90 protein-coding genes and 1 pseudogene (1 of these 91 only partly in view) are annotated in these 95,484 nt (G+C 72.6%); 43 read left to right on the forward strand and 48 right to left on the reverse strand.

Annotated elements, in window-relative coordinates; all coding sequences use genetic code 11:
• Positions 1-725, reverse strand: partial view of a cyclase family protein gene (locus ACFY9S_RS16450; RefSeq protein WP_391128355.1) — the 5' portion only. 202 nt of this gene lie to the left of the window's left edge; the window shows 725 of its 927 coding nt (coding positions 1-725); the start codon lies at positions 723-725; the stop codon falls past the left edge of the window.
• A gap of 104 nt (positions 726-829) precedes the next feature.
• Here ACFY9S_RS16450 and ACFY9S_RS16455 point away from each other — a divergent pair, with 104 nt between their 5' ends.
• The 3 genes from ACFY9S_RS16455 (at position 830) to ACFY9S_RS16465 (ending at position 4,067) form a co-directional block, all read left to right on the forward strand.
• Positions 830-1,744 (forward strand): SDR family oxidoreductase, encoded by a 915-nt coding sequence (locus ACFY9S_RS16455; protein ID WP_391128358.1) that lies wholly within the window; start codon positions 830-832, stop codon positions 1,742-1,744.
• Positions 1,745-1,869: 125 nt separating this feature from the next.
• On the forward strand, positions 1,870-3,018 hold the full coding sequence (locus tag ACFY9S_RS16460; protein WP_391128361.1) for an acyl-CoA dehydrogenase family protein: 1,149 nt from the start codon (positions 1,870-1,872) through the stop codon (positions 3,016-3,018).
• Positions 3,018-4,067 carry an alcohol dehydrogenase catalytic domain-containing protein gene (locus ACFY9S_RS16465; protein WP_391128364.1) on the forward strand — a complete coding sequence of 350 codons (1,050 nt, stop codon included), beginning with the start codon at positions 3,018-3,020 and terminating at the stop codon, positions 4,065-4,067. Before ACFY9S_RS16460 ends, ACFY9S_RS16465 begins: the two co-directional genes overlap by 1 nt.
• On the opposite strand, the gene ACFY9S_RS16470 is transcribed toward ACFY9S_RS16465, so the two are convergent.
• The gene (locus tag ACFY9S_RS16470; RefSeq protein WP_391128367.1) at positions 4,057-5,067 is read right to left on the reverse strand and encodes a helix-turn-helix domain-containing protein; all 1,011 of its coding nucleotides are present in this window, start codon (positions 5,065-5,067) and stop codon (positions 4,057-4,059) included. The genes ACFY9S_RS16465 and ACFY9S_RS16470 overlap by 11 nt on opposite strands.
• A 72-nt stretch (positions 5,068-5,139) precedes the next feature.
• Between ACFY9S_RS16470 and ACFY9S_RS16475 the strand changes: the two genes are divergently transcribed.
• Positions 5,140-6,441, forward strand: a complete 1,302-nt coding sequence (locus ACFY9S_RS16475; protein WP_391128369.1) for an MFS transporter — start codon at positions 5,140-5,142, stop codon at positions 6,439-6,441.
• A gap of 13 nt (positions 6,442-6,454) precedes the next feature.
• Here the strand turns inward: ACFY9S_RS16475 and ACFY9S_RS16480 are convergent, their stop codons facing one another.
• The 7 genes from ACFY9S_RS16480 to ACFY9S_RS16510 form a co-directional block, all read right to left on the reverse strand.
• On the reverse strand, positions 6,455-6,826 hold the full coding sequence (locus tag ACFY9S_RS16480) for a DUF6415 family natural product biosynthesis protein (RefSeq protein WP_391128372.1): 372 nt from the start codon (positions 6,824-6,826) through the stop codon (positions 6,455-6,457).
• On the reverse strand, positions 6,823-7,299 hold the full coding sequence (locus tag ACFY9S_RS16485) for a hypothetical protein (RefSeq protein ID WP_391128375.1): 477 nt from the start codon (positions 7,297-7,299) through the stop codon (positions 6,823-6,825). The genes ACFY9S_RS16480 and ACFY9S_RS16485 overlap by 4 nt, the downstream gene beginning before the upstream one ends.
• 197 nt (positions 7,300-7,496) lie before the next feature.
• On the reverse strand, positions 7,497-8,747 hold the full coding sequence (locus ACFY9S_RS16490; RefSeq protein WP_391128377.1) for a helix-turn-helix domain-containing protein: 1,251 nt from the start codon (positions 8,745-8,747) through the stop codon (positions 7,497-7,499).
• 238 nt (positions 8,748-8,985) lie between these two features.
• Positions 8,986-9,603 (reverse strand): flavin reductase, encoded by a 618-nt coding sequence (locus ACFY9S_RS16495; RefSeq protein WP_391128380.1) that lies wholly within the window; start codon positions 9,601-9,603, stop codon positions 8,986-8,988.
• A 42-nt stretch (positions 9,604-9,645) separates the two neighbouring features.
• Positions 9,646-10,431: an enoyl-CoA hydratase-related protein gene (locus ACFY9S_RS16500; RefSeq protein WP_391128806.1), complete on the reverse strand. Its 786-nt coding sequence runs from the start codon at positions 10,429-10,431 to the stop codon at positions 9,646-9,648.
• Complete coding sequence (locus ACFY9S_RS16505) at positions 10,431-12,656, reverse strand: acetate--CoA ligase family protein (protein WP_391128382.1); 2,226 nt, start codon at positions 12,654-12,656, stop codon at positions 10,431-10,433. The genes ACFY9S_RS16500 and ACFY9S_RS16505 overlap by 1 nt, the downstream gene beginning before the upstream one ends.
• Before the next feature lie 140 nt (positions 12,657-12,796).
• Positions 12,797-14,002, reverse strand: a complete 1,206-nt coding sequence (locus tag ACFY9S_RS16510; protein WP_391128385.1) for an NAD(P)-binding domain-containing protein — start codon at positions 14,000-14,002, stop codon at positions 12,797-12,799.
• A 284-nt stretch (positions 14,003-14,286) separates the two neighbouring features.
• Here ACFY9S_RS16510 and ACFY9S_RS16515 point away from each other — a divergent pair, with 284 nt between their 5' ends.
• From ACFY9S_RS16515 to ACFY9S_RS16535, 5 genes are all read left to right on the forward strand, one after another.
• Positions 14,287-14,736 (forward strand): DoxX family protein, encoded by a 450-nt coding sequence (locus ACFY9S_RS16515; protein ID WP_391128388.1) that lies wholly within the window; start codon positions 14,287-14,289, stop codon positions 14,734-14,736.
• Positions 14,736-15,173, forward strand: a complete 438-nt coding sequence (locus ACFY9S_RS16520; RefSeq protein WP_391128391.1) for an OB-fold domain-containing protein — start codon at positions 14,736-14,738, stop codon at positions 15,171-15,173. The genes ACFY9S_RS16515 and ACFY9S_RS16520 overlap by 1 nt, the downstream gene beginning before the upstream one ends.
• Before the next feature lie 176 nt (positions 15,174-15,349).
• Positions 15,350-15,952 (forward strand): GNAT family N-acetyltransferase, encoded by a 603-nt coding sequence (locus ACFY9S_RS16525; RefSeq protein WP_391128394.1) that lies wholly within the window; start codon positions 15,350-15,352, stop codon positions 15,950-15,952.
• 130 nt (positions 15,953-16,082) lie between these two features.
• Entirely contained in the window at positions 16,083-16,295 is a 213-nt protein-coding gene (locus ACFY9S_RS16530; RefSeq protein ID WP_391128397.1) for a DUF4287 domain-containing protein, read from the forward strand.
• 60 nt (positions 16,296-16,355) lie between these two features.
• Positions 16,356-17,237, forward strand: coding sequence for a GNAT family N-acetyltransferase (locus ACFY9S_RS16535; RefSeq protein ID WP_391128400.1), 882 nt, complete (start codon positions 16,356-16,358; stop codon positions 17,235-17,237).
• A 39-nt stretch (positions 17,238-17,276) separates the two neighbouring features.
• Here ACFY9S_RS16535 and ACFY9S_RS16540 read toward each other — a convergent pair whose 3' ends face one another.
• The 3 genes and pseudogenes from ACFY9S_RS16540 to ACFY9S_RS16550 form a co-directional block, all read right to left on the reverse strand.
• A complete protein-coding gene (locus ACFY9S_RS16540) occupies positions 17,277-17,954 on the reverse strand; it encodes a pyridoxal 5'-phosphate synthase (protein WP_391128403.1) in 678 nt (225 codons plus the stop codon).
• A gap of 45 nt (positions 17,955-17,999) precedes the next feature.
• Positions 18,000-18,182: pseudogene (locus ACFY9S_RS16545) on the reverse strand (pyridoxamine 5'-phosphate oxidase family protein); the annotation flags it as partial.
• Positions 18,183-18,261: 79 nt separating this feature from the next.
• Entirely contained in the window at positions 18,262-19,431 is a 1,170-nt protein-coding gene (locus ACFY9S_RS16550; RefSeq protein ID WP_391128406.1) for an acetyl-CoA acetyltransferase, read from the reverse strand.
• Between the two features lie 105 nt (positions 19,432-19,536).
• Between ACFY9S_RS16550 and ACFY9S_RS16555 the strand changes: the two genes are divergently transcribed.
• Positions 19,537-20,730 (forward strand): acyl-CoA dehydrogenase family protein, encoded by a 1,194-nt coding sequence (locus ACFY9S_RS16555; RefSeq protein WP_391128409.1) that lies wholly within the window; start codon positions 19,537-19,539, stop codon positions 20,728-20,730.
• Entirely contained in the window at positions 20,727-21,230 is a 504-nt protein-coding gene (locus ACFY9S_RS16560) for a nitroreductase family deazaflavin-dependent oxidoreductase (protein WP_391128412.1), read from the forward strand. Before ACFY9S_RS16555 ends, ACFY9S_RS16560 begins: the two co-directional genes overlap by 4 nt.
• A gap of 52 nt (positions 21,231-21,282) precedes the next feature.
• Here ACFY9S_RS16560 and ACFY9S_RS16565 read toward each other — a convergent pair whose 3' ends face one another.
• Positions 21,283-21,918, reverse strand: a complete 636-nt coding sequence (locus ACFY9S_RS16565) for a TetR family transcriptional regulator (RefSeq protein WP_102913743.1) — start codon at positions 21,916-21,918, stop codon at positions 21,283-21,285.
• A 133-nt stretch (positions 21,919-22,051) separates the two neighbouring features.
• On the opposite strand from ACFY9S_RS16565, the gene ACFY9S_RS16570 reads away from it, so the two are divergent.
• The 3 genes from ACFY9S_RS16570 to ACFY9S_RS16580 all read left to right on the forward strand — a co-directional run bounded on the left by ACFY9S_RS16570 (position 22,052) and on the right by ACFY9S_RS16580 (position 26,120).
• The gene (locus ACFY9S_RS16570; RefSeq protein ID WP_391128415.1) at positions 22,052-22,774 is read left to right on the forward strand and encodes a VOC family protein; all 723 of its coding nucleotides are present in this window, start codon (positions 22,052-22,054) and stop codon (positions 22,772-22,774) included.
• A gap of 193 nt (positions 22,775-22,967) precedes the next feature.
• Positions 22,968-25,346, forward strand: a complete 2,379-nt coding sequence (locus ACFY9S_RS16575; protein WP_391128418.1) for a PQQ-binding-like beta-propeller repeat protein — start codon at positions 22,968-22,970, stop codon at positions 25,344-25,346.
• A gap of 171 nt (positions 25,347-25,517) precedes the next feature.
• Positions 25,518-26,120 carry a hypothetical protein gene (locus tag ACFY9S_RS16580; RefSeq protein WP_391128421.1) on the forward strand — a complete coding sequence of 201 codons (603 nt, stop codon included), beginning with the start codon at positions 25,518-25,520 and terminating at the stop codon, positions 26,118-26,120.
• 24 nt (positions 26,121-26,144) lie between these two features.
• On the opposite strand, the gene ACFY9S_RS16585 is transcribed toward ACFY9S_RS16580, so the two are convergent.
• From ACFY9S_RS16585 to ACFY9S_RS16600, 4 genes are read right to left on the reverse strand one after another with little or no spacing between them, the layout of a single operon-like run.
• Positions 26,145-27,095: an alpha/beta fold hydrolase gene (locus ACFY9S_RS16585; RefSeq protein ID WP_391128809.1), complete on the reverse strand. Its 951-nt coding sequence runs from the start codon at positions 27,093-27,095 to the stop codon at positions 26,145-26,147.
• 49 nt (positions 27,096-27,144) lie between these two features.
• A complete protein-coding gene (locus ACFY9S_RS16590) occupies positions 27,145-27,921 on the reverse strand; it encodes an enoyl-CoA hydratase-related protein (protein WP_391128424.1) in 777 nt (258 codons plus the stop codon).
• Positions 27,918-28,331, reverse strand: a complete 414-nt coding sequence (locus tag ACFY9S_RS16595; protein ID WP_391128427.1) for an OB-fold domain-containing protein — start codon at positions 28,329-28,331, stop codon at positions 27,918-27,920. The genes ACFY9S_RS16590 and ACFY9S_RS16595 overlap by 4 nt, the downstream gene beginning before the upstream one ends.
• Positions 28,332-28,340: 9 nt before the next feature.
• A complete protein-coding gene (locus ACFY9S_RS16600; RefSeq protein WP_391128430.1) occupies positions 28,341-29,510 on the reverse strand; it encodes a lipid-transfer protein in 1,170 nt (389 codons plus the stop codon).
• A 97-nt stretch (positions 29,511-29,607) separates the two neighbouring features.
• Between ACFY9S_RS16600 and ACFY9S_RS16605 the strand changes: the two genes are divergently transcribed.
• Positions 29,608-31,215: a FadD3 family acyl-CoA ligase gene (locus ACFY9S_RS16605; protein ID WP_391128433.1), complete on the forward strand. Its 1,608-nt coding sequence runs from the start codon at positions 29,608-29,610 to the stop codon at positions 31,213-31,215.
• On the opposite strand, the gene ACFY9S_RS16610 is transcribed toward ACFY9S_RS16605, so the two are convergent.
• Positions 31,205-32,131 carry an SMP-30/gluconolactonase/LRE family protein gene (locus ACFY9S_RS16610; RefSeq protein ID WP_391128436.1) on the reverse strand — a complete coding sequence of 309 codons (927 nt, stop codon included), beginning with the start codon at positions 32,129-32,131 and terminating at the stop codon, positions 31,205-31,207. The two genes, ACFY9S_RS16605 and ACFY9S_RS16610, sit on opposite strands and share 11 nt — an antisense overlap.
• A 111-nt stretch (positions 32,132-32,242) precedes the next feature.
• Between ACFY9S_RS16610 and ACFY9S_RS16615 the strand changes: the two genes are divergently transcribed.
• Positions 32,243-32,521, forward strand: a complete 279-nt coding sequence (locus ACFY9S_RS16615) for a hypothetical protein (protein ID WP_391128438.1) — start codon at positions 32,243-32,245, stop codon at positions 32,519-32,521.
• A gap of 65 nt (positions 32,522-32,586) precedes the next feature.
• Positions 32,587-32,916, forward strand: a complete 330-nt coding sequence (locus ACFY9S_RS16620) for a type II toxin-antitoxin system VapC family toxin (protein WP_391128812.1) — start codon at positions 32,587-32,589, stop codon at positions 32,914-32,916.
• An 84-nt stretch (positions 32,917-33,000) separates the two neighbouring features.
• Here ACFY9S_RS16620 and ACFY9S_RS16625 read toward each other — a convergent pair whose 3' ends face one another.
• Positions 33,001-33,177, reverse strand: a complete 177-nt coding sequence (locus ACFY9S_RS16625) for a hypothetical protein (protein ID WP_158756538.1) — start codon at positions 33,175-33,177, stop codon at positions 33,001-33,003.
• 216 nt (positions 33,178-33,393) lie between these two features.
• Positions 33,394-36,507 (reverse strand): BTAD domain-containing putative transcriptional regulator, encoded by a 3,114-nt coding sequence (locus tag ACFY9S_RS16630; RefSeq protein ID WP_391128443.1) that lies wholly within the window; start codon positions 36,505-36,507, stop codon positions 33,394-33,396.
• 226 nt (positions 36,508-36,733) lie between these two features.
• Between ACFY9S_RS16630 and ACFY9S_RS16635 the strand changes: the two genes are divergently transcribed.
• The 6 genes from ACFY9S_RS16635 (at position 36,734) to ACFY9S_RS16660 (ending at position 44,163) form a co-directional block, all read left to right on the forward strand.
• The gene (locus tag ACFY9S_RS16635) at positions 36,734-37,981 is read left to right on the forward strand and encodes an amidohydrolase family protein (RefSeq protein ID WP_391128446.1); all 1,248 of its coding nucleotides are present in this window, start codon (positions 36,734-36,736) and stop codon (positions 37,979-37,981) included.
• Between the two features lie 14 nt (positions 37,982-37,995).
• Positions 37,996-38,898, forward strand: a complete 903-nt coding sequence (locus ACFY9S_RS16640) for a TIGR03619 family F420-dependent LLM class oxidoreductase (RefSeq protein WP_391128815.1) — start codon at positions 37,996-37,998, stop codon at positions 38,896-38,898.
• Between the two features lie 9 nt (positions 38,899-38,907).
• Positions 38,908-39,678 (forward strand): glucose 1-dehydrogenase, encoded by a 771-nt coding sequence (locus ACFY9S_RS16645; protein WP_391128449.1) that lies wholly within the window; start codon positions 38,908-38,910, stop codon positions 39,676-39,678.
• 97 nt (positions 39,679-39,775) lie between these two features.
• Positions 39,776-40,894, forward strand: a complete 1,119-nt coding sequence (locus ACFY9S_RS16650) for an LLM class flavin-dependent oxidoreductase (protein WP_391128452.1) — start codon at positions 39,776-39,778, stop codon at positions 40,892-40,894.
• Between the two features lie 90 nt (positions 40,895-40,984).
• Positions 40,985-42,715 carry an amidohydrolase family protein gene (locus tag ACFY9S_RS16655; RefSeq protein WP_391128455.1) on the forward strand — a complete coding sequence of 577 codons (1,731 nt, stop codon included), beginning with the start codon at positions 40,985-40,987 and terminating at the stop codon, positions 42,713-42,715.
• Entirely contained in the window at positions 42,712-44,163 is a 1,452-nt protein-coding gene (locus tag ACFY9S_RS16660; RefSeq protein ID WP_391128458.1) for an aldehyde dehydrogenase family protein, read from the forward strand. Before ACFY9S_RS16655 ends, ACFY9S_RS16660 begins: the two co-directional genes overlap by 4 nt.
• 75 nt (positions 44,164-44,238) lie before the next feature.
• Here the strand turns inward: ACFY9S_RS16660 and ACFY9S_RS16665 are convergent, their stop codons facing one another.
• Positions 44,239-44,631 carry a nitroreductase/quinone reductase family protein gene (locus ACFY9S_RS16665; RefSeq protein ID WP_391128461.1) on the reverse strand — a complete coding sequence of 131 codons (393 nt, stop codon included), beginning with the start codon at positions 44,629-44,631 and terminating at the stop codon, positions 44,239-44,241.
• A gap of 99 nt (positions 44,632-44,730) precedes the next feature.
• Here ACFY9S_RS16665 and ACFY9S_RS16670 point away from each other — a divergent pair, with 99 nt between their 5' ends.
• Positions 44,731-45,552 (forward strand): endonuclease/exonuclease/phosphatase family protein, encoded by an 822-nt coding sequence (locus tag ACFY9S_RS16670; protein WP_391128464.1) that lies wholly within the window; start codon positions 44,731-44,733, stop codon positions 45,550-45,552.
• Here ACFY9S_RS16670 and ACFY9S_RS16675 read toward each other — a convergent pair.
• Entirely contained in the window at positions 45,549-47,012 is a 1,464-nt protein-coding gene (locus ACFY9S_RS16675) for a CehA/McbA family metallohydrolase (protein WP_391128467.1), read from the reverse strand. The genes ACFY9S_RS16670 and ACFY9S_RS16675 overlap by 4 nt on opposite strands.
• Before the next feature lie 64 nt (positions 47,013-47,076).
• On the opposite strand from ACFY9S_RS16675, the gene ACFY9S_RS16680 reads away from it, so the two are divergent.
• The 3 genes from ACFY9S_RS16680 to ACFY9S_RS16690 all read left to right on the forward strand — a co-directional run bounded on the left by ACFY9S_RS16680 (position 47,077) and on the right by ACFY9S_RS16690 (position 50,846).
• Positions 47,077-47,922, forward strand: a complete 846-nt coding sequence (locus tag ACFY9S_RS16680) for a TIGR03619 family F420-dependent LLM class oxidoreductase (RefSeq protein WP_391128470.1) — start codon at positions 47,077-47,079, stop codon at positions 47,920-47,922.
• 87 nt (positions 47,923-48,009) lie between these two features.
• A complete protein-coding gene (locus tag ACFY9S_RS16685) occupies positions 48,010-48,216 on the forward strand; it encodes a hypothetical protein (RefSeq protein ID WP_102908885.1) in 207 nt (68 codons plus the stop codon).
• 44 nt (positions 48,217-48,260) lie between these two features.
• On the forward strand, positions 48,261-50,846 hold the full coding sequence (locus tag ACFY9S_RS16690; protein ID WP_391128473.1) for a bifunctional FO biosynthesis protein CofGH: 2,586 nt from the start codon (positions 48,261-48,263) through the stop codon (positions 50,844-50,846).
• Positions 50,847-50,850: 4 nt separating this feature from the next.
• On the opposite strand, the gene ACFY9S_RS16695 is transcribed toward ACFY9S_RS16690, so the two are convergent.
• Positions 50,851-52,263, reverse strand: coding sequence for a hypothetical protein (locus tag ACFY9S_RS16695; protein WP_391128476.1), 1,413 nt, complete (start codon positions 52,261-52,263; stop codon positions 50,851-50,853).
• 36 nt (positions 52,264-52,299) lie between these two features.
• Entirely contained in the window at positions 52,300-52,770 is a 471-nt protein-coding gene (locus ACFY9S_RS16700) for a GtrA family protein (protein ID WP_391128479.1), read from the reverse strand.
• A 129-nt stretch (positions 52,771-52,899) separates the two neighbouring features.
• On the opposite strand from ACFY9S_RS16700, the gene ACFY9S_RS16705 reads away from it, so the two are divergent.
• Positions 52,900-53,898 carry a glycosyltransferase gene (locus tag ACFY9S_RS16705; RefSeq protein ID WP_391128482.1) on the forward strand — a complete coding sequence of 333 codons (999 nt, stop codon included), beginning with the start codon at positions 52,900-52,902 and terminating at the stop codon, positions 53,896-53,898.
• Positions 53,899-53,984: 86 nt separating this feature from the next.
• The gene (locus ACFY9S_RS16710; RefSeq protein ID WP_391128485.1) at positions 53,985-54,539 is read left to right on the forward strand and encodes a hypothetical protein; all 555 of its coding nucleotides are present in this window, start codon (positions 53,985-53,987) and stop codon (positions 54,537-54,539) included.
• An 85-nt stretch (positions 54,540-54,624) separates the two neighbouring features.
• On the opposite strand, the gene ACFY9S_RS16715 is transcribed toward ACFY9S_RS16710, so the two are convergent.
• The gene (locus tag ACFY9S_RS16715; protein WP_391128487.1) at positions 54,625-55,536 is read right to left on the reverse strand and encodes an alpha/beta fold hydrolase; all 912 of its coding nucleotides are present in this window, start codon (positions 55,534-55,536) and stop codon (positions 54,625-54,627) included.
• Between the two features lie 113 nt (positions 55,537-55,649).
• Between ACFY9S_RS16715 and ACFY9S_RS16720 the strand changes: the two genes are divergently transcribed.
• Positions 55,650-56,270 carry a TetR family transcriptional regulator gene (locus ACFY9S_RS16720; RefSeq protein WP_391128490.1) on the forward strand — a complete coding sequence of 207 codons (621 nt, stop codon included), beginning with the start codon at positions 55,650-55,652 and terminating at the stop codon, positions 56,268-56,270.
• Between the two features lie 20 nt (positions 56,271-56,290).
• Entirely contained in the window at positions 56,291-56,857 is a 567-nt protein-coding gene (locus ACFY9S_RS16725) for a GNAT family N-acetyltransferase (RefSeq protein ID WP_391128493.1), read from the forward strand.
• On the opposite strand, the gene ACFY9S_RS16730 is transcribed toward ACFY9S_RS16725, so the two are convergent.
• On the reverse strand, positions 56,814-57,323 hold the full coding sequence (locus ACFY9S_RS16730; RefSeq protein WP_184561225.1) for a DUF2165 domain-containing protein: 510 nt from the start codon (positions 57,321-57,323) through the stop codon (positions 56,814-56,816). The genes ACFY9S_RS16725 and ACFY9S_RS16730 overlap by 44 nt on opposite strands.
• Positions 57,324-57,932: 609 nt before the next feature.
• Between ACFY9S_RS16730 and ACFY9S_RS16735 the strand changes: the two genes are divergently transcribed.
• Entirely contained in the window at positions 57,933-58,067 is a 135-nt protein-coding gene (locus ACFY9S_RS16735) for a hypothetical protein (RefSeq protein ID WP_391128496.1), read from the forward strand.
• Positions 58,068-58,070: 3 nt separating this feature from the next.
• Here the strand turns inward: ACFY9S_RS16735 and ACFY9S_RS16740 are convergent, their stop codons facing one another.
• The gene (locus ACFY9S_RS16740; RefSeq protein ID WP_391128499.1) at positions 58,071-58,259 is read right to left on the reverse strand and encodes a DUF397 domain-containing protein; all 189 of its coding nucleotides are present in this window, start codon (positions 58,257-58,259) and stop codon (positions 58,071-58,073) included.
• The gene (locus tag ACFY9S_RS16745) at positions 58,256-59,068 is read right to left on the reverse strand and encodes a Scr1 family TA system antitoxin-like transcriptional regulator (RefSeq protein WP_391128502.1); all 813 of its coding nucleotides are present in this window, start codon (positions 59,066-59,068) and stop codon (positions 58,256-58,258) included. Before ACFY9S_RS16745 ends, ACFY9S_RS16740 begins: the two co-directional genes overlap by 4 nt.
• A gap of 113 nt (positions 59,069-59,181) precedes the next feature.
• Between ACFY9S_RS16745 and ACFY9S_RS16750 the strand changes: the two genes are divergently transcribed.
• From ACFY9S_RS16750 to ACFY9S_RS16760, 3 genes are all read left to right on the forward strand, one after another.
• A complete protein-coding gene (locus tag ACFY9S_RS16750; protein ID WP_391128504.1) occupies positions 59,182-59,634 on the forward strand; it encodes an ATP-binding protein in 453 nt (150 codons plus the stop codon).
• 358 nt (positions 59,635-59,992) lie between these two features.
• Positions 59,993-60,586: a hypothetical protein gene (locus ACFY9S_RS16755; protein ID WP_391128506.1), complete on the forward strand. Its 594-nt coding sequence runs from the start codon at positions 59,993-59,995 to the stop codon at positions 60,584-60,586.
• 121 nt (positions 60,587-60,707) lie between these two features.
• The gene (locus ACFY9S_RS16760) at positions 60,708-61,823 is read left to right on the forward strand and encodes an ADP-ribosylglycohydrolase family protein (protein WP_391128509.1); all 1,116 of its coding nucleotides are present in this window, start codon (positions 60,708-60,710) and stop codon (positions 61,821-61,823) included.
• Between the two features lie 307 nt (positions 61,824-62,130).
• Here ACFY9S_RS16760 and ACFY9S_RS16765 read toward each other — a convergent pair whose 3' ends face one another.
• Positions 62,131-63,699 carry a sodium:solute symporter family protein gene (locus tag ACFY9S_RS16765; RefSeq protein WP_391128512.1) on the reverse strand — a complete coding sequence of 523 codons (1,569 nt, stop codon included), beginning with the start codon at positions 63,697-63,699 and terminating at the stop codon, positions 62,131-62,133.
• A gap of 174 nt (positions 63,700-63,873) precedes the next feature.
• Positions 63,874-64,659: an SDR family oxidoreductase gene (locus tag ACFY9S_RS16770; protein WP_391128515.1), complete on the reverse strand. Its 786-nt coding sequence runs from the start codon at positions 64,657-64,659 to the stop codon at positions 63,874-63,876.
• Between the two features lie 84 nt (positions 64,660-64,743).
• On the opposite strand from ACFY9S_RS16770, the gene ACFY9S_RS16775 reads away from it, so the two are divergent.
• The gene (locus ACFY9S_RS16775) at positions 64,744-65,583 is read left to right on the forward strand and encodes a hypothetical protein (protein WP_391128518.1); all 840 of its coding nucleotides are present in this window, start codon (positions 64,744-64,746) and stop codon (positions 65,581-65,583) included.
• Between the two features lie 3 nt (positions 65,584-65,586).
• Here the strand turns inward: ACFY9S_RS16775 and ACFY9S_RS16780 are convergent, their stop codons facing one another.
• Both ACFY9S_RS16780 and ACFY9S_RS16785 read right to left on the reverse strand, forming a co-directional pair.
• The gene (locus ACFY9S_RS16780) at positions 65,587-67,548 is read right to left on the reverse strand and encodes an MFS transporter (RefSeq protein WP_391128520.1); all 1,962 of its coding nucleotides are present in this window, start codon (positions 67,546-67,548) and stop codon (positions 65,587-65,589) included.
• 132 nt (positions 67,549-67,680) lie between these two features.
• Positions 67,681-70,518 (reverse strand): D-alanyl-D-alanine carboxypeptidase, encoded by a 2,838-nt coding sequence (locus ACFY9S_RS16785; protein ID WP_391128523.1) that lies wholly within the window; start codon positions 70,516-70,518, stop codon positions 67,681-67,683.
• A gap of 202 nt (positions 70,519-70,720) precedes the next feature.
• Between ACFY9S_RS16785 and ACFY9S_RS16790 the strand changes: the two genes are divergently transcribed.
• The 3 genes from ACFY9S_RS16790 to ACFY9S_RS16800 all read left to right on the forward strand — a co-directional run bounded on the left by ACFY9S_RS16790 (position 70,721) and on the right by ACFY9S_RS16800 (position 72,986).
• On the forward strand, positions 70,721-71,476 hold the full coding sequence (locus tag ACFY9S_RS16790; protein ID WP_391128526.1) for a GPP34 family phosphoprotein: 756 nt from the start codon (positions 70,721-70,723) through the stop codon (positions 71,474-71,476).
• A gap of 263 nt (positions 71,477-71,739) precedes the next feature.
• Positions 71,740-72,597: a helix-turn-helix transcriptional regulator gene (locus tag ACFY9S_RS16795; RefSeq protein WP_062927438.1), complete on the forward strand. Its 858-nt coding sequence runs from the start codon at positions 71,740-71,742 to the stop codon at positions 72,595-72,597.
• Between the two features lie 197 nt (positions 72,598-72,794).
• Positions 72,795-72,986 (forward strand): DUF397 domain-containing protein, encoded by a 192-nt coding sequence (locus tag ACFY9S_RS16800; RefSeq protein ID WP_102912542.1) that lies wholly within the window; start codon positions 72,795-72,797, stop codon positions 72,984-72,986.
• 114 nt (positions 72,987-73,100) lie between these two features.
• Here the strand turns inward: ACFY9S_RS16800 and ACFY9S_RS16805 are convergent, their stop codons facing one another.
• The 3 genes from ACFY9S_RS16805 to ACFY9S_RS16815 all read right to left on the reverse strand — a co-directional run bounded on the left by ACFY9S_RS16805 (position 73,101) and on the right by ACFY9S_RS16815 (position 75,588).
• A complete protein-coding gene (locus ACFY9S_RS16805) occupies positions 73,101-73,979 on the reverse strand; it encodes a MerR family transcriptional regulator (protein ID WP_391128529.1) in 879 nt (292 codons plus the stop codon).
• A 70-nt stretch (positions 73,980-74,049) separates the two neighbouring features.
• Positions 74,050-74,553 (reverse strand): glutathione peroxidase, encoded by a 504-nt coding sequence (locus ACFY9S_RS16810; RefSeq protein ID WP_391128532.1) that lies wholly within the window; start codon positions 74,551-74,553, stop codon positions 74,050-74,052.
• Positions 74,554-74,562: 9 nt separating this feature from the next.
• Positions 74,563-75,588 (reverse strand): ArsR family transcriptional regulator, encoded by a 1,026-nt coding sequence (locus ACFY9S_RS16815; RefSeq protein ID WP_391128818.1) that lies wholly within the window; start codon positions 75,586-75,588, stop codon positions 74,563-74,565.
• A gap of 71 nt (positions 75,589-75,659) precedes the next feature.
• Here ACFY9S_RS16815 and ACFY9S_RS16820 point away from each other — a divergent pair, with 71 nt between their 5' ends.
• Positions 75,660-76,838, forward strand: a complete 1,179-nt coding sequence (locus tag ACFY9S_RS16820; protein ID WP_391128535.1) for an MFS transporter — start codon at positions 75,660-75,662, stop codon at positions 76,836-76,838.
• A gap of 54 nt (positions 76,839-76,892) precedes the next feature.
• On the opposite strand, the gene ACFY9S_RS16825 is transcribed toward ACFY9S_RS16820, so the two are convergent.
• The 5 genes from ACFY9S_RS16825 to ACFY9S_RS16845 form a co-directional block, all read right to left on the reverse strand.
• A complete protein-coding gene (locus ACFY9S_RS16825) occupies positions 76,893-77,384 on the reverse strand; it encodes a MarR family transcriptional regulator (protein WP_391128538.1) in 492 nt (163 codons plus the stop codon).
• Positions 77,385-77,428: 44 nt separating this feature from the next.
• Positions 77,429-78,112 (reverse strand): hypothetical protein, encoded by a 684-nt coding sequence (locus tag ACFY9S_RS16830; protein ID WP_391128541.1) that lies wholly within the window; start codon positions 78,110-78,112, stop codon positions 77,429-77,431.
• A 172-nt stretch (positions 78,113-78,284) separates the two neighbouring features.
• Positions 78,285-79,085, reverse strand: coding sequence for an SAM-dependent methyltransferase (locus ACFY9S_RS16835; protein WP_391128544.1), 801 nt, complete (start codon positions 79,083-79,085; stop codon positions 78,285-78,287).
• A 196-nt stretch (positions 79,086-79,281) separates the two neighbouring features.
• Positions 79,282-79,767 carry a hypothetical protein gene (locus ACFY9S_RS16840; protein WP_391128547.1) on the reverse strand — a complete coding sequence of 162 codons (486 nt, stop codon included), beginning with the start codon at positions 79,765-79,767 and terminating at the stop codon, positions 79,282-79,284.
• Between the two features lie 152 nt (positions 79,768-79,919).
• A complete protein-coding gene (locus ACFY9S_RS16845; protein WP_391128550.1) occupies positions 79,920-81,173 on the reverse strand; it encodes an FAD-dependent monooxygenase in 1,254 nt (417 codons plus the stop codon).
• A gap of 288 nt (positions 81,174-81,461) precedes the next feature.
• Here ACFY9S_RS16845 and ACFY9S_RS16850 point away from each other — a divergent pair, with 288 nt between their 5' ends.
• Together ACFY9S_RS16850 and ACFY9S_RS16855 are read left to right on the forward strand one after the other, a co-directional pair.
• Entirely contained in the window at positions 81,462-82,460 is a 999-nt protein-coding gene (locus ACFY9S_RS16850) for an ATP-binding cassette domain-containing protein (RefSeq protein WP_391128553.1), read from the forward strand.
• Positions 82,457-83,290 (forward strand): ABC transporter permease, encoded by an 834-nt coding sequence (locus ACFY9S_RS16855; RefSeq protein ID WP_391128555.1) that lies wholly within the window; start codon positions 82,457-82,459, stop codon positions 83,288-83,290. Before ACFY9S_RS16850 ends, ACFY9S_RS16855 begins: the two co-directional genes overlap by 4 nt.
• Positions 83,291-83,663: 373 nt before the next feature.
• Here the strand turns inward: ACFY9S_RS16855 and ACFY9S_RS16860 are convergent, their stop codons facing one another.
• Genes ACFY9S_RS16860 through ACFY9S_RS16885 form a run of 6 tightly spaced genes read right to left on the reverse strand, consistent with a single transcriptional unit; the run spans position 83,664 to position 94,077 of the window.
• The gene (locus tag ACFY9S_RS16860; RefSeq protein ID WP_391128557.1) at positions 83,664-84,584 is read right to left on the reverse strand and encodes a thiopeptide-type bacteriocin biosynthesis protein; all 921 of its coding nucleotides are present in this window, start codon (positions 84,582-84,584) and stop codon (positions 83,664-83,666) included.
• Positions 84,585-84,623: 39 nt separating this feature from the next.
• Positions 84,624-86,183 carry a nitroreductase family protein gene (locus ACFY9S_RS16865; RefSeq protein WP_391128558.1) on the reverse strand — a complete coding sequence of 520 codons (1,560 nt, stop codon included), beginning with the start codon at positions 86,181-86,183 and terminating at the stop codon, positions 84,624-84,626.
• On the reverse strand, positions 86,180-88,132 hold the full coding sequence (locus ACFY9S_RS16870) for a TOMM precursor leader peptide-binding protein (protein WP_391128561.1): 1,953 nt from the start codon (positions 88,130-88,132) through the stop codon (positions 86,180-86,182). Before ACFY9S_RS16870 ends, ACFY9S_RS16865 begins: the two co-directional genes overlap by 4 nt.
• Positions 88,119-90,395, reverse strand: a complete 2,277-nt coding sequence (locus ACFY9S_RS16875; protein WP_391128564.1) for a hypothetical protein — start codon at positions 90,393-90,395, stop codon at positions 88,119-88,121. Before ACFY9S_RS16875 ends, ACFY9S_RS16870 begins: the two co-directional genes overlap by 14 nt.
• Complete coding sequence (locus ACFY9S_RS16880) at positions 90,392-93,004, reverse strand: lantibiotic dehydratase (RefSeq protein WP_391128567.1); 2,613 nt, start codon at positions 93,002-93,004, stop codon at positions 90,392-90,394. Before ACFY9S_RS16880 ends, ACFY9S_RS16875 begins: the two co-directional genes overlap by 4 nt.
• Positions 93,001-94,077, reverse strand: coding sequence for a hypothetical protein (locus tag ACFY9S_RS16885; protein ID WP_391128570.1), 1,077 nt, complete (start codon positions 94,075-94,077; stop codon positions 93,001-93,003). Before ACFY9S_RS16885 ends, ACFY9S_RS16880 begins: the two co-directional genes overlap by 4 nt.
• Before the next feature lie 307 nt (positions 94,078-94,384).
• Here ACFY9S_RS16885 and ACFY9S_RS16890 point away from each other — a divergent pair, with 307 nt between their 5' ends.
• On the forward strand, positions 94,385-94,981 hold the full coding sequence (locus ACFY9S_RS16890) for a DUF7010 family protein (RefSeq protein ID WP_391128573.1): 597 nt from the start codon (positions 94,385-94,387) through the stop codon (positions 94,979-94,981).
• 164 nt (positions 94,982-95,145) lie between these two features.
• Here the strand turns inward: ACFY9S_RS16890 and ACFY9S_RS16895 are convergent, their stop codons facing one another.
• Positions 95,146-95,319 (reverse strand): thiazolylpeptide-type bacteriocin, encoded by a 174-nt coding sequence (locus ACFY9S_RS16895; RefSeq protein WP_078615318.1) that lies wholly within the window; start codon positions 95,317-95,319, stop codon positions 95,146-95,148.
• A gap of 34 nt (positions 95,320-95,353) precedes the next feature.
• Positions 95,354-95,484: thiazolylpeptide-type bacteriocin (locus ACFY9S_RS16900; protein ID WP_391128821.1), on the reverse strand; the 131-nt coding region annotated here is incomplete at its 5' end.

Genomic DNA, 95,484 nt, shown 5'->3' on the forward strand with positions numbered 1-95,484 from the left:
GGGAACACCTCGAAGGTCAGGGTGTCGTTGGCGACGGCCGCGACATCACGCGCGTGGAACCACTCCGGCGTCCGGATCGACAGCCCCGGCGACGGGTGGGCATAGCCGTGCCGGTCTCCGGCCAGGCAGGCCCGGATCTGCCCGGTCCGCACGAGGACGACGTCCCCCGCCCGCACCCGTGTCCCGGCCAGTTCCTCGGCGGCGTCCAGGTCCTCGGGGGTGACGGCGTACCCGCCGTCGAGCCGGTCCGTGCCGCGGGCCCGGGCGACGTCCAGCAGCACCCCGCGCGAGACGACGTGCCGGACCGTGCCGATGCCGCTGAACCCGGCGCCGCCGTGCGCGGTGACGGTGTGGGCGGGGCGGCCGTTGTAGAGCCGGCCCGAGTGTGAGACGTGGGGCAGGGCGTCCCAGTGGGTGGCCGCCTGGAGTCCCATGGTCACGACGTCGTCGCTGCACGCGACCGTCCCCGGGCCGAAGATCTCCTGGTTGATCTGCACCATGGCGTGCAGGGGGTTGACGCGGCCGGGGATCATGCCGGTCTGCACGCCGTCCTGCTGGAGAGGCAGGGCGAGCGGGATGCGCCGGCCGGTGCGGACGGTCGCCGCGGCCCGCCTGACGACCTCGTCGGTGATCAGGTTCAGGGTCCCGATCTCGTCGTCGGATCCCCAACGTCCCCAGTTGTTCACGCGCTTGGCGATGTCGTGGAACGCGTCCGGCAGTGACATGAGTCCTCCCCAGGGCTTGCCCTCCCGTATCTGACGGGTCGTAGAATTCGGGAATCGAGAATCTAACGGTCCGTCAGAAACCGTGGAACGGGAAGGGGCCGGGCGTGGGGAACTTCTTGGCAGGCAAGGTCGTCGCCGTCACGGGCGCCGGGCGGGGCATCGGCCGGGCGGTCGCGCTCGCGGCGGCGGCCGAGGGGGCGAAGGTCGTCGTCAACGACTACGGCGTCTCGGTCGACGGCGCGTCACCGACCAGTGAGATCGCCCAGGCCGTGGTCAAGGAGATCGAGGCCGCGGGCGGGCAGGCGGTGGCCGTCGCCGACGACATCTCCACGATGGCCGGCGGGCAGCGGGTCGTCGACGTGGCGCTGGCGTCCTACGGGCGGCTGGACGGTGTGGTCTGCGTGGCCGGGATCCTGCGCGAGCGGATGCTGTTCAACATGACCGAGGAGGAGTGGGACCCGGTCGTCGCGACCCATCTGAAGGGCACCTTCACGGTGTTCCGGGCGGCCTCTGCGGTGATGCGCGGCCAGCGGGCCGGGACGCTGATCGGCTTCACCAGCGGCAACCACCAGGGATCCGTCTCACAGGCCAACTACAGCGCCGCGAAGGGCGGCGTCATCTCGCTGGTACGCAGCGCCGCGCTCGGGCTGCACAAGTACGGGGTGACCGCGAACGCCGTGGCGCCGGTCGCGCGGACCCGGATGTCGGCGGGAGTGCCGACGGAACTGGCCGAGATCGGGGAGCCCGAGGACGTCGCCGCGCTGGTGGTGTACCTGCTGTCCGACGCCGCCTCCCGGGAGGGGATCACCGGGCAGGTGTACACGGTCGCCGGGGCGAAGATCGCGCTGTGGGCCCAGCCACGGGAGTTGCGCGCCGCGTATGCCTCCGGCGGATGGACCGTGGAGAGGATCGCGGAGTTTCTGCCCCGGTCGGTGGGGGTGGATCCGATGCCGTTGCTGGAGCGGGTGCGGGAGATGGAGAGGGCGGCGGCTGAGGGGGAGCGGCCCAACGCCCGGTAGTTCGGGAGCGGGCGTGGTGTGGCGGGTGCGCTGTGGCTTGTCGCGCCCGCGCGGCGGAGCCGCACATCGATACAGCCCCGCGCCCCTGGGGAATCCGCCCCTGCGGCATCGAGAGGAGAACCCTGATGGACTTCGACTTCGGCCCGGAGCACGAGGCGTTCCGCAGCGAAGCTCGTGACTGGCTGGCTTCGCACGTCAGCGGCGCTGCCGACCGCCGCACTTGGGAGCGCACCCTCGGTGCTGCCGGGTGGATCGGACTCGGGTGGGGCGAGGACGGCTACGGGAATCGCAGGGCCACCCTCACCCAGCAGGTCGTCTGGGCCGAGGAGTACGCGCGGTCGGCGGCACCCCCGCGCTCCGGGCACATCGGGGAGAACCTGCTCGCCCCCACGCTCGTCGCCCACGGCACCGACGAGCAGAAGTCCCGCTTCCTCCCGCCGATCGCCGCCGGGGCGGAACTCTGGTGCCAGGGCTACAGCGAACCCGGAGCAGGATCGGACCTGGCCGGCATCCGCACCACGGCCGTGCGCGGACCGGACGGCCGTACGTACCGCGTCACCGGGCAGAAGATCTGGACGTCGCTCGCGCACGAGGCGGACTGGTGTTTCGTGCTGGCCAGGACCGAACCCGGCTCCGTACGGCACCACGGGCTGACCTTCCTCCTCGTCCCCATGGACCAGCCCGGCCGTATCGAGGTCCGCCCCATCCGCCAGCTGACCGGCACCAGCGAATTCAACGAGGTCTTCTACGACGGCGCGCACGCCGAGCACGTCGTCGGCGGCGAGGGCAACGGCTGGCGCGTCGCCATGAGCCTGCTCGGCTTCGAACGGGGCGTGTCCACGCTGGCCCAGCAGATCGGATTCGCCGAGGAACTGGGCGCGGTGGTGCGGGCCGCCGTGGAGTCGGGCGCCGTGCACGACCCCGTCATCAGGGAGCGGCTCGTGCGGCAGTGGGCCGAGCTGCGGACGATGCGCTGGAACGCCCTGCGCACCCTCGGGGGTTCCGGTGACGCGGGTGCCCCGAGCGTGGCCAAGCTGCTGTGGGCGGGCTGGCACCAGCGGCTCGGAGAGCTGGCGGTGCTGGTGCGGGGCGCGGCGGCGGCGGTGGGCCCCGCCGACTGGTCGGCCTCCGCGCCGTACGAACTGGACGCCTCCCAGCACCTGTTCCTCTTCTCCCGGGCCGACACGATCTACGGCGGCTCGGACCAGATCCAGCGCACGATCATCGCCGAGCGCGTGCTCGGCCTGCCCAGGGAGCCCAAGGGAGCCGTGTGATGCGAGGCGTGATCTTCGACGGGAAGCAGACCCGGGTCGTGGCGGACCTGGAGGTGCGCGAGCCCGGGCCGGGCGAGGTGCGGGTCGCGATCGCGGCGGCCGGGCTGTGCCACAGCGATCTGTCGGTGGTGGACGGGACCATACCCTTCCCCGTGCCCGTGGTGCTGGGCCATGAGGGGGCCGGGGTCGTGGAGGCGGTGGGCGGGGGCGTCACCCATGTCGCGCCCGGTGACCATGTGGCGCTGTCCACCCTGGCGAACTGCGGAACGTGCGCGGAGTGCGACCGGGGCCGGCCGACCATGTGCCGGCAGGCCATCGGCCGCCCGGGCCGGCCGTTCCGCCACGACGGCTCGCCGGTGCACCAGTTCGCGTCCAACTCGGCGTTCGCCGAACGCACGGTCGTCAAGGCCGTGCAGGCGGTCCGGATCCCCGACGACATCCCGCTGACGTCGGCGGCGCTCATCGGGTGCGGGGTGCTGACCGGGGTGGGCGCCGTACTGAACCGGGCGCGGGTGGACCGGGGCGACAGCGTCCTCGTCATCGGGACGGGCGGCATCGGCCTCAACGTGCTCCAGGGGGCGCGGCTCGCGGGCGCCGGGCGGATCGTGGCCGTCGACGCCGACCCGGCGAAGGAGGAGATGGCACGCCGGTTCGGCGCGACCGACTTCCTCACCTCGACCGAGGGCGTGCGCGACCTCCTGCCCACCGGCGCGGACCACGCCTTCGAGTGCGTCGGCCGCGTGGCACTGATCCGCGAGGCGATCGACGCCCTGGACCGGCACGGCCAGGCGATCCTGCTCGGCGTCCCGCCGGCCACGGCCGAGGCGTCCTTCCGCGTCTCCTCGATGTACCTGGACAAGTCCATCCTGGGCTGCCGCTACGGCTCGTCCCGCCCCCAGCGGGACATCGCCCTGTACGCCGCGCTGTACCGCCAAGGGCGCCTCCTGCTCGACGAACTGGTCACCCGGACCTATCCGGTCGGGGACTTCGAGAAGGCGGCGGCGGACGCGGAGGCGGGGCGGGTGGCGCGGGCCGTGCTCACCTTCTGACGGCGGCGGTGTCGTGCTCCGCCCGGAAGGTGCGCCGGTAGGCGGTGGGCGTGACACCGAGGGCCGCCTGGAGGTGCTGACGCATCGACTGGGCCGTGCCGAAGCCCGCCTCCCGCGCCACCCGGTCGACGGAGCCGTCGGTGGACTCCAGGAGGTGCCGGGCCCGCTCCACGCGCTGCTGGGTGAGCCACTGGCCGGGGCTGACGCCGGTCTCCTCGCGGAAGCGGCGGGTGAAGGTGCGCACCGACATGGACTCCTGGGCCGCCATGTCGCGCAGCTGGATCGGCTCGTGGAGACGCCCCAGGGCCCAGGCGCGGGCCGAGGTGGTGGTCGCCTGCTGCGGGTCGGGCACGGGCCGGTGGATGTACTGCGCCTGACCGCCGTCGCGGTGCGGCGGCACGACCGTGCGGCGGGCCACGTCGTTGGCGACCGCGGTGCCGTGGTCGCGGCGCACCATGTGCAGGCACAGGTCGATTCCGGCCGCGACGCCGGCGGAGGTCAGGACGTCGCCGTCGTCGATGAACAGGACGTCCGGGTCGACCCGGATGTGCGGGAAGAGCCGCTGGAAGCGGTCGGCGTCGGCCCAGTGAGTGGTGGCGGGCCGGCCGTCGAGGAGACCGGCGGCGGCGAGGACGTAGACGCCGGTGCAGATCGAGGCGAGCCGGGTGCCGCGGCGGACGTGGGCGAGGGCGGCGGCCAGTTCGGCGGTGAGCACGCCCTCCTCGAAGACCGGGCCGAGTTCGTACGACGCCGGGACGATCACGGTGTCGGCGGTCGCCAGGGTCTCGGGGCCGTGCTCGACCTGGATGGCGAAGTCGGCGTCGGTCCGCACCGGGCCCGGGGGGCGGATCGAGCAGGTGACCACGTCGTACAGCAGGCGTCCCCGGGCGTCCCTGGGGCGGCCGAAGATGCGGTGCGGGATGCCCAGCTCGAAGGGGAGCAGGCCGTCGAGGGCGAGGACGGCGACGCGGTGCGGGCGGAACTCCGTCTCACGGCTCATGGCCCGATCCTAACGAATGCTGGCCTTCGGGCCACTCGATGGAGTGCACCGGCAGATCGGAAGCTCTATGGCGTGACCCAGACAACCGATGCGGCGGCCGTCCGTCAGCCGCCGAAGCCGACTCGTGCCCGGGTGCACCGCGCCTGGTTCGTCGCCGCCGTCACCTTCGTGACGATCATCGGCGCCGCCGCCTTCCGTTCCGTGCCGGGCCTGCTCATCGACCCCTTGCACGACGAGTTCGACTGGTCTCGAGGCACCATCGGCGCCGCTGTCTCGGTGAATCTCGCGCTGTACGGGCTGACGGCCCCGTTCGCGGCGGCCCTCATGGACCGCTTCGGGATCCGCCGGGTCGTCGCGGTCGCCCTGACGGTGATCGCGGCCGGCTCCTGGCTCACCGTGTGGATGACCGCCGCCTGGCAGCTGATGCTGTGCTGGGGCCTGCTGGTCGGACTCGGCTCCGGCTCCATGGCGCTGGCCTTCGCGGCGACCGTCACCAACCGCTGGTTCACCGAACGGCGCGGCCTGGTCAGCGGCATCCTCACCGCAGCCTCGGCCTCCGGCCAGCTGATCTTCCTGCCGCTGCTGTCCTGGATCATCGAGCGCTACGACTGGCGCCCGGCGGCCGTGACGGTCGCCCTCGCCGCGCTCGCGGTCGTCCCGTTCGTCTGGCTCCTGCTGCACGACCATCCCGCGGACGTGGGTCAGAAGCCGTACGGCGCCGCCGAGTTCGTGCCGAAGCCGCCGCCCGTCCCCGGCGCTGCCCGCCGGGCCGTGAGCGTCCTGCTCTCCGCCGCGCGCACCGGCCCGTTCTGGCTGCTCGCCGGTACCTTCGCGATCTGCGGGGCCTCCACCAACGGCCTGATCCAGACCCACTTCATCCCCGCGGCCCACGACCACCACATGCCCGTGCAGGCCGCCGCCTCCCTGCTCGCGGTCATCGGTGTCTTCGACGTCGTCGGCACGATCGCCTCCGGCTGGTTCACGGACCGCTTCGAGCCGCGCCGCCTGCTGGCGGTGTACTACGCGCTGCGGGGCGTGTCGCTGATGTTCCTCCCGCTCCTGCTGGGCCCTGCGGTCCAACCGCCGATGATCTTCTTCATCGTCTTCTACGGCCTCGACTGGGTCGCCACCGTCCCGCCGACCCTCGCCCTGTGCCGCGAGTGGTACGGCGAGGACAGCGCGATCGTCTTCGGCTGGGTCCTCGCCTCCCACCAGGTCGGCGCCGCCCTCGTCGCCTTCCTGGGCGGCGTCGCCCGCGACACCTTCGGCACGTACGACGTGGTCTGGTACGCGTCGGGGGCGCTGTGCGCGGCGGCGGCGCTGATGGCGCTGGTGATCCGGAGGAGGACGGGGGGTGTGGCGGCGACGGTTTGAGAGGAACCCGCTGTCATTCCTCCGGGCGGGCCGCCGTGCCCCAAGGGCGGCGACGGCTCGGACCCGGAGACGGATCGAGTTCGCCCGGTCGCTCAAGGAGGCCGAGCAGTGCGCGCGCGATCACTCCGGCGTTGTACAGCCGTGTCCCGAGATCGGCTGTCGTCGTACCGGTGTCGTCGAGGACTTCGCCCGAGTGCCTCAGCACGATGCGCGCCGTGTCCTGCATGCCCTCGCGCATACGCGGCACCAGCTCCTCCACCTTCGGAGCGAGCAGCCCGACGTACGCCTCCAACTCCTCAACCAGGAGAGACAACTCGTCCCCCTGCGGGATCGGATCCCACAGCACGTCCTCGCACCGCTGTCGGATCCGCGCCGCGTCGCTCACTCTTCCGGCTCCGTGGGCAGGCAGTGACGGCCGGCGGCGATCAGCCGGGCGACTTTCAACGGCCTGCACAGGGTCGCGGCCGAGTCGATCGGCACTGACCAGTAAGTGGCCCGAGCGGGGGTGCATTCCACGGCGTCCGCCCTGGGAACTCCGAGGTAGCTGCCGGGGCCGAGGCATTCCACGTCCAGGGGCCTCCAGTCGTCGACGGCCTGACGCCAGGTTCTCGGCACGCTCGCGGGTACCAGGGCGTAATACCGAAAGTGGCGTGGATCGCAGATGATGGGGCCGCCGTCGAGGGCGTGGCGCATGAACTCGTCGAGTTCGGACGTCTCGGTGCTGTCCGTCAGGGCGACCACAAGGCGGCCGGGGATCCGTACGGCGGAGAAATGGGTGCCGAGCGGGAGCATGGCCACGTCGTGCTGCCGCCATTCGAGCCGGGCCCGGGCACGGTTGGGGGCGGGCAGTGATGCCAATAGCCAGTGCTCCGCTGCTGACCGCCGGTCTGCCGTGCCGTGTACGACCATGCCGGGCTCAGCGACGACGGGCCGTAAGGCTGAGTGGCTGTGGTTACTGGGCATGCTCGGGCCTCCCCGGTCACGTGCGTTCCGTTTCACCACGTGACCGTAGAAGCGCCGGTACAGCGGCAGGGGCACAGTTTGTGCCCCCTTGATTACGCTGCGAGAAGACCGAGCTTTACAGCGAGCCCCGAGGCACGACGCCTGCGCGCCGGAGCCTTGGCCTCGGTCTCCTCCAGGATGATGCGCTTGGCATAGCCGTTGTACTTGATCGTTTCCGGTGCCGCTTCGTAGGCCTGGTCGAGCGTGGCGAGTGCCACGTCCGGCTGCCCGTCGAGCTGGTAGCCGCGAGCGCTTTCGATGCGATGGCGCGCTCGTCGCGGCCGCGACGGGATGGTTGCCGCGTCGGCAGCCGCCGCCTGCCGTACGGATTCCCCGCCGGCGTGCAACTCGACGGCGATGGTCACTGCGTGCGCGCCCATGATGCCGGGTGAGAACGACGTCACCGGGTGGTAGTAGGCGGCGGGCAGACGGGCCGCCATATCCCGGGCCTGGTCCCAGTACCGCCAAGCTGTCCCCGCCTCGCCCCGGCGGGCTGCTGTGTAACCGGCTTCAAAGGTGAGGGCGCCCGTGATCGCGAGGACATCGTCGCCGGCGTTCGGCAGCAGCGGTTCGAGGTAGGCCAGCGCACCCAGGTTCACGGCGTCGGCAGCGTCGAAGTGGGCGGGCCCGCTGTCACGGTGTGCCTGAGCGGCGAGCCACGCGGCAACGCCGATCGTGTGCGGGTCGTCGGACTCCTGAGCAGCGATCAGGGCGCGGTCGGCGACGCGCCACAGCAGCGCCGGGTCGGGCTGGTAGGCGCAGAAGAACTGCGCGAGGGAGTACACCTCCGCGAGGACCGCCTGTGCCGCACGCCGTTCCGGTCCGGAGTCGGCCTGGCGCGCCGCGGCCTGCGCGTCGCGGATCAGGTCCGGCAGCAATCCGCCGATGACCTCACGGTGGTTCGGGGCCGAGTGTCGGGCGGCCCAAGCACGTGCGAGGCGAGCGCGGAGGTGCTCGGCGGGGGGTGCCTGGCGCTCGGTGGTGAGTGGGAAGGCATCGACAGCCGACTTCACTTCGGGGAGGCGTGGGTGTCCGGGTCCGGTGAAGAGGCCGACGCGTACGGACTGGTCTCCTGTGAGGTCGGAGAGGTCCCGTAGGCGGAGGATCTCGGCGATGCGGAGGATCACTTCGAGTCTGGGTGTCTTGAGACGGCCCGTTTCGATGCCCTTGACCCAGGAACCGGAGCGGCCGACAAGGCCTCCGAGTTGCTCCCGGGTGAGGCCCTTGCGGGTGCGCAGGATCTGGAGCCGTGGCCCGAAGACAAGCGGGTCGGCGTAGGGGTCCGGGGTAGCGTCAGATGGCACGGTCTCGCCCCTTCTCTGTTCGGCGTCCACTGTCAGGGTATGGCGCAGGGCCACTTGAGTGTGAGCGCTCGGCGACGCTCAGCAAGCCCGGTGCGTGCGGATGTGGTGCGCGGTTTTACGGACCGACCGGCTCGACACCCGGCCGCGCCACTCCCGCGTACGGGACACGGGCGATCCGCTCCATGCCGCGCGGGCCGGCGAAGTCACCTCGCTGTGGCGGCTGACGGCGGTGTGAGCTCTACGAGGGCGTCAGCCGGGCGAAGCGCCCCCGGTGGAAGAGCAGGGGGTCGGAGGGATCGTCCGCCGTGCCCAGGGCGTGCACCCGGCCCACCACGATGAGGTGGTCGCCGCCGGTGTGGACGGCGTGGACCGTGCAGTCGATCCACGCCACGGCGCCCGTCAGACGGGGCGAGCCCGAGACCGGCGCCGCGTCGTATCCCACGCCCGCGAACTTGTCCGCGCCGCTCACCGCGAAGGCGCGGCACAACTCGCCCTGGCCCGCGCCCAGGACGTTCACGCAGAACGCCCCGGCGCGGGCGATCCGCGGCCACGTCGTCGACGTACGGCCGACCATGAAGGCCACCAGGGGCGGGGCGAGGGAAAGGGACGTGAAGGACTGGCAGGCGAAGCCGGCGGGGGAGTCGCCGTCGGCGGCGGGCGGTGCCGTGATGATCGCCACGCCCGTCGCGAAGTTCCCGAGGACGCGCCGGAACTCGCCCGGGTCGAGCGGTGCGCGCTCGTCCTCGGCGACGCAGCGCAGTTCGGGGCGCGGCAGCGGTTCGACGGGCTCCGGGGCGGGTGTGCGGTTCGACCTGAGGTAGCGGACGGCGGCTTCCGCCATCCCTGCTTGTCCCATCACAACCGCCATTAGAGCTGACGCTCTGTCAGATAGGAAGGGTCAGCGTCCTTCGAACCGAGGGCTGCGCCGTTCCACGAAACTCCGTACGCCGTCCTGCGCGTCCGCCGTCGTCATGTTGATCTCCTGCGCGGCTGCCTCGGCGGCGAAGGCGGTGGCGCGGTCGGTGTCGAGGGAGGCGTTGACGAGCTGCTTGGTCAGGGCGAGGGCGCGGGTCGGGCCGGAGGCGAGGCGCTCGGCCCAGGCGCGGGACGTCTTCTCCAGCTCCTCGTCCCGGACGACCCGGTTGACGAGCCCGAGGCGTTCGGCGTCCGGTGCGGTGAGCGCGTCACCGAAGAACATCAGCTCCTTCGCGCGCTGCGGGCCGAGGAGGCGGGGCAGGAGGTAGGCGCCGCCGCCGTCGGGGACCAGGCCGCGGCGTACGAACACCTCGATGAAGCGGGCGGATTCGGCCGCGATGACCAGATCGCAGGCGAACGCCAGATGCGCGCCCAGGCCGGCCGCCGTGCCGTTCACCGCCGCGATCACCGGCTTCTCGCAGTCGAGCACGGCCGCGATCAGCCGCTGGGCGCCGGTGCGGAGGGTGCGTGCGACATCGCCCGCGAGGCGTTCGCCGGGGGCGCCGGCGCCCCGGAGGTCGGCTCCGGCGCAGAAGCCGCGGCCCGTGCCCGTGATCACGACGGCGCGTATCGCGGGGGTCGCCGACGCCTCGGACAGCAGCCGGACGATCTCGTCCCGCTGGTCCGGCGTGAGGGCGTTGAGCGCCTCGGGCCGATTGAGGGTGAGGGAGAGGACTCGGCCGGTCGTCGTGTGCAGGACGGCCGGCATCAGCGGCACACCGCCAGCGCGTCCAGCGCCACCGCGCCGTGCCCCCGCGGCAGGACCATCAGCGGGTTGATGTCCAGCTCGGCCAGCTGGTCGCCGAGTTCCAGGGCCATGCGCTGCACGCGCAGGACGACCTCGACCAGCGCGTCCAGATCCGCCGCCGGCCGCCCCCGGACGCCGTCGAGCAGGGCCCGCCCGCGCAGCCCGGCGAGCATGTCCCGCGCCTGCTCCTCCCCGAAGGGCGGCACCCCGACGGCGGTGTCGCGCAGCACCTCGACGAGCACGCCGCCGAGCCCGACGGTCACGGTCGGGCCGAACAGGTCGTCGTGGGCGACACCGACGACCATCTCGACCCCCTGCTCCACCATCTGGCAGACCAGGACGCCGTCCAGGGCGACGTCCTCGTAGCGGGCGATGTCGGTCAGCTCCCGGTAGGCGTCGCGGACCTGGCTGGCCGAGGTGAGACCGATCTTCACCAGGCCCAGTTCGGTCTTGTGGGCGATCCGGGCCCCGGAGGCCTTCATCACCACCGGGTAGCCCACGAGCCCGGCCGCCCGGACGGCCGCCGCCGCGCTGGTCACCAGCTGCTCGCGCGGTACGCGGATGCCGTACGCCCGCAGCAGCTGTTTCGCCGCGTGCTCGCTCAGCTGCCGGCCGGACTGCATCAGGGCCTGCGCCTTGCGGTAGGACGGCGAAGGGGTGCGCGGGGCCTCGTCGAAGGGGGAGCGGTAGGCGGCCGTGAAGCGGTGGTGGGCGAGGTGGGCGCGGACGGCGGTGAGACAGTTGCCGACCGTGCGGAACGTGGCCACGCGGGAGGAGCCGAGCAGGACCTCGCGGTAGGCGGGCTCGGTGCCGACCGGCGAACCCCACACCACGCAGACGAGCTTGTCGGACTGCTCGGCCGCGTCCACCAGGTCCCGTACCAGCCGGTCGCTGAGCGGCGGGAACGGGCCGGTGACCGGGCAGATCAGCACGCCGACCTCAGGGTCGCCGAGGATCGCGTCGATGATCTTCCGGCCGCGCTCGTCCCCCACCGGATGCCCGCCGTTGTCGACCGGGTTGGCGACGCTCAGGTGCTCGGGTATCCACTGGTGCAGTTCGGCCTGCCTGGCCTCGGACAGCACCGGCAGGCTCAGGCCCGCGGCGGTCGCCAGGTCGGCGACGTGCGCCCCCGTGCCGCCCGAGATCGAGTAGACGACGACCCCGTCCGCGCGCGGCGGCCGGGCCCGGGCCAGCAGGGCGGCCGTGTCCTGGAGTTCGTCCAGCCCGTCGACCCGGATCACGCCGTACTGGCGCATCGCCGCGTCCACCACGGCGTCCGCGCCGGTGAGTCTGCCGGTGTGGGAGGCGGCCGTGCGGGCGCCGGTCTCGGTACGGCCCACCTTGACGGCCACGACCGGGACTCCGCGCCGGGCGGCCCGGTCGGCGGCGAGCAGGAAGGAGCGGCCGTCCTTGAGCCCCTCCAGGTAACAGGCGATGGCGCCGACCTCGGGCTGCTCGGTGAACCAGGCGAGGAAGTCCGCGCTGTCCAGGTCGGCCTCGTTGCCGGTCGGGGCCCAGTGGGAGAGGCGGATGCCGAGCTCCTGCAGGGCGAAGAGCGGGCGGCCCTGGTGGCCGGACTGGGTGATCAGCGCGATCGCCGGCCCCTCCAGGTCGTCGCGGAACCGCTCGAAGGCGTTGAGGTTGGTGTTGGGCCCCAGCAGCCGCATCCCCGACTGCTCGACGGCGGCGGCCAGTCGCCGCTGGGCGGCCTCGCCCTCCGGCCCGGTCTCGGCGAACCCGGACGCGAAGACGACCGCGAACCGCGTCTTGGCCTCGGCCAGTTCCTCGATCACCGGGAGGGGGTCACCGACCAGCACCACGGCCAGATCGACCTGTTCGGGCAGGTCGGCCACGGACGGGAAGCAGGGGATGCCGAAGACGGACGGCCGGTTCGGGTGCACCGGGTGCAGCCGGGCGCCGACACGCTCCGCCCAGTGGGTGAGCTGCCGCGTGACACCGGTGTTGGGGCGGCCCTCGGCGTCCGATGCGCCGACCACGGCGACGGACCGGGGACGGAAGAAGCGGTCCAGGTCGGGCACGCCGGCGTGCAGTGGACGGCCGCTGACGTCCAGGTCGCCTTCCTGGGCCGGCCTGCCGTGCACGGCAGGCCCGGACCGCTCGCCACAGGCGATGGCCCGGGTCCGGCGGGAGTCGGTGGTGAGGGTGCCGTGGGTCGATCCAAGCATCGTTTCCGCCCGCTCCTGTGAGACAGCCGCTAACTGACGCTCTGTCAGATTACTGAACAGTCGCGACGTCAGGAACGGGGCGTACGAACGAAGTTGTGCGGCGAACCTCTTCAGGGGGGACCGCGCCGCGGCGGCGCTGCTCAGCCCGGCAGGCGGGACACCGCCCCCGAGCCGTTCCTCGCGACGGCCTTCGCGATCTTCACCGCGTCGAGTGCCATCTCGCGGAGGTTTCCGCTGATCGGATTGGTGAAGCCGGTGAAGTACAGGCCGGGGGCGGTGCTCGGGGTGCGGGCGCCGTGGACGACGGGCCTGCCGCGGTCGTCGAGCACGCCGAGGTGACCGACCAGGCCCTCCAGGGCACGCACGTACCCGGTGGCGGCGATCACCACGTCCGGGGAGATCCGGGTGCCGTCGGCCAGGGCGATCTTGCCGCCGTCCTCGAAAGCGTCCACGGCGGCCACGACCTCCACCCTGCCCTTGCGCACGGCGTCGATCAGGCCGACGTCCTGCACCGGGACGGCCCCCTGCTTCACCCGCGTGTACAGGCCGGTGTCCGGGCGCGGCAGTCCGTGGGCCGACAGGTCGGGCAGGGCCACCCTGGCCTGCACCCGGGAGATCCGGTCGACCAGGCCGACCGGCAGCCGGCGGACCAGGACGCCGCTGTACTGGGCGGCCCAGCCGGCGGTGGAACGGCGCACGATGTGGGGGACGGTGCGCACGGCGAGCCGGACCCGGGAGGCACCGCTCTCCACCAGGTCGACGGCGATCTCGGCGCCGGTGTTGCCGACCCCGACGACGAGGACGTCCCGGCCGGCGTAGGGCTTGCCGCTGCGGTATTCGCGGGCGTGCAGGAACTCGCCGCTGAAGGCGGAGCGGCCGGGCCAGCCGGGCACGCGGGGCGTGTGGTTGTAGCCGGTGGCGACGACCACCGCCGCGCCGGTCAGTTCCCGGCCGCCGGTGGCGTGCAGCAGCCAGCCCGTGCCGTCGGGGGTGCGTTCGACGCGGGACACCTCGACGCCGGTGACAACTTCCAGGCGGTGGTGCTCGGCGTACTTCTCCAGGTACCGAACCACGTCGTCCCGGGCCACCCACCGCCCGAACCGGCGCGGCATCGGCAGCCCGGGCAGGGCCGAGAGGCGACGGGTGGTGTGCAGGTGCAGCCGGTCGTAGTGGCCGCGCCAGGACGCCCCGACGCTGTCGGACTTCTCCAGGACGACGGCCCGTATGCCCCGGGCGCGCAGCGCGTACGCCACGGAGAGCCCTCCGGGGCCGCCGCCGATGACGTAGACGGGGCGGTCGGGCGGGGGCTGCGCGGAGGCGTGTGTGGGGGGTGTGGAGTCGGCCATGAGCGGGAGCGTAATCACGGAGCCGATTGATGGGTCTCGGTCAAGACCGGAATTGGTTTCGGATTGATCACGGCTGTGGGGGGAGGGGACGGGGTCCGTGGCGTAGTGGGTCCGGTTGTGGCGGGGTGGTGATCGTTCCTGGCGGTTGCCCGGCGTGTCGCCTTCTCGTGGGACGGCCGTGGTGATCCACCGAAGGGCGGGTGCTTGCGGAGGAAGGGTGCTTGCCAAGGACGGATGCTTTCGGGGTCTTGCGGGGCCCAGAAACTGACGTACCGTCAGATTGCATGGACACGATCTGGCTCACCGGAGCGGAATGGCTGGCCGTCCTGCGGATCGGGCTCGGGCTGTGGTGGCTGGAGAGCTGGCGGCACAAGGACCGCAAGGCCTGGTTCGAGCGGGGCACCGGCATCACGTGGGCAGCGGGCATAGCCGCCGAGCACCGCTGGAGCGCCGTCCGGTCCGGCTTCGAAGCGGCCGTCGCGCCGCGCCCGCGCATGATGGCGTACGTCGTCGTCTACGCCGAACTGGCGCTCGGACTGGGTCTGATCACCGGCTTCCTCACCCCGGTCGCCCTGGTCGGCGGGCTGCTCCTCAACGCCCTCTACTTCACCCTCATGATTCACGACGTCGCCGAGCAGGGGCAGAACGCGATGATGGCGCTGATGTCGGTGGTCGCGCTGTTCGGGATGTCCTGGCAGAGCTGGTCGCTGGACAGCGCGCTGGGGCTGTTCTGATGGCCGGCCGCTACGACCTCCCCGAGCCCGACGCCTTCACGCGGACGTACTGGGACGCGGCAGCCGGGGGCAGACTGCTGATCCGCCGCTGCGGGGCCTGCGGCCGGGCCCACCACTACCCGCGCGAGTTCTGCCCCCACTGCTGGAGCGAGGACGTGACGTGGGAGACGGCGAGCGGCCGCGCCACGCTTTACACCTGGTCCGTCGTCCACCGCAACGACCTGCCGCCGTTCGCGGACCGTGTGCCGTACGTCGCCGCCGTGGTCGAACTCGCCGAGGGACCGCGGATGATGACGGAGATCGTGGGGACGGGGGTCCATCGGGCCGGAGAGGACCCGGAACTGTCGGGCGGGGCGGAACTGGAGGTGGTGTTCCGGGAGGGGACCCCAGTGTTCCGGCCGGTGCGGGGGGTTGGGCGGTCGTTGGCGAGGGGTTGAGCGGCCGGTGTCGGGGGTTGGGCGGCCGGTACCGAGGGGCTGAACGGCCGGTGTCCGAGGGGCTGGGAGGCCGGTGCCGAGGTGCCCGGCGTCCCCGGAGCCCGGGCCTCCATGGCCCATCGCGTTCTTCCCGTCACGGCATCCCGGATCGCGTCCCAGGCGATTGAATAGGACCCATGGCCCCCATACGCGACCACTCACCGACCGGTCCCCACCCGGAGCTCCGCGGCCACGGCCTCCTCCTGCGCCCCTGGGACGCGGGGTCGGGTGCCGACGTCGACACGTGGTTGCGCGGGCTGCAAGATCCCGAGTTCCGGCGCTGGAACACCCCGCTGCGGCCGGTCACGGACCGGGCGAGTGCGCGGGAGTCACTGCTCGCGCGGACACAGGCCGCCATGGAGGGCACGTCCTTGTCGTTCCGGGTCGCGGACGCGCGCAGCGACGCCCCGCTGGGGCACATCGGCGTCAACGAGGTCAAGTACCACCTGAAGGTCGCCCGGGTCGGCTACTGGGTCCTCCCCGAGGCCCGCGGCCAGGGTGTCGCCACCCGGGCGCTCCTGCTCGCCGCCCGCTGGGCCCTGACGGAACTCGGCATGCACCGGCTGGAGCTGGACCACGCGGTCGGTCACGACGCGTCGTGCCGGATCGCCGAGAGATGCGGTTTCCGCTACGAGGGGACCTTGCGCGGTGCGATCTTCCAGGAGGAGCGGCACGACGCGTTCCGGGACGCCCACCTGCACGCACGCCTGGCCACGGATCCGGAGCCGGCGGACCCGTGAGGAACGCCGGGCGGACAGGGCTCGGCCATGTGACGCACATCACCGACGATGGGCGATCAGTCCGTACCGCACTGCGGGTCGTACCTGTTGACCGCAGCACCACCGCAGAGCAGAGAAGGGACCGGCCGACATGACCGCACCTGTGAAGGGCCCCGCCAGTTACTTCCCGTCCATCGAGAAGAAGTACGGCCGGCCCATCGCCGAGTGGCAGGAGCTCATCCGCACCTCGCCGCTCACCCGGCACATGGAGCTCGTCAACTGGCTCAAGACCGAACACGGGCTGGGACACGGGCACGCCAACGCTCTTGTGGCGTACACGCTCGCCGAGGGCGCCGGAGCGTGAGGCGAAAGGACTCGCCGAAAATCAGGAGAGCCAGGGCGGCCCCGGACGGCACCATGAACCATGGCTATCGACACCAATGCGGCTACCGACACGAGCAGTTGGCATCTCACCGATGACCTCGGCGACTTCCTGACCCGCGCGGGCGCCTTCCTCCGCTCCCGGCCGGCGCTGCACACCGTGCCGTTGACGGTCACGGAGACCCTGCGGACGCGCGGCCGGTCCGTGTACGGGGACGGGGCACCGGAGTTCGGCGTACTGGAACGGGCCGGTGAGGTCCGGGCGGCCTTCTTCCGCACCCCGCCGCACTGGCTGAACATCACGGCCCTCACCCCCGAGGACGCCGACGCCCTCGCCGCGCGACTGGCCGCCCTCGGCCGGCGCCTGCCCGGGGTGAACGCGGAGTGCGGCACCGCGGGCGCCTTCACGGAGGCCTGGCAGCGGCACACGGGCGCGGCAGCGGCCCTCCGCCAGCACCAGCGGCTCTACCGGCTCGGCAACCTGACCGCGCCCGGCCCCGTGCCGCCCGGTCGCCCTCGGGTCGCCGTCGAGTCCGACCGCGAGCGACTCCGGCGCTGGCACGACGAGTTCAGCGAATCCGTCGGCCTGGGCACCGTCCGCGGCTCCGCGGAGTGGGCGGACGCCCGTATCGACAGCGGCGGCATCACCTTCTGGGAGACCCCCGACGGCACTCCCGTCGCCATGGCCGGCACCAGCCCCCGGGTCGCCGGTCAGGTCCGCGTCACCACGGTCTACACACCGCCCCACCTCCGCGGGCATGGCTACGCGGGCGCGGCGACGGCCGAGGTCAGCCGCGCCGCCCTGGCCGCAGGCGCGGACGAGGTCCTCCTCTTCACGGACCTGGCCAACCCGACCAGCAACGGCCTCTACCAGCGCATCGGCTACCGGCCGGTCGCGGACTTCGAGGTGTACGACTTCACGTAAAGCGCCGCCCGCGGCAGCACCCCCGGTTGACGGCCGCCCTCACGGCCACAGCAGCTCCCGCGACCACGCCTCGCCGTCCTGCTCCCCCTCCCGCCGGTAGCGGAGCCGGACGTGTCGCCGTCGCTCGTCTCCCTGGAAGAACTCGACCTCCTCGGCCCGCAGCCGGTACAGCGTCCAGGACGGCACCGGTGCCTGCGGTTCCCGTGACGCCCGTTCCCACGCCGACTCCGAGGCCCGGGCCAGGTCGTCCAGTGAAGGGAGGACCTCGCTCTGCCGCCCGGTCAGCGCCGCCGCCAGCGCGCCGGTCGAGCGGGCGTGCAGGTCGCCCTGGGCGTCCCCGGAGGGGGCCGCCGTCACCGGGCCGCGTACCCGGACCTGGCGGCCCAGCACCGGCCAGTAGAAGCCCAGCGCGGCGTACGGGCGTCCGGCGAGGTGCCGGCCCTTGCGGCTCCCGGCGTGGGACGCGAAGGACCAGCCGCCGGCGTCGGCGCCGTGCAGCATCACGATCCGTACGTCGGGCAGGCCCGACTCGTCCGAGGTGGCCAGCGACATGGTGTGCGGTTCCGTCTGGCCGGCCGCCACCGCCGCCGCGAACCACTCGGTGAACAGGGGCAGGGGCACGGCCGGGGCGGTGGCCGGCTCGAAGGCGGGCAGGTCCGTGACCTCCGGGTCCCAGACCCGGAGTGACCTCAGCAGCTGGTGAAGATCGGTTGCCATGCCTCGATTGTCACCGGTTCGCGTGCCCCCTGGGGCCTGTGCGGGTCACGCCTGCCCCAGGTCGGACGACAGCCACCGCTCCGGGCGCATCCGCAGCACCTGATGCCCGTCGTGGTTCTTCCAGGAGAAGTCCACATAGCCGTCGACCTTGTCGGCGGGCAGGTAGCGCGCCGAGAGCTCGCGGAGCTGATCGAGGGTGACGGGCGACGAGTCGACGACCGGGCCCTCCGCCGGCATGCGGAGCAGTACAACGCCCTTGCCGCTAGCGGCTGTTCCCATGCGAGCCCGTCAGCAGCAGACCCCTCCCTCACCCCGCCCCCAGCACCACCGTCCCCGACGAGCAGAACCAGCCCCCCGTCCCCGACGCCACCGCCAGGCGCGGCAGCGAGCCGTCACTTCGCCGTACCTGGCGTTCCCCGCACTCCCCGCGTACCTGCCGCACCGCCTCCACCAGCAGGAACAGTCCCCGCATCCCCGGGTGCTGGGCCGACAGGCCGCCCCCGTCGGTGTTGACCGGCAGCCCGCCGCCCCGGGCCAGCAGCCGGCCCTTCTCCACGAACGGCCCGCCCTCGCCCTTCGCGCAGAAGCCGAGGTCCTCCAGCGTGACCAGCGTCATGTAGGTGAACGCGTCGTAGATCTCGGCGACGTCGATCTCCGACGGCCGCACCCCCGCGCGTTCGAACGCCAGCCGCCCGCTGACCGCCGCCGGCGACACCGTGAAGTCCGGCCAGTCGGACATCGACGCGTGCGAGACGGACTCCCCGGTCCCCAGCACCCACACCGGCGAGGTACGGCAGTCCCGTACGTACTCCTGCGCCACCAACAGCACCGCCGCCCCACCGTCGGACCGCACGCAGCAGTGCAGCTTGGTGAAGGGGTCCGCGATCACGGGCCCGGCCAGGACCTCCTCGACCGTGACCGGGGTGCGGAACATCGCCTCCGGGTTGAGGGCCGCGTTGGCCCGGGCCTGCACGGCCACCTCCGCCAGCTGCTCGATCGTCGTGCCGTACTCGATCATGTGGCGGCGCGCCGCCATGGCGTACTTGGCGATCAGGGTGTGGCCGTAGGGGACTTCGAACTGCAGGGGGCCGCGCGTGCCGAAGGACAGGGTCCCGGTGCGGCGGCCCGCGTGGACGTCCGCGCGGGCCGTCGAGCCGTAGACGAGCAGCACCGCCCGGGCGTGCCCGGCCGCGATCGCGTCCGCGGCGTGGGCCGCCATGACCTCCCAGGTGGAGCCGCCGACTGAGGTGGAGTCGACCCAGGTGGGGCGCAGGCCCAGGTGCGCGGCGACCTCGACGGGCGCCAGGGTGCCGAGGCCGGCCGAGGCGAAACCGTCGACCAGCGTACGGTCCAGGCCCGCGTCGGCCAGGGCGCGGCGGGCCGCCTGGGCGTGCAGGGCGTACGGCGTCGCGTCGTCCACGCGGCCGCAGTCCGAGAGGGCCACGCCGACGACGGCAACTTTCCTCCGGGCCACCATGTATCTGACGGTACATCAGATGTGCGCGGGGGCGGCAGGGCTCTGGGCTTCCCTGTTCCGTCGCCCTAATATGACGCACCGTCAGATGCGGAGAGAGGTGGCCCCATGGACGCCCGCTTCACCGACGAACAGGACGAGATTCGCCGCACCCTGCGCGACCTGCTCGACAAGCGGTGCGGTCCGGAAGAGCTGCGGGCCGCCGTCGACACCCCGGCCGGACACGACCGGGCCCTGTGGTCCGCCCTCGCCGGGCCACTGGGCCTGCCCGGCCTGGCCCTCCCCGAGACCTGCGGCGGAGTCGGCGGCACGGTGACCGAACTGGCCCTGGCCTGCGAGGAGACGGGCCGGGCCCTCGCCCCCACCCCGCTGCTGGCCACCGCCGTCCTCGCCGCCCCGCTGCTGCTCGCCCTCGGTACCGGCGCCCAGCGCACCGGGCTCCTGCCGCGCATCGCCTCCGGCGGGCTCACCGCCGCCCTCGCGATACCGGGGCCCGCCCTCGCCACCGCCCTCGCGCTCACCGGCCACGACCGGCAGGGGGAGTGGGCCGGCGGAGGACGGGCCGGGGGCGTACAGGCCCGGCGGACCGAGGGCGGCTGGCAGCTGTACGGGCAGGTCGACCAGGTTCTCGACGGGCACAGTGCCCAGCTGCTCGTCGTCGCCGCGCACACCGGGGGATTCGCCCGCTCGCGGGTGCTGCTCTTCCTCGTGCGCGAGGACGCCGCCGGTCTCACCCGCGTACGGCAGACCGCCCTGGACGCCACCCGTCCGCAGGGGCGTGTCCAACTGCGGTACACCCCTGCCGAGTTGCTGGGCGGCGACGCCGCCGACGCCGGCCTCCCCGCCCTGGTCCGGCTCGGCTCCACCGCCGCCGCCTGTCTCGCCGCCGAGGCCGCGGGGGCCGCGGGGCGGGTGCTGGAGCGGACCGTGGCGTACGTGGCGCAGCGCGAGCAGTTCGGCAGGCCGGTCGGCTCCTTCCAGGCGGTCAAGCACCGGCTGGCCGACGCCTACGTCCAGGTCCAGGCGGCCCGGTCGGCGGCGTACTACGCGGCCTGGGCCGCCGCGGCCCCGGCTCGTGGGGAGAGGGCAGGCGGTCTCGCTCTCGCCCAGGCGCTCGAAGCGCTGCGCCGCGCCGCCGCCGAGGGGATCCAGCTGCACGGCGGCATCGGATTCACCTGGGAGCACGAGGCTCACCTGTATTTCAAGCGTGCCGCGGGCGACGAGCTGCTGTTCGGGCCGGTGCACCGGCTGCGGGCGCACGCGGCCGACGCGGCACACGTCTTCGAGGAGGCCGGCCGATGAGGGGTGCGCGCGTCGTGCAGAAGGTGTCGTCGACCAGGGGTTTCGCCCGGGTCGCGCCGCACGTGATCCCCGCCCTCGACCGGGCGGTCCACCGGCTCACCTGGGGAAAGGTGCTGCTCAGCGCGCAACTGCTCCCCGGTGTGGTGCTGACCTCCACCGGGGCGAGGAGCGGGCTGCCCCGTCGTACGCCCCTGGCCTGCATGCCGGAGGACGGGGGGCGCTCCTGGATCCTCGTCGGATCCAACTTCGGCCGGCCGGGGCACCCCTCCTGGAGCCACAACCTCCTCGCGCATTCCGACGCGGAGATCAGCTGGAAGGGCCGGGACGTCCCGGTCACGGCCCGGCTGCTGGCGGGGCAGGAGCGGGCGGCGGCGTGGCAGGCGCTGCTGGCGTTCTGGCCGCCGTACGCGGCGTACCAGGCGCGGGTGGAACGGGAGATCCGGGTGTTCCGGCTCGTACCGAGGCGGGACAGCACGACAGGCGGTGGTCCACCCGGGTGAACCACCGCCTGCCAGACAGGATGTGGATGCGTAAGACGGCTGTCGCGCCGCGCTATTTCGTCGGCTTCCGGCCGGTGACGCCCAGGTGCACCAGCAGGGCGAGGTTCGGCTTCAGTTCGGCCTGCTTCACGCCCCAGGAGGAGAAGCCCTTCTGGTGGGAGGCGACGGCGGCGAGCATCGCGACGAGCGAACCGGCGACGGCCGCCGGGTTCACGTCCTTGTCGACCCTGCCCTTGGCCTGGAGCTCGGCGACGGCGTCCGCGAGGGAGTTGTTCACCGAGTTGAGGATCTTCATCCGGAGTTTGTAGAAGCGCTTGTCGCCCTCGGCGGCACCGAGATCGACGACCCGGAGGATCGCGTCGTTCTTGCGCCAGAACTCCAGGAAGCCGTCGACGAGTTCCTGCGCCGTCTGCCAGCCGGCCTTGCCGGCCCATGAACGGCCCTCCAGGAGCTCCGTCAACGCGGCGCCCTCGGCCGCCATTTGCTCGGCGATCTCCAGGACGGCGCCCTCGACGTCCGGGAAGTACTGGTAGAAGGTCGCGGGTGAAGTGCCCGCTTTCCGGGCGACATCGATGACTTTGACGTCGCGGTACGGGGAGGAGCTGAGCATCTCGCTGAGGCAGTCGAGCAGCTTCTGCCGGGTCGCCTGCCCACGCCGGCCGGCCACGCGGCCGTCGACGGTACGCACTTGTCCTGTCATGCCGTCAGCTTACCGAGGCGAGATCGGGGCGCGATTCGGCCGACTGCAAATGGGGTGCGGGGGAGTGCGGAGGCTGTGTGCCTGGTCTGCGGGTCGCGGCAGTCGCGGTTACGTTGGCGGCATGGCCGAAAACAGGGCATCGGTGTACGGAGAGGGCGTCCCGTGCTGGGTGGACGCGCAGCTTCCCGACGTCGAGGCGGGCAAGCGGTTCTACGGTCAACTTTTCGGGTGGACCTTCGAGGACTGGTTCGGCTCCTTCGCGCAGGCGCTGAAGGACGGCGAACCCGTGGCCGCGCTGGTCCGCAAGGTGGACGGCAGGCTGCCCACCGTGTGGACGGTGTACTTCGCGACCCCGGACGCACCGGCCCTGGCCCGGCGTATCCGGGACGCGGGCGGGCAGATCGTCTCGGCGCCGGTACCGGCCGGGGAACTGGGCGTCACCGCGCTCGTCACCGACCCCGAGGGCGCCGTCTTCGCCCTGTGGCAGCCGGAGGAGCACCCCGGCTTCGGCAAGCGGCACGAGCCGGGCACCTTCGCCTGGACCGAGCTGTACGCCCGGGACACCGAGGCGGCCAACGCCTTCTACGGCGACCTCTTCCGGGAGGCGCTGTTCGGCCCGGACGCCGCGCCCGACTTCGGCCGGGCCCCCGTCTCGGACGTGTACCCGGCCGAGATGCCGCCCCACTTCCTCGTGCATTTCGCGGTCGAGGACGTGGCGGCCGCGCTGGAGGACGTGACGCGGCTCGGCGGCCGGGTGCAGGCCCCGCCCTTCGAGACCTCGTACGGCGAGGTCGCCGTCGTCACGGACGACCAAGGGGCTTCGTTCGCGCTGCTACGCCGCTGAGCAGGCATTGTTTGGTCATCGTTTGATCGGTTCTGTTCCGAGACATCCCAATTGTCACCGGGTTCGCAACCAGGGCTCCGGCCAGGAAGAATCAGGGTGCGTGCCGTCATGGCGGTGCGGTGGTGAGACGCTGCTCGGGGTCGCGTGGAACATGTGGCTTTGGCGCGGCTCGTACGGGGAGGTGGCAGGCAGAGTGGTGGATCAGCTGACGCAGCACGATCCGCGGCGGATCGGGCCGTTCGAGGTGCTGGGACGGCTGGGTGCCGGCGGCATGGGGCTGGTCTATCTCGCGCGTTCGGCGTCCGGCCGTCGCGTGGCGATCAAGACCGTCCGGACGGAGCTGGCCGAGGACCAGCTGTTCCGGGTCCGCTTCACGCGTGAGGTGGAGGCGGCCCGCGCCGTCTCCGGCTTCTACACGGCCGCGGTCGTGGACGCCGACCCGCGCGCCGCCGTGCCGTGGCTGGCCACCGCGTACGTCCCCGCGCCCTCCCTCGAGGAGATAGTGAACGACTGCGGCCCGATGCCGGCCCAGGCGGTGCGCTGGCTGGCGGCGGGCGTGGCCGAGGCCCTCCAGTCCATCCACGGCGCGGGCCTGGTGCACCGGGACCTCAAGCCGTCGAACGTCCTCGTCGTGGAGGACGGGCCCCGGGTGATCGACTTCGGCATCGCGTCGGGTGTCTCGAACACACGTTTGACGATGACGAACGTCGCCGTCGGCACGCCCGCCTACATGTCCCCCGAGCAGGCCAAGGACTCCCGCAGCGTCACCGGCGCCAGCGACGTCTTCTCCCTCGGCTCCATGCTGGTCTTCGCCGCCACCGGCCACCCGCCCTTCCACGGCGCAAACCCGGTCGAGACGGTCTTCATGCTGCTGCGCGAGGGCCCGGACCTCGAAGGGCTCCCGGACGAACTGCGGCCGCTCATCGAGTCCTGTATGCAGATGGACCCCACGGCCCGCCCCAACCCGGCCGACCTCCAGGCCCAGCTGGCCCCCCACCTGTTCGGCTCCGGCTCCGACGACAGCGGTACGGCCTCCGCATGGCTGCCCGAGCGGGCCGTCGGCCTGATCGAGTCCCGCCGCAACGGCCGCCCGGCCGGCAAGCCCGCCCCCGGCGCCGGCCGCAGCGGTGGCGGACGCCCCGCCCCGGGCCCGGCGCCCGTCCCGCCCCCGCCCTCGCACGACCCGGTCGTCCCGTCGCCCGCCCCCGCGCCGGTCGGCGGCCCCGACACCGGCCCCGTCCGGCTGGCCGGCGCCAAGGTGCCCATCGGCCCGGGCCCGCGCGTCGCGGACGTACGCGCCGCCGCCGTGCAGGCACCGGCCCCGGAGGCCGCCCTGGCCGCCTCCTGGTCCAAGCCCCGTCCCGGCGTCAACGGCACGGACCCAGCCGTGGGCCCCGCCGTCGCCGCGCCCCCGGCCCCGGCCGCCCCGCCGGAGCAGGCCGGCGGCTGGCGGCCCTGGCGCTTCCGCATGTCCAACGACGTCTGGGGCACGCCCTCGGTCGCCGACGACCTGGTCTACGTCACCTCCTTCGAGGTGCACGCGCTGGACGTCGCCACCGGCCGCCGCCGCTTCAAGACCCGGGACGTCGCCTGGTCCATGGGGGTCGCGGACGGCCGTATCCACGCCTCGGACGGGCCCACCCTGTTCGCCCTGGACGCCCGCGAGGGGGCCGACCTGTGGCGGCTGCAGACGGACGCCTGGGTCTACTCGCTCCAGGCCGGCCGTGGCACGGTCGTCACCGGCACCCGCGGCGGCGGCGTCCAGGGCTGGGAGGCCTCCAGCGGCCAGAAGCTGTGGGAGGTCACCGGCTGCCAGTCGGACTTCGAGTCCCCCGAGGCAGGGCCCGCCCTGCACGACGGCACGGTCTACGTGTGGCAGGACGCCCGGCTGCGCGCCCTGGACGCCCGCACCGGCGACGAGCGCTGGGCGTACCCGATCGGCGACGCGGCCTCCTGCGGCGGCGTCCCCATCCGGCTCACCCAGGCCACCGACGGCTACGTCTACGTCTGCGCCGGCACCCGCGTCCTGGCCCTCGACGTGGCCGCAGGGCATGTGAAGTGGCACTTCGAGGCCCCGGCCGTGTTCCTCTGCCCGCCCACCTTCGTCCCCGGCCCGGCCGTGACCGGCGGCGGCATCTACCTCGCCGACTACCTCGGCACGGTCTACGCCCTCGACGCCACCGACGGCCGCGACCGCTGGCGCATCGCCACCGAGGCCCGCTCCGGCGGCGACCCCGTCCTGGTCGCCGCCGGACATGTCCACGTGGGCAGCGGCAAGGGCCTCTACACCCTCGACGCGGTCACCGGCACACCCAAGTGGCGCTTCCAGGCGGGCGGCGACATCGTCGGCGCCCCCTCGGTGGCCGAGGGCCGTATCCACTTCGGCTCCACCGACCACCTGCTCTACACCCTGAAGGCCGACGACGGCCGGCTGCGGTGGAAGCTCGCCACCGGGGGCGAGATCACCGGCTCCCCGGTCGTCCGGGACGGGGTGGTGTACGCGTGCAGCAAGGACCGCTGCGTGTACGCACTGGACGCGGAGAAGGGCACGGGCACGGCGCGCACCGCCTGACCCGCCCGGGACGGCCGTCGTACCGGCGTACGGAAGGGGTGCTCCGGACGGCGGCCGCCGTTCTGCGTGGGAGTGGCACGTTCACCCCTCCCACCCAGGACGCTACGCCGGGTACGGGCCGGTCGCCACGCAGTGACATGCCCGTGACAGATGATCACTAGGCTGTCCCCCATGCAGACACGGGGGCGCAGGCTCAGGTTCACGGCGGTGCTCGTGCTGGTCGTACTGGCACTGACCGGATTCTCGTCCGGCCGGGGCCGCGGCGGCAGTCACGGCGGCAGCGGCTCGGGCGGTGGCGGGTGCAGCAGCTCCAGCCAGGACCACGACAGTTCGAGGTCGTCGACGTCGAGCGGCGGCTCGTACGGCTCCGGCGGTTCGAGCGGTGGGTCCTACGACTCCGACGACGATGACCACGCAAGCAGCGGCGGCGGCAGCTCCTACACCCGCAGGCCGAACTACGGCTCCACGCCGACCTCGTCCTCCGGCAGCGGCAGGGCCCTGAAGGACGGCACCGCGAGGCTGATCGGCTGCGCGACCCCGGCCGCCCCCTACGCGACCGTCGAGGTCAGGAACCCCAACGGCCGCAAGGCCGCCTTCTCCGTCTCGGTCACCTTCGAGGACGCCGAGGGCATCACCGTCGTCGACCGGTACGCGGACGTCACGGTCCCCGCGAACGGCACGGCCACCGTCGACGTCCGGGTGGGCGGCGGCTCGGGCCTGGTGGACTCGGTCGACCACTGCGAAGTCGACCGTCAGGCCCTCGTCGACGACTGACGGGACGGGTGACCGGCAGGGACGTCAGCCCCGCAGCTCCGTCAGGAAGTCGATCAGAGCCTCGTTCACCTCGGCGGGCCGCTCCTGCTGCGTCCAGTGGCCGCAGCCCGGCAGGACGAGCGGCTTGCGGCGCAGGTCCGGCATCAAGTCCGGCAGCCGCTCGATCAGTTCCGGCGTCCCCGGGAAGGCCGGGACCATGTCGCGGTCGCCGTACAGGTACAGCGCGGGCGGGGAGACGACAGCGCCCTGCCAGGGGGCGGTCAGCTCCCAGTTGCGGTCCAGGTTGCGGTACCAGTTGAGCGCGCCGGTGAAGCCCGGCTCGAAGCTCTCGGTGAGCACGTCGAGGTCCCGCTCGGTGAGCCACCCGGGCAGCACCTCGGGGTCCGGCGCGTCCGTGAGCCAGCCGCGCTCCAGGTCGACCAGGGCCTGCTCGGGACGCCCGGCGCCCGGCGCGTCTCCGGACGCGGAGTACAGCAGCTTGCGCAGCGTCGCGCGGGTGTCGGCGGCGAACTCGGCGTCCGCGGCCCCCGGCTGCTCGAAGTAGTTCCAGTAGAAGCGGCCCTCGAACCGCTCCCGCATGGTCTCCAGGGGAGGCCGGCTCCCACGGAACGGCGGCGGCACGCTCAGCCCGGCCACCCCGCGCACCACGTCCGGCCGCAGCAGCGCGGTGTGCCAGGCCACCGGCGCGCCCCAGTCGTGCCCGACGACGAACGCCCGCTCCTCGCCCAGCGCGTGGACCAGCCCGACCACGTCCCCCACCAGGTGGAGGATGCTGTACGCGGCCACGTCCTCGGGGCGGTCGCTGCCGCCGTACCCGCGCTGGTCGGGCGCGACCACCCGGAAACCGGCCTCGGCCAGCGGACCGAACTGGTGCCGCCAGGAGTGCCAGGACTCCGGGAAGCCGTGCAGCAGCACCACGAGCGGGCCCTCGCCCTGCTCCGCGATGTGCAGCTGTATGCCATTGACGTCGATCATCCGATGCTCAACCACGCCCTCGAGCATACGGGTGTAGGGGTAAACGACTTCACTCGCGCAACCGGTACTCCCGCGACCGCCCGGCGAACAGCCGGGCCTGCCGCTCACCCGCCGCGTTCCCGAGTGCGATGAGATGCGGAGCCTGTGCGAACCCCTGCGTCCGGCCCGCCTCACTCGCGGCCCACAGCGCCCGCACCGTCCCCTGTACGGCCTCGGTCGGATACCCGGCGAGAACGGCGGCGCACGCGGTCGCCGCCCTCAAGGCCTCGCCCTCCGGCACGAGTTCCGACACGAGTCCGATCTCGTAGGCTCGCCGGGCGGAGATCCGCTCCGCCGTCCCCATCAGCGCCATCCGCGCGACCTCCCCGTAGGGCATGCGCTGCGTCATCAGGACGGACTCGTAGGCGCTGACCATGCCGTAGGTGGTGTGCGGGTCGAAGAAGGTGGCGGTGGAGTCCGCGATGACGAACTCCGCCTCGCCGAGCAGGTAGAAGGCTCCTCCGCAGGCCATGCCGTGCACGGCGGCGACGACCGGCTTCCACAGGTCGTTCGCCTTCGGCCCGATCCCGAGCAGCGGATCGTCCTGCGCGTAGGGCGAGTTCGGCTGCGGCACGACGGCGTCCCGGTCGACGCCGGTGCAGAAGGCCCGCTCGCCGGCCCCGGTGAGGACGATCGCCCGCACGGCGTCGTCGAACCGCAACTCGTGCCAGGTGGAGGCCAGTTCGTCGGCCATGGCGAGGTCGACGGCATTGAGCCGCCCGGGCCGGTCCAGCGTCACGACGGCGACCCCGCTGTCCCGGTCGGCCCGTACGAGCACACTGCTCATGACCGCTCCGGGACCCACTGGGGAAGCCCGTCGTGGAAGACGGCCCGCACCCGGGCGCCGATGCGTATGCTCTCCGGCGGCAGGGAGCCGAGCGGCTGCCCTGCCCCGGCGACCAGGTTGCCCACCAGCCGGATGCGGGGCGCCTCGTCCAGCTCGACGACGACCACGTTGTACGGCGCCTGCGCGGCGTAGTCGGGCAGCAGCGGCGGATGGGCGACGACGTACGACCAGACCCGGCCCCGGCCGGACACCGGCCGCCACTCGCTCTCGAAGGACTGGCAGTGCGGGCAGCAGGGCCGGGGCGGGAAGCGGAGTTCACCGCAGGCGGCGCAGGCCTGGACGCGGAGTTCACCCCGGGCGGCGTACTCCCAGAAGGGGGCGCCGTCGGCGTCGGTGACGGGTCGCAGCATGGTCGCTCCTCAACTCCTCAGCAGCAGGGCGGAGGTGGGAACGCCTTCACCCGCCGTGACCAGACAGGCGGAGGCACCCGGCACCTGCGCGGTACTGGTGCCGCGCAGTTGTCTGACCCCCTCGTTGATGAGGTTGAAGCCGTGCACGTAGGCCTCGGACAGCCCGCCCCCGCCGGTGTTCAACGGCAGCAGCCCGCCGCTCTCCAGCGCCCCGCCCTCGGTGAACGCCCCGCCCTCGCCGCGCCCGCAGAAGCCGTAGCCCTCCAGGGAGAGCAGGACCAGGGGGGTGAAGGCGTCGTAGATCTGGGCGACGTCGACGTCCTCGGGGGCCAGGTCGGAGTGTTTCCACAGGTGCCGGGCGGCACTCCAGGCGGGGCCGGTGAGGGGGTCCTCGTTCCAGTAGTTGACCATGCCGTGGTGCTGGGCGGGCAGCGACTGGGCGGCGGAATGGACGTAGACGGGCCGGCGCCGGCAGTCGCGGGCGCGCTCGGCGGAGACCACGACACAGGCCAGGGCCCCGTCGGTCTCCAGGCAGTTGTCGAAGAGGCAGAGCGGCTCGCTGATCCAGCGGGAGGTCATGTACATCTCGCGGGTGAGGGGCCGGTCGTACATGATCGCGGCGGGGTTCTGGTTGGCCCGGTTGCGGCAGGCCAGGGCGACGTTGAACAGGTGGTCGCGGGTGGCGCCGTACTCGTGCAGGTAGCGGCGGGTGAGCATCGCGATCTCGTCGGCCGGCCTCAGCAGCCCGAACGGCCGGGTCCACTGGGCCGGGGTCGGGAGCTGGACGGCGGTGTTGGTCCAGGGCCGGGGCCCGCTGCCTCGCTTGCGGGACCGCCAGGCCACCCCGACGCTCGCCTGCCCGGCGGCGATGGCCGCGGCGAGATGGGCGACGGTGGCGCACGAACCCCCGCCCCCGAAGCCGACCTTGCTGAAGAACGTGAGGTCACCGAAGCCGCAGGCCTTCGCCAGCTCCACCTCGTCGGTCTCCTCCATGGTGTAGGAGGCGACGGCGTCGACCTCGCCGGGCGCGATGCCCGCGTCGTCGAGAGCGGCCAGGACGGCCCGGCAGGCGAGGGTGCGTTCGTCCTCCGGGAGCCGTTTGGCGAAGGGCGTCTGGCCTATGCCGACGAGGGCGGTGGCGTCCTTGAGGCCTCCCGGTCCACCCGATCCTGCTGCCATGCTGCGCGCACCTCCGGGCCCGAACGGTCGCTGACAGTCCGTCAGATTACAGCTAATCTGACGGGTAGTCAGCTCCTACGTCGTCGGGAGGCGCGCTGTGCGAGCGGATACGGCATGGGGAAGCGTTCCGGGCCTGGTCGAGGCGGCGGCCGAGCGGTACGCGGACGTCGAGGCGGTCGTCGAGGGCCGGACCCGCGTCACCTACGCGGAACTGGGCGCACGCGTGGAGCGCGCGGCGGCGGCCTGCATGGCGGCCGGGGTCGGACCGGGCGACCGGGTCGGCATCTGGGCCCCGAACTCGCTCGACTGGATCGTCGCGGCCCTGGGCGCGGTCTCCGCGGGTGCGGTGCTCGTGCCGCTGAACACCCGGTTCAAGGGCGCCGAGGCCGCGGACGTGCTGCGCCGCAGCGGCACCCGGCTGCTGTTCGTCACCGGCACGTTCCTCGGCACGTCGTACGTGGCGTCCCTGCGCAGGGCGGCCGGAGACGGCCCGGGCACCGGCCCGCTGCCCGGCCTGCCGGCCCTGAAGCACGCGGTCGTCCTCTCGGACGACGCCCCGTCCGACTTCCTGACCTGGAAGGACTTCCTGGCCTCAGGGGAGGGGGTGGGGACGGCGGACGTACGGGACAGGTCCGCGGCCGTACAGGGGACCTGGCCCTCGGACATCATCTTCACCTCGGGCACCACGGGCCGGCCCAAAGGCGCCGTCATCACCCACCGGCAGACGCTGCGGGCCTACGACATCTGGAGCGACCTCGCGGGCCTCACCCGGGGCGACCGCTACCTGATCGTCAACCCCTTCTTCCACACCTTCGGCTACAAGGCCGGGGTGATCGCCTGCCTCATGCGGGGCGCGACGATGATCCCCCAGCCGGTGTTCAACGTGGACACGGTCCTCGCCAACATCGCCGCCGAGCGGATCTCCGTGCTCCCCGGCCCCCCGACCCTTTTCCAGTCCCTCCTGGACCACCCCCGACGGGACGCCCACGACCTGACGGCCCTGCGCCTGGTGGTGACGGGAGCGGCGGTCGTTCCCCTGCGTCTGGTGGAGCGGCTGCGCGCCGAACTCGGCATCGGCACGGTCCTCACCGCCTACGGCCTCTCCGAAGCGAGCGGTGTCGTCACGATGTGCCGGCGCGGCGACGACCCGACGGTGATCGCGTCCACGTCGGGCCGGGCCATCCCCGGCACGCGGGTGCGGGTCGTGGACCCCGAAGGCCGGCCCCTGGCACCCGGCCTGCCGGGCGAGGTCCTGGTGCGCGGCTTCCACGTCATGAGCGGCTACTACGAGGACGAGCGGGCCACCGCCGAGGTGCTGTCGGAGGACGGCTGGCTGCGCACCGGTGATGTCGGAGTCCTGGACGACGCGGGCAACCTGCGCATCACCGACCGCCTCAAGGACATGTTCATCGTCGGCGGCTTCAACGCCTACCCCGCCGAGATAGAGCAGCTCCTGGGCCTCCACCCGGATGTGGCGGACGTGGCGGTGATCGGCGTCCCGGACGCCCGGCTCGGGGAGGTCGGCAGGGCCTACGTCGTACGGCGCCCGGGCGCCCTGCTGACCGCCGACGACCTGATCGCCTGGTCCCGCAGGGAGATGGCCAACTACAAGGTCCCGAGGGCCGTCCGGTTCGTCGCGGAACTGCCGCGCAACGCGAGCGGCAAGGTCGTGAAGGGCGCGCTGCGGGATCCGGTCAGCGGCTGATCGGCAGGGCCGGGGTGCCGGTGACCGACATCATCAAGGAGTACAGGGTGGTGTCGGCGGCGATGAACAGCCGGTTGCGCCGGGCGCCGCCGAAGCGGACGTTGGCGACGGTGCCGGGCACCAGGATGCGGCCGATGAGCGTGCCGTCGGGGTCGTAGCAGTGCACGCCCCCGGCCAGGGCGGCGGCCCACAGCCGCCCCTCGTCGTCGAACCGGATGTTGTCGAAGTTGCCGTTCCCGCACGTGGCGAAGACATCGCCGCCGGACAGGGCGGTGCCGTCCTCGCGGACGTCGAAGACGCGGATGTGGTTGGCGACGCTGTCGGACACGTACAGCCGCCGCTCGTCCGGCGAGAAGACGAGCCCGTTGGGCCCCTGGAACCCGTCGGCGACCAGCCGCACTTCGCCGCTCCCGGGGTCGACGCGGTAGACGTTGCGGGCACCGATCTCGCTCTCGGCTCGATGTCCCTCGTAGTCGGTGGCGATCCCGAACTCGGGGTCGGAGAACCACACCGAGCCGTCCGATCTGACGACGGCGTCGTTCGGGCTGTTGAGCCGCTTGCCCCGGAACCGCTCGGCGAGCACCGTGACCGACCCGTCGTGCTCGGTCCGGGTCACCCGCCGGTTGCCCTGCTCGCAGGTGATGAGACGGCCCTGGCCGTCCAGGGTGCTGCCGTTCGGGTAACCGGCGGGGGAGCGGAACACCCCGACGGCCCCGGTGGTCTCGTCCCACCGCAGCAGCCGGTCGTTCGGGATGTCGCTCCACACGAGGTACCGCCCGGCGGGCACGTACACGGGCCCCTCGGCCCACCGGCACCCCTCGTACAACGTCTCCAGCCGCGAATCCCCCGCCTGGCACCGCCCCGTCCGGAACCGCTCGTCGAGGGTCTCGTACAGATGGGGCTGCTCGCCGGGCATGAGGGCCGCCTTCGGGTTCGGGAGGGTGATCCGGGGGACCACTATCGCGCGACCGGACCGGCGGCGCACTCCGCCGTGCCGTCGGCGTCCCGCGCCGGTATGGTGAGTGGTATGGCAACGAAGAAGTACACCGTGACGCTGCCGGAGGAGCTCGCCGAGGAGATCCGGCACGAGGTCGGGTCCGGCGGCTTCAGCGCCTATGTCACGCGGGCCATAGAGCGTCAGCGGGAGCAGGACCGGCTGGGAGAGCTGGTGACGTGGCTGGAGGACGAGCACGGCCCCGTCACCGAGGATGAACTCGCGTCCGCGGAGGCCGAGCGCAGGGAGTTCGAGCGCCACTTCACCGAGCAGGGCGCGGTATCCGGCGAGCGGCGCCGGAGGGCGGGCTAGTGGTCCCGTCCTGCTACGTGCTGGACTGCGAGGCGTTGTCCCGGACCGTCCTGGGCGACCGGGTGATGCTCGCTCGGCTCAAGGACGCGCACCGGTCGGGCATCCGCGTCGTGACCACCTCGATGACGCTGATCGAGGCGTACCACGGCCGGGTGAAGCGTGCGGCCTGGGCGTGGGCGATGTCGCGCGTCGTGGTGGAACCCGTGACGCGGGAGGTCGCCGACGCCGCTGTCACCCTGCTTCAGGACACGGGTCTGCACGGCCACAAGTACGCGATCGACGCGGCCCTGGCCGTCATCGCGGGCCGGCAGCGCGGAGGCGTGGTGCTCTTCACGTCCGACGAGGACGACATGGGGAAGCTGTGCGGTCCGGGCGTGCGGGTCGTTCCGCTGTAGAGCGACAGCACCTGCCGGCGGACACACCTCGGCCGCGACGGCTCCCCCTCCGCGCCGCCGCGGCCGAACCCCGTGTGGTGGTGGCTACTTCGTCGGCTTGAAAGGCTCCGACGTCGCGTGCAGGTCCTTGGTCTCCAGCGGCTCGTCGGTGGCGTGCAGATCCTGCTTCTTGACGGCGCCCTCGTCCGTCGCGTGCAGGTCCTTGGTCTCCAGCGGCTCGTCCGTGGCGTGCAGGTCCTGCGGCTTGAGCTCGTCGCCCATGGTCGTCAACTCCCCTTGGCGTGGAACAGGCAGTGAGGTCGGCGGGCCCGCCCGGTCACTCCCCCGAGGGTGGCCGGGCAGGCCCGCCCGGGCCGCTCGCCCCGAACGATCGGAGCGAGGCCCGTGCGGTGACCCGTCTGCCCCCCGACGCGACGGATCGACTGCGTCCATGATGACGTGGAGGGATAAACGAATGATGAACGCCCCGACCGTTGCTCAGGCCGCCCGTACCGGGGACAGCAGCGCACGCACCTCTGCCGCCTCCGGTGAGCCCAGCTCCTCGTAGATCCGGGCCGCTTCCTGCCAGCAGACCTGAGCCCGGCCGGTCTGGCCGATGCCGCTGAGCGCCCGCCCGAGCACCGTGAGGACATTGCCCCGCCGCCACTCCCCGCCGATCCCGCGCAGCACGGTGAGCGCCATCTCGGCGTTGGCGGCTGCCCGTGCCGCGCGCCGGGCGGCGAGATCCACCTCGGCCAGCCGGAACAGGCTCATGCCCTCCCACAGGCGCTGCCTGCTGTCGCGGAAGACCTCCACGGCCTCCTGGAGCCGGGCGGTCGCGTCGCCCAGTTCGCCGCTCTGGGTGAGGGCGAGCCCGAGGGCGTAGCGGGCGTTCGCCCCGCGCATCGAGTTGCCCATGGCGTCGTAGATGTCGATGCCCTCCTGGGCCAGCGCGACCGCGCTCTGGGTCCGCCCGGTCGCCAGATGGATCCGGGAGAGGTTGCAGAGGGCGGCGGCCTCGCCCGGGCGGTCGCCCAGGGCCCGGAAGTGCTCGATGGCCCGGGAGAGGTGCTCCTCGCCGTCCGTGTGGCGGTTCTGGTACAGCGCGATGATGCCGCGCGCGTTGCGCGCCCAGCAGACGGGAAGCAGGTCGTCGGACTCCTGCGCGAGGAGGATGGCCCGTTCCGCCTCCTCCTCGGCCCGTTCGAAACGGCCTCTCACATGGTGGACGTTGACGAGCGTCATCAGCGCTCGTGCTTCCGCCCGTCCGAGGCCGTGCGAGCGGGCGGCGCCGACGAGCGTCTCGGCGGTCGCCTCGTACTCCTTGGAGTTGGCCCCCGACTCGGAGAGATCGTGCGCGGCCCACAGCATGTCGATCGCCCGGGGGAGGGTCTCCGGCCGCCCCGCGGACTGCCGTACGCATGCGAGGAGGCAGATGGCCTCCGCGTACAGCCAGTCCTGCGCCGCGTGCCGGTCGTCGAACCGCAGCCCCGGGTACGAGGTGGGCTCCAGATGATCCACCAGCCGGTCCCCAGGGCGCTCGATCGCGTACACGCCCGCCGCGGAGGCCAGGTAGAAGTCCAGCAGGCGGGACAGCGCCGATACCCGCTCACTTGGGGGCAGTTCGTCCCTTTCGGCGCAGGCACGCGCGTAGAGCCGCACCAGATCGTGGAAGCGGTAGCGGCCGGGGGCCGCCGATTCGAGGAGGGAGGTGTCCACGAGGGACTCCAGCAGGTCCTCCGTGTCCTCGGCCGGGAGGTCCAGGACCGCCGCCGCGGCGGCGAGGGAGATGTCGGAGCCGTCCGCCAGGCCGAGCAGGCGGAAGGCACGGGCCTGGGCGGGTTCCAGCTGGCCGTAGCCGAGCTCGAAGGTGGCCTTGACGGCCAGGTCGCCCGCCTGGAGCTCGTCCAGGCGGCGGCGCTCGTCGGCGAGCTTCGCCGCGAGGACCGACACCGTCCAGGTGCGGCGGGCCGCCAGGCGGGAGGCCGCGATGCGGATGGCCAACGGGAGGAAGCCGCAGGCCGCCACCACGTCCAGGGCGGCCTTCCGCTCGGACGCCACCCGCTCCTCGCCCACGATCTTCGTGAACAGCGCCAGCGCCTCGTCCGGGGACATCACGTCCAGGTCGATCAGGTGCGCGCCCGCCAGGTCCACCATCCGCACCCGTGAGGTGACCAGCGCGGCGCAGCCGTCCGTACCGGGCAGCAGGGGGCGCACCTGGGCGGCGTCCCGGGCGTTGTCGAGCAGGACCAGCACCCGCCGGCCGGCCAGGACCGAGCGGTAGAGGGCCGCGCGCTCCTCCAGGGAGTCGGGGATAGCCGAGTCGGCCGTGCCGAGGGCGCGCAGGAAGGAGCCCAGGACCGTCTCCGGCTCCGCCGCCCGGGCGCCCGCGCCCTGCAGGTCGACGTACAGCTGCCCGTCCGGGAACGCCGTGCGCGCCTGATGGGCCACGTGCACCGCGAGGGTCGTCTTGCCGACGCCGCCGATGCCGGCCAGGGCCGAGACCGCCATGACCCGGCCCTCGGCGGAGGTGAGGATGTCGCCGAGTTCGCGGACGAAGGCGCTACGGCCGGTGAAGTCCGGCACGGTCGCGGGCAGTTGTGCCGGGCGAACCGGAACGGCGGTCGGCTCGGGGGCCGGGGAGGAGGGTTCCGCCAGACCCGGGTCCGCCTGGAGGATCCGCTGCTGCAACTCGCTCAGGCCGGGGCGCGGGTCGACGCCGAGTTCGTCGGCGAGCAGACGGCGGGTGTCGGCGTACACGGCCAGCGCCTCGGCCTGGCGTCCGCTGCGGTAGAGCGCCAGCATCAGGAGCTCGCGCAGCCGCTCGCGCAGCGGATGGGCCGCGGTGAGGGCCGTGAGCTCGGAGACGGCCTCGGCGTGGCAGCCCTGCTCCAGGTCCATGTCCAGGCGGGATTCGAGGAGTTGCAGCCGCCACTCCTCCAGCCGCACCCGCTGGGCCTCCGCGTACGGGCCGGGGACTCCCGCCAGGGCCTCCCCGTCCCACAGGGCGAGGGCGCGGCGCAGGGTGTCGCGGGCGTGGCAGAGGTCGCCGGCGGAGCGGGCCTTCTCCGCCTCGGTCGCCAGGTCCTGGGCGACGGTGAGGTCCAGGGCGCCCTCGGCGAGACCGCGGACCGCGTAGCCGCCGGACTCGCTGACCAGGACGGCGGTGCCGCCCGGCCGGCGTGCCTCGCCGCCCTGGTCCAGCACCTTGCGCAGCCGGGAGGCGTACGTCCGTACCGCCGCCAGCGCCTGCGAGGGCGATTCGTCGCCCCACAGGGCGTCGATCAGTTCCGCCGCCGTGGCCGTCCGGCCCTCGCGCAGCAGCAGAGCGGCGAGCAGGGCGCGTTGCTGCGGGGATCCGGTGGCGACCGGCTCCTCACCGCGCCAGGCGCGCACGGGGCCGAGCACACTGAAGCGCAGGGTCGCGGACTCGGCCGACCCCTCCGGCTCAGTCGTCCCCTGCGACTCGGCGGACACCGCCGGCTCAGCCGAGCCCTCCGGCTCAGCCGTCACCGCCGACTCCGGCAATGACGGCGACTCCGGCGGTGACGGAGTGGAGTCGAAACGCCGCTGCTCCGGTACGCGCGGTACACCGTTCGGCACACCGTCCATGCAGTCCCCCTAGACATCCTGAGCAACCACGCCAGTTTGCCTTGTTCACGGCGGATACGTCAGCCGTGGGAGACGCCGATCACAGGGCGGCACACTGGAGTCCACGAGGTCTGCACACTCTCTCCGCACACACTCGGCCAGACCGAGTGGATCACGCCATCCCGTCCGGAAGCGGCCCTCGCCCACGTAGCTGACGCCCCGTCAGTTCAGCGCTACCGTGAGCGCCATGGACACCCACGACAGCACGTTTCCGCTGATCATCTCCGTGGACGACCACACCGTGGAGCCCGCGAGCGTCTGGCAGGACCGGCTTCCGGGGAAGTACCGGGAGGCCGGGCCGCGGATCGTCCGGGCCCCCGTGAAGGAAATGACCTTCCTCGGCGGGCGCTTCAAGCCGGTCATGGGGCAGCCCGGGGACGACGGTCCCGTCGGGGACTGGTGGGTCTACGAGGATCTGCGGCGGCCCCTGACCCGCCTCGACACCGCCGTCGGGTACGACAGGGACGAGATCCGCCTGGAGGTCATCACCTACGAGCAGATGCGCCCCGGTTCCTACGACGTCCCGGCCCGGCTCGCCGACATGGACGTCAACCACGTCCAGTCCGCCCTCTGTTTCCCGACGTTCCCGCGCTTCTGCGGCCAGACCTTCACCGAGGCGAAGGACCACGACCTGGGCCTGCTCTGCGTCCGCGCCTACAACGACTGGATGGTGGAGGAGTGGTGCGGCCCGGACGCGCACGGGCGGCTCATACCCCTGCCCATCGTCCCCCTGTGGGACGCCGGGCTGGCGGCGGCGGAGGTCCGGCGCAACGCCGCCCGCGGGGTCCGCGCCGTCGCCTTCTCCGAGATTCCGCCGTTCCTCGGGCTGCCCTCCATCCACACCGACGGCTGGGACCCCTTCCTCGAAGCGTGCGACGAGACCGGCACCGTCGTCGCCATGCACATCGGCTCCAGCAGTCGCATGCCGTCCACCTCCGCGGACGCCCCGCCCGCCGTCGGCTCCACCATCACCTACGCCAACTGCTGCTTCTCCATGGTCGACTGGCTGATGAGCGGCAAGTTCGAGCAGTTCCCGAATCTCAGGGTGATGTATGCCGAGGGGCAGATCGGCTGGATCCCCTACATCCTGGAGCGGGCCGACGTGGTGTGGGAGGAGAACCGCGGCTGGGGCGGAGTCGCCGACAAGGTGCACCGGCCGCCGTCCGAGCTGTTCGCCGAGCACGTCCACGGCTGCTTCTTCGACGACGCCTTCGGGCTGCGCAACCTCGACTCCATCGGCGTCGGCAACGTCCTCTACGAGACCGACTACCCGCACTCCGACTCCACCTGGCCCAAGTCCCGCGAGGTCGGCGAGGCGCAGATGGGGCATCTGGACGCGGAGGTGGTGGAGCGGATCGTGCGCGGCAACGCCATCGAACTGCTCGGGCTGACCGCCGAGGGCCTGTGGCCGGGCGGCGGCGGGGGTGCGCGGTGAGCCTGCGGTACGGGATGCAGCTCCCCGTCCAGTCGCAGAGCACCCTCTACGCCGAGGGGTGGGAGGCGGAGGCCGGACCGGAGGACCTGCTGGAGATCGCCCGCGCCGCCGACCGGGCCGGCTTCGACTACCTCGCGAGCTGCGACCACGTCGGCATCCCCCGCCGGCTCGCCGCCGCGATGAGCACCGTCTGGTACGACCCCGTCGCCACCCTCGCCTTCCTCGCCGCCGCCACCCGACGCGTCCGGCTGCTCAGTCACGTCGCGGTCGTCGGGCTGCGGCACCCCCTGCTCACCGCCAAGCAGTACGCCACCCTCGACCACCTTTCGAGCGGTCGCCTGATCCTCGGGGTCGGCGCCGGGCACGTGCGGGAGGAGTTCGACGCCCTGGGCGTGGACTTCCGCGGGCGCGGGGCCGTGCTGGACGAGTGCCTGGACGCCCTGCGCGCCGCCCTCGGGCCGGAGGAGTTCCCCGAGCATCACGGCAAGCTGTACGCCTTCGAGGGGCTCGGGCAGCGGCCCCGGCCCGCGCAGGACCGGGTTCCCGTCTGGGTCGGTGGCAGTTCACCCGCCGCCGTACGCCGGGCCGCGCTCAAGGGCGACGGGTGGCTGCCCCAGGGGGACCCGAGGGACCGGCTGCCCGCGCAGATCTCGCGCATCCGGGAGCTGCGCGAACAGGCCGGTGCGCGGGGCCCGTTCACCGTGGGAGCCATCGCCGAGCCGCTGTACGTCGGGACGCCCCGGTGGGACGTGGGGCGCCGCACCCTCAGCGGCGGGCCGCAGGAGATCGCCGAGTCGCTGCGGGCGTACCGGGCGATGGGCGTGCACCAGATCCAGGTGCGGTTCCGCAGCCGGAGCCGCGGCGAACTCACCGACCAGATCGCGGCGTTCGGCGCCGAGGTCGCCCCCGAGCTGTGAGGAGATCCCATGGGCAAGCTCGACGGACGGGTCGTCATCGTCACCGGCGCCGCACGCGGCCAGGGCGAACAGGAGGCCAGGCTGTTCGCGGCCGAGGGGGCCCGGGTCGTCCTCGCGGACGTGCTCGACGACCAGGGCGAGGCCCTCGCCAAGGAGATCGGCGCGCGGTACGTCCATCTGGACGTGGGGCGGGAGGACGACTGGCAGGCCGCCGTCACCGCCACCAAGGACGCGTACGGCCACGTCGACGGGCTCGTCAACAACGCCGGCATCCTGCGCTTCAACTCCCTCCTCGACACGCCCCTCGACGAGTTCATGCAGGTCGTGCAGGTCAACCAGGTGGGCTGCTTCCTCGGTATGAAGACGGTCGCCCCGGAGTTGGCCGACGGGGGCACGATCGTCAACACCGCCTCCTACACGGGCCTGACCGGAATGGCCGCGGTGGGTGCCTACGCGGCGAGCAAGCACGCGGTGGTCGGCCTGACCCGGGTCGCCGCCCTGGAACTGGCCGGGCGCGGGATACGCGTCAACGCCGTCTGCCCGGGGGCCATCGACACGGCGATGTCCAACCCGGCCCGGCTGGACCCGGACACGGACCAGGAGGAGACGGCGAAGGGCCTCGACCGGCTGTACCGCAAGCTGGTGCCGCTGGGCAGGGCCGGACGGCCCGAGGAGGTGGCCGGGCTCGCACTGTTCCTGACCTCGGAGGACTCCTCGTACATCACGGGGCAGCCGTTCGTGATCGACGGCGGGTGGCTGGCGGGGGTGAGCATCATCTGACGTTCCATCAGGTATTGACGCTCCCGGAGGCCGGTGGAACAGTCGGACCCATAAATCTGACGTACCGTCAGAACTGACCGTGGGGCGGTGAACCTCCTTGGAATTCGGCATCTTCGTTCAGGGATACGTCGGCAAACGGGCCGAGACCGACCCGCTCGCCGAGCACAAGGCGCTGATGGAGGAGACCGAGTACGTCATCCAGGCCGACAAGTCCGGCTTCAAGTACGCCTGGGCCTCCGAGCACCACTTCCTGGACGAGTACTCGCACCTGTCCGCCAACGACGTCTTCCTCGGGTACCTGGCGCACGCGACCGAGCGGATCCACCTCGGCTCCGGGATCTTCAACCCCCTCGCCCCGGTCAACCACCCGGTGAAGGTCGCCGAGAAGGTCGCCATGCTCGACCATCTCAGCGGCAACCGCTTCGAGTTCGGCAGCGGGCGCGGCGCCGGGTCCCACGAGATCCTCGGGTTCATGCCGGGCGTCACCGACATGAACCACACCAAGGAGCTGTGGGAAGAGACCATCGCCGAGTTTCCCAGGATGTGGCTCCAGGACGAGTACCAGGGCTTCCAGGGCAAGCACTGGTCACTGCCGCCGAGGAAGGTCCTGCCGAAGCCGTACGGGCCGTCGCACCCGGCCATGTGGTACGCGGCCGGGTCGCCGCCGTCGTACGCCATGGCCGCGAAGAAGGGGCTCGGCGTGCTCGGCTTCAGCGTGCAGAAGGTCTCCGACATGGAGTGGGTGCTGGAGCAGTACAAGACGGCGATCGTGGACGCGGAGCCGGTCGGCGCGTTCGTCAACGACAACGTGATGGTGACGACCACGGCGATCTGTGCGCCGACCCATGAGGAGGCGGTGCGGATCGCCGCGAGCGGGGGACTGCACTACCTGCCCTCCCTGGTGTTCCGGTACCACGACACGTTCCCCCGGCCCGAGGGGTTCCCGGTCTGGCCGGAGACGCTGCCGGAGTACACCGAGGAGCTGGTCGAGGTCCTCATCGAGGAGGAACTGCTGATCTGCGGGGACCCGGACGAGGTGCTGCGGCAGTGCAAGCGGTGGGAGCAGGCCGGGGCGGACCAGCTGAGCTTCGGGCTGCCGGTGGGCGTGCCGAAGGAGGAGACGCTGCAGACGATCCGGCTGGTCGGGGAGCACGTGATTCCCAGGATCGACACGGATCCGGTGCACCGGACTTCGCGGTTCCGGGGGATCGGCTGAGCGTGCGTCGGCGGGAGCGGGTTCGCGGGGGGCCGGCCGTGCGGTTCCCCGCGCCCCTCAGGGACATGCGGCCCGAGGAGTTGAATGGTCATGCTCGATCACGTCATCACAGGCGCGACAGTCGTCGACGGGACCGGTGAGCCCGGCTTCACCGCCGACGTCGGCATCAAGGACGGCCGGATCGCCGTCGTCGGGACGGTCACCGAGGAGGCACGGTCGGCCGAGGACGCCCACGGCCTCGTCCTCACCCCCGGCTTCGTCGACCCCCACACCCACTACGACGCCCAGCTCTTCTGGGATCCGTACGCCACGCCCTCGCTCAACCACGGCGTCACCACCGTCGCCGGCGGGAACTGCGGGTTCACCCTCGCGCCCCTGCACCCCGACCGCCCCGGGGACGCCGACTACACGCGGCGGATGATGTCCCGCGTCGAGGGCATGGCACTGGTGGCGCTGGAGGAGGGGGCGCCCTGGAGCTGGCACTCCTTCGGGGAGTACCTGGACGCCCTGGAGGGGCGGATCGCCGTCAACGCCGGGTTCATGGTGGGACACTGTGCGCTGCGGCGGTACGTGATGGGCCCGGAGGCCGTGGGCGGGCAGCCGAGTCAGGAGCAGCTCGCCGCGATGGTGCGGTTGCTGCGGGAGTCCATGGACGCCGGGGCCTGGGGGCTGTCCACCACCCAGTCGACCAGCCACTCCGACGGCGACGGGCAGCCCGTCGCCTCCCGGCACGCCCAGCCCGCCGAACTGCTGGCCCTGTCGCGGGCCGTCGGGGAGTGCGAGGGCACGCAGATCGAGGCGATCGTCGCGGGCTGCCTCGACCAGTTCAGCGACGCGGAGATCGACCTGTTCGTGGAGATGAGCGCGGTGGCCGGGCGGCCGCTGAACTGGAACGTGCTGACGATCGACGCGGCCGTTCCCGAGCGCGTGCCCCGGCAGCTGCTCGCGAGCGAACAGGCGAGGAAGGCCGGCGGCAGGGTCGTGGCCCTCACCATGCCGATCCTCACCCCCATGAACATGTCGCTGGGCACGTTCTGCGCGCTGAACCTCATCCCCGGCTGGGGGCCGGTCCTCGCGCTGCCCGTGCCCGAGCGGATCGAGAAGCTGCGGGATCCGGACGTACGGGCCGAACTGCTGCGGCGAGCCCGGTCCAGGGAGGCGGGCGTCTTCCGGCGGCTCGCGAGCTTCGGGCGGTACGTCATCGGCGACACCTACAGCGAGGCGAACGCCGGGCTCACCGGGCGCGTGGTGAAGGACATCGCCGAGGAGCGCGGGCAGGAGCCCTTCGCGTGCCTGGTGGAGATCTGCGCCAACGACGGGCTGCGCACGGTGCTGTGGCCGATGCCGCCCGACAACGACCCGGCGTCCTGGGCGCTGCGGGCTCAGACCTGGCAGCACGAGGACGTGCTGCTCGGCGGGTCCGACGCGGGCGCCCATCTGGACCGGATGTGCGGGGCGCCGTACACCACCCGGTTCCTCGGGGACTGCCTGCGGGGCCGGAAGCTGCTCGGTCTGGAGCAGGCCGTGCGGATGCTGACCGACGACCCGGCCCGGCTCTTCGGGCTGCGCGAGCGGGGGCGGATCCAGGAGGGCTGGCACGCCGATCTGGTCCTGCTCGACCCGGAGCGGATCGACGCGGGCCCGGCCACCCTGGTGCACGACCTGCCGGGCGACAGCCCGCGCCTGGACTCCCGGGCACTGGGCGTGCGGGCCGTGTGGGTCAACGGGGTCGAGGCGATCCGGGACGACGTGGTGACCGGGGCCGTACCGGGCCGGGTACTCCGCTCGGGGCGGGACACGGAGACGGTGAGCACGAGGTGACGGCACGGCAGCCGCTGTTCGTCGGCGGCTCCTGGACGGAGCCGGACGGCGGGCACTACGAGGTGATCGACCCGGCGAGCGAGGAGACCGTCGGCTGGGCGCCGGAGGCCTCACGGGACCAGGTGCTCGCGGCCTGTGCCGCGGCCCGCGAGGCCTTCGGGCCGTGGTCGCGCACCCCACCGGAGGAGCGGGCCGCGGTCCTCGGCCGGGCCGCGGGGATCATCGCCGGACGGCTGACGGAGTACGCGTCACTGGCCCGGGCGGAGACCGGGGCGACCCTCGGCACCGCACGCGCCCTGCAGGTCGGCGTCGCCGCCGCCCGCTTCCGGCGCTACGCCCGGGTGGAGCCCGCCGAGTGGGCGATCCCGCCCCAGATCAACGAGGCCGGGCCGATGGGGAAGGCGGGTGTGATGGGTGCCCTGGCCGTCCGGCAGCCCGTCGGGGTCGTCACCTGTGTCACCTCGTACAACAACCCCTGGGCCAACCCGGCCGGCAAGGTCGCGCCCGCCCTGGCCATGGGCAACACGGTGGTGGTGAAACCGGCCCCGCAGGACCCGCTGTCGGTCTACCGGATGGCTCGGGCGCTGGAGGACGCGGGCGTCCCGCCGGGCGTGGTGAACGTCGTGTCCGGCCGGTCGACCGGGATCGGCGAGGCGGCCGTGGCGTCACCGGACGTCGACATGGTCAGCTTCACCGGCTCCACGGCGGTCGGGCAGCGCATCGCCGAGGTGTGCGGGCGCGACATGAAACGGCAGTTGATGGAGCTGGGCGGAAAGGGCGCGGCGCTCGTCTTCGACGACGCCGACCTCGGCTCGGCCGTCGCCGGGATCGGCACCACCTTCTCCTTCTACAGCGGCCAGATCTGCACGGCACCGACACGGGTGCTGGCGCAGCGCGGCATCCACGACCGGCTGGTGGAACAACTGGCCGCATACGCACGCCGGTTGAAAGTCGGCGACCCGCGCGAGCCGGACACCGTGGTCGGGCCGGTGATCTCGGCCGCACACCGGGACCGGGTGGAGTCGTACATCGAACTGGGCCGCAAGGAGGGCGCGGTGGTGGTGACGGGCGGCGAACGCCCCGACCCGCCCGGCGGCTTCTACGTCGCCCCCACCCTCCTGGCCGGCTGCGGCAACGACATGCGGGTGGTCCGTGAGGAGATCTTCGGGCCGGTGGTGACCGTCGTCCCCTTCGACGACGAGGAGGAGGGCATCGCGCTCGCCAACGACACCGACTACGGGCTCATCGACTACGTCTGGTCGGGCGACGTGGCCCGGGCCTTCCGGGTGGCGCGGCGGCTGCGGGCCGGCGGGGTGGGCGTGAACACCGTCGGCCGCAACATGGAGGCGCCCTTCGGCGGCTTCAAGAGGAGCGGCGTCGGCCGGGACGTCGGCTCGTACGCGTTGCACGCCTACAGCGAGGTGCAGGCGATCGTCTGGCCGGGCTGACGCCCCGCGGGCGTCCTTTCACCATGCCCGTCCGGGTCGCGTGGTCTGATCGGACGCTCATGGTGAAAGCACCCCTCAGGCGTCCAGGTCCACCCGTACGGTCAGCAGGTTCGTCCCGAGCGCCCGCACCCCCAGGCTGTTGATCCGGGGCAGCAGCCGCAGCCGCGCCACGGGGTCGTCGTCCGGCACGAGATGGGCCGTGCCCGTGAGCCACCGCCCCCGGATCCGCACCCGCACCCGCGGATCGGCCATGATGTTGCGCACGTACTGCGACCGTTCGCCGAACTCCGACACCAGCCAGAAGGAGCCGCCGACGCGGCGCCCGCCCACCGGTGTCCGGCGGGGCAGCCCCGAGACGCGGCCCGTCGTCTCCAGGACCGTCTGGAGGGGAAGGCGGCGCAGGAGCGGGTTGAGGCGGCGTTGGAAGGCCGTGGTCGCCCGGAACCTCAGGTCGGTGCGGCGGGACATCGTCTGCGGGTCTCCTTCGCACGAAGCGCTCACGGTTTCTGCAAGGGGTCCTGCTTCAATGATCCCCCACGCGGCAACGAGGAGAGCGGGTGGCTGCGGATGCGGATCGTGACCTGGAACCTGTGGTGGCGCTTCGGGCCGTGGCAGACGCGGCAGAAGGCGATCCTCACGGCCCTGCGGGAACTGCGGCCCGACGTCGTCGGACTGCAGGAGGTGTGGGCGGCCGGCGGCGAGAACCTCGCCGAGTGGCTCGCCGGTGAGCTGGGCCTGCACTGTGCCTACGGCGCCTCGCCCGCCCCGGAGCGCTGGCAGCGGCGGATCGGGGACCCGACGGTCGGCATAGGCAACGCCGTGCTCAGCAGATGGCCGGTCGTCGACCAGGACGTGCTGCCGCTGCCCGCCCCCGCCGACACGGACGACGGCCGCCTCGCCCTCTACGCCCGCCTGGCCGCCCCCGGCCACGAAGTGCCGTTCTTCACCGCCCACTTCACCTCCGCCCCGGCCGCTTCGGCGGTCCGCTGCGGCCAGGCCGCGGCGCTCGCCGGTTTCGTCGCCCGGCACCGCGGCGACACCCCCTTCCCGCCCGTCGTCACCGGCGACCTCAACGCCTGGCCCGACTCCGACGAGGTCCGCCTCCTCGGCGGCTACAGGACCACCCCGGCCGTGCCCGGCCAAGTCCTCCTCGACGCCTGGGAGTACGCCGACCCGGCCGCCCCCTCCGTGACCTGGGACCCGGCCAACCCGTACGTGGCACGCACCCGGGGGCCCGGCGTGCGCATCGACTACATCCGCGTGGGCCCACCCGGCCCCGGCGGACTCGGCCACGTCCGGGCCGTACGGCGTGCGTGCGACGGCCCGGTCGACGGGGTGTGGCCCTCGGATCACGCGGCGGTCATGGCCGACCTGGCGGACACCGCCTAGCCGTGCCCCAGGAAGACCGGATTGGTGAACGCCGCCAGCGGCCCCGGCACCGGCCCCGCTGCCGCCTCGTGCCGCAGTTCGGCCCGTACGTACGCCGCGTACGACGGTGTCGTCCGCCACTCGACCACGCCCGAGCCGGAGACCGGCAGCGGGGCGGTGGTGTGGACGACGCCCTGGTCGGTGACGAGGCGGACCGTGCAGCGTGGGGCGCCGGTGACCTCCAGGCGGACGGTGACCGGGGTGTCGCGGCCGACGCCGAGCCGCTCGCCGATGCCCGCGTGCTCGCCGCGTCCGCCGGACGCCCGCAGCGACAACGCGACCCTCGCGGACTCGGCGACGTAGGAGCGCCCCGCCCGGATGCCCTCCTGGACGGCCTCCCGGGTCAGGTCGTCGGCGAGGACGACCGTCTGGGGACTGCCCACCGCGTCCGGTGAGCGGTGCGCGTCGCTGCTGCCCATGGCCGGGATCCAGTCGCGCCCGTCCCGTACGGACGCCACGAGCATGCTGTCCCAGTCGGCCAGCGCCACTTCGTCGTCGGGCGTGTAGGGGCCGTTCCACACCTCGATCGCGTCCGCCTCGCCGAAGCCGAACTTCCAGTTGCAGCCGATGCAGGTGGCGTGCGGGTGGGCCGGGACGACCAGGCCGCCGGCGCGGCGGATCTGCCGGGCGAACCGGCCGAAGCGGTTGTCGCGGGCCCGGTAGCGCCAGTCGACGAAGGTGCCCGGGTCGGTTCCGAGCGCCACCACGTGACCGTTCCTGGTCGTGACCTCCTCGCCCAGCATGACCAGCAGGTCGTCCCCGGCCACGTCGGCCCAGTGCGCGTGCGCCGCGTGCGTGTTGTGCTCGGAGGAGTTGATGAAGTCCAGGCCCGCCGCCCGCGCCAGTTCCCCGATCTCGGCGGGGGTGCGGCGGCCGTCGGAATGCCAGGAGTGCAGATGGCAGTCGCCCCGGTACCAGGCACGCCCCCGCCCCCTGGCCCGCTCCGGCGGATACACCGGCTCCACGGCCGCGCCCGGCTCCCCGTACGTCAGCGTGATCGTGATCTCGTACGACAGGCCCTGCGGGGCGACCGTGTACGGGCCGAGCGCGATGTGCCAGGTGCCCTCGCGCACCGGGCCGGGAAGATAGCCGGGCGTCGCGTCGTCCGCGCTGAGGAAGAACTCGGTGCGCGCCCCGCCCGACCAGCCGCGAAAGCCCCGGCCGCCGAGCTCGGTGCCGCGGTCGTCGAAGACGCCGATGTCGAGGGCGTTGCCCAGGGTGCCGGCCGGGACGGACGGCCGGTCGTAGGTGTAGGCGACCTTGAGCTCCCGGACACCGGCCGGGACCTCGACGGGCACGTACACGAAGTCGGGGGACCCGGGCGGCAGCGTGCCGCGCACGGTCCTGCTCTCCTGGTCCCCGTCGGCCGCTGAAGCGAAGCTCACGCTTCTCAAGGTAAGCGCGGCCGCCGCTCCCGGCATGAGAGCTCAAGGAAGCCGACCGGTCGGTATCGACAGTCGAGCCGCCCTCGGGTAGGGATGGTTCATGCGCATCGCCGTGACGATCTTCCTCACCGACGAGACGATCACTCCGACCCGGCTGGCCCGGGAGCTGGAGGACCGCGGATTCGCCGGGCTGTATCTGCCCGAGCACACCCACATCCCCGTGGAGCGGACCACGCCGTACCCGGCGGGCGGTGAGCTGCCGCCCGAGTACGGCCGCACGCTCGACCCGTTCGTGGCCCTCGGCCAGGCCGCCGCCGTCACCGGGCGGCTCGGGCTCGGCACGGGCATCACGCTCGTCGCCCAGCACGACCCGATCGGCCTGGCCAAGCAGGTCGCGACCCTCGACCACCTCTCCGGTGGCCGGTTCACGCTGGGGCTCGGCTTCGGCTGGAACGTCGAGGAGGCCGCCGACCACGGGGTGCGGTGGGACACCCGGCGTGAGCTGGTCCGGGACCGGATGGCGCTGATGCGGGCCCTGTGGTCGGAGGAACCCGTGGCCTACGAGGGGGAGTTCGGCGGCGTCCGGGCCAGTCACGCGTATCCGAAGCCCGTGCGGAAGCCGCGCGGTCCGGTCACCGGCCCGCGCACGCTCGTCGGCGGGGCCGCCGGGCCCAAGCTGTTCTCCCACATCAGCGAGTACGCCGACGGCTGGCTGCCGATCGGCGGCCGGGGCCTCGGCGAGGCGCTGCCGGTCCTGCGCGCCGCCTGGGCCGACGCCGGCCGCGACCCGCACGCCCTCCAGGTCGTCCCCTACGCCGTCTACCCCACCCCGGGCAAACTCGCCCACTACGCCGACCTCGGCATCGAGGAGGTCGTGGCGCAGCTGCCTCCGGCGGGGGAGGCGGAGGTGTTGAAGACGCTCGACGGCCTCGCCGCCCACCTCTGACAACTCCTTTGCCAGGCAGCCCGGTTGATCCACCCCTACTAAACTACTGATCAGTTCACCACACGGGGCACGGGGGGATAGCGCGTCATGAGGCTTGCCTGGTTCTACTGGCTCGTACGTCACTTCACCGAGTTCGGCTACAGCCAGGGACTGTTGCGTGCCGCGATCGGCACGACGGCCGTGCTGGTGACCGCCGCGCTGGTCTGGTTCGCCCTGCACCGCCACCGGCCGGCCGCCGTGGCCGCCGCCGGCCTCATCTCGGCCCTGGGCATCGGATGGCTGGCCTTCCACTAGCGGGGCTTCCTCGAGCCTGATCAGCGCACTCGTATGCTCGAAGGATGACGACCTCCGCGACCTCCGGAACCGGCCCCACCGACAACTCCATGCGTCGCGCCCTGAAACGGGCCCGGGACGGTGTCTCACTCGACGTCACCGAGGCGGCGGTGCTGCTCCAGGCCCGGGGCGAGCGGCTGGAGGACCTGTCGGCCTCGGCCGCCCGGGTGCGGGACGCGGGCCTGGCGGCGGCCGGGCGGCCCGGCGTCATCACGTACTCCAAGTCCGTCTTCGTCCCGCTGACCCGGCTGTGCCGGGACAAGTGCCACTACTGCACCTTCGTCACCGTCCCCGGCAAGCTGCGCCGCGACGGGCACGGGATGTTCATGTCGCCCGACGAGGTGCTGGACATCGCCCGCAAGGGCGCGGCCCTCGGCTGCAAGGAAGCCCTCATCACCCTCGGCGACAAGCCGGAGGACCGCTGGCCGGAAGCGCGCGAGTGGCTCGACGCGCACGGCTACGACGACACCATCGCCTACGTCCGTGCCATCTCCATCCGCATCCTGGAGGAGACGGGCCTGCTCCCGCACCTGAACCCGGGCGTCATGAGCTGGACGGACTTCCAGCGCCTGAAGCCGGTGGCCCCGTCGATGGGCATGATGCTGGAGACCACCGCGAGGCGCCTCTGGTCGGAGCCGGGCGGCCCCCATCACGGCTCTCCCGACAAGGAACCGGCCGTCCGTCTGCGGGTCCTGGAGGACGCGGGGCGGTCCTCCGTCCCCTTCACCTCCGGGATCCTCATAGGCATCGGTGAGACCTACGAGGAGCGCGCCGAGTCGCTGTTCGCGCTGCGGAAGGTCTCCCGCGCCTACCACGGCGTCCAGGAACTGATCATCCAGAACTTCCGCGCCAAGCCGGACACCGCGATGCGCGGCATGCCCGACGCGGAACTCGACGAACTGGTCGCCACGGTCGCCGTCGCCCGGCTCCTCATGGGCCCGGGCGGCTGCATCCAGGCCCCGCCCAACCTCGTCGACGACGAGTACGAGCGGCTGATCGGCGCCGGCATCGACGACTGGGGCGGGGTCTCCCCGCTCACCATCGACCACGTCAACCCCGAGCGCCCCTGGCCGCAGATCGAGCAGCTCGCCGAGAAGTCCCGGGCCGCCGGGTTCGAGCTGCGCGAGCGCCTCTGCGTCTACCCGGAGTTCGTGCGGCGCGGCGAGCCCTGGCTGGACCCGCGGCTGCGCCCGCACGTGGCCGCGCTGGCCGACCCGGAGAGCGGCCTCGCCCGCCCCGACGCCCTGCCGGAGGGGCTGCCGTGGCAGGAGCCGGAGGAGGTCTTCACGGCGTCCGGCCGCACCGACCTGCACTCCGCGATCGACTCCGAGGGCCGTACGTCGGACCGCCGGGACGACTTCGACGAGGTGTACGGCGACTGGGACGCCCTGCGCGAGGCAGCCGCCCCGGGCATGGCACCGGAGCGCATCGACACCGACGTACGGCAGGCCCTGCGCACGGCGGCCGACGACCCGACGAAACTCACCGACGACGAGGCGCTGGCCCTGCTGCACGCGGACGGCCCGGCGCTGGACGCCCTCGCGCAGGTCGCCGACGACGTACGGAAGTCGGCCGTCGGTGACGACGTCACCTACATCGTCACCCGCAACATCAACTTCACCAACGTCTGCTACACGGGCTGCCGCTTCTGCGCCTTCGCCCAGCGCCGCACGGACGCCGACGCCTACACCCTGTCCCTGGACCAGGTCGCCGACCGGGCCCAGCAGGCCTGGGACGTCGGCGCGGTGGAGGTCTGCATGCAGGGCGGCATCCACCCGGACCTGCCCGGCACGGCGTACTTCGACATCGCGCGGGCGGTGAAGGAACGCGTCCCCGGCATGCACGTGCACGCCTTCTCGCCGATGGAGGTCGTCAACGGCGCGACCCGCACCGGCATGTCCGTGCGCGAGTGGCTGACGGCCGCCAAGGAGGCGGGCCTGGACACCATCCCCGGGACGGCCGCCGAGATCCTCGACGACGAGGTCCGCTGGATCCTCACCAAGGGCAAGCTGCCCGCGGCCGACTGGATCGACGTCGTGACGACCGCCCACGAGCTGGGCATCCGCTCGTCCTCGACGATGATGTACGGCCACGTCGACCAGCCCCGGCACTGGCTCGGGCACCTGCGCACCCTCGCGGGCATCCAGCAGCGCACGGGCGGCTTCACCGAGTTCGTGACCCTGCCGTTCGTGCACACCAACGCGCCGGTCTACCTGGCGGGGATCGCCCGCCCGGGGCCGACCATGCGCGACAACCGGGCGGTCACGGCCATGGCCCGGCTGCTGCTGCACCCGTACATCCCCAACATCCAGACCAGCTGGGTGAAGCTGGGCACGGAGGGTGCGGCCGAGATGCTCCGCTCGGGCGCGAACGACGTCGGCGGGACCCTCATGGAGGAGACCATCTCCCGCATGGCGGGCTCGTCGTACGGGTCGTACAAGTCGGTGCAGGACCTCATCGCGGTGGCGGAGGCCGCGGGCCGTCCGGCCAGGGCCCGGAACACGCTGTACGGGGAGGTCGCCGAGGAGCGGCAGCGGGCGGCGGCCGCGTCGGACGGGCATCTGCCGGAGCTGTTGCCGGTGCTGGACTGACGCGCTACTGGCCCCCGGCGTCCGCCGGCTGCTGCGCCCTCAGGGTGCGGTCGGCCGCGGCGCCGGGGCTCTTCAGCGGTGGGGGAGGCGTGCCCCGGCCCAGCCAGAGGAGCAGCAGTCCCAGGGCGCAGGCGATCGCCGGCCAGTAGACGTACCGGTAGTCCGTCGCGGGCATGATCGGCAGATAGCCGAGGATGTAGGCCGCCGAGCTGATGCCCAGCGCCCGGACCGGCATCGCGAAGACGCCCTTGCCGGGCCGGACGGCGAGAACGAGTGCGACCGCGAGCCAGAACCAGCCGCGGAACAGCCAGGGCACGTCCTCGATCATGCCCTTGACGTACGTGCCGAGCGCGTCCTCCAGCCGGGGGTGTGCCACCTCGATGCCCAGGTCGTTGCGGGTGATGCCCGCCTTGTACGCGTAGTCGGTCTCGAACAGCAGGGTCGTGAAGAGCAGCAGGCGGTACTGGAGATAGCCCGGCACATGCCCGCTCATCTCCCGCAGCCACAGGGACGTGATCTCGCCGGAGTCCCCGCGCAGTCCGTCGGCCGGGCGCGGGTAGCAGGCCCAGTAGGCGTCCGAGAGGGCGCCGGCCCGCTCGCACTCCCGTGCGGAGGCCACGAGCCGGTCCCGCAGGGCGGGCGGCACATCCGCCGACCGGAGTTCGTCCACGCTCAGCACGTGCACGAGGTCGTCGAGCATGATCTGCGCGCCCTGCTTGGTCTGGAGCGGCGCGGCGAACAGGGAGATGCCGGCGGCGGGCACGGCGAGCCCGGCCACCAGGGCCGCCGTGCACATCACCCACGTACGGCGTCCGGGCGTGCCCCACAGGGCGAGGACCAGCATGACGAAGACGGGGATCGCGGCCACGACGGCGTTCTTGCGCACCAGGATCGCGTAGGCGAGGAACAGCACACCCAGCCAGAGCACGCCCCAACGGACGGCGGGGCGGGGGGCGCTGTCCCGCAGCAGCAGGCCGGTGAAGGCGACCGCGCAGGCGGCGAGCAGCGCGAACGCCGCGTGCACGTCCTTCCACACCACCCCGACGAACGTCAGCACGAACGGCGTCAGCCCGATGCCCAGGACGGCGAGCGAACCGCCCCGGCTCGCGGTCAGCCTCCACACGCACCCGGCCAGCACCCACAGCGCCGCCCAGAAGACGAGGCACTGGAGCACCAGCATGGCCGCGATCGAGCCGGTCACCGCGATGAGCGCCCGCCACACCAGGCTCAGCACGGGCGGATGCCAGTCCGTCAGGGGCTTCTTCCCCTCGGCCTGACGGAGCTGGTCGAGACTGTCGGGACTCAGGTAGCCGGGGGCGAAGACGAGGATCGTGCCCAGGCAGCAGAGTGCGGCGACGGCGGCCAGTACCCAGACCCACGGTCGGCTCTGACGCCGCATCCATCCTGTTTGTCCCATATGCCGGATGCTAACGGGTCGATCGGCCGCGGCCGGTCAGGGTGCGACGAAGACGTAGCGCCGGTAGGCGTGGAAACGGAACAGCGTCGCGAGGGTCCAGCCCAGGATGCGGGCGGTGTTGTCGCTGAGCGCCGAGTCCAGCCCGAGCAGATGCCGGGAGGCGAAGACCGTGCCCGCCGTGATGGCGAGCCCGACCCCGTTGGCGACGAGGAACAGCACGAGCTCGCGGGTCACCTTCTCGCGGTGCCGGCCGCGATAGGTCCAGTAGCGGTTCCCGACCCAGCTGAAGAGCGCGGCGGCGGCCGTCGCGATGACGGACGCCTGCACGGGAGCCGTCCGCATCACCCCGCCCTCCGCGCCGCCGGGCAGGCCGAAGACGAGCAGGTTGTAGCCGCCGTTGTCGACGACGAAGGCCAGGGCGCCGACGACGCCGAACTTGGCGGCCTCGCGCCAGATGCCCTTGATGGCGTCACGCACACGCAGCGTCACAGAGTCCAGGACCGGCACGCGGCGAGCGTAACGACCCGGCGTGCCCCATCCGGTCAGGCGCGCTCATATCGCACTATGTCCGACTGTATGAGGTGCTGATGTATGGAGTGCTGACGTTTTGAGGTGCCGTAGTGAGTCGAGCGAGGAGTGGTCGTGGAACCGACGATCGCGTGTGTCGTGCCGTGCCACAACGAGGAGGCGGCCGTCGGCAAGGTGGTACGTGACCTGCGCGCGGCCCTTCCCGAGGCCGTCGTCTACGTGTACGACAACGCCTCCACCGACCGCACCGTGGAGGTCGCCCGGGAGGCCGGCGCGGTCGTCCGGCAGGAGCCCCGCAAGGGCAAGGGCAACGTCATCCGCCGCGCCTTCGCCGACGTCGACGCCGAGGCGCTGCTCATCATCGACGGCGACGACACCTACGACGCCTCCCGCGCCCGCGACCTGGTGGACCTGCTCTTCGAGGGACCGTACGACCAGGTCGTCGGCGCCCGCCGGGTGACGGACGACGGGGCCTACCGGGCCGGGCACGCGGTCGGCAACAGACTGCTCACCGGGGCCGTGCGGTCCCTGTTCGGCAACGACGTGACCGACATGCTCAGCGGCTACCGGGTCTTCTCCCGGCGCTTCGTGAAGTCCTTCCCTGCGCTCGCCCGCGAGTTCGAGACCGAGACCGAGATGACGATCCACGCGCTGCACCTGCGGCTGCCCACCGCGGAGGTCCTCACGGACTACCGGGTCCGGCCCGCCGGCGGCGAGAGCAAGCTGCGCACCTACCGGGACGGCTGGCGCATCCTGCGGGTCATCCTCGACCTGGCGCGGCGCGAGCGGCCCTCGCTGGTCCACACCGTCCTCGCCGGAATCCTGGCCCTCGTCTCGATCGTGCTGGGGATCCCCGTCATCGCCGACTTCATCGAGACGGGCACCGTGCCCCGGGTCCCCACGGCGATCCTCGCCGCCGCGATCATGACCATCGCGGCGCTCGTGCTGCTCGTGGGCTACATCCTGGAGTCGCTCATGCACATGCGCCAGGAGCAGACGCGGCTGGTGCACCTCTCCTACCCGGCCCCGGTGCGCACCCCGCGCTACGCCGCCCGCGGCGCCGGCACGGGCCCGGTCCCGGTCCGCAAGGCCGCCGGGGGCCCCTGAGGGGAGCCGAAGGGCCGCTGGTGCGCAGTACGATGATCGGAACCCCGTTTCGACGCGGGGTCCCGTGACTGAGGAGATGCGTGCCGGTGCCTGCCCGACTTCCTTCGTGGGCCTGGGTGACCGGGCTGACCGTGGGAGCGATAGCCGCGGTGACGGTCCTGGGCGTACAGGCGGACCGGGGCTCGCACCCCACCGCGGCGTCGGCCAAGCCGAGCAGCACGGCCTCGGCGCAGCCCACCCCCACGGCGTCGGTCCCGGCGCGGGTGCCGGACGGCTCCGGCACCGGCCGGCGCGTCGTCTACGCCATCGGGGAGAAGCGGGTCTGGCTGGTCGACGCGAGCGAGGGGACCCGCCGCACGTTCACCGTCTGGCCGGGCTCGGTCAGCCCCGACCCGGGCACCTACACCGTGTCGTCGCGCAACGCGGCCACGACCGGCTCGGACGGTGTCCAGATCGAGCACATCATGTACTTCGCCGCGAAGGACGGGGTCTCCGTCGCCTTCTCCAACGCGGTCGACGGGGCGTCACCGCCGCCCGCCGCCTCCGGCACCAAGACGGGCGGAGTCAGGATGCGGAAGGCGGACGGCACGGCACTGTGGTCGTTCGGCACGGTCGGCACGACGGTGACCGTGGTCAAGTGACGTGCACCTCGGGCTGAGGCCCGGGGATCCGGGCCTTCTCGATCGTTGCTGTGCGCCCCTTCCGGCCCGTCGGCGTGGGCGGTTGTCAGTCGACGGAGGCCATGAAGTCCAGCATCCTGCGGTTGATCTCCTCCGCGTGGTCGATCTGCGGCCCGTGGCCCGTGCTGGAGATGATCTCGGCTCGGGCGCCGGGGACCAGGCGCGGCACGCGCTCCGCCTGCCGCTGTGGGTGCACGAGGAGGCTTCGCTTGCCGAGCACCAGATAGAGCGGAGTCCGGATGGTGGACAGCTCCTCCTCGGACAGGGGAAGCGGCGCCGGGCGGCGTATGCGGTAGGCGCGAACCGCCGTTCGGATCATCGTGCGCAGTTCCGGCACGACGAGGACCGGCTGCTCGAGCCAGGCCGCAAGGCGCGGGCGGAACGCCTTGGGCGCGAAGGTCGCGAAGAGGCTGGCGAAGATCCAGACGAAGAAGCGCAGCCCCACTTTCTCCAGGCCGCCCGGGTCGAGCAGGGTGACCGAGGCGAGGCGACCGGGCCTGCGGTGCGCCTGGTTCAGGGCGAGCCAGCCACCGTAGGAGGAGCCGACGAGGTGGACGCGGCCGAGTCCGAGCCCGGCGAGCGTCTCGTCCAGCCACTGCGCCGCGCGGTCGGGCTGGTGGATGGGTTCGCGCTGCACGCTGCGGCCGGGATCGCCCGGGGTGTCGATCGCGTAGACCGGGCGGTCGGCGCTGAGGGCGGGGGTGTTCGGGTACCACATGGCGGAGCAGGAGCCCGCCCCGTGCACCAGGACGACGGGGGTGCGGGAGCGGGCGGCCTGGTTCGCGGGGCTGTAGCGGTAGACGTGCGTGGTGCCGAAGGACGTCTCCACGTCCTCTTCCGAGAGCGGGGGCGCTCCCAGGGCGTAGACCGCATCGCAGGCCGTGAAGTAGCGCTCCCGCCACGCATCGCTCACGTATCGGCCGACATCGGCCTGAGTTCGGGCAGCGGTCTCGGGCATGGCCACCTCCGGCGTTTCGGTTTTGTGATACGAACGTACCACGAAGGTGGTACGGCTGTATCATCAAGGGCTCACGGGAGCCGAAGCAGGAACGACGAGCGGAGTACCGGCCGATGCCCAAGCGCGTTGACCACGCAGAACGGCGCACCGAGATCGCCGAGGCCCTGGTCCGGGTCGCGGGCCGACGCGGGCTGCACGCCGTCGGGATGCGCGAGGTGGCAGCGGAGGCGGGCGTATCGCTGCGGCTGGTGCAGTACTACTTCCAGACCAAGGAAAAGTTGCTGTTCTTCGGGCTCGAACTGCTGGCGGAGAGATTCGGGGAGCGCGTCTCCGCCCGGGTACGGGCCGCCGGCGACAGTCCAGGTCCGCGCGCCATGGTCGAGGCGCTGCTGATGGCGGCGCTGCCGACGGACGACGAGAGCCGCACCTTCCACCACCTCTACACGTCGTACGCGGTTCTGGCCGTGAACGACCCGGCGCTCGCAGCCCAGCCGTTCATCAAGAACCCCGATGCCGCCGAAGACGCCCTGACCGAACTCCTCCTGCAGGCGCAGGAAGCGGCACTGCTCGAGCCCGGTGTGGACGCACGGTTGGAGGCGGCCGGCCTGCTTGCCATGTCAGCGGGACTCGGCACCGGCATCCTCGTCGGCCAACGCAGCCCGGAGTCGGCGACCGCGGTCCTGGGTCACCAACTGAACCGAATCTTCCGCACCGGTGATGAGGTCTCGACATGAGTGACCGGAGCCCAGCGGTCGTGGAACTGAAGACCGCCCGGCTGTTGCTGAGACGCCCGACCGCAGCCGATGTCGACGCGATCTTCGCCGTCCACCGTGATCTTGAGACCTGCATCCACAACCCGTCCGATGGGCTCGCCCGGCTCGAGGAAGCAGAGGCGCTCTACCAGCGTTGGGACGACCAGTGGCGGCAGTACGGATACGGGTACTGGGTCGTCCGGCACCACGGCTCCGCCCAGCAGCTCGGATTCTGCGGAATCAAGCCCATGGAACTGCACGGGGCGCCGGTCCTGAACCTGTTCTACCGTTTCGCCACCTCAGCCTGGGGCCGAGGCTTCGCCGGTGAAGCCGCAGGCGCGGTTGCCACCTGGGCATCCAGTCACCTGCCCGACCTCCCGCTGATCGCCCGCGTTCGACCGGCCAACGTGGCTTCTCAACGCGTGGCGCTGCGCGCCGGGCTGAGCCGGGCACAGCATCTCGACACCGAGGGATGTGACGGCTTCGACTGGATCTACATGGCACTGAATCCGGCAGCGGCAGCGCTCAGGAGGCGGGCGGCTGAGCCCGTGGAGCCGACAACTGGTTGACGATCAGCACGACCCCGCTGAACAGGAAGATGCGGGTCGCGGCGTCCAGACCGTTCCAGTCCTCCGACTGCCACATCGAGAACCACTCACCACCGATCGCGATGAACCCGGCCCCGAACAGCAGCATCACCATCAGCAGCCCGTACGTCGACATCCGCCGGGCGCGCAGGTCATCGCGTCTGGCCCACAGCCAGCTCCCGTATATGAGGACCAGCGCGGCGACGGTCTCCCAGACGATGATCCCGACGTAGGCGGCGTCCTGCAGCCCCTGACTCGTGACGGCCCGCCACATGAGGTCCTCGTCCTTGAACGTGGTGTCCATGGCCAGCACGTGCCGGACGAACTGCTGGTTGGTTCCGAAGTCGGTGATGTTCCCGAAGGCGACGAGCGCCATGTAGAGGGCGATGGTGGCGGTGAGCAGGGTGGCGGCGAGCGACAGTGCGCCGCGTGGTGTGGAGGTGGCCATGCCGATCATTCTCCCCAGCGGCCGGGGCGGATGCGACAGAATGAGAGCCAACTTCGAACCGCCCCGCACGACGAACGCCACCGCTCCCGGTTCCATGTGCACGACGACGCGGGCGTCGGGAGACCTTCCTGCTGCGGGAGTTCGAGCAGGTCCCCCGCGAACCGGGCACGCTTACGGCGTACATCGACGACTGCGCGGGCAGCGTGCCCGAAAGATGGCGGGGCGGGCCGGGCGGATGTGGAACGCGTACGCGAACTGAATTCCGGGGCGCTGGAGCGCCTTTCGGATACCGACCGCGCGGTACTGGCTCCGGTTCTCGCCGGGTGAACAGCATGCGAATTACCTGTGTGCGAACGTGATCGGACCGTTTCGCGATCCCGGCCCGTCGGGTAATATCCGAGTCAAGAGGTCTGTGGTTCGGTCGAGTTGTTTCCTGGGAGGTGTGCGATGGTGCGGCGGATGATCCCTGATGAATCCCGTCACCAGTCGGCACATGCGCTCCCGGACCACAGCGGTTCCCGGTTCCAGCGCGTTTCCGCCTGACCGGTCTCTCCATCTCCCCCTGGTAGTACCCACCCGCCAACACCCCTGCTCACAAAGGAGACGTCCGTGTTCGACGAGCGCAAAGAAGCAGAAATGAGGCTGTACTCGGAGAAGCTGGCGAAGGAACTCGCCCTGAAGAAGGAGCGCGAGGAGACCGTCGAGCCGGACGAGACCCCCGAAACGCCCCTCGTTCAGAACTGAGATTCAACGCCCCGCCGCGAACTCCACGAACTCGGACCAGGCACCGTCGGTGAACGCCAGATGGGCGCCGTCCCTGTTCTTGGAGTCGCGGAGGAAAACGGTGGGCTGAGCAGTGGATATGGCGACCTCTACGCAATCGGGGCCGTCATTGCTGCTGTAACTGCTTTTGAACCAGTCGAGTTCAGTGGTCACGTCTCTTCTCCTAGAACTTTCTCAATGAAGGCCAGGGACTCTCTGGGGGAGAGGGCCTGCGCCCGGATCATTCCATAGCGCATGTCGAGGATCTGGGCGTCCCGGGGATCGTCGATCACCCGGTTGTGCAACTGGGCCTCGAAGTGCCCCAGGGTCTTGCCCTCCTGTAGCTTCAGCACCCGGAACGGACCTGCCATACCCGCGTGGTCCTCCCGGTCCGTCGGCATGACCTGGATCGACACGTGCCGCAACGCAGCGACCGCCAACAGGTGTTCGAGCTGTTGGCGGAGCACCATTCTGCCCCCGATCGGCCTCCGCAGTGTCGACTCTTCCTGGACAAACGTGATGAGCGGTCGGGGCAGGCGATCGAACACGGCCTTCCGCGCCATACGCGCGGCGACGTGCCGCTCGATCTCGTCCTCGGTGAAGGCCGGGCGCCTCATGGCGTACAGGGCCTGGGCGTACTCCGGTGTCTGGAGCAGCCCGTGGATCTGGTGGTTGTCGTAGGCCCCGAGCTCGACGGCCTCGTCCTCCAGCTTCGCCAGATCCCTCACCTTCTTCGGGTACCTCGCCTTCTCCACGTCCTCCTTCATCGCGGAGAGCTTGCCGCCGGCGCCGAGCACCTCATCCGCCTTGTCGAGGAAGTCCGGCTTGGGAATCCGGCGCGCCCGCTCCACGGACGACACCATCTCCTCCCCGTACCCGATCGCCGAACCGAACTCCGCCTGCCTCAGCCCGGCCGCCTCGCGCCACATCTTGATCTGCCGCCCGACCGTCCTGAGCACGGCCGCCGCTTCCTCGTCCTCCACGCGTTCCCCTCCTGACGTACGAGCCGTACGACCCCGCCATGCGCCCGGACAGTCACGCTCCGTACCGGGGTCGTCGCTGTTCAGAGTAGGGACGGACGGCCACGCTGGGTGACATGAGCCAGAAATCCCTCGCCGAAATCAGCACCCCCGTACGTCACTTCGCGATCCAGCTGTCCGCCACTCGAAGAGGTGCTCGACTGGCCCGCCTGCTCGCCGAACGCCAGCTCGATGAATGGGGTGAGGCGTACGAGGCAGCCGCACAGGTGGTGGCCGAGCTGGCGTCGAACGCGGTGCTGCACGGGCGCGTCCAGGGCAGGGACTTCCGGCTGGCGCTGCGGCTGCACGCCGACGGCACACTCCGCATCGAGGTCACGGACGCCCGGGGTGACCGGGTCCCACGGCTCCCGGAGCCGGTCGCGGACGGCGCGGAGACCGGCCGCGGGCTGCGGATCGTCTCGGCGTACGCACGCCGCTGGGGCGTGGTGGCGGCACCGGCGCACGCGAAGACGGTGTGGGCTGAACTGGCCCTCGGCACGGCCGGCCTGCCGGATCCCGGCCGCTCATGACCCGGCCGATCCCGACGCCAAATCCAACGAACCGGCAACCTGCCCCCACCGCCCCCCTGGGTCTGCGCCGTGCCGCTCTCCCGGTTCACCCGGCCGATCGCCGAGACCATCAGCCGAACGGTTTCCAGGTCGCCCGGCGCCGGATCGAAACCGAGATGGGGATATTTCGACGCACCCACCGCATGCCCCCCTGGATTCCACGCCTGCGGACCGCTTCCCGCCCGGGGGACGCCGTCTGCTCGAGTGATAGGAAGCCATCCGTGGGACGAACGGTTGCGCCATCGCCGTCATCACACCCTTGCATGTCCACGAGGTCGCCTCGGGCTGGAACGGCCCCGCCCTCGACGCAGGAGGCGAGATGTTGCTGCAGACCCAGCTCCAAGCACTGCTGCGGGACGGTGCGCGGGGTGCCGAGCGGCATGACGCACGCCATTTGCAGCGCTCCTGGCGGAAGTTCGCCGCCTTCGCCTACGTCGTCGAACAGTACGGCTACCGCTACGACGGGCTGTCGCCCCTGTCGCCCAAGGGGAGTCCGAACCCGTACTTCGCCTTCCGGCGCATGCCGGACGCCGCGGAACGGGCGGCCCGCACCGCCGCCCGGTATCCGGACGCCCCGGACGGTGGACCGCTGCCCGGCATGCGTCCCGGCGGGCATCGTCTGCGTCCGCTGCCCGAGGCGCGGCGCGACGTCGACCTGTTGCACGCCCGGATCATGGTCGACTACAGCCGCACCCACCGGCGGCGCGGGCTGATCGCCCTCCTGCTCATTCCCCTGGTTCTGCTGATCCCGCTCTCGCAGACCGGGTTCTCCGGGCCGGCGCTCCTGGTCTGTGCTGCCGTCTGGCTGTTCTTCGCCGGTCTGTGGGCGCTCGGTCTGCTCATTGCCCGGCGCCGCCACCGGAAGTACGGCGAGATGCTGCGAGCCGCGGGGATCACCTGGCCGCAGACCTGAGGCCGCCGACCGGGACCTCGCGGCCACACCCCCGCGCCGTTCCGCCGCTGAACCCAGCGTTTCCCGTTCGATTACAGTGCTGAGCTGTCGTACGTATGGACGGTGCCCCGGGGAGGTCTAGGTGGGTGCGACTGCCGGCTCCGTCTGGGGCCGTACAGAGCAGCAGGACTTCCGCAGCCGGGTGCGCGGGACCCTGCTCGGTGTGGCCGTGGGAGACGCGCTGGGCACGCCGGTCGACGGGCTGGCCGTCGACGCCATCCGGGAGGCGCACGGGGCGGAGGGCCTGGTGGACCTGGCCCCCGCCTACGGCAGACGCGGCGCCGTCACGCACCTCACCCAGCTCACCCTGTTCTCCGTCGACGGGCTGATCCGGGCCCAGGTCAGGCGGGACACCGGCGCCTGGCATCCGCCGACCGATCTGCACCGGGCGTATCTGCGCTGGGCCGCCACCCAGCGCGACTGGGGGCCCGACGAGCGCCGCAAGGAAGACGGGTGGCTGGCGCGGGAGGAGTGGCTGTACGCGCGGCGGGACCCCAGCCGCGCCCTGCTGCTGGGGCTCGCCGACGAGACCATGGGAACCCCGGAGGCGCCCAAGAACCCCGGAGAGGCCGGGCCCGAGCCCGCCGCCCGGTCGGCCCCCTTCGGGCTGCTCGTGGGCTGGGAGCCGCAGCTGGTCGCCCAGCTCGCCGTCGAGTGCGCCGCGCAGACCCACGGCCATCCCACGGCCTCTCTCGCGGCGGGTGCCTACGCCGTGATCGTGCACGCGCTGGCGCTGGGCGAGAGCCTCGACGGTGCTGTGCAGCGGGCCTTCGGGCTGCTGGCCGCCCGGCCGGGGCACCAGCCGGTCTCGGACGCGCTGCAGCATGCGCTGGGCGCCGTGCGGCAGGGCATGCCCGGGCCGGAGCGGGTGGCCGAGCTGAGCGGGGCGGGTACGGCGGAGGGGCTCGTGGCCGCCGCCGTGTACTGCGCGCTGGTCGCTGCCGACGTCCGGCACGGGCTGTGTCTGGCCGTGAACCACGACGGCCCGTCCGCCACCACCGGCGCGCTGACCGGCGGCCTGCTCGGCGCGCTGCACGGAGAGACCGCGCTGCCGCCGGCCTGGCTGGCCGAGCTGGAGGGCCGCCCGACCATCCTGGAACTCGCCGACGACTTCGCCATGGAGATGACCCAGGGCCCGGCCCTGCACGGCCCGGCCGGCTCGTCCCCCGGCTGGCTCGCCCGCTACCCGAGAGCCTGAAGCGCTCCCGCCACACACCCCGCGACACGGCACCGGGCGCCCGCCGCAGCGCACATCTTCCCGCCGCCCCGCGCATCTGCCCCGTCCAGGGCCGACACCGACTCGGCGACGCCGGACGGCGCACCACCACCTGGCACCGCGGCCCGGGGGCGTTGCCGGACACCTGAGTGCGTTCTGTGCCTGGTGGATCCGGCGCGGGTGACCTGACGGACGCCGGTCCCGCCTCTGTGCGGTGGTGCCGGGCGGCGCCCGCCCAACGGGGAGGGGCGCCGCCCGGCGTTGCGGCCGCTCACTGATCAGGAACGGTTCACCCCTTGGCGGTGCGCACCACGTCGTCCGCCGGGTCGGCCGGGGCCGGGATGGTGGCCGAGGCCGTGCCGTCCCCGTCCGTGTTGATCCGCTCGATGATCGCCAGCCGCTCAGGGGTGTCCTCCGGCCGGATGTAGCCGACGAGGATGTAGAGGACCAGCGAGACGGCCAGCGGGATCGACACCTGGTACTGGAGCGGCACGCCGCCCTCGACGTTCCAGTTGATGGGGTAGTTCACCAGCCAGAAGGCGAGCAGGCCCATCGACCAGCTGATCAGGGCCGCCGTCGGGCCGGAGCGGCGGAACGCGCGCAGCAGGCCCAGCATCATCGGGATCGCCATCGGGCCCATCAGACCGGCCACCCACTTGATGACGACCGTGATGATGTCCTTGAAGGCGGGGGAGTTGACCTGCGTCGCCGCCGCCATGGACAGGCCGAGGAAGACGACCGTCGCGATGCGGGCGACCCGCAGGCCCTGGCTCTGGTTCCAGGTGCGGGCCCGTGCCCAGATCACCGGCGCGCAGTCGCGGGTGAACACCGCCGCGATGGCGTTGGCGTCGGAGGAGCACATGGCCATGGTGTGGGAGAAGAAGCCGACGATGACCAGGCCCAGAAGGCCGTGTGGCAGGAGCTGTTCGGTCATCAGGGCGTAGGAGTCCGAGCCGTCCGGCTTCTGCGAGTCGACCAGCAGCGGTGACATCCACATGGGGAAGAACAGCACCAGCGGCCAGACCAGCCAGAGGATCGCCGAGAGGCGGGCCGAGCGCTCGGCCTCCTTGGCGTCGCGCGTGGCCATGTAGCGCTGGGCCTGGTTGAGCATGCCGCCGTTGTACTCGAAGAGCTTGATGAAGAGGAACGCCAGCAGGAACACCGTGCCGTACGGCCCTACCAACGGCTTCTCGTGCCCCTGGAGTTCGGGCGAGTCCCAGACGCCGAAGAAGCCGCCGTGGTCGTCGAGGCGTACGAAGACCGCCACGAACATCGCGATGCCGGCCAGCAACTGGATGATGAACTGGCCCAGTTCGGTCAGCGCGTCCGCCCACAGGCCGCCGATCGTGCAGTAGATCGCCGTGATGCCGCCGGTGATGAGGATGCCCTGGTTGAGGGAGATGCCCGTGAAGACGGACAGCAGCGTGGCGATCGCCGCCCACTTCGCGCCCACGTCCACGATCTTCAGCAGCATCCCGGACCAGGCCAGGGCCTGCTGCGTCTTGAGGTCGTACCGGTTCTTCAGGTACTCCAGCGGGGAGGCCACATGGAGCCGGGAGCGCAACCGGTTGATGCGCGGGGCGAACAGCTTCGACCCGATGGCGATGCCGAGGGCGATGGGGAAGGACCAGGTGACGAAGGACGTGACGCCGTAGGTGTAGGCGATGCCCGCGTACCCGGTGAACATCACCGCGCTGTAGCCCGACATGTGGTGCGAGATGCCGGAGAGCCACCACGGCATCTTGCCGCCGGCGGTGAAGAAGTCGCTGACGTTGTCGACGCGTTTGTGCGACCAGACGCCGATCGCGACCATCACGGCGAAGTAGCCGATGAGCACGGCCCAGTCGAGACCGTTCATGAATCCCCTTCCACGGTGCTGCCGCCAGGGTCAGGCATGTGAACTCTGGGTTCGGTGACGTGCGCACGGCAAGCAAGGGGAAGGTCAAGAGACCGTAAAATAGTTCGGTGAGATGACTTCAGTTTATGTACGTGAACTGCCGCAAGGGCCGGGCGCGTGGCTGGAACTGGGCCCTCAGCGCATCAGTTCGCCCGCGTTCACCAGCAGCGACTGCCCCGTGATCGCCCGCGCCCGGTCCGACGCGAGGAACACCGCCGCGTCCGCCACGTCCGCGTCCGTCGCCAGCTCCGGCAGTGCCGTCCGGTCCGTCAGCCTGCCCAGCACGGCCGCCTCCGACACACCCTCCGACCGGGCCGCCGACCGCACGTACGCCCGCACCGGCGGCCCCCACATCCAGCCGGGCAGCACGGTGTTGACCCGGATCCGGTGCGGCCCGAGCTCGCGCGCGAGGGAGTACATCGCACTCGTCAGCGCCCCCTTCGACGCCGCGTACGCCGCCTGCCGCACCTGCGACGGGGCCGCCACCGCCGACTGCGTCCCGACGAACACGACGGAACCGCCGCCCTGTTTCAGCGACGGCAGGCACGCCCGGGTCATCCGCAGCGTGCCCAGCAGGTTCACGTCGAGGACGGACCGCCAGGACTCGAAGTCGGCGTCCTCCAGCCCGCCGAAGTAGCTGTCCAGCGCGGCCACGTGCACAACCGCGTCGATCCCGCCGAACCGCTCCCGCGCCAGCTCCACCAGCGCCTCGCACTGCGCCTCGTCGGAGATGTCCGCGGCCCGGTACGCGGTGCACGCCCCGCCGGGGTCGACCTCGGCGGCCGTCTTCGCCAGGCTCGCCTCCGTGCGGGCCCCGAGCACGGCACGCCCGCCGTCCCGTACGACGGCCGCCGCGACCTGCCGTCCGAGCCCGGCCCCGACCCCCGACACGACGACCGTCTTCCCCGCGAGCAGTGACATGGCAGGACCTCCCCGGGCCGGACCCTGGCGTTCTATCTGACGGAGCGTCAGAGTATGAACCGGCCTCCGAGGAAGGGGAAGGGCATGAGCGAGGACACCCGCAGCGAGCTGTACGCCGAACTGGCCGCCGTCGGCCCCTACGGCACCCACCCCGGGCACGCCCTCATCACCATGGTGGAGCCGCATCCCGGGCACGAGTACGCGTACAACCGCTGGTACGAGGACGATCACTACTACGCCGGCGCGATGGCCATGCCCTGGATACAGGCGGGCCGCCGCTGGGTGGCGACGCGCGACCTCCAGCTCCTGCGCTACCCCGAGAAGTCCGCGATCGCCCAGCCGGTCACGGCCGGCTGCTACCTCTCCACGTACTGGATGACCGCCGGCCGCTACGACGACCACATGCGCTGGACGGTCGCCGTCAACAAGCGCCTCAACCGGGACGCCCGCGTCTACCACGACCGCACGCACGTCCTCACGGCGTTCCAGAACCACGAGGCGACGGTGTACCGCGACGGAGCGGCCGGCCCCCGCGACGTCCACGCCCTCGACCACCCCTACGCGGGCCTGGTCCTCCAGGTCGTCGAGGCGGACTCCCCCGAGCAGCGCGCCCCGCTCCTTCAGTGGCTGCGCACCCGCCACTGCCCCAAGCGCCTGGCGGGCTCCCCGGCCGCACTGGTGACGGTCTTCAGCCCGACACCCCTCCCCGGCGACCGCATGACCTACGTGAAACAGGTCGAGGGCGTCGACACCCGCCTGACGCTCCTGTGGTTCCTCCAGACCGATCCGAGGGAGTGCTGGGACCCGTACCTCACCGGCCTCGACGCGGCGGTGACGGAATCGGGCCTGGGCAGGGTGGAACTGGTGGCCCCGTTCATCCCGACGGTGCCGGGCACGGACACGTACGTGGACCGGCTGCGCTGAGGCTCAGTCCAGCTCCTCCGGGCACGGCGTGCCCCGGGGGAGCTGGTACGGCGCCGCCAGGCGGTACGTGCCGGCCTTCGGGGCCAGCAGCTCCGTCCACTTGTCGCCCTGCGCGTCCTCCTCCGTCTCCGTCAGGCAGCCGTTGACGTTCACGTACGTCTTCGGCTCGCCCTCGGGGCGGTTCCCGGACTCCTCCGTCTCCTGCGGCGGCTTCAGGCTCTTGCCCTCCGCGTCGACGATGCTCAGCCACGGCGAGTACGGGATGCGGACCAGGATCCGGCCCGCCTCCTTCACCTGGAGGACCATCTCGCCCTGCTCGGCCCGGTCGACCACCGCGTTCGGCTCGGCCAGCGGGGTCGGGTCGCTCACCTTGAACAGCTGCCAGGTGGCGTCGCCCCAGATCTGGGTCAGATACGGCAGCCCGCGCCGCACCAGGGCTCGCTCCCGCTGACCGCCGTCGCCGTCCGGCTCGCCCTTGGGCAGCACGACGTAGTGCACCGCCCAGCGCTTCAGCCACTCGTGGTAGTTCGCCGAGTTGAGGGTGTCGTCGTAGAAGAGGGGGTTGCGCTCCATATCGGCCTGGCGGTTCCAGCCGCGGGCCAGATTGACGTAAGGGGCGAGCGCGGAGGCCTCACGGTGGGAGCGGGCCGGGACGACCTCGACCCGGCCCTTCTCGGCGCCGACCTCCTGCAGTTCGTTGACGAGCGGCGCGAGCTCACGCGACCAGGACGCCGCCGGCGCCGTGTGCACGATGTCGTCGACCGTCTTGAAGCCGATCCACACGCCGAAACCGCACAATGCCACGACGGCCGCGTACCACTTGCGGCTGCGCGGCACCGTGAACGGCAGCGCGGCGACCAGCGCGACCCCGGCGAACAGCATCGCCAGCCGCGTGATGTTGGAACCGATCTGGGAGCTGATCAGCCACACCAGCACGACCCCCAGGCCGTACACCGCGGCCGTGAGCCGGACCGTCTTCCACTCCCGCGGCACCAACACGTAGGCGAGGATCGAGAACGCGAGCGGCAGCAGCACCGAGCCGATCATCATCGGCTGCGTGCCCGAGAACGGGAACAGCCACGCCGACACCGCCACCACCGCGGTCGGCGCCAGGCCCAGCGCCCACGCGCCCGGCCGCCGCTTCTGCAGGAACAGCGCCACCGCCACCAGGCCCACGAACAGGCCTGCGACCGGCGACGACATGGTGGCCAGCGCGGCCAGCGGCGCCGCGCTGAGGGCTTTCGCCCAGCGCTTGTAACGCCACCGGTACGGCCAGCAGAACACGACGGCGACCGCGCCGAGCGCGAACATCATGCCAAGACCGAACGTCACCCGCCCGGACACCGCGTTGCAGAACAGCCCGAACACGCCGGCCAGCGAGGCCCACAGCGGGTTGAGGACGGAGCGGCTGCGCAGCAGGAGCAGCGTCAGCAGACCGGCCGAGACCGTGCCCGCGATCATCATCGTCGTCCGCACGCCGAGCACCGACATCAGGTACGGCGACACCATGCTGTACGACACGGGGTGCATCCCGCCGTACCAGGCGAGGTTGTACGCCGAGTCCGGGTGCCGGCCGACGAACTCGGCCCACGCGTCCTGCGCGGCCAGATCGCCACCGCTGTTCGCGAAGGTGAAGAACCAGAGGATGTGCAGCACCGTGGCGAGGCCCGTAACGGAGAGGACCGGGTGCCGCAGCATGCGCTCACGCAACGCCAGCACGGGGGCGGGCCACTCGAAGCCCGCCCTGCTGCCGTCGGGCGTGCCGGCTTCGGGAGTGCCGGCTTCGGGCGGGCGGTCTTGAGACGGGCGGTCGTCGGACACGCTGCCGTCGGACGCGGTGCCGTCAGACTCTGGGACTTCCCGCTCCCGTGCGTCGTCTTCGGGTGCTTCGGGCAGCCGTATTCGCGGGCCTGATACCGAGCCCGGTCCGGTGTCGTCTGCGCGTGTCGGCTCCGCAGTGGCCACTCGAAGGCACTCCCCGTGTCCCGTCTTCTGTTCTCGGCCTGTCCCGGTTCGGGACGCTAGCACGCACCCCGCCGGGCGGCGCCCGGACGGGCCGTTACCGGCGGAGTGCGGTGGTGCGGGTCGCGCCCCGGGTCAGCCGAGGCGGGTGAGCTTGGCCGCGAAGCCCGGCTCCACCAGGTCCTTCTGGAGGGCCACCGGGACCTTCACGGCGCTGGTGGTGCCGTCACCGACGGTGAGCGTGCCCACCTTCCTGCCGGCCTCGGCCGTGTGCGGCAGGTCGTCCGCGGCGAACGTCAGCTTGACGGACAGACCCGCCCAGCCGACGGCCGTGACGTCCTTGGTGACGGCGACCGGGGTGCGGCCGCCGAGACCGTCGTCGGCGTACCCGACGATGTCGCCCTTCTTCAGGATCGTCGCCGACTCCAGCGCGCCCTGCGCGGCCCGGATCAGCTTGTCGCCCTCGTGGAGCGCGGCGCCCAGGATCGTGTTGTCCGGGCCGCCCGCGGGCTGGCGCACGACCGCGCCGATGATCCGGCGGGTCTCGCCGTTCACGTCCTTCCTGGCCGCGAAGACGAGGTTGCCGAGCGCCGACGTGGTGGTGCCGGTCTTGATGCCGGTGACGTCGTTGTAGCCGACCAGGCGGTTCCAGTTGTCGTGCTTCTTCTGCTTGTAGTCGACGTACGACATCATCGTCGCGACCTCGCGGAACACCGGCTGCTGCATGGCGGCCTTGGCGAGCTTCACCTGGTCCACGGCCGTGGAGACGGTCGTGTTGTTCAGGCCCGACGGGTCGGTGTACGTCGTGTTCTTCATGCCGAGGTCCTTGGCGGCGTCGTTCATCTTGCCCACGAACGCCTTCTCGGACCCCGCGTCCCAGCGGGCGAGCAGCCGCGCCACGTTGTTCGCGGACGCGATCAGGATGCTCTCCAGAGCTTCCCTCTGACTGATCTTGTCGCCCTTGGTGACGTCGACGGTGGACTCCTGGCCGGCGTCGGACTGGTCCTCGGCGGCCTGGTCGATCTCGATCTTCGGGCCGTCCGCGCCGCTCTTGAGCGGGTGATCGCGCAGGATGACGTAGGCGGTCATCACCTTGGCGACGCTCGCGATCGGGACGGGCTTCTGCTCGCCGGAGGATCCGAACGTGCCGATGCCCTGGACGTCCAGCGCGGCCTGGCCGTCGGCGGGCCAGGGGATGTCGACCTTTCCGCCCTCGAAGGTGTAGCCGTCCTCGGCGGTGAGCTCCAGGGTGGGCGAGGGGAGCGGGCGCACGCTCTGCACGACCGCGAAGACGACCACCAGCAGCAGCACCAGCGGCGTCCAGATCTTCACCCGCCGGGCCGCAGTCCGCAGCGGTGTCTCCGGGGGCGGCGGGGTGTTCGTCAGCTCGGCCAGCAGATCCAGCGGCGGCCTGGGCGGCAGCGGCTGCTGCGTGGTCCGCTCCGGGCCGAGGGTGGGGACGGGCGCGGTGGCGTCGGCAGGGGTGGCCGGGGCAGCCGGGGCGGCAGGGGTGGCCGGGGCGGCCGGCTTCCTGGCCGACGGGTCGTCCAGCGGCTTGAGCGCGACGAACTTGCTGGTCCGCTCGGCGTCCTTCTCCGGAACGTCCTTCTTCGGCAGGTCCGTCTTCGGGAGGTCCTTGGCCGCGCCCCCGAGCTTCAGCATGGTGGTGGGCTGATCGACCGGAGGCCGTACGACTTTGAAGACGGCGGTGGGCTGGTCGACGGGGGGTGCGGTGGGGGTGCCGTCGGTGTCGTCGTCGGGGGTGTCGCTCCCGGCGGTGTCGGCCTCGGTGTCGGTGTCGGCCTCGGCCTCGGCTGCGGCGTCGGCCGCGTCGTCCTCGGTGTCGGCGGCCTTCGGTGTGGTCGCGGGGTCGTCGGAGACGCGCGGGTCCGCGGAGCGGGGGTCCTTGACGTCGTCGTCGGCGCCGGGGTCCGACGGCTCGGAGCCCTGGTCGTCGGTCCGCTCGGCCGCGTCCGCGTCCGCGTCCGTGTCTACGTCGGCGTCCGCCTCGGCCTCGGCGGTGTCCTCGTCGTCGGCGCTGGCGGAACGGTCCGCCTCGGCCTCGTCGGCGTCACCGTGGCCCGCCCCGGAGCCCTCGGACGCTGCCACTGCGGTTTCCCGGGCGGGCGCGTCGGCCTCCGTGGGCTCCTCTGCGGGCTCGGGGTCGGCCTCGGCCGACCCGCCCTGCGACGGCTCGTCCGCCCGGTCGTCCTCGGTGTCGGTGTCGGTGTCCGCGCCGGGCTCGGCGGCTCCGGTGGTCTTCCCGGCCTCCTGGGCGTCCCTGTCGGCCTCCGCGGGCTCGGGGTCGGCCTCGGCGTCGTCCGCCCGGTCGTCCCCGGCGTCGGTGTCCGCGCCGGGCTCCGCAGCGCCGGTGCCCTTCCCGGCCTCCTGGGCGTCCGCCTCGGTCTCCGCGGGCTTCTCGGCCCCCTCGGCCCCCTTGGCCTTCCCGCCCTTCTCCGCGCTCTCGGCGGCAGCGGGCTCGCCCTCGTCCGCCGACGCCACCCACGCGGCGACGGCATCGCGCAGCCGCCCGTCAGTGCCCTCGGACCCATCGGACCCATCGGATCCCTCGGAGGAGCCGGAAGCACCCTCCCCGGCGTCCGCCGCCGCGTCCTCGGCGTCCTCGGCGTCCTCGGCGTCCGAGTCGCCCTCGGCTCCCTGGGCCCCCCGGGTTCCCTCGGCCTCCTCGGCGTGCGGGTCGCCGTCGATCCGCTCGGCGTCGTCCTCGGTGTTCTCCGGCTCCTCGGCCGTCCGTGTGGACAGCACGCGGGTCGCCGTGTCGGCACCGCCTCGCGCAGCGGACCTCTCCCGGTCCCGGGCCACCGCGAGCCGCGGGTCGGCGACTTCGCTCCTGGCCTCCGGAACCGGACTCGCGCTCCCCGACGTCTTCTCTGCCGACGACTCGCGCTGCTTCGACCTGTCGGGGGACTCGCCCGCCACCGATGCCTCCTCCTCGCGCCGCATGCCCCGCATGCGCGTACCGAACCGTGAACCGCCGCCCGTGACACCGCTCCGGCGCTGTCCGAACCATGTACCAGTGTCCTGTGTGCGGGCCAAACCCATCCGGTAGACGAGAACGACATACCTACTGGTTCCACTACGAACCGGTCACGCACCCTCGACAGATGAATGTGAGAGGGGTCACCCTGTCTTTCATCCACGCGGGGAGGCATGGATGGGCAGGAGCCGCAGAACACTTCCGGAGGAGCTTCTGCTGCTGGCGTTGGACCCGACCACGGGTACCACCGCACAGCCGCAGTCGCTCGACCTCGGTCTGGCCGGAGCACAGCTAGTAGAGCTGGCGCTGGCCGGACGGATAGCCCCAGACGGGGATCGTATCGCCGTGGTGGCACCACGGCCGACTGGAGATCCAACACTGGACTGCGCATTGGAGTTGCTGCGACGGCGTGGCGCACCCGTGCGTGCCGTCCACTGGATCGGCGGGCCGCGTCTCGGGCTCCGCCAGACCTACCTCTCGCATCTGGAGCGGTGCGGCATGGTGCATGCCGTGGCGGGCCAGATGTGCGGAGTGCTGCCGACGACTCGCTACCAGGCGACGGAGACCGAGATCAGCCGGGAGATCAGGGCCCGGCTGGACTCCGCGATCCGCACCGGCGTACCGCCGGACCCGCGGACCGCGGCACTCGCCGCCCTCGCTCACGCGGTCGGTCTCGGCAAGCACCTGTACCCGGGCAACGAGGGACGTTCCTCTCGCTCCCGGCTCAGGGACCTGATCAGGCACGACCCCATGGGCGGTCTCGTCGCGCACGCGGTGATGGACGTCCAGAACGGCGTCGCGGCCCAGCCGCGCCGCAGCCCGGCACCGACCGGCCGCCAGGCCGCCGGCACGGCCAGGCCCGCCTCGGAACCCGCTCGCGGTGTTCCGATGCAGCCGCGCCACGGAAGCATGGCCCGGGCCGTGGCCCACTGAGCCGCGCCGCACCGGCACGACCTGGCACCAGCACGACTACGACCGGCACACGCACCACGCGACCCACGACCGGTCACGGGAGCCGCTGCCCGAGCGGGGCGGAGAGAGCGCACACTCTCTTCGCCCCGCTCGGCATGCCGTGTCCGAACTGGCGTGTACCCGTCGCATATCCACCGTTTCCCAGCGGTAGTAAGCACCTTGGTGGCAGTCTGCTCAACAGCAGATACGCAAAGTAGAGGCACGCAGCCGGAGGTGCACGTCCCGTGGCGTCCAATGTCAATCCCACCGTCAGGCGGCGCCGGCTGGGCCAGGAGCTCCGCAGGCTCCGTGAGCTCAAGGGCATGACGGCCGAAGAGGTGGCCGAGCGGCTGCTGGTGTCGCAGTCGAAGATCAGCCGGCTGGAGAACGGGCGGCGCAGCATCAGCCAGCGTGACGTCCGCGACCTGTGCGGGGTCTACGAGGTCGAGGACCAGCGGATCGTCGACTCGCTGATGCAGATGGCCAAGGACTCCCGGCAGCAGGGCTGGTGGCACGCCTTCGGGGACATCCCCTACAGCGTCTACATCGGCCTGGAGACGGACGCCGAGTCCCTCCGGGTCTACGAACCCCAGATCATCACCGGCCTGTTGCAGACCCGCGCGTACGCCGAGGCCATCATCCGCGGCGGCTCGCCCGAGGCGTCGGAGGCGGACAACGACAAGCGCGTCGAGGTCCGGCTGCGCCGGCAGGGCCGGATCACGGCCGAGACGGAACCGCTGCGGCTGTGGGTGGTTCTGGACGAGGCGTCCCTGCACCGGATCGTCGGCAGCCGGCCGGTGATGCGCGAGCAGCTGGAGCACCTCGTCGAGATGTCGCAGCTGCCCCACATCACCGTGCAGGTCCTGCCGTTCGAGGTCGGGGCGCACGCCGGCATCAACGGCCAGTACTCGATCCTGGAGTTCGCCGACGCGGCCGACTCCAGCGTCGTCTACATCGAGGGGGTCACCAGCGACCTGTACCTGGAGAAGCCGCTCGACGTGCAGAAGTACACGGTGATGTACGAGCACCTGCGGGCCCAGTCGCTGAACGTGGACCAGTCGCGGCAGCTCATCGAGCGTGTGGCGAAGGAGTACGCGCGCTGAGCCGCCGCCGGAGGACGACCTTCCGTCGGGCAAAGCGCGGGATGCTACACCCCTGACACGCCTGACTGGAAGTCTCCCCTGGAATATGCCATCCAGTCGAGTGAATGACTGCTCCGTACGAGGATGTTGGCGAGTAGCGTCGATCACGCCAACCACCAGCACGGGTTGGCGTAAACGCAACTGGCAACGGAGCGAACATGGCAATTCGTCTGGGCGCCACGGAAACGTGGACGACGTCCTCCTACACCAACAACAACGGCGCGTGCGTCATGGTCAGGTCGACCGTCGACGAGGCCCTGGAGCTCGGGGACACCAAGATCCCCGAGGGCCCCAAACTGGCGTTTCCCGCCGACGCGTGGAGCGCCTTCGTGGCCTCGGTCAAGGCCTGACCCAGCGATCGACCGCACGACGAGCACCACCGAAAGAGCCCTCTCGACCAGCATCGCCGTCCTTGCCGAGAGGGCTCCCTGGTGCCCGCAGGCCCTGAGCGGACCCTGCGCGGCTCAGCTCACCGGGAACGCCACGTCACACACCGGGTCCCCCGGTCCCGCCGCCGCCCAGTCCGCGAAGTAGAGCTCCAGGCAGGGGCCGGTCGCCGTCAGCCCCCGCGCCGCCATCCACTCCTCCACCGCCTCGAACGCGGCCAGGATCTGCGGGTGTGCCACCTGCGCCTTGGTGATCCTGGTGTACGCCAGCCGCCGGGCCGGCTCCACCCGCACCGCCGTCTCCCGCGCCCGGCCCCGCCGCTCGGCCCAGGCCCGGGCCGCCGCCTCGTCGGCCACGGGCACACACGCCTCCGCGGGGCCGTCGCTCTCCATCGACACCTCCGCGTGATAGGCGACGTACGGCACCCCGGCCACACCCCCGCACTCCCGGGCCGCCTCCTCCAGCCGGCCCAGTGCCGCCCCGATCCACGCCGGCAGCTCGTCCGCGAGCGTGTGCCGCTTCTCGGAGATCACCACCTCAGCGGGCATCTCCACCGTCTCGACCCTGAATTTTCCGTACATCTCGGAGCTCCTCCCCGACAGTCGTCCACGGAGGTACTCGGCGAGCGTCCGCTGCCCCGCCACCCGCGCCTCGACATCCGCCCAGTACGCGCCGAGCAGCCCGGCCGCCGCGGGCCCGTCCCCCGCCGCGACCACCTCGGCGATCCGGGCGAGCGGCATGTCCAACTGCCGCAGCATGGCCACGAGCCGGGCCCGTTCGACCTGGCCGGCACGGTAGTAGCGGTAGCCGGTCGCATCATCGACCCGCGCCGGCGCCAGCAGGCCCAGCCGGTCGTACAGCCGCAGGGCCTTCGGCGACAGGCGGGCGCGCGCGGCGAACGCACCGATGGTGAGCAGTTCCTGATCCGGTCCGTCCACCACGGCATCCTCCGTCATCGGGCGGCTCTTCCGCCCGACGACGAGGACGCTCGGGCCTGCCCCAGGGGCAAGGTCAAGCAGCGGGACGTCAGGCCAGCTGGGCCTCGATCGCCGCCACGACCTCCGCCGAGTCCGGCTCGGCCTGCGGCGAGAAGCGGGCCACGACCCGGCCGTCGCGGCCGATGAGGAACTTCTCGAAGTTCCAGCGGATGTCACCGCTGTGCCCCTCGGCGTCCGCGAAGCCGGTCAGTCGGTCGTACAGCGGGTGCCGGCCCTCGCCGTTCACCTCGACCTTCTCGGTCATCGGGAACGTCACGCCGTACGTGGCCGAGCAGAACTCCGCGATCTCGTCGGCGCTGCCGGGCTCCTGCCCGAGGAACTGGTTGCAGGGCACGCCGAGGACGGAGAAGCCGCGCGCCGCGTACTGCTCGTGGAGCTTCTCAAGGCCCGTGTACTGCGGGGTCAGGCCGCACTTGGAGGCGACGTTCACCACGAGCACCGCCTTGCCCGCGTACTGGGACAGGTCGGCCGGACCGCCCTGCAGCGCACCGATCTCGACGTCGAGGGGAGAGGAACCGTTGGTAGTCGTCATGAGCGGATGCTAACTCCGGCGGGTGTCGGGCCGACCCGTTCCGGCCTCCACCAGGACCTGCCCCGCCGCGGTGCGCGAGTACAGCACCGACCGGCCCGCCCGCCGCCGCTCGACCAGCCCGGCGTCCAGCAGCACCCTCAGATGCCGGCCGACCGAGCCGAGCCCCTGCCCGGTCACGGCGACCAACTGGCTGGTGCTCAGCGGGGAGTGGAGAAGGACGAGCACACCGGCCCGGGCGGCCCCGAGCAGTGCGCCGAGGCTCGCGGGCACGCTCCGGCCGCCGGTGTCGGCGAGCACGCCCGAGCACGCGTAGATCACCGCGTAGCGGTCGGGCTCCTCCCAGGAGACCCAGCCGGTCCTCGGGGTGACCGGCACGAACAGGAGCTCGGCACCGGAGATCTCGCGGGGCGGGTACTCGTGCAGGTTCACCTGAAGCCGGTTGTCACCCAGCCACCGGGTCCGGCCCGGTCGCAGCGCGTCCAGCACCGCCGCCCAGCCGCCCCGGCTCACCTGCGCGGTACGGGCGACCACGTCCGCCTCCAGCACCCGCCGGCGCCGGTCCCAGTCCGGCCGTACGGTCTCGGTCCAGACGTACGTCAGCAGGCCGGCCGCGTGCTCGGGGAGGTCGTCCCGGTCCAGGGCGGTTGGAAGGGGGTCCCCCCTGGCCGAGCGGAGCCGAGAGCTTGAGGGAAGACCGGCGAGGGAGATCCGCAGATGGGCGCGGGCCTCGTCGGGGCGGGCCGCCCGCACCCGTGCCACCTCTTCCTCGAAGGCCTCCCCGTCTCTCGGGGCGGGCGTGAGGAAGTCGGCGATCCAGGACCGGCCCAGCCCGGCGCGGACGAGCAGCGCGGTCACGGGGTCGGCGGCCAGCCGGGCCCGGTAGCCGGGCAGGTGGTCGCGCAGCCAGGCCCGTTCGCCCGGGTGTGCGGGGGTGCCCCGGTGCAGCAGCTGGAGGCAGGCGAAGGTCTCGGCCAGCGGGGAGATCACGAACCGGCTCCCGGCCAGGGTGTCGGCGTTGATCTGCCACCAGCCCATGCGCACCCCCCGATGTTTCGCACCCGCGCGAAACAATAACCAGGCGATCCGGGGCGCCGGAGACTCCCCGCATGCGCAGCTACCGCGAACTGTTCCGCACGCCCGAGTTCACCCCGTTCTTCCTGGCCGCGTCGGCGCAGACGGTCGCCCAGACCATGGGCGGACTGGCCCTGGGCACCCTGGTCTACCGGGCGACCGGCTCACCGCTGCTGTCGGCGGTCAGCATGTTCGGCTCGTCGCTGGTGCAGGTGCTGGGCGCGACCTTCCTGCTCTCCGCCGCCGACCGGCTGCCCCCGCGCGCGGCCCTGACGGCCCTGCCGCTGTTCTTCGCCGCGGCCACCGCCGCCCTGGCCCTGCCCGGCCTGCCCGTCTGGGGGCTCTTCGCGATCGTCCTCGCCAAGGGGCTGGCGGAGTCGGTGGGCGGGGGAGTGCGCTGGGGCCTGCTCAACGAGATCCTCTCCAAGGACGGCTATCTGCTCGGCCGCTCGGTGTTCAACATGATGAGCGGCCTCATGCAGATCGCCGGCTACGCGACCGGCGGCGCCCTCGTGGCCCTGCTGTCCCCGCGGCTGTCCCTGCTGGCCGCCGCCGGGCTGTACGGCACGGCGGCCGTCGTCGTCCGCCTCGGCCTGACCCGCCGCCCGCCCCGTACGACGGGCCGCCCCTCGGTGGCGGCGACCTGGCGCGCCAACGCGCTGCTCTGGTCCGCCCCGCCCCGCCGCCAGGTCTATCTGGCCCTGTGGATCCCCAACGGCCTGGTCGTCGGCTGCGAATCCCTCTACGTCTCCTACGCCCCCGACTCCGCCGGCACCCTCTTCGCCTGCGCCGCGCTGGGGATGCTCGCCGGGGACGTGCTGGTCGGCCGCGTGCTCCCCCCGGCCCTGCGCTCCCGCCTGGGCTTTCCGCTCCTGCTGCTCCTGGCCGGCCCGTACGCGGTGTTCCTGCTGCACCCGGCGCTTCCGGTCGCGGCGGGCGCGGTGACGCTGGCCTCCGTGGGGTTCGGCGCGAGCCTCGTGCAGCAGGAACGACTGGTGGCTCTCACCCCCGACGGGCTCACGGGACATGCCCTGGGGCTGCACTCGGCGGGGATGCTCACGACGCAGGGGGTGGCGGCGGCGCTGGCCGGATCGGTGGCCCAACTGACCTCCCCGGCGGCGGCGATGACGGTGATGGCCGGGGCGTCGGCGGGGGTGACGCTGTTGCTGATGGGCACGGCGAGGCGGGAGGAGATGAGTGTGGGTGGCCGCTGAAGGGGTCTATGAGAGCCAGCTGTTGGAGTCCCGCTGTTGGAGTCCCGCGTGCGCTCAGGAGGGTGAACTGCCGGAGAAGGGAACGGGGGCGGTCGCGGCCTCCACGAACACCTCGGGGACTTCGTTGTCCACGACGACCCTCGACAGCAGCACGGCCAGCCTCTCCCGCTCGGTGCCGCTCAGCCCGGAGGGCAGGTCCTCCATGCGACGGCAGGTCTCGGCGTAGAACTTCCCGGCGAGCGCGGCTCCTTGTTCCGTCAGCCCCACCCGCACGGCCCGTCCGTCGCGCGGGTCGGCCTCCCGCCGTACCAGTCCTCGCCGCACCGTCCGGTCCACCAGCCCGGTCAGGCTCGACTTCGCCAGCCCGAGCGTCTCGCCGAGTTCGCTCATGCCGTACGGCTGGGGCATCAGCACACACAGCAACTGCCCCTGCTGCGGCGTCAGTCCGTAGGCCCGGCTGACCCGCGCGTACACACCGTCGACCAGGAACGCCGCACGCACCAGCGCGGCGACGACCCCCACCTGTCCGGCTGCCCCGTTCCCCATCGGGTCAGGGTACCGACCGGTCAGTCGCCGTGCGGGGGTGTGTGTCACTCCTCGTCCGGGGCCTCGCCCTCGATGAGGCGTTCGGCGATGTCGTCGGCCCACTCCTGGGCCCAGCGGCGCAGCCCGGCGACCGACGGGGCGTCGAGCCCCGCCACGGTGAACGCCCTGTCGTCGAGCCAGTCCGTGCCGGTCAGCCGGGCCTGGAGGTCGGTGAGGTCGAAGGTGTCGGGGGCGTGGCGGCGGCCGAGTTCTTCGAGTTCGGGGTGGCTCCAGCGGGCCGAGGCGGCGTGTACGTCGACCAGGTCGCGCACGAGCCCGCGGTCGGCCAGGTCCCGCACCCGGGTGCCGGCGAGGTCGTCGAGGGAGAGCGCCGGGCCGAGTTCCGTCTGCACGGGCGGGCGCCACAGCGCCTCTTTGCGCAGGGCGACCGCGCACTCCACGCCGCCGGCCGCGTCGGTGACGGTGAACTGGGCGGACAGCGGCCCGGTCTCCAGGGTCCGCACGAGCCAGCCCCGCCCGACGAGCCCGGCCCGGACGGTGTCCGCGATGGCCTCCATCGCGGCCGGGTGCTCGGTGGCGGCGTCCACGTCCGGCCCGGCCCGCTCCAGGAGCCCGTGCGCCAGCACGGCGTATCCGCCGGCGAGGACGAGGGAGTAGGCCTCACCCACCGCCAGCAGATCACCCAGGAGCCGACCGGCGGGCTCGGGAACGGGGGGAGGGGCGGGCATGTCCTGATTATCGCGTGAGGGCGGGCGGGGACTGAGGTGACCGGCCCGGACGGGTGACGGACGGGGTGCTGACCGGGGGAGCCGTCGCCCTCACGGAGAGGCGCCTTCTCGGGGGCGCGGGGAACTGCGCGACCAGCACCCCATGACGCCGCACCGGACCACGTACACCTGCCTACGGCTTGCGCCCCACCCCGCAGTACGCGTCCACGGCGGTACCGGAATCGGCGTCGCCGGAAGCCCCGGGCCGCCATTCGGGAACCCTCACCACGCCGGGCTCCACCAACTCCAGCCCGTCGAAGAACCCGGCGATCTCGGCGACCGGACGGACGTAGTACGGCACCGCACCGCTCGCGTTGTACGCATCCGACGCGGCGATCATGCCCTCGCTGGTCGCGGTGCTGTCGCTGATCACCAGGTGGCTTCCGGCGGGCAGCCCGGCCATGAGCCGCCGGACCAGCTCGCGGGCCCGCTCGTAGTCGGCGACGTGGCCGAGGGTGTTGAGGATCATCAGGCCGACCGGCCGGGAGAGGTCGAGCGTGCCGGCGGCGGCCTTCAGGACGGCCTCGGGGTCGTAGAGGTCGGCGTCCAGGTACGCGGTCCTGCCCTCGGCGGTGCTGGTGAGCAGGGCGTTGGCGTGGGCCAGCACGATGGGGTCGTTGTCGACGTAGACGATCCGGGCGTCCGGAGCGACGCGCTGGGCCACCTCGTGCGTGTTGTCGGCGGTGGGCAGCCCGGTGCCGACGTCCAGGAACTGCCGTACGCCCTGCTCACCGGCGAGGTACTCGACGGCCCGCCCCAGGAAGCGGCGGCTCGTGACCGCGACGTCGACGAGCCCCGGAAAGATCGACTTGATCTGGTCGCCGATCTCGCGGTCGACCTCGTAGTGGTCCTTGCCGCCGACGAAGTAGTTCCAGAAGCGGGCCGAGTGCGGCTTGGAGGTGTCGATGCGGTCACGCAGGCTGTCGTCGGACACGGCGGGGCCTCCAGGGGGGCGGGGACGGGGGACCGGCCCCCAACCTAGGCGAACTACCCGAGGGGATACGGGCGTTGTCCCTCCCGCCGGGCACCTGCCGTGCGGTTTCGGCCAAGACGGGCCCTGTGCTGCGAGTGGACCGGTGTCGCGACTGGACCGGTGCTGCGACCGGCCCAGCGCTACGACCGGCCCGGTGTTACACCCCGCGGGAGGCGATCCTGCCCATGTCGCCGCCGTTCTCGTGCCCGTGGCGTTGGGTGACCAGCCAGAACGCCCAGGCCAGGGCCCACAGCAGCAGCCCGGCGGCGACCGGGGTGCCGAAGATGATCAGCAGTCCCGCTCCGATGTTGGCCCCGATGCCCCCCGCGGTCAGGATCCGCCACCCCACACCGGCCATCAGCCCGAGCACCATCAGCGGCCCGAGCACCCCCCACCAGCGCCGGTTCATCGTCCCGCGCAGTGTGCCCCGCACGAGCACCGCCGCCCCGGCCGCCGCCAGCACCAGCGCGAGCCCCCCGGCGACCGCGGCCACGCCGTCCCCGATGTCCCACGGCTGAAACGCGTAGTCGAGCTCACTGGCCGGCAGCCCGTCGTGGTTCTGCTGCCCCATCAGCCCCCAGGCGGCCACCGGCACACCACCGACGAGCGCGGCCCCGGCCGCCACGATTCCCCGATTCTTCATATGTCCAGGATCGAGGGCCGGTACGGGGCCGTCATGAGCACGCGTACTCAGATACGCCCTGGATGTCCGGGCCTGCCGCGCCGTTCCAGTCCTGTGGGGCGGCGTGCCGGATGATCTCGGCTGTGGTGGGCGACCCACATGCCGGCGGCGGATCAGGCCGGGACCACGCTGCGGCCCGTCTCGTGCGCGTAGAGCGCCGCGCGGTCGCGCAGGGCCGCGTGCACCGCCATCTGCGCGTCCCTGCGGCGCTGGGCGGGGCCGTCCGGGAGGTGCAGGATGCCCGCGTTGCCGCGGGAGCCGCGCTGGACCTCCGCCGTGCGGGGGATGCGCAGCGACTCGTAGCGGGCCAGGCGGTCCGCGATCGCCCCGGCCGGCGCGTCGGAGAGGCAGGCCGCCAGGTCCATCGCGTCCTCGATCGCCTGGTTGGCGCCCTGCGCCATGAACGGGAGCATCGGGTGGGCCGCGTCCCCCAGCAGCGTGATGCGGCCCGTGGACCAGGTGCGCAGCGGCGGCCGGTCGTGCAGCGCCCACTGGTGGGTCGTCTCCACCGCCGCGACGATGTCCGCGACCAGGCCCGTCCAGGTGCCGAAGACCGCCCGCAGCTCGTCGGGGTCGCCGGGCCGGGACCAGGACTCGCGGGGCGGCGCGTCGGAGGGCAGCGGCACGGTCGCGGCGTAGCTGAGGTACGCGCCGGACGCCACCGGGTAGCACACGAAGTGCCCGCCGGGGCCGAGCCACAGCCGCACCAGACGCTCGCGGGCGGGTTCCGGCAGCGCGTCTACCGGGACCAGGCCCCGGTAGATGCCCAGGCCCGAGTAGACCGGCTCGTCGCGGCGCAGCGTCTCACGGACCGTGGAGTGGATGCCGTCCGCGCCGACCACCATGTCCGCCTCGCGCACCGAACCGTCGTCGAAGGTGAGCCGCACGCCCGTGCCGTCCGGCAGTTCGCGCGCCGCGCTCAGCTTCTGGCCGAGGCCCAGCCGGTCCCGGTCGACCAGCGAGAGCAGCGCGTCGTGCAGATGGGCCCGGTGGATCGTCAGATACGGCGCCGCGAACATGCGCTCGCAGTCGGCGCCGAGCGGCGTGCGCGCGATGGGCCGCCCGTTCCAGCCGCGTATCTCCATCGCCTCGATCCGCACCCCGTGCTCCCGCAGCGCCGGACCGAGGCCGAGGCGCAGCAGCGGGCGGATCGCGTTGGGGGAGAGCTGGACACCGGCCCCCACCTCGGCCAGTTCGCGGGTCTGCTCGTGGATCACGTACGGCGTGCCGTTCGCGCTCAGCGCGCCGGCCAGGGTCAGTCCGCCGATGCCCGCGCCGACGACGGCGACCGTCGGCCGCTCCCCGCCGGACGGCTCCGCGGAGTTCCCGGGCAGCCGCCGCCCTCCTGTGTCTTCGCCCAACAGCACCTCGGGGACCGCCTTCCGGGTCGTGGCGTCACGTCCGTCACCGCCGTGGCGCGGGCGACGTGGACGCACTGTCATCGGTCGTGCCCCGAGCATGTGACGCCCGCCCCCGGGCGGCAACGTCAGGCCCCGCCGCGCTGACAACTGTCGCCGCTTGCGTGACGGACGTCATCGAAACCGCCGCCACGCTGCTGCCGCACCCCCGCCCGGCCCTAACTTCCGGAAGGAGACGACCCGTTACGACACCTGGAGGTACGCGGTGACACGCGAACGAGAAGTGGAGCGACCGCGGTGACCGCGGTGGCCGTCGACGGCCTGCTCAAGAAGTACGGAGACCACGAGGCCGTGTGCGGCGTCGACTTCGCCGTCGAGGAGGGCGAGATCTTCGCCCTGCTCGGACCGAACGGCGCCGGAAAGACCACCACCATGGAGATCCTGGAGGGCTTCCGCCACCGCGACGGCGGCGACGTCCGGGTCCTCGGCCGCGACCCCGGTGACAAGGCCGACGGGCGGTGGCTGCGCGGGCAGATCGGGCTCGTGCTCCAGGACATCGCCGTCGAGCCGTACCTGTCGGTGCGCGAGACCATCGCCCGCAACGCCGGCTACTACCCGGCCCCGCGCGGCGTCGACGAGGTCATCGACCTCGTGGGGCTCGAAGAGAAGCGGGACGCCAAGGTCAAGGACCTCTCCGGTGGCCAGAAGCGGCGGCTCGACCTCGCCCTCGGCGTCATCGGCGACCCGAAGCTGCTGTTCCTCGACGAGCCGACCACCGGCTTCGACCCGGGCGCCCGCCGCGGAGCCTGGGAGGTGGTGCGGAGCCTGCGCGACGCCGGCGTCACCATCCTGCTGACCACCCACTACATGGACGAGGCGCAGGCCCTGGCCGACTCCGTCGCCGTCATCGCCGCCGGGCGGATCGTCGCCTCGGGCACGCCCGACACCATCGGCGGACGCGACACCGCCCTCGCCCGCATCCGGTTCGCCCTGCCGGCCGGTGCCGCCATCGACGACGTGCCGATCCCGGTCAGCGACGCCGAGGACGGACTCGTCACCGCCGAGTCCGAGGAGCCGACCGCCGCCCTGCACCGGCTCACCTCCTGGGCCCTCACCCGGGGCACGCCCCTGGAGCGGCTGACCGTCGAGCAGCCCACCCTGGAGGACGTCTACCTGGGCCTGACCAGTTCGTACGCCGAGCAGGACGCCTCGTCCCCGTCCACCGGGCGGGGCAGCACACCGCCCCCGGCGGCGTCCGCCCGCCGAGGGCGCCGACCCGGACGGAGCCGACGATGACCAGCACCCTGCCCCCCACGACCACCGCCACCGCGCGGCGGGCCGAACGCGCGGGACGCGAACGGCCCGACGAACGGGGCTCCCTCGCCCTGCTCGCCCACCAGATCCGCTACGAGCAGCTGTCGTTCTGGCGCAACCCGCAGTCCATGGTGTTCACCTTCGTCCTGCCCGTCGTGATCATCTCGGTCTTCGGCGCCGTCTTCGCCGGCAGCGAGAGCCAGGACTTCTTCTTCGGCCTGAGCGGACTGCAGTACTACACGCCCACCATCGCCGCCGTGTCGGTACTGGGCGCCTGCTACGGCCAGTTGGCGATCGTCCTCGCCATGCGCCGCCAGACCGGCGTCCTCAAGCGGCTGCACGCCACCCCGCTGCCCGCCTGGGTGTACTTCGCGGGCCTGCTCGTGCACTGCGTCGTCATCAGCGTCGTCGACGTGGCCCTGGTCATCGGCATCGGGCGGCTGTACGGGGTGCCGTGGCCCGCCGACTGGCTGGCTCTCGCGCTCACCCTGGTGCTCGGCGCGGCCAGCTTCTGCGCCCTCGGCGTGGGTGTCGCGTCGCTGATCCGCAACTCCGAGGCGGCTCCCGCGGTCGTGCAGTTCATCCAGTTCCCGCTGGTGTTCATCTCCGGCAGCTACTTCCCGATCCACTCCGACGTGATGAACAACATCGCCGGGCTGCTGCCGGTGAAGCCGTTCAACGACGCCATGCTCGCGCCGTTCGCGCACCAGGGCGGCTTCCAGTGGAAGGAGCTGGCGGTGCTGGCGGCCTGGGGCGTCGTCGGCGCCCTGATCGCCGTGCGCAGCTTCCGCTGGGATCCGCGCCCTGAGTAGATCCGGCGCGTTCCGAACCCATCGAGGGGGCCTCCCGGGAGGCCCCCTCGGCGCGTGTCCGCACCCGGGGGAGCGGCGGCACCCACAGCCGGGCACGGCGCGGACACGGCGCGGACGGTGCGGGCGCGGTCGCACGGGTGCGGGGTGCGCGGTCGTACGGGGTGCGGGGTGCTCGGTCGTACGGGTACGGGTCGCAGTCGTAAGAGGTGCGGGCCGCGGTCGCACGGGAGGGGCGGGTCCTACGGAGGGTGGGCCGTGCGGGAGGGGCGGCCCCTACGGGAGGGGCGGGCCGTACGACGCGCACGGCAAAGAGGCCCGGCCGGTGAGGGGAATCCGGCCGGGCCTCTGCGCGGGCGCCCACGGGCGCGGGGGATCAGCCCGTGGGCACCAGGCCTTGTGCCGCTGCCGGCACGGGGAAGACGTGGGACAGCCAGGCGTAGGTGCGCAGCTCCTCCAGCAGGCTCAGGCCGAGGCGGTTGTGGAGCATGTGCGCGTGCGAGAAGAGGATCATGCCGGGGTGGACCGGCGAGTGCCGCCGGATCTCGGCGGCGTGGGCGGTCAGGGCCTCGTGCCAGCCGGTGAACGGGCCGTGGGCGTCCGGGGCGACGCCTGCCGTGCCCGGTTCCTGGACGACCGTGGTGATCCGGTCCAGCACCTCGGCGGAGTGCCCCGCGTCGTGCGCCCAGGCCCGCCAGGCGTCCCGGCCGCGCGCGAAGTAGTGGGCACGTTCGTCCGGGCCGCCGAGAGCGACGGCGGCGGACAGCGTGCCGCGCAGGGCGAGCCGGGCGCGGCGGGCCTCGGACGTGACCAGCGGGGCCAGCCGCAGGACGAGTTCGCTGGAGAGGTGGAAGAGGGACTCCGCCGCCGGCATGAGGGCGTGGCCGCCGTACCGCTCGTACTCCGGGTCGTAGCCGGCGCGGTGCACGCCGGGCGGCAGCAGCCCCCGGACGGTGGTGTTGACGCCGGTCTCCCCGGCGGCGGCCAGCCGGGACGCGCCCTGCTGGTAGGCCTCCTCGGCCAGCGGTTCCTCACCGGGGACGAGCCGGCCCGCCTCGGCGAGCCGGTCGCGCAGGGCCCGCTCCACGCGCGCGTGCGCGTCCGCGGACAGGTCCGCGACGCGCAGCCGCAGGTGAGGGCCCGACTGCCAGTAGCGGATGAAGAACCAGGGCGTCCCGGGCGGGAGTTCGGCGACCGTCGGGCCGATGACGTCCGTGAGGACGCGGTCGTGGGCGCCGCGGGCGGTCGTGCCGAGGTGCAGGTGCCAGGCGCTCCAGTCGTGCGGTGTGATGGGCATGCGTGTTCCTTGTCCGGTCGGTGGGCGGGTTCCAGGGCCTTACGTACGCAGGTCCAGCACGGCACCCCCGGTCTCGCGCGGTACCCCGGCCACCGCCGACAGGACGATCGTCTCGTCCTCGCCCAGGCCGAGGACCTCCTTGGTCTGGATCTCCTTGAACGCCCGTACGGGCCGCGCGAAGAGGCCCTCCGCGGCGGCGGCGAGACACAGGCCGTGGACCGCCCAGCCGCAGGCGTGCTGGGCGGCGCTCCACCCGGCGGGGCCGAGGCGGGCGAACAGTTCGCGCGGCCGGACCGAGAAGAACACCGTGAGGGGGGCGTTGGCGATGCCGCAGCCGTTGACCGGCGTCAGGCCGTAGCCGTAGTTGGCCTCCAGGCCGGCGGGGGCGGTGGGGTCCCGCCGTCGCAGGTCCGCGGTGCCGTGGTGGACGTGGTGCACGCCGGGGGTGTGGCCGTCGATGTGCTGGACGACGGCGGTGACGGTGACCGCGTCGAAGGCCTCGGCCAGGAGGGGATGCGGTGGGGGGACGCCCAGCCAGGCCAGGGCGGTGGTCAGGGCCCGGGCGGGCAGGGGGGTGTGGCACTTCGCCGAGTCCATGCCGTGCAGGCCTCTGGGCATGCGGCCGGAGTGGCGGTGCCAGAGGAGGTCCGACCAGGTGGGGGTGCGGGGGGAGGCGGGGAGGGCGGGGGGTACTGCTGTGGTGACGGGTGCGGGCTGTGTGTGGCTGATCGCGCCCACGCGGCGATAGCCGCGTGTCGATTGCTGCCCCGCGCCCCTGAGGGCGCCCCTGTTGACGTCGACCACATGCCCGAGGGACGGATCCCCCTCAGGAACCGGCGGTTCCGGCTCGGCGGGCCGGTGCACCGAGGGGTGGGGGCGGTCCACGTCGACCAGCCACGGCAGCGACCACTCCCAGGTGTGCTCCACGCCCAGCTCGCGCAGCAGCCCTGGTCCGCCCTCGGTCGGCGGTGTCAGCGTCGCCGGTAGCCCGAAGAGCTCCAGGCCCAGGCTCAACGCGCGCAGCACCATGCCCGTTTCGATGGCCACCAGCGAACCCCTGAACCACTGGTACGCCAGGGGGATCGCGGTGTAGCGGCCGGTCAGGGCGATGCGGCCGGGACTGCCCGTGCCCGGGCCCGTGAGGGTGTGGCGGGCCGGCTCCAGCAGGCGCCAGTCACGGCCGTCCCCCACGAAGGCGTGAACCGGGAACAGGCAGCGCGGTGAGGCGTAGGAGCGGTGTTCGTTGTACGGGTTCTCCGGTTCGCGGCGCAGGGGCGCGAACGTGGCGGTCAGGGCGTGGGCCAGGGCCTGCGGCGACGCCGGGCCCGGAGACGGCAGCCACGGGTACGGCAGGGCCGACAGGCGGTCGGTCGTGCCCGGCGGCAGCGGCGTCGCGGGCCCCGGCGGGCGCGGTGGCGGGGGCGGGACGTGGGAGTCGGGCGGCGGTGTGGCCGCCCAGGTCCACGGCGGTGGCTCCGGCGCGTCGTCGCCGGTGCCGTAGGCGTACCAGAGGGGCTCGCGGGCGATGCTGTTGTCGCCCTCGGGGCCCGGCAGGTCGACCGGGGCCCGCCGCGTCCAGGGCTCGGCGGGGGCCGTCACGGGAACGGGTGCGGGTCGTAGGGGATCGCCCGGTGCTCCTGGCCCGTGCCGCGCAGGGCGGCGCGCAGCCGGGGCAGTCCGTCCAGACGCTGCTGGGCGTGCCCGAAGCACATCGGCACGATGCCGGGCACGACGGCACGGGCGACGGCGATCCCGGCGTCGGCGTGCTCCCGGCTGGTCTGGTCGACGACGACGATCCGGTCCAGGCCCGCGTCGGCGAAGAGCGAGGCCACGTACCGGAGGGTGCCGCGTACGTCGCCTCCGGACGCGCGCTCCAGCCGCCCCGGCCAGTCGGGGAACGCCTCCTCGAGAGTGACGGCCGGACCGCCGAGCCCGGCCAGGGCCCGGTCGCGGGTCTCGGGGATGGAGGAGAACCGCACATGGTCCTCCAGCTCCTCCACCAGCCACGGGTCCTCGACCATCCGCTCGACCTGCTCGCGCGTCCAGTCGACCGGGTTGGTGACCAGCTGGGCGACCTCGCGCAGCGCGCCGCGGATCGCGGACTCGGGTTCGGCGCCCGATCCGGCGGACGAGAAGGTCGCCGGGAAGGGGTCCTTCTCGTTCACGGCGATCACCCACACCACCGGCAGGCCGATGTCCCGGGTGGCGACCAGGAGATGGACGTCGTAGCCGCGTGCCCGGATCAGCTCGACCATGGCCCGGCTGGTGGGGTCGGTGAGCGTGCCGACGGGGATGTGGGGGAGCGGCTCCGCCCGGTACCAGGACGTCAGGAAGGCGTCCCGCTCCGCCAGTTCGAAGAGGGAGTGCAGGGCCGCCTCTTCGTAGTTGGCGCCGACCGCGCAGCCGCTGGAGCAGTCGAAGAAGTAGTGCCGGCGGTTGGCGGCACCGGCCACGCGCGCCGCCCGCCGGTCCCGGCGGAAGGCGTACTCGTACTGGTAGAAGGCGTGGTCGGCCGGGACCAGCATCGGGGTGCCGTCGGCCAGGTCGTGGCCCCAGGCCCAGTCCATCGGGGTGTCGGCGGTGAACGGCGTCGCCCTGCTGGTCGGGTGGGCGAGCTGCTCGGCGGTGTAGCGGCCGAGGCTGCCCGGGTCGACGGCCTGTCCGGCGACCTCCCGGTAGGAGCGGCCGGTCAGCAGGGGGATGTCGTAGGGGTAGCCGCCGAGCCGCTCGTACGCCTCCAGGACGGCGACCGGTTCGGTCTCCGCGAACGTACGGGCCCTGCCGTGGCCCATCGCCGGGGCGTCCGCGACGACGGCCATGCTCATCGCGAACGGGGCGTGCGACTCGCGCAGGATCGCGCGGACCGGCCCGAAGCGGTCGTCGACGAGCCGGTCCCGCAGGAAGCCGGGCTCGACGAGACGGCTCGCGGCGGTGCGGGTGGCGTCCCCGGGCACGGCGGGCCGGGAGCGGAGCGGGCGGGGCGCGGGGGGCCCGGTGGTTGTCGGGTCCTCGGTGGTTGTCAGGTCCTCGGGGGAAGGGCCGCAGGCCGGGCAGTGGAAGCTGCGGGCGATGCGGTGCCGCCGGGTGCCGCGGACCGTCACCGAGTAGGCCTCGCCCGGCGCGAGGGGGTGGTCGGCCAGGTGATCCAGGCCGGTGCGCAGGAGTTCGGGCAGGAGTGGTGCGGGGGCCGCCGGGACGCGCGTGGCCTGGCTGAGGTCGCCCACCAGCGGGTGGTCGAGGACCGTGCGTTCCCGCACCTCGGCGCAGGCGGCACAGCCGGAGGCGGTGCCCGGCACCCACAGGGGACCCACCATCACCTCGTCGTCGTACACCCGCACGGACAGGTGCGGGCCGCCGGCCCGCGTGACGCGGTCGCGTTCCCAGGTCAGGTCCCAGCCGAGGTTGACGGAGACGCCGGCCCCGGTGGCCCGGGCCAGGGGCGCGAGGGCGGGGAGCCAGTCGTCGTACGCCGCCGGGGGCAGGGCGGGACCGGCGGTGATCGCTTCGGCGGTGATCACATCAGTGCTGATCGCATCAGTGGTGTGCATCGCCGGACTCCTCGGCGGTCGTCGGGACGGCGCGGACGGTCACCGGGCCGTGCCAGAAGGGGAGTTCGCCGAGCACCGGGTCGGTGCGGCGTGGGTGGCCCTCGTGGACGGCGATCGCCGAGAGCTGCTCGCGCAGTGCGGCCCGGGTGGTGTCGTCCGCCGTCAGCAGGGCGTCGGTGGAGAGCCGGTCGGCCGTGCCGCCGCTCTGCGTGACGGCCAGCGCGGTGCACAGCGCGGCGTACGTCGCGTCGGCGGCGGTCGGGCCCCAGCCGGCGCCGAGCGACCGCCCGGCGGCGGTGACCTCGGCCAGCGGCCAGCCGACCCCGGCGTACCGGGCGACGGCGAGGACCGGTTCGGCCTCACCGAGCAGCGCCCGCACCTCGGCGAGGATGCGGCGGCCTTCCGCGTGCAGCGGGGTGTCCGCGGCGTGGCTGTCGCCTTCCCGGCGGGCGAGGTGGCGCAGGGCGCCGTCCAGCAGCCAGTGCTCGCGGGTGAGGCCAGCCGCCGGGACGCCGAAGGCGCCGGTGCCGCGGTCACGCAGGGCGGCCAGGGCGGCGGCGATGGCCGCCGTCTCCTGGTGGGCGGCCCAGGCGGTGACCGTGCCCCTACGGTCCGCCCGGTGCTCCGCCGCGCGCAGGGCCAGGGGCATCTGCGGCAGGTCCTCGCCCTGCACGGAGGCGAAGAGGCCGGTCCAGCGGGCGGTGAGGACCCCGGCGGCGCCGAGCGCGTCCTCGGGGGCGGGCAACGGTTCGGCGGGGGCGTCGCCGAGCCGGACGGCGACCGCTTCGCTCACGGGGGCGCCCGTGACGGTGACGCGGTCGGCCGTCAGATCCGGTCCGTGCACGACGTGGGCCTCACCGGGCTCCGCGACACCCGTGAGGGTGTCGGTCAGGAGCTGCGCGGCGAGCGCTCCCGCGAGGGAGTGGGCGATCGGCCCGGTCGCCGGCTCGACGCCCTCGGCGTCCGCCCAGGCCCTGGCCCGGTCCCGGAAGACCTCCCAGACGCCGGGTGCCACTCTCACGGGACCGACCAGCACCGGCCCGGGCCCGAGCAGCACGGGCACGTGCAGCGTGCCGTCCCTCTCGGTCCACGTCCGGTCGCCGTCGAGGAACTCGACGACGACCCCGGGCACGCCCTCGGCCGTCACAGGTGCCGCCACCGCCGGGTCGCCGACGGGGATTTCAGCACGGGGTCGGTTCGCCGCCGGGTCGCCGGCGGGGGTTCGGGTGTCGGGTACGTTCACCGTCGGGGCGCCGACGGGGGTCAGGGGTTGGCGTGCCGCCGGGTCGCCGGCGGGGGTTTCAGCACGGGGTTGGTGTGCCGTCGGGTCGCCGGCGGGGGTTCGGGTGTCGGGTACGTTCACCGTCGGGGCGCCGGCGGGAGTCAGGGGCTGGTGCACCGCCGGGTCGCCGACGGGAGTCAGGGAGTGGTGCGCCGTCGGGTCGCCGACGGGAGTCAGGGAGTGGTGCGCCGTCGGGTCGCCGACGGGGGTCAGGGGTTGGTGTGCCGCCGGGTCGCCGGCGGGGGTTCGGGTGTCGGGTACGTCCACCGTCGGGGCGCCGGCGGGAGTCAGGGAGTGGTGCACCGCCGGGTCGCCGGCGGGAGTCAGGGGCTGGTGCACCGCCGGGTCGCCGGCGGGGATCAGGGGGCGGGGGTCGGCGGCCGGTCCGGTGCTGGCGGACAGCAGGGCGGGGTCCGCGTACATCGCGGGATCGCAGACCGGGACCAGGGGCGTCGGCGTGTGCGGAACGGCCGTCGCCGTCACGTCGGTCACGCCCGCCCGGCGCAGTCCGCGCAGGGCCGGAGCAGTGGCCGTCGCCGGGCCGTGCAGCCGCACCCTGGCGCGGCGCAGGCGGGCGAACGCCGCGTACGGGTCGTCGAGGCGGGCGGTGAGGCGGGCCAGTGTGCCGGCGTGCCGGGCGGCCAGCTCGGTCGGCGGCTCCGGCTCGGTGAGCGCGGCCGGGTCGAGCAGCAGGCCGTTCTCGCGGAGCTTGCCGAGGAGGTGCCGTACGGCGGGCCGGGCCCGCTCGGTGCCGAACTCGGCGACCAGGGCGTCCTCCGTCGTCCCCGCCCGCAGCAGCGGCACGCAGCCGTCCGCCACCGCGTACAGCAATTCCGAACCGCGCAGTACGAACTGCCCCCGGGTGCCGCTGAAGTAGACGCCCCCCGGCACGGGCGCGTAGTGCAGCCCGGGCCGGGCCAGGAGCGGCACGGCACCCGGAGCCGTCTGCGCCGGGATCCTCTCGACATCGGTGACGGTCATGACCGGACTCCTTCCGCTGCCCCGCCGTCGGCCGGGTGGTACGCGAAGCGGCCTCCGGCCCTGCGCCCCACCTCGAGCACCCACTCCGTGGCGTGGGTGCCGTCCGTGACGCCGGGCAAGGCCTCCTCCAGATAGCTCGTGCCGGCCCCACGGCGCTCCAGCATCCGCGGCAGGACCCGCACCGCGAGCGCGCTGGACAGGTCGACGTACTGCGGCTTCTGCGCCAGGCGCTTGGACTGGACGTCGGGAGCGCCCACCGAGAGCGGGCCCTCGTCCTCCGGCGCCGACTTGACGACGACCTCCTCGGGGACGCCGTGACGGGAGCGCCAGGCGGTCAGGGCGAGGAGCCGTTCGTGTTCGTCGGGTCCGGTGGCCACGGCCGTGTCCAGTTCGGCACCGCCGTACCAGCGCCGCCGCCCGATGAGGACGTCGCCGACGGCCATGCGCGGTGCGACACGGGTCTCCTTGCCGTCCCACGGCGCCGCCGCGTGCCAGGAGTTGGGCAGGCTGTTGAAGAGCCGGCCGCTGATCACCAGGCCGGAGGCGACCGACAGCGGCGGCGGGAACAGGCCCGGGTGTCCGGTGCCCAGCGGCAGCACCCGCAGCGGGGCGCCGTCCGCGTCCTCGACCCGCAGGGTGTCGGTCTCGGGGTCATGGGCCAGGCGCAGCGTGAACCAGTCCTCGGCCGTGAGGCCGCCCGGCAGCACCGGCGTGTGCGCGTTGACGTTGAGGCGGTGCAGGCCCAGGTCCTCGGTGACGCGCGTGCCGTCGTGGCCGTAGAAGCGGTTCAGGTGCTCGGCCAGGCGGGGCAGGGCGCGGCCGCCCTGGCGGCGGTCGGCCTCCAGGAAGCGCGCGTACAGCATGCCGTGGCCCGGCAGTCCGTCGTTGAGGACGAGCTGGTCGCCGGCCTGCTGGAGCAGCACGCCGTAGATCAGCGGGTCGCTGCGGAAGCGGTCGGGCAGCGCCCGGGTCAGCTCGGTGACGTCCGCCGCGGTGAGCCGCAGGGTGTCCTCGCCGGCCTGGGCCGTCTTGGTGAGGAGGGCGTGCACCTCCTCGGACAGCTCGCGGCGCAGCAGGTACATGCGCTCCAGGCAGCCGTCGGCCGGTCCGATCCCGGACAGCACGGCGGCCTGCCCCGTGCCCTCCGGCCCGTACACGGCGGCCATCGCGGCGGCCCGCCGGGAGACCTCCCCGACGATGAACGCGGCGTGCTCGGCGAGCGGCACGTTCGCCCCGGCCCCGAAGCGCTCCACGAACGCGGCGGTCATCAGGACCCGTACGTCGTGCAGCCAGTCGAAGACCGTCAGGAGCTCCACCGCCGGGCCGAGGTCGGCCAGCGGGGCGTGCCAGTCGGAGGCCGCCACCTTCAACGGCGGCATGACGTAGTCCTCTTCGACCGTGATGTGCGCCGGACGGCCGGCCGCCTGGCTGAACCGGCCGAGGTCCCCGCGCAGCCCGGCCAGCAGCGCGCCCCGCTCGGCGGCCGGCGCCTCGGTCACCCGGGGCAGCCCGGCGCGCACCCGCTTCGCCAACTCCCGTACGCCGGGCGGTTGCTCGGTGTCGGGCAGCGTCAGCAGGTCGTCGTAGTCGCCCGCGGCGGACTCCTCCTCGGGCCTGCTGAACGTGCACAGCACGCCCTGGTGCAGGGCCTGTCGTACGCGCCCCTCGGCCTCCTCGGCGGAGCAGCCGGCCCGGGCGGCGACGTGGGCGACGACCGCCGGGAATCTGCGCGGCCCCATCGACAGGGCGTCGAGCAGATGGGCCACGGGCCCGTCGAGCGGGACCGCGAGGCGGTGCATGCCCTGCTCGGAGAACTTCAGGAAGAACAGCTTGCCCGACTCCGGGTCGGGCGCCGAGGTGGGCGGCATGCCCACCCACAGTCCGCTCGGGTCGGTGTCGTCGGCGGGCAGGCCGCCGAGGACGTAGTGGAGCATGACGCGGTCCAGGCCCGGCACGGCGTGCGCGCCGGTGAAGGGCACCTCGCCGGGGCGGACGGCGTCCGTGTCGCCGGCCGGGGCCGGTTCGGCGATGCCCACCGCGGTGAACCGGGAGAGCGGGCTGGTGCGCACCATCGCCCGGGTCACGTACTGGATCAGGCCGCGCTCGGACTTGCGGGTGCGGGCGGACACCTTGCCCGGGCCCTCGACCGCGGCCCGGTAGCGCTCGGCCTCCTGGTGCACCTCGGGGGCGATGAGCGCCAGGGAGCGCAGCAGGTCCCCGTCGCCCAACAGGGCGGCCAGCACCGTGCGTTCGCGGTCGGCTGCGGCCGGGTAGCCCTGCGTGATCGTGGTGCGCAGGCCCTCCCGCCCGGTCCAGGCGGCCAGCCAGCGGGCGACCGACGGGGTGGCTTCGAGGCTCTCGGGCGTCTTCTTGGGGGCGCGGCCGTTGTGGATGGCGCGGCGCAGCGCGATCAGCTCGCGCCGTTCGGCGTCCGAGTCCGCCGTGCCGATCCGCTCGTACAGCTCCTGTGAGCACACCTCGGCGGCTTCGGCCAATTCGGCTTCGGCGCAGGCGAGTTCACCGAGCAGACGGCGCTGCTCCGGATCGGCCAGGCGGGCCCTGCGCAGCGGGTTGACGCGCAGGAACCACTGGGGTTCGGGGCTGGTCATCGCGGGGCTCCCGTCGGTCGCGTGGCGGTGAGGCGCTCCCGCCAGCTGCTGCCCAGCACCTCGTCGACGGTCTCGGCGAGGGCGAAGCACATGTAGTAGCGCTGCATCGGCGAGACCGTGAGCAGGGGCAGCTGCTGGTAGAAGAGGTTCGTCAGCAGGCGGTAGGCGGCGAAGAACGGGGACGGGGTGCTGATCGCCCCCGAGCCGTGCACGGTCCGGTGGAAGTCGGTGTCGGGCTGCTCGCCGCGCGGCACCACCGCCTCCGCCCCGGGCGGGCCCATCCGGCTGCGGTCGACGCCGTCGGTGACGGAGTCGAGCAGGTCCGGGGTGAGGGCACCCGTGGCGACCGCGTGGTCCAGGACCCCGGCGCCGTAGGCGAACGCCGTGCGCCACTGGGCGGCCGCCGGCGACACCGCGCCGCTCAGGCGCTGTTCGACGACCTCGCGGATGCGGGGCGCCTCCTTGGCGAGCCGCTCCCGGAAGACCGGGCGCATGTCCTTGCGGGGGGCCGCCCAGGCGAGGAACGCCTCCACGTGCGAGCGGGGCGAGAACACCCCGTAGGCAGGCCCCAGCGCATGGGTGTCGACGAGGGCGGCGAACGCCTCCGCGAGCCGGACCGTGCCGCTGCCCGGCTCCTCGGCCAGGCCCTCGATCGTCGTCAGCACCGGTGCCGCCAGGGCCCCGTACACGACCGTGCGCAGGGCGTCGAGGCGCGGCTCCCGGGAGCGCAGCGCGGGGTCGCCTGGGTCGACGCGCAGGACCGCGCCGTGCTCCCGCAGCGGCAGGTACGGCGGCTCCACCGCCTCCAGCCGGCCGAACTCGCGGGCCTGGCCCAGATACACCTCCTCGGTCAGCGCCCGGGCCGGGTCGAGGGGACCGGCGTCCAGCCCGGCCTCGACCGCCGCCCAGTCGACGGCGCCGCCGGGCGGCACCGCGCCGGCCGGGGCGAGCAGGTCGACGTGCGGCCCGTGCAGCCAGCCGCGGCGCACCTGCACGCCGGGCACGCCCCGCTCGCCCAGTTCGCGGGCGACCGGGACGACGTGCCGCGCCAGCCAGGCCGGTGTCACCGGCATCCGGGTATGGAGTCGCACCCCCGTCAGGCCGGCGGAATCCGGCCTCACGGCAATGCGCTCCGGAGCGTGAACCCCCATGTCCTTTCACCTTCCGAGAAGAATCACAATGAATTCGAGAACCTGAATCACATGATTGGCGCCGGGAATTCAAGCCGGAAGGGAAAACGGTCCGGCGCTTACATACGTCATCGTTTCCGTGACGCCCGTCCACGGGTGCGAGGTCGGAATGCTGTATTCCGCTTCGGGGGTGCCGGGGAGCTGACCGAAAACCGTCAAGAGGCCTGACCGGCCGGTGTATTCTCCGCGAGTGACATCTACGTCCCCCACGACACCCCCCACCCCGTCCGCCACGGACGCCGAGTGCCTCGCCCTCACCCGCAGCCTGCGCCGCCGAGGCGTGCTGGTGCTCTCCGTGTTCGCCCTGGTGTGGGCCCTGGCCGCGGCCACCGGGACCGGCTCGGCGACGGATCCCGTGCCGCTCTCCATCGAGGCGGCGGCGCTGCTGCTCACCGCTGCGGCGATCTACCTGGGGTACCGCAAGGACGCCGCGCCCTCGCCCCGGACGGTGAACCTGCCGGCCAACTGGGCGCGCGGCGTGGGCATCGTCAACACCGTCGAGCTGGCGGCCATCTTCGCCGTCATCGCCGCGTCCAACGCCGCCGGCCGGCCCGAGGCCATCCCCGCGGGCATCGCCCTGGTCGTGGGGCTGCACTTCTTCCCGCTCGCCCGCCTGTACGACCAGTGGCAGTACAAGTGGACGGCGTCGCTGCTGACCGCCGTCGCCCTCGCCGGGTTCGTGCTCGTCGCGGTCGGGCTCGCGAGCGAGACCGTGCGGCTCGTGGTGGGCCTGGGCAGCGCGCTGGTGCTGTGGGCTTCGTCGTACCACCTGGCCCTGCGCGGCTGACCCTCGCCGAGCGTCGTCCGTCGAGGGCCGAGTGCCGAGCGCCGAACGTCGAGCGCCGAACGGCGAACGGCGAACGGCGAACGCAAGGATGTGCCCGGCCGGCCGGAGCCGGACAGGCGCATCCTTCTGCGTTCACGCCGTGGTGCTTGTGCCGTGACGCCGGTTCAGCAGGCCGAGCAGGTGCTGGACGAAGAGGACGAGGTGCCGATCGAGCCGCTGGAGGCGCCCATCTCGGGCAGGGCCACGCCGTCGGTGACCTCGAGGGTCTCCAGCTCGTCGGCGTCGAAGCCCTCGAACGCCTTGTCCGCGTCCTGGTTCTTGATGTCCTTGGCGGTCATGTCGAAATCCTTCCGAAGATCCGGGATGAGTGGTTCAGCAGGCCGAGCAGGTGCTGGAGGACGAGGAGGAGGTGCCGATCGAGCCGCTGGAGGCGCCCATCTCGGGCAGGGCCACGCCGTCGGTGACCTCGAGGGTCTCCAGCTCGTCGGCGTCGAAGCCCTCGA

Origin of the sequence: Streptomyces sp. NPDC012474, assembly GCF_042955185.1 — a bacterium.
GTDB lineage: Bacteria > Actinomycetota > Actinomycetes > Streptomycetales > Streptomycetaceae > Streptomyces > Streptomyces cahuitamycinicus.

Bases quoted from the DNA above. Each gene is read 5' to 3' on its own strand.
- ACFY9S_RS16585 (WP_391128809.1), bottom strand. From the start codon at position 27,095: ATGATCGACGTCAATGGCATACAGCTGCACATCGCGGAGCAGGGCGAG.
- ACFY9S_RS16530 (WP_391128397.1), top strand. From the start codon at position 16,083: ATGACCGCACCTGTGAAGGGCCCCGCCAGTTACTTCCCGTCCATCGAG.
- ACFY9S_RS16770 (WP_391128515.1), bottom strand. From the start codon at position 64,659: ATGTCACTGCTCGCGGGGAAGACGGTCGTCGTGTCGGGGGTCGGGGCC.
- ACFY9S_RS16645 (WP_391128449.1), top strand. From the start codon at position 38,908: ATGGGCAAGCTCGACGGACGGGTCGTCATCGTCACCGGCGCCGCACGC.
- ACFY9S_RS16525 (WP_391128394.1), top strand. From the start codon at position 15,350: ATGGCCCCCATACGCGACCACTCACCGACCGGTCCCCACCCGGAGCTC.
- ACFY9S_RS16750 (WP_391128504.1), top strand. From the start codon at position 59,182: ATGAGCCAGAAATCCCTCGCCGAAATCAGCACCCCCGTACGTCACTTC.
- ACFY9S_RS16620 (WP_391128812.1), top strand. From the start codon at position 32,587: ATGCTCGCTCGGCTCAAGGACGCGCACCGGTCGGGCATCCGCGTCGTG.
- ACFY9S_RS16560 (WP_391128412.1), top strand. From the start codon at position 20,727: ATGAGGGGTGCGCGCGTCGTGCAGAAGGTGTCGTCGACCAGGGGTTTC.
- ACFY9S_RS16505 (WP_391128382.1), bottom strand. From the start codon at position 12,656: ATGCTTGGATCGACCCACGGCACCCTCACCACCGACTCCCGCCGGACC.
- ACFY9S_RS16465 (WP_391128364.1), top strand. From the start codon at position 3,018: ATGCGAGGCGTGATCTTCGACGGGAAGCAGACCCGGGTCGTGGCGGAC.
- ACFY9S_RS16765 (WP_391128512.1), bottom strand. From the start codon at position 63,699: ATGAACGGTCTCGACTGGGCCGTGCTCATCGGCTACTTCGCCGTGATG.
- ACFY9S_RS16800 (WP_102912542.1), top strand. From the start codon at position 72,795: ATGGCAATTCGTCTGGGCGCCACGGAAACGTGGACGACGTCCTCCTAC.
- ACFY9S_RS16520 (WP_391128391.1), top strand. From the start codon at position 14,736: ATGGCCGGCCGCTACGACCTCCCCGAGCCCGACGCCTTCACGCGGACG.
- ACFY9S_RS16495 (WP_391128380.1), bottom strand. From the start codon at position 9,603: ATGGGACAAGCAGGGATGGCGGAAGCCGCCGTCCGCTACCTCAGGTCG.
- ACFY9S_RS16695 (WP_391128476.1), bottom strand. From the start codon at position 52,263: ATGGGACAAACAGGATGGATGCGGCGTCAGAGCCGACCGTGGGTCTGG.
- ACFY9S_RS16665 (WP_391128461.1), bottom strand. From the start codon at position 44,631: ATGTCCCGCCGCACCGACCTGAGGTTCCGGGCGACCACGGCCTTCCAA.
- ACFY9S_RS16805 (WP_391128529.1), bottom strand. From the start codon at position 73,979: ATGACGGAGGATGCCGTGGTGGACGGACCGGATCAGGAACTGCTCACC.
- ACFY9S_RS16630 (WP_391128443.1), bottom strand. From the start codon at position 36,507: ATGGACGGTGTGCCGAACGGTGTACCGCGCGTACCGGAGCAGCGGCGT.
- ACFY9S_RS16570 (WP_391128415.1), top strand. From the start codon at position 22,052: ATGGCCGAAAACAGGGCATCGGTGTACGGAGAGGGCGTCCCGTGCTGG.
- ACFY9S_RS16540 (WP_391128403.1), bottom strand. From the start codon at position 17,954: ATGGCAACCGATCTTCACCAGCTGCTGAGGTCACTCCGGGTCTGGGAC.
- ACFY9S_RS16460 (WP_391128361.1), top strand. From the start codon at position 1,870: ATGGACTTCGACTTCGGCCCGGAGCACGAGGCGTTCCGCAGCGAAGCT.
- ACFY9S_RS16785 (WP_391128523.1), bottom strand. From the start codon at position 70,518: ATGCGGGGCATGCGGCGCGAGGAGGAGGCATCGGTGGCGGGCGAGTCC.
- ACFY9S_RS16885 (WP_391128570.1), bottom strand. From the start codon at position 94,077: ATGCCGGTGACACCGGCCTGGCTGGCGCGGCACGTCGTCCCGGTCGCC.
- ACFY9S_RS16755 (WP_391128506.1), top strand. From the start codon at position 59,993: ATGTTGCTGCAGACCCAGCTCCAAGCACTGCTGCGGGACGGTGCGCGG.
- ACFY9S_RS16470 (WP_391128367.1), bottom strand. From the start codon at position 5,067: ATGAGCCGTGAGACGGAGTTCCGCCCGCACCGCGTCGCCGTCCTCGCC.
- ACFY9S_RS16775 (WP_391128518.1), top strand. From the start codon at position 64,744: ATGAGCGAGGACACCCGCAGCGAGCTGTACGCCGAACTGGCCGCCGTC.
- ACFY9S_RS16610 (WP_391128436.1), bottom strand. From the start codon at position 32,131: ATGCCCGGCGAGCAGCCCCATCTGTACGAGACCCTCGACGAGCGGTTC.
- ACFY9S_RS16690 (WP_391128473.1), top strand. From the start codon at position 48,261: ATGACGACCTCCGCGACCTCCGGAACCGGCCCCACCGACAACTCCATG.
- ACFY9S_RS16670 (WP_391128464.1), top strand. From the start codon at position 44,731: ATGCGGATCGTGACCTGGAACCTGTGGTGGCGCTTCGGGCCGTGGCAG.
- ACFY9S_RS16870 (WP_391128561.1), bottom strand. From the start codon at position 88,132: ATGCACACCACTGATGCGATCAGCACTGATGTGATCACCGCCGAAGCG.
- ACFY9S_RS16715 (WP_391128487.1), bottom strand. From the start codon at position 55,536: ATGCCCGAGACCGCTGCCCGAACTCAGGCCGATGTCGGCCGATACGTG.
- ACFY9S_RS16635 (WP_391128446.1), top strand. From the start codon at position 36,734: ATGGACACCCACGACAGCACGTTTCCGCTGATCATCTCCGTGGACGAC.
- ACFY9S_RS16555 (WP_391128409.1), top strand. From the start codon at position 19,537: ATGGACGCCCGCTTCACCGACGAACAGGACGAGATTCGCCGCACCCTG.
- ACFY9S_RS16855 (WP_391128555.1), top strand. From the start codon at position 82,457: ATGACCAGCACCCTGCCCCCCACGACCACCGCCACCGCGCGGCGGGCC.
- ACFY9S_RS16625 (WP_158756538.1), bottom strand. From the start codon at position 33,177: ATGGGCGACGAGCTCAAGCCGCAGGACCTGCACGCCACGGACGAGCCG.
- ACFY9S_RS16790 (WP_391128526.1), top strand. From the start codon at position 70,721: ATGGGCAGGAGCCGCAGAACACTTCCGGAGGAGCTTCTGCTGCTGGCG.
- ACFY9S_RS16615 (WP_391128438.1), top strand. From the start codon at position 32,243: ATGGCAACGAAGAAGTACACCGTGACGCTGCCGGAGGAGCTCGCCGAG.
- ACFY9S_RS16825 (WP_391128538.1), bottom strand. From the start codon at position 77,384: ATGGGGAACGGGGCAGCCGGACAGGTGGGGGTCGTCGCCGCGCTGGTG.
- ACFY9S_RS16535 (WP_391128400.1), top strand. From the start codon at position 16,356: ATGGCTATCGACACCAATGCGGCTACCGACACGAGCAGTTGGCATCTC.
- ACFY9S_RS16730 (WP_184561225.1), bottom strand. From the start codon at position 57,323: ATGGCCACCTCCACACCACGCGGCGCACTGTCGCTCGCCGCCACCCTG.
- ACFY9S_RS16595 (WP_391128427.1), bottom strand. From the start codon at position 28,331: ATGCTGCGACCCGTCACCGACGCCGACGGCGCCCCCTTCTGGGAGTAC.
- ACFY9S_RS16680 (WP_391128470.1), top strand. From the start codon at position 47,077: ATGCGCATCGCCGTGACGATCTTCCTCACCGACGAGACGATCACTCCG.
- ACFY9S_RS16550 (WP_391128406.1), bottom strand. From the start codon at position 19,431: ATGGTGGCCCGGAGGAAAGTTGCCGTCGTCGGCGTGGCCCTCTCGGAC.
- ACFY9S_RS16500 (WP_391128806.1), bottom strand. From the start codon at position 10,431: ATGCCGGCCGTCCTGCACACGACGACCGGCCGAGTCCTCTCCCTCACC.
- ACFY9S_RS16655 (WP_391128455.1), top strand. From the start codon at position 40,985: ATGCTCGATCACGTCATCACAGGCGCGACAGTCGTCGACGGGACCGGT.
- ACFY9S_RS16515 (WP_391128388.1), top strand. From the start codon at position 14,287: ATGGACACGATCTGGCTCACCGGAGCGGAATGGCTGGCCGTCCTGCGG.
- ACFY9S_RS16685 (WP_102908885.1), top strand. From the start codon at position 48,010: ATGAGGCTTGCCTGGTTCTACTGGCTCGTACGTCACTTCACCGAGTTC.
- ACFY9S_RS16600 (WP_391128430.1), bottom strand. From the start codon at position 29,510: ATGGCAGCAGGATCGGGTGGACCGGGAGGCCTCAAGGACGCCACCGCC.
- ACFY9S_RS16840 (WP_391128547.1), bottom strand. From the start codon at position 79,767: ATGAAGAATCGGGGAATCGTGGCGGCCGGGGCCGCGCTCGTCGGTGGT.
- ACFY9S_RS16810 (WP_391128532.1), bottom strand. From the start codon at position 74,553: ATGACGACTACCAACGGTTCCTCTCCCCTCGACGTCGAGATCGGTGCG.
- ACFY9S_RS16815 (WP_391128818.1), bottom strand. From the start codon at position 75,588: ATGGGCTGGTGGCAGATCAACGCCGACACCCTGGCCGGGAGCCGGTTC.
- ACFY9S_RS16860 (WP_391128557.1), bottom strand. From the start codon at position 84,584: ATGCCCATCACACCGCACGACTGGAGCGCCTGGCACCTGCACCTCGGC.
- ACFY9S_RS16590 (WP_391128424.1), bottom strand. From the start codon at position 27,921: ATGAGCAGTGTGCTCGTACGGGCCGACCGGGACAGCGGGGTCGCCGTC.
- ACFY9S_RS16510 (WP_391128385.1), bottom strand. From the start codon at position 14,002: ATGGCCGACTCCACACCCCCCACACACGCCTCCGCGCAGCCCCCGCCC.
- ACFY9S_RS16895 (WP_078615318.1), bottom strand. From the start codon at position 95,319: ATGACCGCCAAGGACATCAAGAACCAGGACGCGGACAAGGCGTTCGAG.
- ACFY9S_RS16880 (WP_391128567.1), bottom strand. From the start codon at position 93,004: ATGACCAGCCCCGAACCCCAGTGGTTCCTGCGCGTCAACCCGCTGCGC.
- ACFY9S_RS16640 (WP_391128815.1), top strand. From the start codon at position 37,996: ATGCAGCTCCCCGTCCAGTCGCAGAGCACCCTCTACGCCGAGGGGTGG.
- ACFY9S_RS16720 (WP_391128490.1), top strand. From the start codon at position 55,650: ATGCCCAAGCGCGTTGACCACGCAGAACGGCGCACCGAGATCGCCGAG.
- ACFY9S_RS16580 (WP_391128421.1), top strand. From the start codon at position 25,518: ATGCAGACACGGGGGCGCAGGCTCAGGTTCACGGCGGTGCTCGTGCTG.
- ACFY9S_RS16875 (WP_391128564.1), bottom strand. From the start codon at position 90,395: ATGACCGTCACCGATGTCGAGAGGATCCCGGCGCAGACGGCTCCGGGT.
- ACFY9S_RS16675 (WP_391128467.1), bottom strand. From the start codon at position 47,012: ATGCCGGGAGCGGCGGCCGCGCTTACCTTGAGAAGCGTGAGCTTCGCT.
- ACFY9S_RS16820 (WP_391128535.1), top strand. From the start codon at position 75,660: ATGCGCAGCTACCGCGAACTGTTCCGCACGCCCGAGTTCACCCCGTTC.
- ACFY9S_RS16830 (WP_391128541.1), bottom strand. From the start codon at position 78,112: ATGCCCGCCCCTCCCCCCGTTCCCGAGCCCGCCGGTCGGCTCCTGGGT.